Raw genomic sequence first — 100,331 nt, forward strand, 5'->3', positions numbered from 1 at the left:
CCTGCCAGAAGTTGCAGGTACTGCCGCAAGGCTGTTACATAGGTCTTTTGCCGCAGCGACATGGCTACGGCTCCACGTACCGCATCAAACGTTTGTTCCTGCCCGACTTCCCGTTCCAGAACTTCAACCACATGCAAGCCAAAGCGACTATGAACAAGGCGCGGAAGAACCCCCACTTCGACGTGTCCGAACAATTCTTTGGCGAACTCTGGCGCACAGTCTGATGCGACAAGCCATCCCAGGTGGCCGCCTTCGGCGCCACTGGGGCAGTTGGACATGGTTCCCGCAGCCTTGGCAAAGGTGTCTTCAGCGTTCTTGCCGTCATGGCACCGCACGTCAAGCAGTGTGGTCTCTGCTCGATTGCGCAGTGCGACAACGTCAACGCCTTGAGTGACGGCAAACAGAATGTGGCGCACGTTGACCCGTTCACCCGTGCTGTAAGTGGCTTGGTGTGCCGCATGGTGGCGCCGGCATGCTTCCTCCGAGGGCTCGGGAATGGCCAGACTTTGCTCCAGCAGGACTTCGATGGCACTGCTGGCGTTTTCGCTGAGCACGCCGTCAGTTGCCGATGCATCATCGGCCGACAGCAGGCCTTTGGCGATGGCCGCTTGGCGCAGCAACTCCGAACATGCGCGCTGGCGCAGTTCGTCGGCTGACAGTGTTTCGTCCGCTGTATGCAATGCCACACCATTGATCGTGGCAATTTGGCTTTGTTCGATTGTTGCTGCTTGCATGATCGATCCTTTAAACGCCAGCGCCTGGGCGACGCGGCTGGTTATGTCCTGCCGGCACATTCAAACGACGGGCGCGCACTACCTGGTAGGGGCGCACCAGATAGGCTGCGGCACCAAAACCACTCCAGACGTGAACCAGGCGTGTGAACGGGAAGATGAAGAAAATGCTCATTCCCAGGAACATGTGCATTTTGAAAATCCAGCCCGCTTCTGCCAGCAGTTCTGGTGCGCCGGTGCGGAAGGTCACAATGCGCTGAGCCCATTCGGCCAGCTTCATCATCATGCTTCCGTCCAGATGCTGTGCCGACATCGGGATCGTTGCCAGCCCCAACGCCAGTTGCAGCCACAGGAGGACCAACAACACGATGTCGCTGGTTTTCGAGTTGATGCGAATGCGAGGCTCGAACAGGCGCCGATGCAGCAGGATCGTGACGCCGATAAAGCCCAACAGGCCGGCGATGCCACCACTGACCATGGCCACCACTTGCTTGGCGCCTGCGCCAATGAAGTGCTCATAGACGAAGTGGGGTGTCAGCATTCCGAAGAAGTGGCCGAAGAACAAAAACAGCACGCCCACATGGAACAGGTTGCTGCCAATGCGCAGCTGCCCGGCCTTGAGCAATTGGGATGAATCGCTCTTCCAGGTGTACTGGTCCCGGTCAAACCGGATCAGGCTGCCCAGGAAAAAGACGGTGAGGCAGATGTAAGGGTACAAACCAAAGAGGAAATTGTCGAGTGCGTTCATAGCGTTGCTCCAGCGGCAGAGGGTGCCTTTTTGACAAAGTGAATAGGTTGGGCCTGGTCGGGTTTGCCTTGGCCTTTGGTAGAGCAGCCGTCAAACACCACAGGCTCCTCCCACGCTGTGTCCAGCGGCTCGTCAGCCACGACCTTGACTGCATGGGCTGGCTCACCAGCAATTTCCAGCAGGGCGCCCAGTACGCTGGCGTAGGCGCTGTTGCGCTGCTGCAAGGCATTGAAGATGGCGTTGAAGATGTGGGCCATCTCGCCCAAGAATGCACGGGCTTCCTTGGGTGGCTGGGTGGAGACAAATTGCAGCACTACGGGCAGGTAATCCGGCATCTCGTCCGGGCCCAGATACAGGCCGGCCTTTTCGTAGGTCTGCGCCAGGTCGATCATGGCAGGGCCCCGGTCACGCGAATCGCCATGCACATGCTCAAACAGATGCAGCGAGGTCGCACGGCCACGGTCGAAGATTTCGACGTACTGGGCTTCAATCGCCAGTGCGTCTTTGCCTTGCAGCGCTGTGAACAGTGCATCCAGCTCTGCCAGGCGCGCGGCCGGTACAGCCTTTTCAGCCATCAGTGCCTGGCGCATTTCTTCCAGGTGATTGCGCAATTCAGCGTCCGGATAGGACAGCAGGTGCGCAAAGACTTTCAGGGTGGTGGATGCTGAACTTGGTTTGGAGAATGACAACATTTAAACCTCCGCCTTGATGGGAATGGTGCGGCGCTTGGATCCGCCAAACAGGCTGGCTTCACTTTCACCGTCGGAGCAACCGTTGCCAAACGAGAAGCCGCAGCCGCCACGCATGTCAAAAGTATTTTCTGCGTATTCCCTGTGCGTGCTGGGGATGACAAAGCGGTCTTCGTAATTGGCAATCGCCATCACGTGGTACATCTCTTCCACGTCGGCCTGGGTCATTTGCACCTGGTCCAGGGCAGCGGTGTTGATGCGGCCGTCGACATGCTTTTCGCGCTGATAGGCGCGCATGGCCAGCATGCGTTCCAGGGCACGTTCCACCGGTTGGGTGTCACCGGCGGTGAGCAAATTGGCCAAATACTTGACTGGAATGCGCAACTGCTTGACATCGGGGATTTCGCCGTTCACGCCAATGTGGCCCGCGTTGGCCGCCGCGCTGATAGGCGAGAGCGGTGGCACATACCAGACCATGGGCAGCGTGCGGTACTCGGGGTGCAGGGGCAGGGCAACTTTCCAGTCCACCGCCATTTTGTACACCGGGCTCTTGCGGGCCGCTTCCATCCATTTGTCGGGGATGCCGTCGATACGGGCCTGCTCGATCACCTTGGGATCATTGGGGTCCATGAAGATGTCCAACTGCGCCTGGTACAGGTCACGGTCATGCTCCACGCTGGCGGCTTCCTGGATGCGGTCCGCATCATAGAGCAGTACGCCAAGGTAGCGGATTCGACCAACGCAGGTCTCGGAACAGACCGTGGGTTGACCGGCTTCAATGCGTGGGTAGCAGAAGATACATTTCTCGGCCTTGCCGGATTTCCAGTTGTAATAGATTTTCTTGTAAGGGCAACCACTGACGCACATGCGCCAGCCGCGGCATTTGTCCTGGTCGATCAGCACAATGCCGTCTTCCTCACGCTTGTAGATGGAGCCTGAGGGGCAAGATGCGACGCAGGCCGGGTTCAGGCAGTGTTCGCACAGCCGCGGCAGGTACATCATGAAAGTGTTTTCGAACTGCCCGTAAATATCCTTTTGGATATCGTCGAAGTTCTTGTCTTTGCTGCGCTTGGAGAACTCGCCGCCCAGAATTTCTTCCCAGTTCGGACCCCATACGATCTTCTCCATCCGCTTGCCGGTGATCAGGCTGCGCGGACGTGCGGTGGGTGCAGCCTTCGACTCGGGTGCACTTTGCAGGTGCGCATAGTCGAAGGTGAAAGGCTCGTAATAGTCGTCAATCTCGGGCAGGTTGGGGTTGGCGAAGATGCGCATGAGCAGCTTCCACTTGGCGCCTTGGCGCGGCTCGATCTTGCCGTCCGCCTTGCGAATCCAGCCGCCGTTCCACTTGTCCTGGTTTTCCCACTCTTTGGGGTAGCCAATGCCGGGCTTGGTTTCCACGTTGTTGAACCAGGCGTATTCCATGCCGGGTCGGTTGGTCCAGACGTTTTTGCAGGTGACGGAGCAAGTATGGCAACCAATGCACTTGTCCAGATTGAGCACCATGCCGATTTGTGCGCGAATTTTCATTGTGTTCTCCTTAGGCGTGGGCGGCAGTTGATGATTCGGCGGCGCCGGATTCTTCGTCCAGCCAATCCACCTTGCTCATCTTGCGAACCACCACAAACTCGTCGCGGTTGGTGCCGATGGTTCCGTAGTAATTGAAGCCGTAGCTGAACTGGGCGTAGCCGCCAATCATGTGGGTAGGCTTGAGCACAATACGGGTCACCGAGTTGTGGATGCCGCCGCGCATGCCGGTGATTTCCGAACCGGGGGTGTTGATGATCTTCTCTTGCGAGTGGTACATCAGCGTCATGCCTGGATTGACCCGCTGGCTGACCACTGCGCGGGCCGCAATCGCTCCGTTGATGTTGAAGACTTCGATCCAGTCGTTGTCTTCAATGCCGGCACTCTTGGCATCCGTTTCGCTGAGCCAGACCACGCTACCACCACGGTTCAGCGTGAGCATCATCAGGTTGTCACTGTAGGTCGAGTGGATGCCCCACTTCTGGTGTGGCGTGATGAAGTTCAGCGCAATTTCCTTGTGGCCATTGGGCTTGATGTTCTGAATGCCGTGGGTGGTCTTCAGGTCCACTGGTGGACGGTAGCTGGTGAAGCCTTCACCAAACGCCGTCATCCAGGGGTGGTCCATGTAGAACTGCTGACGCCCGGTGAGGGTGCGCCATGGGATCATCTCATGCACATTGGTGTAGCCGGCGTTGTAGGACACAGTCTCCGACTCAATACCACTCCAGGTGGGCGAGCTGATGATCTTGCGCGGTTGTGCCTGAATGTCGCGGAAGCGGATTTTTTCATCTTCACGGTACAGCGCCAAGTGGGTGTGGTCCAGACCGGTTTGTTTGCCCAGAGCCTTCCACGCCTTCACGGCTACATGGCCGTTGGTCTCGGGGGCGAGTTGCAGCACGACTTCGCAGGCGTCAATGTCGGTGTCAATCTTGGGCATGCCGCAGGTGACGCCAGCATCGGTTACCAGACCATTGAGCTGGCCGAGCTGGGTCACTTCGATCTTGGTATCCCAGTTGATGCCCTTGCCGCCGTTGCCTGCCTTGTTCATCAAGGGTCCAAGTGCGGTGAAACGTTTGTACACGTTGGGGTAGTCGCGCTCTACCACTGTCATATTGGGTGCGGTCTTGCCGGGAATGAGATCAATCTCACCGCGTTTCCAGTCTTGCACGCCAAAAGGCTGTGCCAGCTCGGACGGGGAGTCATGCATCAGGGGTGTGAGCACCATCTCGCGCTCTACGCCCAGATGTCCTACGCAAATTTCGCTGAACTTCTTGGCGAAGCCCTTGTAGATGTCCCAGTCGCTGCGTGACTGCCATGCAGGATCCACCGCTGTACTGAGCGGGTGAATAAACGGGTGCATGTCGCTGGTGTTGAGGTCGTTCTTCTCATACCAGGTGGCGGTAGGAAGGACGATGTCAGAGTACAGACAGGTGGTGCTCATGCGGAAGTCGAGTGTGACGAGCAGGTCAAGCTTGCCCTCTGGGGCCTTGTCATGCCAGACCACTTCGGTCGGTTTGGCTTCGTCCTTGCCCATGTCCTTGCCTTGCACGCCATTGCTGGTGCCCAAGAGGTGCTTCAGGAAATACTCGTGGCCTTTGCCACTTGATCCCAGAATATTGGAGCGCCATACAAACATGTTGCGCGGCCAGTTGTTGGGGTGGTCCGGATCTTCGCAGCTCATTTTCAGTGAGCCGTCTTTCAGACCTTTGACCGTATAGTCCTTGGGGTCCATGCCCGCAGCAACGGCGTCGCGCACCACCTGCATCGGGTTGGTCTTGAGTTGCGGTGCGGAGGGCAGCCAGCCCATGCGCTCGGCGCGTACGTTGTAGTCGATCATGCTGCCGCCATAGAGCTTCTTGTCGGCCAGCGGAGAGAGTACTTCTTCCATGCCCAGCTTTTCGTAGCGCCACTGGTCGGTGTGGGCGTAAAAGAAGCTGGTGGAATTCATCTGCCGGGGCGGACGAATCCAGTCCAGCGCAAAGGCCAGCGCGGTCCAGCCGGTCTGGGGCCGTAGTTTCTCCTGACCCACATAGTGCGCCCATCCGCCACCGCTTTGGCCGATGCAGCCGCACATCATGAGCATGTTGATGACGCCACGGTAGTTCATATCGGCGTGGTACCAGTGGTTCATGGCCGCACCGATGATGACCATGGACTTGCCATGGGTCTTGTCGGCGTTTTCCGCAAACTGGCGCGCCACCGTAATCAGCTGCTCACGCGGGGTGCCGGTAATACGCTCTTGCCATGCGGGTGTGTAGGGCGTATCGTCATTGAAGTCTTTGGCGGCCATCTCACCCGGGATGCCGCGTGCCACACCGTAGTTGGCTACCTGCAAATCGAACACGGTGGCCACCAGGGCCTCGCGCTTGTCGCCTTCTTTGCCGAGCGAGATGCGCTGCACCGGCACTGTGCGAACCAGCACGTTGTCAGCCCCGTCGCCGGTGGCGTTGTTGGGGAAGTGTTCGCTGACGATGCCACCGAAGTAGGGGAAACCCACTTTGGCCGTCTCACTGCTGGGATTTTCTCCTTCCATGACGGAGAGCTTGAGCTTGACATCGTTGCCGTGGCGAGCTTCTTTGGATTGAAGATTCCACTGGCCCTCATCGGCCCGACCGTCTGCACCCCAGCGGAAACCGATCGCGCCGTTGGGCAGCACTACCTTGCCGTTGTCGTCAAACGCCACGGTTTTCCACTCGGGATTGTTGGCCTGGCCCAGTTTGCCGTTGAAATCGGAGGCGCGCACATAGCGGTCTGGCACCATCACAGTCGTGCCGTTGGGCAGGGTTTGCTCCTTGAGCATCACCAGCATGGGCATGTCAGTGTAGCGGCGTACGTAGTCGTCAAAGTAGGCGCTGCGGGCTTTGCCACCGTCGGGAAAGTAAAACTCCTTCAAAATCACATGGCCCATGGCCATGGCCACGGCAGCGTCGGTGCCTTGCTTGGGTTTCATCCAGATGTCGGAGAGCTTGGCAACCTCAGAGTAGTCGGGGGTGACGGCGACTGTCTTGGTGCCTTTGTAGCGCACTTCGGTGAAGAAATGGGCGTCTGGCGTGCGGGTCTGGGGCACATTGGAGCCCCAGGCAATGATGAAACTGGAGTTGTACCAGTCAGCCGATTCGGGCACATCGGTTTGCTCGCCCCAAATTTGCGGGCTGGATGGGGGAAGGTCGCAATACCAGTCGTAGAAGCTCATGCATACGCCGCCAATCAGGCTCAGGTAGCGACTGCCGGCCGCGTAAGACACCATGGACATGGCGGGGATGGGCGAGAAGCCGATGATGCGGTCTGCGCCATGCTTCTTGATGGTGTGGACATTGGCCGCCGCAATCATCTCATTGACTTCGTCCCAGCTGGAGCGCACAAATCCGCCCAAACCGCGCACGCTTTGGTATTCCTTGCGTTTTGCATCGGATTGAGCGATGGATGCCCAGGCATCTACCGGGTCATTGGAGAGACGGGCTTCACGCCACAGCTTGAGCAGGCGACCGCGCACCAAGGGGTACTTGACACGGTTGGCACTGTACAAATACCAGCTGTAGCTGGCTCCGCGGGCACAGCCGCGTGGCTCGTGGTTCGGCATGTCCCAACGGGTACGCGGGTAGTCTGTCTGCTGGGTTTCCCAGGTGACGATGCCACCTTTGACGTAGATCTTCCACGAGCAGGAGCCCGTACAGTTCACGCCGTGGGTGGAGCGAACGATTTTGTCATGTGCCCAACGGTCGCGGTAGGCGTCTTCCCAAGTGCGGTCTTCACCGTTGGTGACGCCGTGGTCGCCCGAAAACGACTCTTTGGGTTGGGAGAAATAGCTGAGTCGGTCAAGAAAGTGGCTCATAGAGTACCTCGATTGAAATGTTGGAAGCCGTGGGTCGCTTGCTTAGGGATTTTTGATTTCGGAACCGGCGCGCAGGTAAAACCACCAGTTAAGTACCAGGCAAACGGCATAGAAAACGGCGAAGCCGTACATGGCGTTTTGTGGGGTACCCGCCTTGATCTGGGTACCAATCACCACCGGGGCGATGAAGGCGCCGTAGGCGGCAATGGCCGAAGTCCAACCCAACACCGGGCCAGCCTGAGTCCGGTCAAAAATGAAGCCAATGCTGCGGAAGGTCGAGCCGTTGCCGATGCCGCTGGCAGTGAACAAGACCACGAACAAAGCCATGAAGGTCACAAAGTATTGTTCGGGTTGGGCCGAGTTGTAGGCCAGCAGCATCACGTAGCCAACGGCACCGGATGCCACCACCATCACGGCGGAGATGACCTGTGTGACGATGGAGCCGCCAACTTTGTCGGAGATCCAGCCGCCGATCGGGCGCACTGCGGCGCCGACGAAGGGGCCAATCCAGGCATAGGTCAAAGCGGAGGGGGCGTGTGGGTTCTTCAGCGCGTGTGACACGACGCCAGTGACAGGGTCGATCACATGCTGAAAGCCGAAGATGACGGTGATGGCCAGAGGCAAAGCCATCGCGAAGCCAATGAAGGAACCGAAGGTCACGATGTAAAGCGCTGTCATCGACCAGGTGTGCTTGTTCTTGAAAATTTCAAACTGCTTGGCGACGTTTTCTTTCATGGTGCCGAAGGCTGCCAGACGCATGATCAGCAAGGCGCTGACGATGTCCAGCGGAATTGCCACCCACATGCTGATCAGACCCAAACCGGTAGGCGCGGGCAGGTACAGATACAAGCCGAAAATGGCGGGTATGAATGCCAGTGTGTACAGGTACGTGACTTTGGCGAACGCAACAAGCGGGTTGCCGGTGTCGGGAGAAACGGTTTTCAGGTTGTTCATGCCGAACCAGCACAGGATCGACAAGGGAACCAGCGACAACACCCAGGCGAAACCGGCATTTTGAATCCAGGTGGGGGTGCCTGCTGCAATCTTGCCAAAGATCCAGCCGCTGTCTTTGATCAGTTTGGTCGATTCGCCACCGAGGTCGCCGAAAAGACTCATCGTCATCACCAGCGGAATCACGATTTGCATGGTGGTGACTCCGAAATTGCCCAAGCCCGCATTCAGGCCCAGCGCCGTACCTTGCAGTCGCTTGGGAAAGAAGGTGTTGATGTTGGACATGGAACTGGCAAAGTTACCGCCACCTACGCCGGACCACAGTGCCATCAACTGAAATACCCAGAGGGGCCACTCCGGATGTTGAAGCGCAATGCCGGTGCCGATGGCCGGCGCCAGCAGCATGGCGGTTGTCAGGAAGATGGTGTTGCGCCCACCCGCCAGACGAATCAGGAATGAGGCCGGAATGCGCATGGTGGCACCCGAGATACCGGCAATGGCGGTCAGGGTGAACAGCTCGGCTTGTGTGAACGGAAAACCCAAATTCAGCATTTGCACCGTGATGATCCCCCACATGCCCCACACGGCAAAGCCGCATAGCAAGGCAGGTACGGAAATCCAGAGGTTGCGGTAGGCGATCTTCTTGCCGGTGGACTCCCAGAACGCGTTGTCCTCGGGACGCCAGTCGGCGATGTCAGCGCCCGATTGCTTGTTGTTTGTCATTGTGTTCTTTCAAAAAGTAAGATCAGTTCTGCAGGCTGAAAGGCGTCGCGTTTTTACCCATGAGTTCGCTACGGCGTACTTCAGTCCAGTACATCCAGATGAGCGACACCCAGACCACGCCATACATCAACATGAATGCGCTGGAACGAATGCCGGTGAGGTCCATGAGCGCGCCGAACATGATGGGCAGAACGAAACCGCCCATGCCACCCGCCAGACCGACGATGCCGCTGATGGTCCCGATGTTCGTAGGGTAGTCATCGCTGATGTATTTGAAAACACTGGCCTTGCCGAAAGCGAAGGCAATGCCCAGTATGAACATCAATGCGGTGAAGGCATACACATTGAGACCAATGTGGAAGGTCTTGGGTCCTGTAACCGTGGTAATGGTGAAATCAGTCTGGGGGTAGCTCAGCAGGAACAGGCAAATCCAGCTGACCCACAGGACCCACCAGGTCACGCTGTGGGCGCCCCATTTGTCCGACATCCAGCCACCCACGGCGCGCAAGACACCGCCCGGCAGGGAAAAGCAGGCCGCCAGCAAGGCGGCGGCGCGGATATCCAGGCCGAATTCGCCGACGTAGTACTGGACCATCCACAACGAGAGGGCGACATAGCCACCGAACACGATGCTGTAGTACTGGCAGTATTTCAGCACTTTGGGATCTTTGAGCGATTTGAGTTGATCGCTGAACTTGACGTTGCTCGGTACAAGGTGTGTCGGGTCACTGTGGCTGAAGAACCAGAACAGAACCACGGTTCCCAGCATGATCGCTGCGTACACCTGCGGCACCATGGCCCAGCCGAATGCGACAACCAGTGCAGGTGCAACGAACTTGTTGACCGCAGCGCCCGAGTTGCCAGCGCCGTACACCCCCATGGCGAAGCCTTGCTGATTCTTGGGAAACCAACGTGCGACGTAGGGCGTTCCAACGGAAAACGATCCCCCTGCCAGTCCCACAAAAAGACCGATGACCAGAAAGTGCCAGTACACAGTGGCATAACTCATCATCCAGATGGCTGGCACGGTCAACGCCATCAAAACGGCCATGACGATGCGACCACCGTATTTGTCTGTCCAGATGCCCAGTGGCACCCGGATCAGGGAACCCGTCAGGACGGGCGTAGCCGTCAGCAGTCCGAATTCTGTTGCATTGAGACCGAGTGCCTTTTTGATGGGGATGCCAATCACCCCAAACATCATCCAGACCATGAAACACACCGTGAATGCCAGTGTGCTGACAATAAGCACGGAAAGTGCTTGCCCTTTTTTTGTCATGTCAAAAACTCCTTTTTTGCATGACCTGACTTTAGGCGGGCGAGGCCTATCGCGGCATCCCTCTGAAGGAGCGGCAGGCGGAGTAAATGGAACTACTTCCCCGCACTTCCGGTAGTTCTGAAGAACTAGTGCGAGTTGACTATACAGTTTTCTTGATTTAAATCAAAGCAAGCCGTGCTCGGTTGCGATGACGGCTGCATGGACCCGGGAGCTCACATCGAGCTTGCGCAGTACGTGTTGTACGTGGATTTTGACGGTGGTTTCGGCAATGCCATGCTCGCGGGCAATTTCCTTGTTGCTGGCGCCACGCACGATGCCGCGAAGAATATCGAGCTCGCGGGGTGAAAGACTGGCAATCGACGCCTCAGATGCCGAGGCAGGGTGGGCTGGGTTCGCCGAGACTCTCACCGCAATCCCGTTCGCGGTGGACGGGTTGCCTCCTGTTGCCCCACGGTAGGCGGCTACGAGCTTGCTCATCATCTCCGGTGCAATAACGCTGTCGCCAGCGGCGGCACGCTGGATGGCTGCGGTCAACGCATCACCTTCGATGGTCTTCAGAAGGTAGCCCGCAGCGCCGCCACGCAATGCCGCAGCCAGGTCGTTCTCATCTTCGCTCACTGTCAGCATCAGAATTCGGGTGTGCGGCGCAGCCTCCATCAGCGCCGGCAAAGCATCCACGCCATTGACACCTGGCAGATGGTTGTCCAGCAGGATCACATCGGGTTGCAGCTCCTGCGCTTTGCGTTGCGCCTGCCCGGCGTCTGCCGCATCCCCAATGACCTGCAACCGGGGGTCACGCGTCAGAAGCGCAGTCAGGCCACGCCGGAACAGCGTGTGGTCGTCGACAACCAGGATGCGAATGGGGGCTCGATCTGCGGTTGACATAGGCGTGCTTATGCTCCAACAGTGATGCTAGGCTCACGTACCTGTGCCGAGCCCGCAGGCATGGGATGGGCGTGAAGCGGCAAGGTCAAAATAACGGAGCTGCCACGACCCGGCGTGGAAATGACGTCCAGGTCCGCACCGATGCGTTGGGCGCGCTCGGTCATGATCCGCAGGCCCACGTGGGTTTCGTCGAGCTGATCGTTGTCGGCGTTGAATCCGACGCCATCATCACGCACCTCGAAGCGCCATGCAGGCTGTTGCTGAACCTCCAGCCAGACTTGGGATGCGCGGGCATGTTTTCGGACGTTGGACAAAGCTTCCTGAACAATGTGCAGCACTTGAATCTGCAGGTCGGGTGACAGGGGCATGCCTTGTCCTTGCATCGTCAAGGATGTTTTCATGCCGCTTTGATGTTCAAATTTCCGCAGCGTGGTGGCCAGCGCTGGCTCAATATCTTCGGTGTTGGTGCGGGTGCGAAAGTGCAGCAGAAGTTCCCGCACGTCGCCGTAGCTTTCCCGTACACCCGCATCGATTTCTTCCAGCACCTGTTTGATTTCCACCGAGTCACCGGCCTGCAGTGCGTCTCGCATCAGTTGCACCTGGATTTTCAGGAACGCCAACGACTGGGCAATGGAGTCGTGCAACTCGCGTGCCAGCAGGTGTCGCTCCTGCGAAACGGCCGCTTCTCTTTCGAGCGCGTTGAGTCGAAGGTTCTCCATGGCACCAGCCAGGTGGCTGGCAAGTGCCTCAAGCAGCGAGCGCTCGGCGGGGGAGGGGTTGACGCGGGCGTGAAAAAACAAGTCCACCTCGCCCATCAGCCTGTCGTGCAGACGCACGGGGATGTTGACCACCGTTTCAAAACCGGCCTTCGCGCAGTGCTGCGGCGCTGTCGTTGCCATGGAGCGAATGGGAATCACACGCAGGCCCTGCTCGACAGTCGAGGTGCCGCAATGACAGTCTCCCTTGTCAATGCAGAGCTCGGCATCGACCATGGAGCTCGGTAAACCCTGGGCCGCCAGCATCAGGTAACGTTGGTTGGTTTGATCTGACCAACGCAAGGCGACGCCATCTGCGTGGGCAATACGGGTGATGCTTGTCGCAAAGCCTTTCGCCAACTCGTCCAGAGAAGTGGCCTTGGTAACCAGGGCAGTTACTTCGTAAAGGCTTTCCAGACGTTCGTGTTTTTCCTCAAGCTGGGCAGTTTTTTCGACTACCTTTCGCTCGAGCAAGCGGTACATCGACTGCAAGTGTTCGGCCATGCCATTGAATCCATCGGCGAGTGTGCCAAATTCATCGCTGGTAACGCGCTCCACACGTGCACCAAAATCACCCGCCTCGATTTTTTCTATGGCCTGCTTCAGCTGCCCGACAGGTTCCAGAACGAAAAGATAACCTGTGTAGAGCAATACCGCAGCACCGAGGATGGCCATGGCCAGCATGGTCATTTGCAGCAAATGCAGCATGGCCGTCCAGTGCGCCATGTGCGCTTCGATGCTGGTTACCAAGGCATCAATGTGCGACGCGAATGCAACGGTCTGAGCCCGCAGGTTGCGTGGGTTCTCCGTTCGGGAGTCAATCCAGCTTGATCGGAAGGCTTTCCAGTCGACTTCGACCATGGCGAATCGTGAGCGCACGGTATCGTCCCATGGGACAAACAATGGGCGCTCCGGGTCACCGCTGCGCAGCACAGACAGACTCTCGTCAAACTCCTTGACCTGTTCGGTCAAGGCAGCGCTCTCGCCGGTGCCAATTGAAAGGGCCATCCGGTAGGACTGCATTCGCATCCGGCCCGCCTCGTTGACCGCTGCAGCGCCGCCATCAAGCTGCCACGATACCCACAAGGTTGCTGCGGTTGAGAGCAATGCCAGCAGCAGGAAGGGCGCACCCACCAGAGCCAGTTTGGCACCCAGGCTCCAATGCTTGTGATGCGTCATGGCCTGGCTCCGGCATTCATGAAGATCAGGACACGCGTTCGAAAATGGCGGCGATACCCTGACCGCCACCGATGCACATGGTGACCAGTGCGTAGCGACCACCAATGCGCTCCAGTTCGTACAGTGCTTTGACCGTGATCAGTGCACCGGTTGCTCCAATGGGGTGACCCAGAGAAATGCCGGAGCCATTGGGGTTGACCTTGGCGGGATCCAATCCCAGATCGCGGGTGACAGCGCAAGCCTGCGCGGCAAAGGCTTCATTGGCTTCAATGACGTCCAGGTCATTCACGGTCAGGCCGGCCTTTTTCAATGCCATCTGGGTGGCAGGCACCGGTCCAATGCCCATGTATTTGGGGTCCACACCGGCGTGGGCATAGGCCACCAGCCGGGCCATGGGCTTGAGCCCCCGCTTTTCTGCGGCGCTGCGCTCCATCAGGACAACTGCTGCAGCGGCGTCATTGATGCCGGACGCATTGCCTGCTGTGACCGTACCGTTCTCCTTGGCAAACACAGGTTTGAGCTTGGCCAGGTCTTCCATGGCGCAGTTGGGGCGGAAATGCTCGTCGACTTCGTAGGCCACATCCCCTTTTTTGCTCTTGAGCATGACGGGCATGATCTGGCTCTTGAAATGGCCAGCCTGGGTGGCGCGTTGCGCGCGGTTATGGCTCTCGACGGCCAGTTTGTCCTGATCTTCGCGGGTAATGCCCCATTTGGCCGCGATGTTCTCGGCTGTCACACCCATGTGGATGGTGTGAAAAGGGTCGTGCAGTGCCCCCATCATCATGTCGACCATTTTGGTGTCACCCATGCGGGCACCCCAGCGCATATTCAGGCTCGCAAAGGGAGCGCGGCTCATGTTTTCTGCGCCACCACCAATGGCAACGTCGGTGTCACCCAGCAAGATGGACTGACTGGCCGAGACAATAGCTTGCAGGCCCGAACCGCACAACCGGTTGACATTGAAGGCGGGCGTGCCTTCCGCGCAGCCGCCGTTGATGGCGGCAACGCGTGACAGGTACATGTCTTTGGGCTCGGTGTTGACGACGTGGCCAAACACCACATGCCCGACGTCGGCGCCCTGGACATTGGCGCGCTTGAGCGATTCACGGACCACTTGTGCAGCCAATTCGGTCGGGGCAATATCCTTCAAGCTACCGCCAAAGGTACCAATTGCAGTGCGCACAGCACTGACCACAACAACTTCACGGCTCATGGGGGTCTCCTGAAATGAGAAAAGGGTAAAAAATGTTCACAGCCGGCGTCCGGATGGACGCTGACGGTCAGTTGCTGATTTTATTGGAATCCGGATTTCGGTTCATTTTGCGCTTCTTGTCTGTCACAGCCTCGGGCTTCATCCGAATGGCTCAGTCGCGGATGTCGGCAATTGGATCGTGGCCAAAATCCGGGCGCTTCAAATATGCCAGTATCTGGGTTGCCGCATCGGCTGGCGACGTGAGTCGGCCGCTCGACTTGAGGTCGACAAAGTTTTTTCGATCCGGAAAAGCCGACGCGTCCGCATTGCGAAGCTGCACTTGCATGTCGGTGTCGATCACACCGGGCGCCAGTGAGCAGACTTTGGCGCCGTTGGGGTTGAGTGCCTCATCCAGTGCCATGCACCGCGTGAAATGGTCCATGCCTGCCTTGGCGGCGCAATAACCCGACTGTGAAGCCAGTGGCCGGCGCCCCAGCCCCGATGAAATATTGAGTATTTTTCGGGGTATGTTCCATGCCTGCGTTGCATGCAGAAACGCGGCACTGAGCAACAGCGGGGCTTCCAGGCCCACCCGCAGCGCGCGCGCCAGATCGACCGGGTCCGAGTCGCTCAGCGGTGCGACTTTGGGGATGACGCCTGCGTTATTGATCAATGTCGCACTTGCAAAGGAACCAGTCTTGCGACTTTGGAGCCACTGCGTCAGCATGGCTGCGGTTTCAACGCTGTGTTCCAGGTCCATGGGCCATTGCTCCAGCTTGCTGCCCAGCTTTTCTGACAGGGAGGTGAGTGCCCCATTGGTGTTGCGCGAAATGCAAAGCAGAAAGTTGTCGCTGCAGAGTAGCTGCTCCGCCATGGCGAGCCCCATGCCACGGGATGCGCCGGTCAAGATGAAGAGGTGTTGGCTCATGATGAAGTGCTCGCGATGTTGTCAAAAGGGTTCAGGGCTGGCAAAGCGCATGGATTGCGCGCTTGCCGGATGGGGGAGTTCAAGTGAACATGCATGCAGCAGCAAGCGGCCTGCCATGGCCTGAACGCGCGGGTTGCCGTAGAGCGCATCCCCGACGATAGCGTGCCCCAGTGCCAGCAGATGCACCCGCAACTGGTGGGATCGGCCCGTCACGGGTTCCAATTCAACGCGGGTGGTGTCGGTATGGCCGTCGTGCGACAGAACACGCCAGCGGGTCATGCTCGGGCTGCCGCGTTGCTGATCGATGATGCGAAGAGGGCGGTTGGGCCAGTCCACGATGATGGGCAGGTCAATCAGGCCCCAGGGTTGCGGTGGTGATGGCAGATGCCCGTCAACGATGGCGATGTAGCGTTTGTTGACGGTGCGACTGGCAAAGGCATGATTCAGTGCGCGTTGGGCGATGGCGCCGCGGGCCATAACCAGCAAGCCGGAAGTTGCCATGTCGAGCCGATGCACCACCAGGGCATCGGGGTACAGTTGCTGTGCCCGCACACTCAGACAGTCTTGCTTGTCTGCGCCGCGTCCGGGCACCGAGAGCAGGCCGGACGGCTTGTCCAGCACCAGCATGGACGCGTCGGCGTAAAGCACTGCAATATCAGCAGTTGGCATCGTTGACCTGAATCAGCCGCTGCACGGTTTCAACCAGTTCGTCAACATCATTGGGCTTGTGGATCAGTGCATGCGCGCCTTCGGCCAAGGCGCTGGCTTCGATTTCAGGGGTCACATAGCCGGAAGCCAATGCCACGGGGAGTTCGGGGCGGATCAATCGGGCTTCCTTCAAGAGGTCCAAGCCGCAGTACCCAGGCATGTTGTAGTCGGTTACCAGCAGGTCAAAGTCCTTTGGATTTGCGCGCAAGGCTTCGGCCGCCAAACGCGGATCTGTGAAAGTGCTGACCGCAAAACCCTTGCGGGTAAGTGCACGATCGACCAGAAAGACCAGCGCTTCGTCATCGTCGACATACATGACGTGTTTCCCCATTCCCTGGACCGCCTTGGGTTTGGGAGGCTCGACCATCACCGGTACTGCTGCAGCGTTGGCCACCGGAAAATACAGGGTGAACAAACTGCCGCTGTCGGTTGTGCTCTGTACGTCTACCGTGCCCAGGTGGGTGCGCATGATGCCGTGCACGACAGCCAGACCCAGTCCCGTTCCCTGACCAACGGGTTTGGTGGTGAAGAAGGGTTCAAAAATGCGCTGCAAGGTATCCGGGTCGATTCCGCTACCCGTGTCTCGTACCGCCAAACTGACGTGGGGGCCTCTTGCGCCACCCCGGCGCTCGGCCTGCGGTGCTTCATTGTGGAGCTTGTAGCCAAGTTCAATGTTCACCGAGCCACGCTTTGCGCCAATGGCCTGTATGGCGTTGGTACACAGATTGAGCAGCGCCTGTTCAACCTGTGTGGCATCGGCAAGGACTGCCGGTGTCTCCGGGTCGATGGTGACCTGCATTTCCACGGTGGGTGGCAAAGCCACTTTCAACAAGCGGACGGTTTCCTGCACAACATCGGCCAATTGGATCGGGACTCGCTTGGGCGACTCGTTTCGACTGAATGTGAGAATTTGCCGAACGAGATCGCGTGCCCTGCGGCCCGCCTTGTCGATCTCGTTGAGACTGATCAGGGCGGGGGATGCTTTCCCTGCATCCTGCTTGGCGAGTTCGACGTTGCCAAGAATTGCGCCAATGATGTTGTTGAAGTCGTGAGCAATGCCGCCGGCCATGGTGCCCACGGCCTGCATCTTGTGGGATTCCCGTAATTGGGACTCCAGCATGTTGCGATGCGCCTCGATCTTTTTCCGCGCGGTGAGGTCACGGGCAAAAATGGTTGTTGTGTCGCCATCCGGGTGGCGCTCAAAAGACACGCTGGCTTCAATGGCGATGCTCTTGCCCGCCGAAGTGAGTCCTGTCAATTCGCCCAGCTGGGCATGTGTGGTGAACTGGGCGTAGCTCAGTGTTTGAACCACATCCGGCAGAAAGCGTGAGAGCGGACATCCGAGTGCCTGTAGGGTAGGACACTGAAACAGCGCTGCTGCCGTCGGGTTGAAGATGGTGATGAGATGATGCTGGTCAACGCAAACAATCGCGTCGAGTGAAGAATTGATGATGGAAGCCAGCCGGTCTTTGCTCTGCTGTAACTCTTCATTGCGCTCCTGCAAAGCCGCGGCGCTGGCCTGCAAGGCTTGCCGTTCAGTCAGCAAGGGTCCCTGGTCAATGATGGCGCAGATGAAATGCGCCAACTCGTCTTGCGAGTTCTCAATCCGCGCGATGTGCAGGTCTCCCGTAAAGACACCACTGGATCCACAAGAAAAAATGACTTCGCTGGTTTCACTGGTCCCCGTATCTTTGGCACTGGAGAAGGCCTGTGCCACTTTATCGACATGGTCATCGCTGACCAGGGGCAACAAGAAGTTGAGCGGAGGATCATGTTCCAGGGGGCGGAAAAGCCGCAAAGCCATGGCATTGCTTTCCAGCACCAGACCATTTTCGTCCACCACCATCAGCGCCAGAGGGACATTGGAAAACAGGGTCAAAAACCGTTCCGAGGCGCCTTCCGCCGCGGATTGGCTGTAGCGCAAGGCCTGATTCTGTATTTCCAACTCGGCTTGGTAGTTGCGCAGGTCTTCCACCATCTGGGGGAGCGAATACCCCTCCGCAAGAATATCCTGCCGGCTGGTACCCGTGCCAAGCCGACCCGTTCGTGCCGAAGGCGACAGGCGGGCCTTTTTGCCCCTGGTAAGACTGCTTTTCGGTGCCATTGTTTCTGCGGTTTACCTCAAGCAGATTGAATCACTTGCCCGATTCTGCCCGGGTCGATCAGCCGCGACTCGGCGCGTTCTTCAGTTTGCCCCGTACCGGTACCACCGTCGTGATGGTAGGGCGTACGGCGTCCGGGGACACGGGTTTGGGCGGCGCAGTGTCCTTTTTCGGTTTCTTGACCATCTTGTTGCTTTGCTGACCTTTTGCCATTTCCTGCTCCTGGGTTAAGTGCCCCGCTATTCGAATTGAAGCTGGGGCATTTGATTATCCTCGCACATTGGTGGAGTTGCATCCAGAGTCTTCGCCCCTACGTGGTCGACCAGAGTCAGGGTGACTAGGGTTGGGTCCGCGCTCGATTGACGTCGAGCTCGGTGATCTTGGGTGCATGGTTGCCCCAGGAACTGCGGACGTAGGTTAGGAGAGTTGCCAGATCCGGATCGCTCAATTGCAGCACAAAGGGCGGCATTCCATAGGGGCGAGGGTTGCCCGCTGTGGCTGGGGCAAAGCCACCGTGTAAAACGATCTGGACCAGGTTGGACGGGTTGGCCATTGTGACGGTTCGGTTGTTGCGCAGGGGTGGGTAGGCGTCGCGGACGCCGTCTCCCTGGTTGCCGTGACATTGGGCGCAATGATTTTCGTACAGCTTGGCCCCTTTGCCGGGCACAGCCGTGCTGGTTCCGGCTGGACCGGTCCGTGCTTCTGTGGACGCTGGACTTGAACGCAAATCTGCTGCCGTTGGAGCCAAGGACTTCAGAAAGACCGACATGGCCATCAAGTCGTTTGCCGACATGAATTGTGTGCTGTTCAGAACAACTTCAGCCATGGGGCCGTTGGCCAAGCCGTGGGATGAGGTTCCCGTCTTGAGGAGCGCGACGATGTCTTGCGATGTCCAATCTGCCACGCCCGCCTCAAGACCGGACTTCAGCGATGGTGCATACCAGTTTTGCATCGGGAGCATGCCGCCATCCAGATCAAGTTTTTCCTGGCTGGCACCGAGCGTGTTTCGAGGGGTGTGGCAGGCGCCGCAATGCCCCAGACCGTTCACCAGATAGGCGCCACGGTTCCAGTCGGCGGTTTGACTTGCATTGGCCCGGTAAACGCCGGGCGAAAAATAGATCGCACGCCAGACGGCCAGCGCAGCTTGCGTGCTGTACGGCCAGCGCAATGCATGGACGGCGTTGGCTTGCTTGGTGGGGGCAACAGTTTTCAGATAGGCGTAAAGGGCGTCCGAGTCTGCCCGTGTGATCTGGGTGAAGCTGGTGTACGGGAACGCCGGATAAAGCAAACGCCCATCTCGGGAGCGGCCGTTATGCATGGCCTCCCAGAACTCGCTAGACGACCATGCGCCTATGCCAGTTGTTTTGTCAGAAGTCAGGTTGCTGGAAAAAACGGTACCAAACGGCGTGGCGATGCCGCGTCCACCGCCGTAAGGCGGACCGCCGGGCACGGTATGGCACGCCTGGCAATTACCAGCCCGGGCCAGATAGGCACCTTGTGTGACCAGGTCCGATGCTGGCCCGGACGGGCTTGCCACAATGGGCCCGCTTGCAATTGGCAGATCGACGCTGCCACAGCTGATTCGCTGGGCATTCAAGCGTAGGGGGGGCAGGGCTGATAGGGGCTTGGCATTCGCCGGTACCGGCTGAGACGCCAGCCAATGGGCCACAGAGGCTACGTCCTGGTCGCTCAGCTGATCCGCAATGTGTGCCATGCAATCCGGGGCTGCAGCACGACGCTGGCGCGTCTGCCATCCACCGAGCTGTGCATTCAGGTAATCCCGCGGCAGGCCCAGCAGGCCCGGAATATTCGGGGCCACACCTGTCAATGCCTCGCCATGGCACTGAACGCAGGCGGGTATCTTCTTGACAGTATCGCCCTGCGTCACCAGTATCCGGCCACGCGCCAGTACCTGTTGCGCTGCCGTGGTGGGCTCCGGCGCAGGGTAGGGCAAATCCAGCATGGAAAAATATTGGGCAATTTCCATCAGGTAGGCGTCTGAAAGCGGCTCAACCAGACTGGCCATCAGGCCGTAATGACGCCTGCCATCCCGAAAATTGAGCAGCTGGTTGTAAAGATAGCCCGCAGGCTTTCCCGCCAGTCGCGGGTAGTAGCCATCAGGGCCTGCACGCCCCTGCTTGCCGTGACAGGCTGTGCAGGCCAGCGTGCGTTGAGCCATGGAGTCCTCGAACGCAGGGGGGGATGCCGCGTGAAGGCTTGGCCAGGCAAACAAACCGAGAATCAGGGCAATCGAGAAAAGGCGACGCATGGGGGGTGGATGCTAAGTGGCAAGAATCGCTCATTTTCCCAGAAAATTGGCGAAAAATGATCTGTAGCCCACGTAAATAAAGCATATTTAGCTATTAAATTTATAGCTTATTAGATCTTGAATAGGATCGTGCAACGCGGTTCCGGCTGCGGTGCTCGACCAATTGAGGCGACAATCCAACTCCAATTTTTATTATTCGCTTGGTACGCCAGGCTATCTTCATGTCCAGTATGTCCAATTTTGAGGTTCGGCCCGCAACTCTGCGCGATGCCAAAGTCATTGCCGAAATTTATGCGAGCTCAAGCCAGGCCGCTTTCAAGGCTCTTTTTCCAGGTGAGCAATTGCCTGCCGTTTCCGCCGACAAAGGCGTCGCCTATTGGCGTGATGCGATTGAATACGCCGAGCCCCAGGTTCACGTGGCCGTTGACGGGGATCAAATTGTGGGCTTCGTGGGTTTCGACCGTTCGCGCGACAAGGGAACCCCCAACACCATGGGCGAAATATGGGCGATTTATGCGGCAAGCTCCCACTGGGGCAAGGGTGTTGGCCTGGCATTGTGGGATGCCGCCCGTGAAGGCTTGATCGAGGAAGGCTGCACCAATGTGACCCTGTGGATCCCTTTGGGCAACGAGAGGGCTCTGCGCTTCCATGATCTGGCAGGTTTCAAACGCGAAATGACCAGCATCAAGACTGTCCCGGTGGGCTCAGTCAAGATCGAGGAAATCCGGCTGAAACGGGCCTTGAACTGACCTTGCGGCTGCGCGGTCAGGTGCGCCGCACCACCGCGCTGCCAATGGAGTAACCGGCGCCGAAGGAGCAGATCACGCCTACTTCGCCGCTCTTGATGTCGTCGTGGTGGCGGTGAAACGCAATGATGGATCCGGCCGATGCCGTGTTGGCAAACTCGTCCAGAATGACCGGTGCATCGTCCGATGTCGGGTCACGGCCCAGCAGCTTGCGGCCAATGAACTGGTTCATCGACAAATTTGCCTGGTGCAACCAGTAGCGACGAACGTCGGCAGGGGCAAAACCATGTTCGGCGAGGTGCTTGCTGATATGTTCAGCGGCCATCGGACAAACTTCCTTGAAGACTTTGCGTCCTTCCTGGTAGAAGAGTTGATCCCGGTCTTGCGGATTGCGGTCTTCGCTGCGCGACATATAACCGGCATTGTTGCGAATGCTGTTGGAGAAGGTCGTGAGCAGACGTGTTCCAAGGATTTCAAAGGCACCAGCAGGTGCCGTCTCAAGGCGTTCAATCAGTATGGCGGTACATACATCGCCAAAGATGAAATGGCAGTCCCGGTCTTTCCAGGCCAGGTGAGGTGAGGTGATTTCAGGATCCACAACGAGAACGGCCCGCGCGGAACCGGTCTTGACGGCGTTGACGGCCATTTCAATCGCGAATGTGGCGGAGGAGCAGGCCACGTTCATGTCGAATCCAAAGCCGTTGATACCCAGTGCAGTTTGAATTTCTACCGCCATCGCCGGGTAGGCGCGTTGCATGTTGGCGGCGGCGCAGATGACTCCATCGATATCGGCGGGCTCCTTGCCCGCCCGCGCCAGCGCATCGCGCGCTGCCGCGACGCCAATTTCGGCCATCAGGGATATTTCGGAGTCGGGTCTGGCCCTCAGGCGCGGGTACATCCGTTTCGGGTCCAGCACGCCGGATTTCTCCATGACGTAGCGACGCTTGATGCCCGATGCCTTTTCGATGAACTCGACGCTGGACGGTGGCACGGCTTGCCGCGTACCTGCTGCAATGGCGTCGGCATTGGCGGCGTTTTCCTGTTCGGCGAAAACATTGAATGCGGCTACCAGTTCTTCGTTGGTAATGACGTCAGGCGGTATATAGAGTCCGGTGCTACTGATGGCGACACGATGCATAACGGTGGTCTCGAAAAAAAATGTGGATCGGGGCGTTCCAGCAAGACCGTGATTATCAACGGAGTTGCCAGGCTTGAAAGATCATCCTGAATTGGCGAATAGTCCAACCAGCAGTGCGGGCTCATTGGAGTTCGACCATGAATGCACTGCGGATATCTGCTACGCCTGCACTGGGGTCCGGGAGAGCGGTTTCATTGGCTTTGTGGCGGAACACCCGGATGGGCTGGAAATCTCCGGTAAACCGAGGCAATTTCCTCTGGATGGTTGAGGATCAGTTCCACCAGCCGGGGTTCGAAATGTTTGCCACTTTCCGTGCGCAGATGGTCCAGGCTCTCTTTGAGAGACCACGGTGTTTTGTAGCAACTGGGGCTTACCAGGGAGTCCAACACATCTGCCACCGCTGTCAGTCGCGCAGCGAGACTGATGTTTTCACCGGTCAGGCCTTGCGGATAGCCACTGCCGTCCCACCGCTCGTGGTGTTCCAGGGCCACCGTTGCAGCCAGTTGATGGATGGTGGTCTTCGACTTGGACAGAATATCAAAACCCAGTTGGGAATGGGTTTTCATGACGGTCAATTCCGGCGCATCGAGCTTGGCGGGCTTGCTCAAGACTTGTTCTGGTATGCGGATCTTGCCGGCATCATGCAATGTCGCTGCTTGCCGGATGATTTCGACTTCGTGCTCCGGCATGCTCAGCCACTGGGCCATCAGGGCAGCGATTTCGCCAACTCGGCGACCATGGTCGCTGGAATCATTGAAGCGCCGCTCAATGGCCTCGCCAAGGATGGAGATGGTCGCCTGCTGGGTGGCTTCAATCTCCTCGCGCAAAAGGAGATGATCGTAAGTGATGGCAACGTTGGAGGCGAATAGCTCGAGCAATTCGCGGGCACTGTCGGAAATCGGCTCGAAAAACTGCATGTAAATCATGCTTTCGCTGCCGCTCTTTGTCAGGTAATAGCCCACGTAATGGCGCTCACCACAGTGACTGGTCTTTTCCGCAAGTGAGCGGTCCAGTGCCTGACGAACGTCGGGTGGCAGTCGGCTAAGGTCCTTGGTCTGCAGCAGTCCTGAAAACCCATCGGTGGCAGCCAGAATCATGATGCGCCCATTCGATGAGCAGGCGGTGAAGGCTGTCGTACGGCTTGCGCAGAGTCCCTGGCCATTGAGGTTCAGCAGGTAATGGACCTGTTCGAGAACGGCAGACGCAAAGGTTTCAAGGCTTTGTGAATCACATACCCGGGTAATCGCCTCCACCGAACGGCGCAGGCCGAGGCGGGCGCGCTCAATCCGCATCAGGTCACGATAGCCGCGCAGACCGGAATAGAAGACAGTGATGAGCTTGCGCCGTGTGAGTTCTGTTTTTTCCTTGTAGTCGTTGATGTCGTAGTCCCGGATCACCTGCTCTTCAGGTGCCTGCCCAGCCTGTCCGGTTCTCAGCACAATACGCACATTGAGGTTGCCAAGATCTTCACGGATATAGCGGGCCAGATCCAGCCCGGCCAGATCGGTTTCCATCACGACGTCCAGCAATATCAGTGCAATATCGTTTCGACCGGCCAGCAGAACCTTGGCCTCTGCTGCGCTGTAACAGTCCAGGAATTGAACGGGCCGACCATCCATTTCAAAATCGGCCATGACCAGCTTGGTGACGTCATGCACGCCTCTTTCGTCATCAACGATAAGGACTTGCCAGGGGGCTGCGTCTTCGGGGTTGACAGGGCTGCTGGGCTCATCACTAAAAACCAGGTCGTCTGACATCTTAAGCGGTCTCTCTCTTTGTCGAGATTGGATAATTTATCAGCACAGTCTAAAGTATCGGAAGGGGCAAAACAAGCCTGCAGGGATCGAATTGTGGCCCGGGCAGCGCTTTGCGATACTCTGGGTATGCAGTTGCAAGATATTCTTTATTCTCAAGGCTTTGGCACACGACGTGTCTGCGCCGGCTTGATCCAGCAAGGGCTGGTCCAGGTCTACCCATCTCCCGAGGCTCTGGAGCCTGTCAAGTGTATGCAGTCTGCTACTGAATTTGTAGCTGATGGACTGCGATTGAGGGTGCAGGGCGTTGACTGGCCCTACCATGAAAAAGCCTATGTGATGCTGCACAAACCCGTTGCAACAGAGTGTTCACAGAAGCCATCGACCTACCCCAGTATTTACACTTTGCTCCCGTCGCCACTGCGACAGCGACCCCAAAAAGGGGCGGTTCAAGGCGTGCAGGCAGTCGGACGGCTGGATCAGGACACCACAGGATTGTTGCTGCTCACCGATGACGGCAAATTCATTCATCGGATGAGCTCACCACGGCACCATGTGCCCAAGGTGTATGAGGTCACAGTCAAGCATCCGCTGGACGATACTCAGGTCAACAGGTTGCTGGCCGGCGTGGTCCTTGATGATGATCCCAAGCCAGTGCGGGCCGCAGCATGCGAGGCCATCTCAAGCCATCATTTGCGCTTGACTCTGACCGAGGGCAAATACCATCAAGTCAAGCGCATGGTGGCAGCCGTCAGCAACCGGGTGGAGGCTTTGCACCGGTCCCGGATCGGAGGCCTGCGATTGCCCGACGATCTCCTGCCGGGGCAGTGGCGCTGGCTGAGCCAGGCGGATCTGGCCAGTATCTCTGCCTGACGTCTGTCGGCGTGCGGTGGTACTCACCTGGCGTCCATCAGAAAGTCGGCAATGGCCTGTGTGGTCAGCGTGGCTTGCTCTCGGTGCGGTGAGTGCGCACATTGGGGCAGTATCAGGCGAGTGATTTGGCTTGCCGGCAACGCAATTTGCTCAATTTGAGCCAATGTTCCATACGGATCATCCTCACCCTGGATGGCCAGAACGGAGGCTTTGATGTGGGTGCACTGTTGACGGATATCGAAGGCGCGAAAGCCTGGACTGAGCCATATGTCGTTCCATTGCCAGAAGGCGCAGTCTACGTTCGCATGGTAGCGGGTCAGGCGCTGACGCAGGTCCCCGGACTCGAAGCTGATGCGCGCCTGGTCAATGGCTTGAACCGAGACATCTTCCACGATCACGTGTGGCGCTATCGCAATACAGGCAGAAACTGGATGACGGCTGGCGTAGAGCAGGGCGATGGTGCCGCCGTCGGAGTGGCCCACCAGCACCGGTTTCTCAATCGACAGCGCATGAAGCAGGGCAGGCAGGACGGTCCATGCTTCCTTGTGCATGTAGTCGGGCTGAAGCTGCCCGCCACCGCGAACATCCGGCACCGCGTCGGACTGGCCATAGCCCTGGCGTGAGTACACCCACCCCTCCCGTCCGGTGGCTTGACAAAGTGCTTGCGGCCAATCACGCCACATGGCGACCGAGCCCAGACCTTCATGCAGGAACACAAGCGGTGCCCGGTCTTTTTGCTCCGACGTGGCGCCAATGCGCAGCACCTCCAGTTTGACGCCGTTGATTTCAATCAAGTTCATGGCGCTATGGTACGAGATGGTGCACCAGGGAAAGCAGTGGATGCCCGCTACACTTGGCGCTTAACCCTAAAAGTGATTTGTTGTGACGTTTTTTGTTCGTTCCTCTGGTCGATTTGTGGCCTCTTTGTCCGCTGCTTTGACTCTGTGTTCACTTTTTCTGGCGCCCTTGGCTGCCCATGCTCAGTCCAACCCGGTCTTTGTGCTGAACTCGCTGGAGGCCAGCGTCAGTGTGATTGATCCGGTGACCTGGAAAGAAGTCAAGCGAATTCCCACCGGCAAGGAGCCGCATCACTTGTACCTCACGCCGGATGAAAAGTCCCTCATCATTGCCAATGCATTGAGCGACTCCTTGTTGTTCGTGGATCCGAAAACAGCCGAAGTACAGCGCACAGTGCGCGGCATCCTCGATCCCTACCAGCTGCGGTTTTCGCCCGATATGAAATGGTTCGTGACGGCTGCCAATCGACTGAACCATGTCGATATCTACCACTGGGATGGCACCGCGATGACACTGGCCAAGCGCATTGCCACCGGCAAGACTCCCAGCCATGTCTGGATTGACAGCAAGAGCAGCACGGTCTACGCCACCATGCAGGACAGTGACGAACTCGTGGCGATCGATCTGCTTACGCAGGCTCTGAAATGGCGTAGCAAGACCGGTGCCATGCCGGCGGACGTGTTTGGTACACCCGATGACAAGTTTCTTCTGATCGGCTTGACGGGCGGCGAAGGCGTGGAGGTGTATGACGTGACGGGCCGTGAGCCGCGACTGGTTCAAATGCTCAAGACCGGGAAGGGTGCGCACGCCTTTCGTGGCGCCGGCGACAAACGTCATGTGTTTGTGAGCAACCGGGTAGCCGACACCATCAGCAAGATTGACTATCAGACCATGACGGTGGTGGAAAGCTATCCGGCACCGAGCGGACCGGATTGCATGGACCTGTCTGCCGACGGTCGTTATATCTACGTGGCTTCACGCTGGGCCAAAAAGCTCACGGTAATTGACACTCGCACGCGTCAGGTGGTGCGTCAGGTGAAGGTTGGAAAGTCTCCCCATGGCGTCTGGACACTGGATCATGCGGCCCGCCAGTAAGTTCGCAGGACGATTCCGGTTTGCTATAGTTTTAATAGCGTCTTGCGCTTATTCCACGCTGGGAATGGCCCAGAAATCTTGTGAAAATCCGTTGTACTTGACCTTTGATACAGGCCATATGGATGTGGCACCGCTGGTGGCCGAGGTACTGAAACGGCAAGATGTCAAGGTCACTTTTTTTGCAGCCAACGAACGTACCAAGACCGGCGACGGCAGTCTGGGCAACCACTGGGCTCCCTGGTGGAAAGCGCGTGCTGCCGAGGGACATGAATTCGCCTCCCACACCTATGACCATGTCTATTGGCGCGGTGATATGCCCGGTGTCCAGCCACGGTTTCGCGTGCAGCCCTCGTCGGGCGCTTTGGAGGGGCGCGAGTTCACTTGGGATGCCAAAAAATACTGTGAACAGATCGCTTACGCCAATGAGCGTCTGTACGACTTCACCGGAAAAAAGCCTTTGCCTCTGTTTCGCGCGCCAGGAGGCAAGACCTCACCGCGTCTACTGGCAGCGGCCAAGGCCTGCGGGTTCGAGCACGTGGGTTGGTCCGCGGCAGGTTTTTTGGGGGACGAGCTGCCTAGCGAAAAATTCAGCAATGAAGCACTGTTGAAGAAGGCCTTGCGGGATATCAGGAAGGGCGACATTCTCATGGCTCATTTGGGTATCTGGTCGCGCAAGGAGCCCTGGGCGCCGACTGTTCTGGAGCCCTTGATCATGGGGCTCAAGGACAAGGGGTTTTGTTTTGCAACGCTTCGTGAGCATCCTGCTTACGCCGCGTGGCTCAAGGCAGCGGGTCAATAGTCCTGACAGGGTGGGGGCTTGTAGCGAATGGAGTTTTTAACAAACGCTTTTTCCAACGCCCAGCAGGGCTTGTTCGAGTCCTTGATCCAGCCCGCGATGTTTGCGCTGGGCATGGGGAACCTGCTGGCCGATGGCTATGACGCCACCGGCTGGTTGCTGGTGGGTTTGATCCAGTTGCTGATTCTGGCTGCCGTCATTGGACCCCTGCAGCGCTGGCGGCCAGTTGAGCTTGTGACCGATCATGCGACGGTGCGTGTCGACATGGTGTACACACTGATCCATCGACTTGGCTTGTTTCGCCTGGTTCTGTTTTTTTCGCTCACTCCTTTGTTTGACGAGCTGTTTGGAACCTTGCGGGTGGCCGGGTTCAGCACTCTGCAACTTGATGCCATGTGGCCGGGGGTAAGCGATCGGCCGCTGGTCAGCCTAGTGCTTTACTTGCTCGTCATTGATTTTCTGGACTACTGGATTCACCGGGGCCAGCATCAGTTTGGCTGGTGGTGGAAGTTGCATTCGCTGCACCACGCCCAGCGCCAGATGACGATGTGGAGCGACAACCGCAACCATTTGCTCGATGATGTCCTTCGTGACGTGATTGTGATTGTGGTGGCGCAACTCATCGGTATTGCGCCCAGCCAGTTTGTGGCCATCGTCGCATTCACGCAGTTGAGCGAAAGTTTTCAGCATGCGAATGTGCGTATCTGGTTTGGCCGGATCGGGGAGCGCTTGTGGATCAGTCCGCGTTTTCACCGGCTGCATCACAGCATCGGAATTGGCCATGAGTCGGGTGGCCGGCATACCTTGGGGGGACGCAACTTTGGTGTGTTGCTGCCTTGGTGGGACATGATGTTTGGCACCGCCAATTTTGATCTGCGTTTCGATCCCACCGGCGTGCGCGATCAGGTGGAACAGGGGCGTGACTACGGTCGGGGATTTTGGGCCCAGCAGTGGCTCGGGCTCAAGCGTCTGGCGGGGCGTGCTTGAGGCTTGAAGGTCTGAAATCCGACGGTCGCCGTCCGCTCCAGCGCTTGAAGGCCTGACGAAAATTGGCTGCGTCGGAGAACCCCAAGGCGGCCGCCACGTCGTCGGTATTGATCCGCGTGGTGCTCAGAAAGTCGACCGCAAGTCGGTGACGCACACTGTCCAGGAGTTGCTGGTACGAAGTGTTTTCTGCCATTAGTTTTCGACGCAGGGTGCGCGAGCTGATGCCCAGGTTGTGCGCCAGCCATTCAATATCCGGAAATCGCCCCGGCCGCTCCAGCAACATTGCGCACACGATGCTGGCCGTGCCTGCAGTGGGCTGTAGATCTGCCAGCAGGCGATCACAGGTTTCACGAATCAGGCTCGCCGGTATCGGATGGCTGATCGCGATGGGTTGCTCGAGCCATTTCGCGTCAAAAGAGATGTCACTCAGAGGGGCCTCAAATTGCACGGGGCAGCCGAGCAGGGTTTCGTAGATGCCCGCATGCGTTGGCGCGGGATAAGCAGCCCGGATCTCGATGGGATGGATGTCGGGGCCCATCACGTCGCGGTGCAGTGAAAGCTGGGTGCCGAACTGAATCTCGCAGGCCAGGCGGAATAACTGATTGCGCTCGCCCAGCCCGTGCAGATCCGAAAATGACCAGCAGAGATGGCTGCTGTATTCCCGGGCTTGCAGGCCCAGCAAAGGCGTGGCGAGAGCCCGGTAGCGCATGGCAAGCTGAATGGCTTCGCGCGGCGTTGGGCAAGAGAGCAGGGCATAGCCGTACAGCCCAAAGTGGTTCATTCGCAGTCGCAGTCCGGCGCGCAAGGCGAACGCCGGGTCGCTGGAGAGTTGTGCACAGCGCTCCAGCACCGTCAGCAACTGTCGCGTGGATACCCGAAAACCGGGGTCTGACATCTGTGCCGCGCTGATGCCTGTGGAGGCCAGTACCTGGTTGGCAGAGATTCCCTCGCTGCGCAACGTTGCTACCAGGGCGGTAATTTTCTGCGGCAAGTCGACGGGTCTGTCCATGCGTTCAAGTCGTTCGTGGTGGGGCGAGATGTCCGAATTTAACCTCCAAATAGTACAGCGGATGTTTCACAATCGCCAGCACAACAAGCAGCAGGAGACGCGACATGCCGATCGATCAGGTCCAACTCAACTTCAATCCACAAGCACTTCTTGCACTGAATTTCGTGCTGGCCTTCGTGATGTTCGGCGTGGCGCTGGACCTGAAAATCGCCGACTTCAAAGCGGCGCTGAAGACGCCCAAGGCACTGCTGATTGGCATGGTCAGCCATCACATCCTGTTCCCGGCGCTGACCTTTCTTTTTATTCTGGCGATCAAACCCCATCCCTCGATTGGTCTGGGTATGTTGTTGGTGTCATCCTGCCCGGCGGGTCATATTTCCAACTTCTTTACTTACCGAGCCCACGGCAATGCCGCCTTGTCGGTGTCCATCAGTACCTTGTCCACGCTCGGCGCGCTGGTCATGACCCCTATCAATGTGTCGTTTTGGGGCAGTTTGGATCCCGGCATGAAAGCAATCCTGAAGGACTTCTCGCTGGACCCTTTGCGCATGCTGGTGGAAGTGGCGATTTTGCTGGGACTGCCCTTGTTTCTGGGGCTGTTCATCTCGCATCGCTGGCCAGCACTGGCCGCGCGTGCGCTCAAGCCGATGCGTGTTTTTTCCCTGGTGGTCTTTGGCGTATTCGTGACGGGTGCGTTGCTTGCAAACTGGAAATTTTTCCTGGAATACGGCCAGTTTGTGGTGGGTGTGGTGCTGCTGCACAACGCGGGCGCCCTGGCGCTGGGCTATGGCTTTTCGAAGGCCGCAGGTCTGGCGGAGCGTGATTGCCGTGCGGTGTCGTTTGAGACCGGCATCCAGAACTCGGGCCTGGGTCTGGTCCTGATTTTCAATTTCTTTGGCGGGCTGGGTGGCATGGCCATTGTCACAGCCTGGTGGGGCGTCTGGCACATATTTGCCGGAATGGCACTGTCCACGTTCTGGATGAAACGAAACCCCGGCGTGTCCCAAACCAGCGCTGAGGTGAAATCATGAGCGGCCAGTCTGTTTTGGTGACGGGTGCGGGCGGCTATCTGGGGCGCCAGGTCATTGCCGGATTGGCCGGGTTGCGCGATGCCGGTGTCATCGCCAATGTCGTGGCACTGGATGTCCGGCCTGTGGATGCGGCCCAACGTCTGCCCGGCGTGGTCTACGCCACCAGCGACATTCGCGAGCCCGGACTGGAGGCCTTGCTGCATGAGCACGGCATCAGCACCGTGGTTCACCTCGCGTCCATCGTCACCCCTGGTAAAAACAGCGATCGCGGGTTTGAGTACAGCGTGGACGTTGGCGGCACACAGCGTGTGCTTGACGCCTGTTTGGCCAGTGCGGTGTCACACCTCATTGTGTCCAGCAGCGGCGCCGCCTACGGGTATCACGCCGACAACGCGCCATGGCTGCGCGAGACCGATCCGATTCGTGGCAACCAGGTGTTTGCCTATTCGTGGCACAAGCGGCTGGTTGAGGAGATGCTGGCGAAGGCCCGGCTGGATCACCCTGAACTCAAGCAGACGATCTTTCGCATTGGCACCATCCTGGGTGACTCGGTCCGCAACCAGATTACCGATCTGTTTGAGAAGCCAAGGCTGATTGGCATTGCAGGGTCTGACAGTCCATTTGTCTTTATCTGGGATCAGGATGTGGTGGGTGCCATCCTGATGGCCGCTGAAACGGGCAAGGAAGGGATTTACAACGTGGCGGGCGATGGCGCACTCACACTGCATGAGATTGCAGGGCGCATGGGCAAGCGTGTGGTGGCCTTGCCGGCCCCGGTGGTGAGAAGTGCTCTTTGGGTGTTGAAGAAGCTGGGACTCACGCAGTACGGCCCCGAACAGATTGACTTTTTACGCTACCGGCCAGTGCTGGATAACAAGTGCCTGAAAAACCAGTTTGGCTACACGCCGCGCATGTCGTCCTCGCAAGTTTTTGATTTCTATCGCAACGCACGCAACAAACGTGGGTGATCACCCAAGCCGCGGAGTCCCAGCATGATTGTTTTCAATTCTTCCTTTCTTCGTCTCGCCCTCCTTGCCGCATGGCTGGGTTCGACCATGGCGGGTGCGGTCACGCTCACCCTCACTGGCAGCGATGGCAAGCCCTTGCCTACGGTGATGGTGACCCAGACGCTGACTCAGGCGGCGAAAGCGGACGATTCCGATGGGGGCTACGCCAGACCCGGCACACCGCAGCGGTCCGACGTGCAGGTGACGCGGTTTACCGACCAGTGGGGGCGTGTGGAGCTGGCGGATCGTGGTGCCGAGGTGAAATACCGGTTTCGCAAGCCAGGCTTTCAGGATCGCAGCCTCACTGTGCCTGCAGGGCTAAGAACGGCAGCAATTGCAATGACGGTCGAGACCGACCCGGTCAAGCTCAATGCCGCCAAGCCGTCCAATGCCTGGCTGGGCGCGCTGGACGTGGGAAGCGTTGCGGACAGAAAGCAGTTTGCATTGCAGTGCGGGTTCTGTCATCAGCAAGGGTCGGAGCCCATGCGGCGTGAGCGGTCCGAGGTCGAGTGGAAAGAGGCCATTGATCGCATGGTTCGCTACGGCTCGCGCCTGCCCACTGATCTGCAAAAGAGTCTACCGGCCAGACTGGAGAGCAGTTGGCGCGAGCTGCGCCAGAATCCGGCCAAGGTGCCGGAAAGTACACCCTGGGCAGCCGCACTGTCGCAGGCCACGATTCAGGAATGGCCGTTGGGCGATGCCATGTCGCAGTTGCATGACATGCTGCTGGCCCGCAATGGTCTGCTGTATCTGGCCGACAACATCCAGGACCGGATCTATGAGATTCAACCGTCCACCGGTGCCTATACGGTTTACAAGATTCCCCACTTGCCGGGCGATGCGCCGGGCGGCCTTTTGGCAGCCCGACTCAAAACCTTTCCGCGCCATGACAGTACCTCCAATGCGCACTCGCTGGCCGAATCGCCGCGTGACGGGCATATCTTCATCACACCCTCGGCCCAGCGCCGGCTGGTGGAGTTCAATCCAGATACCAAAGCCTTCACCCTGCACAGCATGGAGGAGGGTTTTTACCCGCACACGATCCGGGTGGATGCCCAGGACCGTGTCTGGTTCACGCTGGCCTTGAGCAATCAGGTGGCCATGTTTGACCGCAGTGCCCAAAAATTCACCCTCTACGATTTGCCAGCACGTGGCCTGAAGGAGCGGCTGATCACGCGCTACATCGGCACCTTGTTCAAACTCATGAGCTGGGGCTTGCCCTTGTCCAGCTGGTTGCCGATTGACCGGGAGTCCAGCGGTACGCCCTTGCCGTATGGGATCGACATTACGCCGGATGGCAGGGTGTGGTTCGCCCGCTTGCACACCGACGAGATCGGCTACATCAATCCGAACACGGGCAAGGTCACCATGATCGCCACCCCCTTCAAGGGACCGCGCCGCTTGCGCACAGATCAGGAAGGCAATCTGTGGATCGTGGCATTTGCAGAATCCAGACTGGCGCGCTACACCCCATCCAGTGGCAAGTTTGATTTGTTTGATTTGCCAGTCCGTCCCCTGGGAAGCGACACGCCTTATTCACTGAATGTGGACAAGAAGCGCCAGGTGGTCTGGGTCAATGGGAACCAGTCCGATATGCTGCATGCCCTGGATGTGGGAACACTCAGCTGGCGCAGCTATCCCTTGCCGCACCGCGTCAGCTTCACGCGTGATATTGAAGTGGCAGCCGATGGATCGGTCTACACATCGAATGCGAATTTTCCGAGCTGGCATACGGAAAATGCCGAGCCTACCCTGATGCGGGTGATGCCCAAGTGAGCGCCGGCCAAACGGGAATTCGCCCCCCGCAATTGATCCTGTTCTTCACTTCCTGCCTGCTTTCCTTCACCGGCGGGCACATGGTGAACTATTCGGTCATCATTTACGCTCAGGAAGTGCTGGGTTCCGATGTGCTGTCGGGTCTGGGGTTTGCCTTGTGCTTTGGTCCGCCACTGGTCCTGGGCTGGTACGCGGGTGTTTTGTGTGACCGACTCGCACCCACTCGAATCATTCATGTCGGGCAGTTTTCCCTGCTGGCTTCCGCCGTGGTACTGGCATTGGGGCATTGGCTGGTTGAGGGACCCGCGTTGCGTGTCGCTTCCGTTTTGGCTGCAGCGTTGATGGCTGGCGTGGGCTGGTCGTTTGTAGCGCCTGCGCGCATGACCGCGCTGGCGCAAATTGTGACACCTCAGAAGCTGCCGCGGGCGGCCCTGGTGCTGAATCTGCTGGTCATGACCGGCTTTGGTCTGGGACCCATGGCAATCTCCGTGCTGCGCATTGCAGGTGGCTGGCCCACGGTGTTTCTGGTGATGGCTGTTTTGTTTGTCCTGTCTTCCCTGTGTCTGCTTGCGGTTCCATCGGCGGCCAGTCACAAGCCGCATCGGCCTGTGCTTGATGAAGTGTTTGAGGGTTTGCGGGCTGTGTACGCGTCACCGCTGCTATCCCAGTTGCTGTTGGCGGCCATCTTCGGCTACCTGATGATGGGCCCTATGCAGGTGATGTTGCCCAAGTTTGCTCGTCAGGTGCTGGCCTTGCCGGAGTTTGCCCGTGGGGCATTTTTGGGTGCGCTGGCCCCTGCTCTGATTGTTGGCGGCGTGCTGGCCATGCTGGTGGCGCGGCGCCTGGCCAATGGACCTGCGATTTTCGCTGCTACCTTGTTCGCCGGTCTGTGCTTTGGCGCGATTGGTCTGACGCAAAGTCCGTCCCTGGCCACATTTTTCCTGGTGCTGGCGGGTACATCGGGTGGCATGGGGATCAGCCTGATTGTGGCGAGCATTCAGGCACAGGCCCAGGACAGCGTGCGGGGCCGCGTGCTGGCCATGTACACCATCATTTCACAGGTTGTGCCTGCGGCATCCGGGTTGGTGTCTGGCGTGCTGGTCTACTGGATGGGCGCGGCCCAGGCCATTGCAGTGACCGGCGTTGCCATTGCCACGCTGGCGCTGGTGAACGCCGGGTGGATGCATGCCCTGCGACGCTACCGCGGTGTGGCTGCGGCACAATCAGGCCATGAACCTGCTCCTTGACTCTTTCTGGCGTGCGGTCGCCTACTGCTTGCGGCCGCGTGTCATCGCATTGTCCTTCCTGCCCCTGATTCTGATGGTGGCCATGGCGCTGGGGCTGGGGTATTTCTACTGGGAAAGTGCATTGGACTGGGTACGCGGTGCACTGGAGGCCTCCACCGTCGTCAACAGTGTGTGGGAATGGCTGCAGAGTGTTGGCGCGGGCAGCCTGAAAATGGTGTTGGCGCCCCTTATCGTGATTTTTGCGATAACGCCGGTTATTGTGGTGCTATCGCTGCTGATGGTGGCCATTCTGATGACGCCAGCCCTGACCTCGCTGGTGGCTGAGCGGCGTTTCCCCCAGTTGGAACGCAAACGCGGCGGTTCTCTGGCAGCCAGCCTGCTGTGGTCCCTGGGATCGACCCTCCTGGCCTTGATTGCCATATTCATTTCAATTCCACTGTGGCTCATACCCCCTTTGATTCTGGTGCTGCCGCCCCTGATCTGGGGTTGGCTCACCTACCGTGTCATGGCGTTTGATGCCCTGGCTGAACATGCCAGTGCGCAGGAACGGCGGGAGATTTTCAAAAGGCATCGGGGGTGGTTGCTGGGTATTGGTGTCTTTTCCGGCTACCTGGGGGCGGCGCCCAGCCTGATATGGGCTTCTGGGGCCATGCTGGTGGCCATGGCGCCCATCCTGGTGCCGCTGGCAATATGGATCTACACGCTGGTATTTGCGTTTTCTTCACTGTGGTTCGCGCACTATTGCCTGGCCGCCCTGCAGGCGTTGCGGGCGGAGACATCCCCGGTCGTCCCCATGCCGGCGGAGCCGATTTCCGCAGAAGCGGTAGCATTGGCGAATGACACACATCCAGACATCCACAAGCCCGGTTAATGCAGCCCCCCGTTTCGGTCTGATCATCGTCGGGGATGAAATTTTGTCGGGCAAACGCGCCGACAAGCACATGCCCAAAGTGATCGAGTTACTCAACGCGCGTGGTCTGCAGCTTGATTACGCCGACTATGTGGGTGACTCGCGGGACCGAATCACGGCCACCTTGAAGCGGGCCTTCGCCTCGGGCGATATCGTTTTTTCCTGTGGCGGCATTGGCGCCACACCGGACGACCATACGCGGCAATGTGCCGGCCTGGCTTTGGGGCGGGACTTGGCCTTGCATCCCGAGGCTGAAGCCCTGATTCGCCAGCGCATGCAGGAATTGGCCAGGGAGATGGGGCAGGTCTACGAGGCAGACCGGCCCGACAATATTCACAGGCTGAACATGGGCATGTTTCCGACCGGGGCACAGATTGTTCCCAATCCGTTCAACAAAATCCCGGGCTTTACCTGTGGCACGGTTCATTTTGTGCCGGGCTTTCCGGTTATGGCCTGGCCCATGATCGAATGGGTGCTGGATACGCTCTACCCACACCTGCACCGCACTTCTGCCTGGATCGAACAATCCGTGATTGTGTTTGGTGCCATGGAGGCGGCGCTGACACCTTTGATGGAGGAGCTTGAGCGCAGCCACGAGGGTGTGAAGGTTTTCAGCCTGCCCAGTGTGGATCACCCGCAATATGGTCGCCATATCGAACTGGGCGTCAAAGGGGCGCCGAATGTGGTGGCGCAAGCCTATCCTGCCCTCTTGGCAGGCCTTCAAGGCTTTGATGTCAAGCTAGGCCCTGAATTGGTGCGAAAATAGTTGCACAGTTTCGGTGCAAATTTAATTGGCACTATTTTGGTGCTCAAATTTTCTTGCTCGGTCAGTCATGTTCCTGCCTGTCATGGCCTCATGCAGCCCAATCTCAGGGCAAAATACGGAGTTAGGCGGATTTTGCCAGTCGTTGCGGTTGGCACAAAAACTGCATTCGCCGATATGTAACTTTTCAACAACGATCCAACCAGGAGTATTTGATGGCCAAGACCGTCGCAGACGTGATGAAGATGGTGAAGGAAAACGAAGTCAAGTTTGTCGACTTCCGCTTCACCGATACCCGTGGCAAAGAGCAGCACGTGACTGTGCCCGTTTCCCACTTTGATGAAGACAAGTTCACATCGGGCCATGCGTTTGACGGCTCATCCATCGCTGGTTGGAAGGGCATTGAAGCCTCGGACATGCAGCTGATGCCCGATCCCAACACCGCCAACATCGATCCTTTCTTTGAAGAAACCACGATGTTCATGAGCTGCGACGTGGTTGAACCTGCTGACGGCAAAGCCTACGATCGCGACCCGCGCTCCATCGCCAAACGCGCAGAAGCCTACCTCAAGGCCTCCGGCATGGGCGATACAGCCTTCTTCGGTCCCGAGCCAGAATTCTTCATTTTTGATGACGTGCGCTGGAACACCGACATGTCCGGTACCTTCTTCAAGATCGACGAGGGCGAAGCACCCTGGAATTCGGGCAAGAAGATGGATGGCGGCAACAAAGGCCACCGTCCCACGGTCAAGGGCGGCTATTTTCCAGTTCCTCCCGTTGACAGCACGCAAGACATGCGCGCTGAAATGTCCCTGATTCTTGAATCCCTGGGCATTCCGGTTGAAGTGTTCCACCACGAAGTGGCTGGCGCTGGTCAGAACGAAATCGGTACCCGTTTCAGCACGCTGGTAGAGCGCGCCGACTGGACACAGACACTCAAGTATGTGGTTCAAAACGTGGCCCATGCCTATGGCAAGACGGCTACTTTCATGCCCAAACCCATCGTTGGCGACAACGGCTCCGGCATGCACGTGCACCAGTCCATCTGGAAAGACGGGAAAAACCTGTTTGCTGGTGACGGCTATGCAGGCTTGTCTGATTTCGCCCTGTACTACGTGGGCGGCATCATCAAGCACGCTCGTGCCCTGAATGCCATCACCAATCCCGGCACCAACAGCTACAAGCGCCTGGTTCCTGGTTACGAAGCGCCTGTGAAATTGGCTTATTCCGCCAAGAACCGTTCTGCCTCCATTCGTATTCCTTTTGTGGCGAACCCCAAGGCACGCCGCATTGAGGCACGTTTCCCGGATCCATTGATGAACCCCTACCTGGGCTTTGCTGCCTTGATGATGGCCGGTCTCGATGGCGTGGAAAACAAGATTCATCCCGGTGAAGCAGCGACCAAGGATCTCTACCATCTGCCTCCTGAGGAAGATGCATTGATCCCGACCGTTTGCCATAGCCTGGATCAGGCGCTGGACTGCCTCAACGCAGACCGTAGCTTCCTGACCAAGGGCGGCGTGTTCACGGACGCCATGCTGGATGCCTACATTGAATTGAAAATGGGCGAAGTCACACGCTTGCGTATGGCCACTCACCCCATCGAATTCGATATGTACTATTCTCTGTAATTCGTTACAGTTTGTGGCAAAAAAGGACGGCAATGCCCGTCCTTTTTTTATTGGATAAGTCTTGAAATTATTGAACAAGCGTGCAATTGGCGCATACTGGTAACTTGATCCGTTTCATCGTGGGTATGTGGAAATCGTATGAAATATGCTTTATTGATACCGTTGGCTGCTACTTTGTTTGTAGCAACCAGTTATTCGCAGGAACGCATTTACCGGTGCGGCAACGAATACACCAATACCGTTTCCGAAGCGCAGGCGAAAAACTGCAAACTGGTGTCGGGTGGCAACGTCACTGTGGTGCCGGCGCCCAAGCCCAGCGCTGGCCGAACTGCGGCAGCAACCCAGCCTGGACAGCGTGTTGACGCGGGTGACCAGAAGTCGCGCGACTCCGATGCGCGCCAGATTCTGGAGTCCGAGCTCAAAAAGGCAGAGGCGCGTCAGGCCGAGTTGCTCAAGGAATACAACAATGGCGAGCCCGAGAAGCAGGGTGGCGAGGCGCGCAACCACCAGAAGTATCTGGACCGCGTTGCCGAGCTCAAGGCCAGCATTGCGCGAAATGAAAGTGATATTGCCGGCATTCGCCGTGAACTCGGACGTGCGCCGGCAGCGTCTGCGGCAAAATAGGCGACTTGAAAAAGTCCAATCAACCCACAAGCCCCTCACCCGCTGTTTCGGCGGCTGTGCGTTTTCAATCCTTTGACTTGCTGGCGACACTGGTCGCTGTGGTGCAGAGCGACGGCGCGGTGTTGTTTGCCAATGCTGCACTGGAAGATGCACTGGGCATTTCGCGCCGGGCCATTGTGGGGTCTCAATTTCCCGACAGTTTTACCGAACCAGGTCATCTGCAAAAGGCACTCCAGGGTGCAGGCGGCAATGAATTCGCGGCCCTGCGGTACGACGCCTGGCTCAAGCGCCTGAATCACGATGCGCTGCCCGTGCATGTGATCGTGACGCAAACGGAGAGGCTTGATGAAATCATTGTGGAGTTGTTGCCCTTGGAGCAGCAGGCCCGCCAGGACCGTGAAGAGCGCTTGGCAGAGCAGGCCCAGACCAACAAGGAGCTGATTCGCAATCTGGCCCATGAAATCAAGAATCCGCTGGGTGGCATCCGTGGGGCGGCCCAGCTGCTTGAGATGGAAATTGAATCCCGCGAACTGAAAGAGTACACACAAGTCATCATCCATGAGGCCGATCGCCTGCAAACCTTGGTGGACCGCTTGCTGGCACCCCACAGGCGGCCTCACCTGGTTGGTGATGTGAATGTTCATGAAGTGTGCGAGCGGGTGCGCTCCTTGATACTGGCCGAGTTTCCCAAGGGCCTCAAAGTGGTGCGTGACTATGACATTTCGATCCCCGAGTTCCGGGGCGACCGCGAGCAGCTCATCCAGACGGTACTCAATATTGCCCACAATGCCTGCCAGGCACTGACAGAACAGATCGCCGACGGTGATGCATGCCTGACTTTTCGCACGCGAATCGCACGGCAGACCACATTTGGCAAGCAACGCTACCGGTTGGCACTGGAATTGCATGTCATTGACAACGGGCCTGGTGTACCAGACTCGATCAAGGACCGAATTTTCTATCCGCTGGTGTCAGGGCGTGAAGGGGGTTCGGGGCTGGGGCTGACATTGGCACAAACCTTTGTGCAGCAGCACCACGGTTTGATCGAATGTGACAGCGTCCCGGGCCACACGGATTTCAAGATATTGATTCCGCTACCTTAACAAATGACCTGAGGTGACAACAAGATATGAAGCCGATTTGGATCGTAGATGATGACCAGTCCATCCGCTTCGTACTGGAGAAGGCGCTGTTGCGTGAAAACCTGCCCACCCGCAGTTTTACCAATCCGCGTGATGTGTTGACTGCACTGGAGGTTGCGAACGACGAAAACGGCCCGCAAATACTGGTCAGTGATATCCGCATGCCGGGGGGATCGGGTCTGGATTTGCTGGAGAAGGTCAAAGCCAAATACCCGGGTTTGCCGGTGATCATCATGACCGCGTATTCCGACCTGGACAGCGCAGTGTCGGCGTTTCAGGGCGGTGCATTCGAATACCTCCCCAAACCCTTTGATTTGCCCAAGGCGGTCGAGCTCATTCGCCGTGCCGTCGAAGAAAGTCAGCGCGAGGAGGTGGCGGAAGAGCGCATGACCGATACGCCGGAGATGCTGGGCCAGGCGCCCGCGATGCAGGACGTGTTTCGTGCCATTGGCCGTTTGAGCCAGAGCAATGTCACGGTCATGATCACTGGCGAGTCGGGTTCAGGCAAGGAGTTGGTTGCTCGTGCCTTGCACAAGCATTCACCACGTGCCAACGGCCCCTTTGTGGCCATCAATACTGCGGCGATTCCCAAAGACTTGCTGGAGTCAGAGCTTTTCGGCCATGAACGCGGGGCCTTCACCGGTGCGCAAAGCATGCGCCGGGGCCGCTTTGAGCAGGCAGATGGTGGCACGCTGTTTCTCGATGAAATTGGCGACATGCCGTTTGACCTGCAGACCCGCCTGTTGCGTGTGCTCAGCGATGGTCACTTCTATCGGGTTGGTGGTCACAGCGCGGTGAAAACGAATGTGCGTGTGATTGCCGCCACGCATCAGAACCTGGAGCAACGTGTCAAGGACGGTGCGTTCCGCGAGGATTTGTTTCACCGGCTCAACGTCATCCGCCTGCGTTTGCCAGCGCTGCGTGAGCGCAAGGAAGACGTGCCGATGCTGACGCGCCACTTTCTTCAGCAAAGCGCCAAGCAGTTGGGTGTGGAGCCGAAAAGAATTTCGGACGCCGCATTGTCCTGGTTGGGTAATTTTGGTTTTCCCGGAAATGTGCGGCAATTGGAGAACATCTGCCACTGGGTGACGGTGATGGCTCCTACCCAGGTAATCGAGCCGAAGGATTTGCCACCCGAGGTGGGTGTCACCACCAAGGATTCGGGCGGAACCAGCGCTGCGTCGCTTGCATCTGAGGATGTGGTGACACCACCGGCCTCTCTGGAGCCCGGCTTTTCTGCGGTGGATCAGGCCGTTGCACCCGTGGTGCCGATTGCGCTTGCCCCATTCAGCGATAGCGGCTGGGAGTTGGGTCTGGAGGCCGACGCCATCGCTTTGCTGGCGACGGGTCGCACCGATGTGTGGGATGAATTGACGCGCCGGTTTGAGTCGCGTCTGATTCTCACCGCTTTAGCGGCTACCCGTGGCCGACGTATTGAGGCAGCTCAAAAGCTAGGCATTGGTCGTAACACCATTACACGCAAGATCCAGGAACTGGGCCTTGAGTAAGTGCGCTCAGGCACCTAGTCGTTGGCAAGCTCCACGATGACCGGTGCGTGATCGCTGGGGCGTTCATTCTTGCGCGGAGCCTTGTCGATCACGCAGCTTTTCACCAGAGGCTTCAATGTGTTGCTGACCAGAATGTGGTCAATGCGAAGTCCGCGGTTGCGCGGAAAAGCAAAGTTGCGGTAGTCCCACCAGGAGTAGCTTTTCTCTGCTTGCGGGAACAGGCGGTAGGCGTCGTGCAGACCCAGCGCAATGAGCGCGCGCAGGTGATAGCGCTCCTCTTCGGTGCAGTGAATCGTGTCTTTCAGACCCACCGGGTCCCACACGTCGGCGTCATCGAAGGTGATGTTGTAGTCGCCCAAAAGCACCAGCTTGGGGTTCCTGGCGAGTTCTTCGCGAAGCCATTCCCGCAATCCCTTTAGCCAACTCATCTTGTATTCAAACTTGTCGCTGCCGGGCTCCTGGCCATTTGGAAAATAACCGCCAATGACCCGTACATCACCCACGGTGGCGCTGATGAGGCGGGCCATGTCATCCGAGAAGCCGGGGATATTGCGGACGACATCCGTCGCGGGTGAACGGGACAAGAGGGCGACGCCGTTATAGGTTTTTTGTCCGAAGCATTGGGCGTGGTAGCCTGCCTGTGTGAAGGCGTCAAATGGGAACTTGTCGTCCGTCATTTTCAGCTCCTGCAGTACCAGCACTTCCACCGGGTTGGCAGTAAGCCAGGCCAGCACTTGCGGCAGGCGCACGGTAAGGGAGTTCACGTTCCAGGTGGCAATTCTCATATCGCAATTACACTTTCAGCAGCTTTTCCAGGTGGGCACGGCCATCGGGGCTGGCCATCAGGACCAGGGCGGCACCGGCTTTGACCATATGTTCATCGGCAGGATTGAATACCCACTTGCCATGCTCATGGGTCGCCATGAGAATATATTCTTTTGACTTTGGAACCAGTTCACTCACTGCAGTGGGTGGAAAGTTGGGAGGCAAAATCACTTCTTCCACGCGCAGCCCCTCATCGCTGCGAAGCATCTGGTCCATGAAGTTGACGGCATGCGGACGCACCATGGCAGAGACAATGCGCATGCCGCCCGTGAAGTCTGGCGAAACGATTTCATCGGCCCCGGCCCGGTGTGCTTTTTTGGCGTTACGGATATCGTGCAGGCGGGCCACCACACGCGACTGGGGATGGAGCAGCTTGACGGACATGGAAATCACCAGGTTGTGGCTGTCGTCCCCGGTGACCGCAAACACGCCGGCTGCACCCATCACCCCTGCCGTACGCAGCGCATCATCGTCAGCCGCATCTTCGTGAAGGTGGAGCGTTTCGGGGTGATGCTCCAGCCATCGGTCCAGTGCCTGGCGATTGCTTTCGATGACGACCAGGTTGCGCTTGGTCTTGATCAGTTCATTTGCCACGTTGGTGCCGACCCGACCAATGCCACACACGATGTAGTGACCGGACAGCTTTGCAATTTCTTTTTCCATACGTTTCTTTCTCAGCGCGACATTGAGATCCGATTCGAGCAACAGGGCAACAAAAGTAGAAAACATGTAGCTCATCGTGCCGATGCCAATCACGGCAATGAACACGGTGAACAGGCGCCCCATCGGATGGGTGCTCAAGTCAACGGTTTCGCCATAGCCAATGGTGGCCACGGTGATGAATGTCATGTAGAAGCTGTCGATCCAGGTCGCCGAAGGCCGACCGAGATACATGTAGCCCAAGGTGCCAGTCAGATGAACGAGCAGCAAGAGGCCGGCACCATAGCGCAGCCCGGAAAAGCGCGTGCCCTGCAGGACCTTTTTCACAGAATGCCTTTTAACACTATGGCGCTGCGAACTGTTCGCCCGTCAAATATGCAAGGCTGCCAATATGCCAACGACTACGCCCAGACCACCCGCACCAAACATGGCGTATTCCAGCCATTTCTTTTTTGTCAACAAAGCAATAGCGGCCAGCGCAATGCAGACCTGCAGCACCGTGGTCGCTTGCGCCCAGCGGTGGTGCTGGTGCATTTGCTCGTCGCTTTTTTTGTCCCATTGTGTGGCGTCGGCCTCCAGCTTGTCCGCAATCACTTTAATGTCGTTCTTTTCCTTCTCGTAGCGGTCGATCTTGGCCTGGTACTTGACCTTCTCCTCCTCCCGCGCCGTGAGGTCGCGCGACACTTCGGCCAGCGACTGTTTGGTGCTCTTTGACTGGAAGTAGTTCCACTGGTTGGAGGCTTCCGTTTTCTTGATGGCCGCGTTGTTCTTGTACAGGCCGGCATTGGCCTGGGTCGCTCCACCCATGTAGCCAAAGATGGCGCCCACCGTGGCGATGATGGCGGTGAACATGGCAATCTGATTGATCATGCCGCCGCCCCCGTGGTCACCTCCGTGGCCGCCCGTTTGGGCGTGTTCCAGTTCGTGGTCGTGCGGGCCGTGCACGTGAAATCCGTGTCCTGACATGCTTAGTTTCCTTGGGTCAATGGAAGGGGTTGTGGGTTGCGCAAGCTTACGAAAGTAAAGCGCAAGCCTTGTGACGAGGTGTGGGTTTCGCGGGCGGTTTCCACCCACTGCGGGCCGAATTGTGGCGCAAATGCGTCGCCGTCGAAGTCGGCGTCGATCTCGGTCACCTCCGCCGTGTGCGCGTAGGGCAGGGCATGGGCATACATCTCGGCGCCGCCGATGATCCAGACGTGTTCGGATTGCTCGCAAAACGATAGCGCTTCACGCAGTCCCGACGAAGGCTTAGCTCCGGTTTCGCTCCAATTTTTCTGGCGGGTGACGACCACGTTGGTGCGTCCCGGCAGAGGGCGGAACCTGGGCGGCAGCGAATCCCAGGTCCTTCGGCCCATTATGACCGGGCAACCCATGGTCAGACGTTTGAAGTGCGCCAAGTCTTCTGGCAGGTGCCAGGGCAGTGCATTGTTCTTCCCGATGACGCCGTTGCGGGCCTTGGCGAAGATGATGTGCAACTGCATGCCGCCCCCTACACCGCCACCGGCGCCTTGATGGCGGGGTGGCATTCGTAGCCCAGCACCTCAAAATCTTCGTACTGGTAGTCGAAGATGGTGTCGGGCTTGCGCTTGATGTGGAGCGCGGGGTAGGCGTAGGGGGTGCGGCTGAGCTGCAGTGCCACCTGTTCTTTGTGGTTGCTGTAAATGTGGCAGTCGCCACCGGTCCAGATGAAATCGCCCACATCCAGGTCGCACTGTTGCGCCACCATGTGGGTCAGTAGCGCATAGCTGGCGATGTTGAAGGGCACGCCCAAAAAGATGTCGGCGCTGCGCTGGTACAGCTGGCAACTCAGTTTGCCTTTGCCGCCCGCCACCTCGGACGGTGCGACGTAAAACTGAAAGAAAGCATGGCAGGGCATCAGCGCCATCTTGTTCAGCTCGGCCACGTTCCAGGCGCTGACGATGATGCGGCGCGAATCGGGGTTGGTCTTGAGCGTTTGGATCACCTCGGCAATCTGGTCGATATGGCCGCCGTCCGGCGTGGGCCAGCTGCGCCACTGCACGCCATAGACCGGGCCCAGGTCACCGTCAGACTTGGCCCATTCGTCCCAGATGCTCACACCGCGTTCCTTGAGCCAGTTGTTGTTGCTCGATCCGGTCAGAAACCACAGCAGCTCCTGGATGATGGAGCGCAAGTGCACCTTCTTGGTGGTGACCAGCGGAAAGCCTTCATTCAGGTCAAAACGCATCTGGTAGCCAAAGACACTCTTTGTACCGGTGCCGGTGCGATCACCTTTGGCCACGCCCGTGGTGTCCACGTGGCGCATGAAGTCTTCGTATTGCTGTCGCACGGGATGGGGGGAGCTTGGCTGGGACATTGTGAGTGATACTCAGGATAGGATTCGTGAAGTCATTTTAAGCGGCCGAAGCGCCTCAGACCCGCACCACCCGTCCCGGGTTCATGAGGTTCTGCGGATCGAGCGCGCGCTTGATGGCCCGCATCAAATCCAGTGCTACGGGTGACTTGTAGTGCTCCAGCTTGTCCACTTTGAGGCTACCCACGCCATGTTCGGCCGAGATGGAGCCATTGAAGGCGGCCACCGAGTCAAACACCAGGGTGTTGACCTCTTCTTCGTGCTCCTGCAAAAAGATCGCCGCATCCATACCCTCTGGTGCTTGCACGTTGTAGTGCAGATTGCCGTCACCCAAGTGGCCAAAGTTGACCAGCCGCACGCCGGGGATGGCCTGCTGCAGCAAGGCATCGGTGGCGCGCACGAAATTAGGAATGCTGGACACCGGAATCGAGATGTCGTGCTTGATGTTCAAGCCCTCTTGCGCCTGCGCCAGGGGAATGCTTTCGCGGATATGCCAAAGCTGCTTGGCCTGTGACAGGTTTTCGGCCACCACGGCATCGGTGACGCAACCCTGGTCCAGCGCAGTTTCCAGCAGGCGCTCAAACTGGGTGCGGGCATCGGCCTCGGACGCATGGCCGGAGTTTTCCAGCAACACGCAAAACGGTGTGTCCAGATGCAGCGGCACCAGCAGCTGTGCAAAGTGCTTGGCCACCAGACTGAGCGCAAACTGGCCCATCACTTCAAAACCGGTGAGGCCTGCGCCCAGGTGCCGGTGGGCCAGCCCCAGCAGGCTGACCGCATCTTCCAGCGTGGGCACGGCAGCCCAGGCGGTCAATTGCGCCGTGGGCAGGGGGTAGAGCTTCAGGGTGGCGGCGGTGATGATGCCCAATGTGCCCTCCGACCCAATGTAGAGGTTACGCAGGTCGTAGCCCGTGTTGTCCTTGCGCAGCCCGGTCAGGCCTTGCCAGACCTCACCCTGGGCGGTGACCACTTCCAGCCCCAGGCACAGGTCGCGCGTGTTGCCGTAGCGCACCACCTGCGTGCCACCGGCATTGGTGGCCAGGTTGCCGCCGATGGTGCAGGTGCCTTCAGCCGCCAGGCTCAAGGGAAAGAGCAGATCGGCTTCTTCGGCGCGTTCCTGCAGGTTTTGCAGAATGCAGCCAGCCTCAACCGTCATGGTCATGTTGTCACTGTCCAGGTTGCGCACGGCATTCAGGCGTTGCAGGCTCAGCACGATTTGCCGCCCCGACAGGTCGGGTGTGCCACCCACCACCAAGCCGGTGTTGCCGCCTTGGGGCACCAGACTGACGCCACTGGCCGGGTTGGCCGTGCAAAATGCCGCGCAGGCTTTCACAATCTGCGCGACTTCTTCGGTGGAGGCGGGCCGCAGCACCGCCAGCGCCTTGCCGTGTGAGCGTTTGCGCCAGTCCTGTTCCCAGGCCGTCAGGTCGCCGTCGGTGTAGACGTGCGCGGCACCGACGATGTGGCGCAATTCGTTCAGCAGGCTTTGCATGGCGTCAACCTTTCTCGGTAACAGGGGCTGCAGCTTTGAGGCGCAGGCGAACGTGCAGGGCGCAAGCCACGAACAAGGTGAGGCACAGCACCACCTCGATCATGGCCAGGTAGTTGCTCGGCGCCTTGTCGCTGTAAGCGCGTACCACCCCTTCGGTAAAGTAAAGCCACACCAGCAGGCTTACCCAGCGGTAGGTGTACATGCGGTTTTTCAGCAAGCCGGCCAGCGGAATGCACAGAGGCAGCACTTTGAAGGCCAGCAAGAAGCCGCCCGGACGGATCGGAGCCAGGTAAAGTTCCCAGGCCAGGCCCAAAACGATGAGCCCGAGCAGGCTGCCCACGGCCAGAATACGGGTGGCCAGGACAGAGGGGGCGGGGGTGTTGTTTTCTGTAATCATTGGAGTGGCATCATAGCGGCCATGAGCTTGCCTTTCCCTCCGCCTCTTACTCCTGAATCCGCGCCCGGGCCGACCCTGGCGCAGCGCCTGGATGCCCTGCTGCAAAGTCTGTCGACATTTCCCTGGCGCAGCACGGCCCTCACCCTGCGCGAACGCTTCCGGGAAGACCGTCTGGGCCTGACCGCCAGCAGCCTGACTTTCACCACCACCATTGCCCTGGTTCCCTTGATCACGGTGGCGCTGGCTGTTTTCACGGCCTTTCCCATGTTCGCCAAATTTCAGGTTGTTTTGCAGAAGTGGCTGCTGGAGAGCCTGATTCCCGACAACATTGCGCGCCAGGTCATGGGTTACCTCACCCAGTTTGCCGGCCAGGCCAGCAAGCTGGGCTTTGCCGGGGTGGCGATTTTGTTCACCACGGCGCTGGCCTTGATCTTCACCATCGACCGCACCCTCAATGGCATCTGGCGCGTGCGCAAGCCGCGACCTTTTGGGCAACGGGTGCTGGTGTACTGGGCGGCGGTTACGTTGGGGCCCTTGCTGCTGGGGATCAGCTTGACGCTGACTTCCTACGCGGTGTCAGCCTCCAAAGGCGTGGTAAATGTGATGCCCGGCGGCGTGCAACTGCTGCTCGATACCTTGCAGTTCTTCCTGATGGCCAGCGGCATGGCCGCGATGTACCACTATGTACCCAACACCCAGGTGAAATGGGGGCACGCCTGGGTTGGCGGTCTGTTTGTGTCGTCTGGCTTTGAGGTGGCCAAGAAATTGCTGGCGCTTTATCTGGGCAAGGTGCCCACTTATTCGGTTTTGTACGGTGCCTTTGCCACCGTGCCCATTTTGCTCATCTGGATCTACGTGGCCTGGGTGATTGTGTTGCTCGGCGCTGTGATCACGGCCTATTTGCCCAGTCTGCTCTCGGGTTTGTCGCGCCGTGTCCGGTCGCCTGGCTTGCAGTTTCAGCTGGCGCTTGAAGCCTTGCAGCAGCTTGACCGCATCCGCCTGACCAGGGACAAGGGGCTGACGATCGCGCAAATGTCGGTGCTGCTGCGCGTGGATGCACTGCAGCTGGAGCCTGTCCTGGAAACCCTGTGCGAGTTGGACTGGATTGGTCTGCTTCAGGAAGAACGGGCCGATGAAAGCGCCCGCTACGTTTTGTTGGCAAATCCCGATACAACCCTGCTGGCGCCGCTGCTTGACGCGTTGCTGCTGCGTCAGGGTGAAACCACCGAAAATTTATGGAAAAACGGCCTCTGGCCCTCGTTGTTATTGCGTCAGGCGCTATAAATTCAGGAGTATTGGCGCGTATCACGCCGTGGCGAAGGGCGCAGCCAGAAAGCCCCGAAAGCGTGCCCGTCCGCCGCGCACCGGCGCCGCGGTGAGGCGGTAGGCGGGAAAGCGCTGCAGAAAGCGTCCGATGGCGATGCGCCCCTCCAGACGCGCCAGGCTCAGGCCTGCACACTGGTGAATGCCGAAGCCGAAGGCCAGGTGCTTGTTGTTGCTGCGCTCCAGATTGAGAATGTCCGCTTGCTCAAACTGCGCCGGGTCCCGGTTGGCGGCGCCAATGCACAGCGTGACCAAGGCACCTTCTGGCAGGTCCAGCCCCGCGATCTGACAAGCCCTGAGCGCACGCCGGTTGCCCAGCTGGTTGGACGACTCAAAGCGCAAAAATTCGTCCACGGCGAGGGTCAAACCCGTCTCTGGCCCTCGTGGATCATCTGCGCCTTGCTCCAGTTTTGAGAGCAGTTGAGTGCGTTGCCGGGGCCATTCCCGCAGGGTCACCAGCGCATTGCCGATCAGGTTGGTGGTGGTTTCGTGCCCGGCGTTGAGAATGAAAATGCAGTTTTGCAGCAGTTCGACTTCACTCAAAGTCTCGCCCGCTCCTGTGCCGTCAGCCGCGCGGGTGTTCTCGCCCTGAATCAGGCGCGTCAGCACGTCATGTTCGGGGTTGCCGGGGCGGCGTCGCCGCTCGGCCACCAGATCCTTGAGGTAGGCCAGCATGTCCAGCACGGCCTGGTTGCCCAGGGCTTCCTGTGCGGGCGTCAGCACCGGTTCCAGTGCCCCCAGAATGGCCAGCGACCAGGCGCGCAGCGGCCCTCGGTCGGCCAGGGGAACGCCCAGCAGATTGCCAATGATCTCCACCGGAATGGCCGAGGCAAAGTCCTCGATCAGGTCGCCGCCGCCTTTGACTTCTATGTCGCCCAGCAAGCGGTCCACCAGTGTGATCAGCCCCGGTTCCATGTCGGCGATGGCGCGACGGGTGAGGGCGCCCATGATGAGCTTGCGCACCCGTGTGTGCAACGGCGGGTCATTGAAAACCAGGCTGTTGGTGTGGTGTTCGAACAGCGGCGTGTGTGCCACCTCAGGCGAGTAAGGCGCGTGGTTGTATTTGGGTGAAAACTCCACCTTCTTGTCGGAGCTGAAATTCTGGGCGTCGCGGTACACCGCCACCAGATCGGCGTAGCGGGTCAGGAAATACGAGCCATCGGGCATGCGCCGTACCGGCTCACCGGCTTGCAACGCGGCGTACACCGGGTAGGGGTTGGCGTAAAAGTCGGCGGGCAGGGCACGCAGGTCAAACGAGGCTGCGATCTCCTGTGCCCGCTCGGTGGACATGGCGGGCGTCAGGCCCCATACATTTGCAGCAGACGTGCTCACGGCTTGAGAAACCCGGTCAGCGCTGTGAGCATGGGCTCGGGTGTTTCGCTCATCTGGTGATGCCCGCCGGGCAGGTAAACCACTTGGCCGTTGCGTGCCTTCTGGACCAGGACCTGTGCTGCCTTGGGCGGAGTCATCTGATCCACGCTGCCCAATACAAAGAGCACGGGACATTGCACCTGCTCCATCGCCGCCTCGCCATGGGTGTAGCTGTCACAGGCCTTGAACCCTGCATGGAAGAGATTGACGCGCGGGTTGCTGGCCAGCACGCGGCGCCCCAAAGCCATGGAGGCGCCGTAGACCCAGGTGCCGGGCCCCATGGACGAGGGTGGTGGCGCCAGGGTGGCGCGCGAAAACACGTTGACCATCTCCAGCGCCTTCATCGGCTCATTCAGGGATGCATCCAGCAGGGCCGGAGACACTTTCATGGGCGAGGCCGTGCCGACGAGCACCAACTGGCTGATCCGTTGCGGCGCACGGGCGGCGGTCTCCAGGGCGATCAGGGAGCCAAAGCTGTGGCCTACCAGCGCGGCCTTTTGCAGGCCGGCTGCATCCATCAGCGCGACGATGAAATCGGCGGCGTCTTCCACGGTTGCCGGTGGGTCACCAGCGCTACGGCAATGCCCGGGCAGGTCCAGAGCCAGCACGTTCCAGCCGTGATGGGCCAGATAACGGGTCTGCAAAATCCAGACGCTGTGGTCGTTCAGCACGCCGTGGATGAAGATGACCGTGGGCTTGGCGGCATCGAAGGGTTTGCCGCCGGTGTAGCAGTAGGTGGCGTGGCCATTGACATGCAAGTTCATACTGCTTTCTCCGCCACTTTGAGTGCCCGTTTCAGGTCCTCGATCAGGTCGTCCGGGTCTTCCAGGCCAATGCTCAGTCGGATCGTGCCCTGGGTGATGCCACCCGCAGCCAGTGCCTCATCGCTCATACGGAAATGAGTGGTGCTGGCGGGGTGAATCACCAGGCTGCGGCAATCGCCCACATTGGCCAGGTGACTGAAAATCTTGAGAGTTTCGACAAACTTCTTGCCCTGCTCGCGGCTGCCTTTGAGGTCGAAGCTGAATACCGAGCCGGCACCGCGGGGCAGCAGCTTTTGCGCCAGTGCGTGGCTTGGGTGGGTTTCCAGCAGGGGATGGCCCACACGCGACACAAACGCCTGGCTGGCCAGAAATTCCACGACCTTTTGGGTGTTGCTCATGTGGCGCTCCATGCGCAGAGACAGGGTCTCAATCCCCTGCAAGATCAACCATGCCGAGTGAGGACTCATGCAGGCGCCAAAGTCGCGCAGGCCTTCACGCCGGGCCCGCAGCAGGAAGGCGCCCACGGTGGACTCCTCGCTGAACACCATGTTGTGAAAGCCGGCATAGGGCGTGGTGAGTTCGGGGAATTTGCCGGATTTGTCCCAGTCAAAGTTGCCGCCGTCCACCACAATGCCGCCAATCACCGTGCCATGGCCGCTCAGGAACTTGGTGGCCGAGTGATAGACCAGATCGGCCCCGTGGTCGAAGGGCTTGATCAGCCAGGGCGATGTGAGGGTGGAGTCCACCAGCAGCGGCACACCGGCCTCGTGGGCTATGGAGGAGACCGTGGCAATGTCCAGCACATCCAGTCCGGGGTTGCCCACGGTTTCGCCGAAAAACAGTTTGGTGTTGGGACGCACGGCGGCACGCCAGCCATCGATGTCGCCGGGTTTGACAAAGGTCGTCTCGATCCCGAAGCGACGCATGGTGTAGTGCAGCAGGTTTTGCGACCCGCCATACAGCGCGGTGGACGCCACAATGTGCGCGCCCGCGCCCATCAGCGTGGCCACACTCAGGTGCAACGCCGCCTGACCGCTGGCCGTGGTGATGGCGCCAATGCCGCCTTCCAGAGCCGACACCCGTTGTTCCAGGACGGCGTTGGTCGGGTTGCTGATGCGGGAATACACATGCCCCGCGCGCTCCAGGTTGAACAGCGACGCGGCGTGGTCGCTGGACTCGAATACGAAGGAGGTGGTGAGGTGAATCGGCACAGCGCGTGCACCGGTGGCTGGATCGGGCGCGGCACCCGCGTGCAAGGCCAGTGTGTCGAAGCCGGGGTCTGAGTAGCCGGGCATGGAGTTCCTTCAGGTTAAGAGGCAGACCTTCGGTTCTGTCCTCTTGGGGGCGGGATAGACGGCAATATCTATGTCTTATTGTGGGCTATTATTCTCCTCACAACAGGACAATAAGCAGCCAAGAGGGGAAATATGAAAGTAAGCGATATTTTGCGAGTCAAGGGCAGTACCCTTTACACCGCCACGCCGGACGAGCCATTGGCGCGGGCGCTGGATTTGATGGCAGAAAAGGACATTGGCTCGCTGGTGGTGATGGAGCATGGCGATCTGGTCGGCATGCTGACGTTTCGGGAGGTGATCCAGACGCTGGTGAAAAACGGCGGCACCATTGGCTCCACCGTGGTTCGCACGGCGATGGACGATGCCCCCCTGACCTGCACCATGGAGACTGAAATCGACGAAATTCGTCGCATGATGCTGGACCGCCATGCCCGCTATATGCCGGTGATGGACAGCCGAATGCTGATGGGCGTGATCAGTTTTTACGACGTAGCCAAGACCGTTGTCGACAGCCAGAATTTCGAAAACAAGATGCTCAAGGCCTATATCCAGGACTGGCCGGAGCAGGACGGAACCCCGACCCGGAACTGAGGTGTCTTGCGCTCTGGGATAATCACCCACCATGAGCGGCAACACCTTCGGAAATCTATTCGCAGTCACCAATTTTGGTGAATCCCACGGCCCGGCTATTGGCTGTGTCATCGACGGCTGCCCACCGGGCATGGTCTTGAGCGAGGCCGATATCCAGCCCGATCTGGATCGCCGTCGCCCCGGCACCTCCAAATTTGTCACCCAGCGCAATGAGCCGGATGCAGTTGAAATCCTGTCCGGCGTCTATGAGGGAAAGACCACCGGTACGCCGATTTGCCTGTTGATCAAAAACACGGACCAGCGCAGCAAGGATTACGGCAACATCCTGGAGTCGTTTCGTCCGGGCCATGCCGACTACACCTATTTTCAAAAATACGGTATCCGTGATCCCCGGGGTGGCGGTCGTTCGTCGGCTCGCCTGACGGCGCCCATGGTGGCAGCCGGTGCCGTGGCCAAGAAATGGCTTTTTGAGCGCTATGGCACGGTGTTTCGCGGCTGCATGACGCAGATTGGCGAACAAATGATTGGATTTGAGTCCTGGGACTTTGTGCCCCAAAACCCGTTTTTTGCGCCAGTGGCGGATGTCTCCGCACTGGAAGCCTATATGGAGGCCCTACGCAAGGCGGGGGATTCATGCGGGGCTCGCCTGCGGGTCTCGGCATCCCATGTGCCGGTGGGGCTGGGTGAGCCCTTGTTTGACAAGATGGACTCCGACATTGCCTATGCCATGATGGGTATCAACGCCGTCAAGGGCGTGGAAATCGGCGCCGGCTTTGCCAGCGTGACACAACGCGGCACCACCCATGGCGATTCACTCTCGCCCCAGGGTTTCAGGTCCAACAATGCAGGCGGTGTTCTGGGTGGCATCAGCACGGGCCAGGACCTGGAGGTGTCGATTGCCATCAAGCCCACCAGTTCCATCATCACGCCGCGCGAATCGATTGACACGGCGGGAAATGCCACCGAGGTCATCACCAAGGGGCGGCACGATCCCTGTGTGGGCATTCGCGCCACGCCGATCGCCGAGGCCATGCTGGCGCTGGTGGTGATGGAGCATGCATTGCGCGACCGGGCACAGTGCGGCGACGTGGCGGTCAGCCTGAAGCCCATCAAAGCATCGGTTTGACAGCCTTCAGGGTTTGGCGTCTACGGCATCCAGCCACTTCTGCCAGGGATTGAAGCCGGTGACCAGTGCACTGGCCAGCAGCACCAGCGCACCACCGGCATAAATGCCGGTGCTGAGCTGCTCCCCCAGGAACAGGTGTCCCCAGGTCACCCCAAACACCGGGATCATGAAGGTGGGGCTCATGGCAGCCACTGGCGACACGTGCACCATGAGGCGAATGTGCAGCCAGTAAGCCAGCCCGGACGTCACAACGCCCATCACGGCCACCGCCGCCAGGGCAACAGGGGTGAAATTGGCTTGCGGCCAGCTCCAGACCGCACCTGGCAGCAGCATCACAAGCGACACAGCATGAATACCCGCCGCAATCTCCAGGGGTTGCATGCGGGAGATGGCGCGCTTCATCAGCGGGGTCGAAATGCCATAGCAGGCCGATGCCACGGTGCAGGTGAGCGCCGCCAGAATGACGGGCCGGGTGGGGTGAATCGGTCCCAAGCCGACGATCAAGGCCACGCCAACCAGCCCGCAGATACAGCCAATGATTTTGCGCAGCGTCAGGGTGTCCTCCTTCATCCATGCTGCGGCAAATATGCCGAACACGACCGCCGTGCAGTTGAGCAGGGCACTGTAGCCGGCCGGCAGTTGTAGCGCCGCCCAGGCAAACAGCAAGAACGGAAACGCAACGGACAGGGCGCCGAGCAAGGCCAGTTCACGCCAGTGCCCGATGGGCCAGCGGTGGCGCATGACGCGCATCAGGACAGCCAGGGTCAGCGTTGCCACGCCAATGCGCAGAGCCGCCAGCACATTCGGTCCCAGCAAGGGACTGGCAATGCGGATCAGCATGAAAGAGGCACCCCAAAGGGCGGACAGCGCAACGAGCTGTGCAAAGTATTTGGTTTTCACGGAGGTCTTATTGTGCTTCAAGCAAGGGTTTCCCCGGGTCCCCTTGGCGTCTGCGGGTGCTGAAGCAAAACATCAGGGTTGTTGGGCTTGATCAACAGGCACCCGGTGGAGAGCACCGATAATCGGGCGAGGGCGGCACAAGCGCTGTCCTCCAACTGATTATTGGAACGTCTGTATGAAAACTGCCTTGATTCTGAATGGCCCCAACCTGAACCTGCTGGGAACGCGTGAACCGGCGGTGTATGGCGCTCAAACGTTGGCCGATGTGGAAGTTCTTTGCGCGCAGGCTTGCGCCACCCACGGTTTCGCACTGGATTTTCGCCAGAGCAACCACGAAGGCCAGTTGGTGGACTGGTTGCATGAGGCTGGGCGGCTGCAAACGGCCGGTACCCTGGCGGGTGTTGTCCTGAATGCGGGGGCCTACACGCACACCTCGGTGGCGCTGCATGACGCCATCAAAGGCACAGGCATCACCCTGGTTGAGTTGCACATCTCCAACGTGTTTGCCCGTGAGGATTTTCGCCATCACTCCTTCATTTCTGCGGCTGCCAGGTCTGTGATGTGCGGATTCGGCGTGGCTGGTTATGCCCTGGCCATCGCCGGTCTGGCGGGCATGCAAACAGGTTTCTGACATGGCTTTGAGAACTCCAGAACTTTTGGCCCCGGCCGGCTCGCTCACGATGCTGGAAACGGCCATGGCTTTCGGCGCAACTGCGGTGTATGCCGGTCAACCGCGCTATTCGCTGCGCGTGCGCAACAACGACTTTGGCAATATCGATGTGTTGAAACAGGGCGTGGATCGAGCCCATGCGCTGGGCAACAAGTTCTATCTGGTGTCCAATATTTTCCCGCATGACAACAAGATCAAGAGCTATGTGCAGAACATGGCGCCTGTCATTGCGCTCAAGCCGGATGCGATGATCATGTCCGATCCTGGCCTCATCATGATGGTGCGCGAGACTTGGCCCGAAATGGAAATTCACCTCTCGGTGCAGGCCAATACCGTCAATTCAGCGGCCGTGCGCTTCTGGAAAAGCGCGGGTGTCAGTCGCGTCATTCTGTCGCGTGAACTTTCGCTGGACCAGGTGGCGCAGATTCGCCAGGAATGCCCGGACACCGAGCTTGAAGTGTTCGTGCATGGTGCGTTGTGCATTGCCTATTCGGGCCGCTGCCTGCTGTCGGGTTATTTCAATCACCGCGACGCCAACCAGGGCAGTTGTACGAACTCGTGCCGCTGGGATTACAAGACCCAAGCTGGTGTGGTCGATGCGTCGGGAGACATTCTGGCGCCCCAGGCGGCGGCGCAGAGGGAGCGCGCCGAGGTCTATGTGATGGAGGAAAGCCAGCGCCCGGGTAGTTACATGCCGATTGAAGAGGACGAGCACGGCACCTACGTGATGAACTCCAAAGACCTGCGCGCCATCGAACACGTGAAGCGACTGGTTGAAATTGGCGTCGATTCGCTCAAGATCGAGGGGCGGACCAAGAGCCCCTATTACGTGGCCCGAACTGCGCAAACCTATCGGCAGGCCATTGATGACGCCGTGGCGGGTCGAGAGTTGGACCCCGCTTTGCTGGGCCAGCTCGAAGGCCTGGCGAACCGGGGCTACACCTCGGGATTTTTTCAGCGTCACACCCCGGAGTCCACCCAGAATTACCTGCGCGGCTATTCCGAGTCGGGACGCAGCTTGTATGTGGGTGATGTGGTGTCCTTTGACGCAGTGCGTGGCCTGGCGCAGGTTGCAGTGAAGAATCGCTTTGCTTCGGACGATCTGCTGGAAATCATCCACCCCACTGGAAATCACGATTTTCGGGTGGGGCGCATTGAGAACGCGCAAGGCGAGTCTGTGACTGTGGCGCCGGGCAGTGGCCATACGGTCTGGCTGGCGCTACCTGCCCATGCGGTGGGCGCTTTTGTAGCGCGGTACGTGGCGGAGTCTGAACTGCGCAGCCCAGCCGTTCCTGCCTCGGCCTGATCGAACGGCGAAGCGGATTTGTCATGGTCGAATCCGCTTCTTTGCCCTTGTTGAACATCAGCGAAGCTGAGGTCGAGATCACGGCCATCAGGGCGCAAGGGGCGGGTGGGCAAAATGTCAACAAGGTGTCCAGCGCGATACACCTGCGCTTTGACATCCCCGCTTCATCCCTGCCCGAGGATGTCAAAGAGCGCCTGCTGGCACTGCATGACAGCCGTATCAGCAAGGCTGGCGTACTGGCTATCAAGGCGCAACAGCACCGTACGCAGGAGATGAATCGGCTCGATGCTTTTTTGCGATTGCATGAGTTGGTGAACAGCGTTGCCTTGCCACCCAGGATCAGGCGTCCAACCAAGCCCAGCTATGCTTCAAGGCAAAGACTTCGGACCGCGAAAAGTCAGCGCTCAGAAACCAAAGCCCTGCGGGGGCGGGTCAAGGAATAGTCTTCCTCCGGTAGACCGCTATTTCATTTTGTCCATGCCGGACATGTGCTCTTCCATCAATTTCATGTGTTCTTCCATGAGCTTTTGCCGCTCTGCCGGGTCTTTGGATTGCTTGATGCGAGCCATCTGATCCTTCATCTTTTGCATGCGCTCGCCCATGGCGTGCATGCCTCCCTTGCTGACAGTGCTTGTTTCCGTACTGGCCCGATGGGCTGAATGATCGACGGGTGGTATGTTTGCACACCCCCATAACGACAAGACTGTGGCGACAAGCAGTGTGGACAGGCGAATGTTCATAAAAATACCCTTTCGTTTGCGTAACCCATTGGATACCTGCGGGCGTAATTCAAATTGATCGATATCAAGAGTGTGCATTGAATGCACAATACTGGATCTTGTTTGAATCAATTCCAGTCCATATGACCTGTGCCCTGGCGCCCCAGCTCCTGGAGTGACGAGATCCATCATCCTCGATAAGTGATAAATGACGAAAATTTGGCAAATTGTTGTTGTTGCGTGGCTGCTCGCATGGGCTGGCCCTGGGTTGACCATGTCGGTGGTTTTCATCAATCCCGGCAAATCGGATGAGGCCTATTGGGTAACCGCGGCCCGCGCCATGGAGGCCTCGGCGCGCAGTCTTGACATGCAACTGGAAGTCATGTACGCAGAGCGCGATCACCCGCGCCAGGTGGTTTTTGCGCAGCAACTGGCGCAACGGCCCAAGGCCCAACGCCCCGACTATGTGATCATGTCCAATGACTACGGGGTTGGCAACGAGCTTGTTCGCATTCTGGATGGTGCAGGTATCAAGACTTTTTTTGCGTTCAGTTCCATCGATGATCCCAAAGAGCGTGAGCAGACCGGCGGACCACGCGAGCGCTTCAAAGGCTGGCTGGGGTCGCTTGAGCCCCGGGCCGAGGAGGCCGGGTATCTGACAGCCCGCGCCTTGATCGAGCGGGGGCGCAAGGATGGGGCACGTTCATCGGATGGCAAGCTGCACCTGATTGCATTGGCAGGGGATCGTTCAACGCCGTCCTCCATCCTGCGCACCGCCGGAATGCACCGTGCGGTGGCAGAGGTCCCGGACGTGGTCCTTGATCAGGAGGTGTTTGCCAGCTGGAACCGTGACAAGGCTGCTGAGCAGAGTACTTGGCTATTTGAGCGTTATCCATCGGCACGGCTGGTTTGGGCCGGCAATGACTTGATGGCCTTTGGCGCCATGCAAAGCTGGGAAAAACGAGGCGGTAAACCTGGACACGATGCCTGGTTCAGCGGAATCAATACTTCCAGCGAGGCCATGCAAGCGGTGCAGACGGGACGCCTGGCTGCGTTGGCCGGGGGGCATTTCATTGCAGGTGCCTGGGCACTGGTGCTGTTGTACGACTATCACCATGGCCGGGATTTTTTGAGCGAGGGCCTGGAAATGAAGCAGTCCATGTTCATGCTGTTTGCACCCCATGAGGCGGCCCGCTTCCAGTCCCGGTTTGGCGATTTGAAGTTTGACCAGGTGAACTTCCGGCGTTTCAGCAAGGTGCTCAATCCGAATTTGAAACGGTATGACTTCAACTTTCGTCAGTTGATGCGATAGATCCAGGATGCCGAGATGAACATGGAGCCGATTCGGCCGATAACCAGCACATTGATACGACGCACCTTGGGTTGGGCGTTGTTGTGCGCACTTGTCATTGGCAGTTTGCAGGCATGGCTGACTTACGAAAGTGTCCAAAGCAGTTTCAAGAGGGCTGTGCGCGATGTGGCCGATACACACGTACCGCTGCTGTCGCTTGCAGTGTGGGACATCGAACCCAGGACCATTCAGCGGCAAATCAACCTGGTGCTGGAGAGTCCGCATATTGGTTATGTCATGCTGAAAGTCAGTACGGGTCAGGTGTTTGAAGGAGCGAAATCTGCAGACCGGGCGCGCGCCACGCCGTTCATTTTCAACATTCCACCGCCCAATCGCACAGAAGGCTCGTTGGGAACCCTGGAGTTGGTGGCTGATATGCAGGCGCTTTATCGCGAAGTCTTGCACAGCGTCGCTCTGGTCCTGCTGCAGTGTCTGGTCCTGACGGCACTTGTGCTGGGCATGGTGGTAACCATCCTGCGCCGGGATCTGGAGCGGCCGATGCGCAGACTGGCCGACTTTGTGACCAGTTTGAAGGCAGACAACCTGACGGTGCCTTTGAAGCTGGGGCGGGCGCCCGGTCACGCCTATGATGAAATTGACTTGGTGGTTGATGGATTCAAGACCTTGCAAGCAAGCATTCATCGGCATATTTCGACGCTGGACGCCGAAGTGCTGGAGCGTACGCGCCAGCTGGAGGCCGCGCTGGCCTCGCTCAAAACCATGTCCGCACTGGATCCTTTGACAGGTTGTTTCAACCGTATGCTGTTCAATGAACGCTTTCCGGGCGAAATGAACCGCGCGCAGCGTTACGGTCATCCTTTGTCCATCATCTTTTGCGACGCGGACGCCTTCAAGTCCATCAACGATGGGCACGGTCATTTGGTGGGGGACCGGGTGCTCTCCATGCTCGGCGCTTGTCTGCAGAAGGAATTGCGCACGGACATCGATTGGGTCGCACGTTTTGGCGGAGAAGAATTTGTCGTCGTTTTACCTGAAACGCCGCTGCAGGCTGCACTGGACATTGCCGAGCGATTGCGTCGCGACGTGGCGCAGCGGATCCGGCTGACTCTGCACGACGACTTCGAACTCAGCGTGACGGCCAGTTTCGGTGTCGCTCAATGGCAATCCGAGGAACCCATGGAATTGCTGCTGCAAAGAGCCGATGAATGGCTTTATGCAGCGAAAAAGAACGGGAGAAATCAGGTGCAACCGGTTCGCCAGTGATCATTTGGATGGCTCCGGTCTCAGCTATGGTTCGGTGTGTGACGGGTCAGGTACACCGACGAAGTGGCGGTGGCGGTCAGGTCTCCGTTGTCATTGAACAGTTCAGCCCGCAGATAGCCGACCGTTTTTCCAAGCTTCACGATGGAGCCTACTGCTGTGTGCTTGCCGGCGCGGCTGGGCCTTAAAAAGCTGACATTGATGTCGATGGAAGACGGGTTGGTGCGAAATTTTTCGGCTGCGATGGTCACATGGGCCATGGCCGCGTCGAGCATCGCGGTCACATAGCCCCCTTGCACGATATTGACGGAGTGACAGCAGTTCAGTCCGGGTTCAAATTGCATGGAGAGCTGGTTTTTTTCCGGAAGATACTCCACAACCTTGCCATTGAGTGTCTCCACGCACGCAGGTCTTTGCTGGTTGAGCAATGCAATGATTTCGTCAATGGTCATGGGTATCCTGTCAGGGTTGATCGGTTGTCGGACAGTTTATCTGGATAAGCTCATCCTCGCGCCTTAGGGGATGGGTTCTTGATAGCGATGACTCATAATGGCTCAAGCTGTCCGGTGGTCCAGTCGCCATGTGGGGCTTTCCACGGAGTGTCCTCCATGAAATTGTTGTCACAAGTTTTCGTCATTGCCCGGATCGAGGCCCGGTTCTATGCGCATTACCCGAAGCTGTTTCTTGCCACGGCGGCCGTGGCCTTGATACCCGCCCTCTACGTCGTCATCTATCTTTCCAGTATGTGGGATCCTGCGGCCCATACGGGCGCTTTGCCGGTGGGCGTGGTGAATTTGGACCGGGACGTTGAGTATCGGGAGCACACATTCAACGTGGGCAGGGAAATTGCATCCCGCCTGAAAGCCAGAAAAGCGTTTGGTTACCGTGACTATACCGACGAGCAGGCTGCGCGTGAACTGGTTCGGCAAGGCCGGCTTGCCTTTGTCTTGGTTATTCCCCACGACTTCAGCTCCAATGCGCTTCCGGGTGTGGAGGCTGGTGGCGGGCGTTTGGTGGTTTACACCTCGGAAGGCAATAGTTACCAGAGCGCAGGTCTGGCCCGAAGATTTGCGGAAGACCTTGGGCATGAAGTGAACAAGAGCCTGAATGAGCGGCGATGGGCTTTGGTGCTCTCCAGTGCGTTGGGGTCTGAGCGCAATATTGACCGCTTGCGCGATGGCGTGGATCAATTGCGCACAGGTGCCAAGGCGTTGGCAGTGGGTGCAAACAAAACTGCCGCAGGCGCTGATTCCCTGAGTCATGGAATGGGCAGGCTCGATGAAGGGGTGCAGGAGTTGACTTCCGGGGTCAAGGAGCTGGGTGCCGGACTTCGAACCATGGATGCGCGTCGACCCTCCAACGCTGAAGTGAATCAGGTCAAGCAAGGGGCCGACGCGCTGGGGTCTGGACAGCTTGAACTGGGCCGTGGCCTGGCAGAACTCCAGACCGGTGTCTACCGCCTTCGGGATGGTGTAACGTCCTTTCGCACCGAGGCCGCGAGCAGCGTGCTGGTTGCTGCGCGAATCACCGAGGGTCTGGATCAATTCGCAGACGGTGTCTCTCAGCTGGACTCGGGTTTGCAGGCTGCAACGGGCGCCCAGCGGAAATTAACGGAAGGTGCCGATCGATTAAGTGCCGGCGTTGGTGTGCTGACTGCTGGTGTGAATGGGCTGGGCGCGGGCATCCATACGGCGGTGACAAAATTGCCCGCTGACAGTCAGCTCGATGAGTTGAGCACAGGGGCACAAAGCCTGGCGGGCGGATCGAAATCGCTGTCTGAGGGGGTCAGGGAAGTGAAGGCAGGCGCACAACACCTGGCCTCTGGCATTGATCTTCTTGTGGGGTCGCTGCCGGTGACGATGCAGAAAATGGATGGCAGTGCGGAGGGGTTGGCGAATTCTGTGCTGCCAACAGTTGAGGTGACGGCAGCTGTTCAGAACAATGGCAGTGGCTTTGCGCCCAACATTATTCCGGGCGCGCTGTGGCTGGGTGCCGGCATTGCGGCATTCTTGATTCATGTGCGGGTGCTGCCCCGACAGGCGATGTATTTCTCGCGTCCGGCGCAGATGCTGGGCAAGATACTCATTCCGTCGGCAGTCGTTCTTGTTCAATCTTTGCTGGTGATGGTCTCGGTCTTGCTGATATTGAAAATTCCTGTGACCAGTCCACTGGCTCTGGCAATGACGCTGGGCGTTGCATCGGTAACTTTCCTGGTGATCGTCTTTGCGCTGACTCGGGCCTTTGGCGATGCGGGCAAAGGACTCGCCATGATGTTCCTGGCGGTCCAACTGTCCTCCTCAGGGGGGATACTGCCGGTTGAACTCAGCGGTGGCGTCTTTATGGACATCAGCCCGTGGTTGCCATTGACTTGGGTGGTGCGGGGCATCAAGGCCAGTATGTTTGGCGCCTATGACGGTGCGTGGCAATACCCACTGTTGCTTGTCGGTTTGGCTGGCATGGCTGCGGCCACCATGGCCTGCACCGTCGGGTATTGGCGCTTCGTCAAACAGGCAGCCATTCGCCCTGCAGTGGACTTTTAGGGTGCTGTCCGGGGGCTGCATTAGGTAAGACCCTGATGGCGTGCGGGACAGAAGGTTTCATAATGTTTTCACACCGGGCCTTGTGGTGTCAGTGATCAAAACCAATGGAGACCCGAATGACTCATTCTTGCTTTTCCCGCATGACGCGTTTCGCCGGATTGACGGTATTGGCTGCGGCCGTCCAGACAGTCTCCGCCCAGGCGCCAGCGAAGGTTCTGGACGCGCAGGCCAGCGATCCTGTTACCCTGGGCTGGATGATGGGCTCGCCGCCGCCACCCGACAAGCTGGTTCAGTTCGCCAACGGCAGCTTCTACTCATTTCCGCGGTTCCGCTGGACATTTTCAAACAGCCGTCAGTTTGGTCCGACAACGAGCGTTTCACGGGGTACGACACCGATGAGTGTGTTGCCCCGAGCCGAGCGTACTGACATTGATGGCCTTTCGTTTCAGGTGATGGGCAGCAGCAATACCATGACCTGGGCGCAGTCATTGGGGGCCAATTACACCGACGGTATCGTGGTGCTGCACAAAGGGCGCATTGTTTACGAACGCTACTTTGGCGTGCTGAAGCCGGAAGGGCAGCATATTGCGCAATCCGTGACCAAATCTTTCTTTGGCACGATTGGGGCCATGCTGATCGCGGAAGGCACACTGGACGAAAATGCACCTGTTTCCCGGTATGTCGCGGAACTCAAAGACACCGGCTTTGGCAACGCCACCGTGCGGCAGGTACTGGACATGACCACGGGCATCAAATATTCGGAGAACTATGCCGATCCCAAAGCGGAAGTCTGGGACCACGTGCGAGCTGGCGGCGTTCTCCCTCGTCCTCCTGGTTATGCCGGACCAAAGACTTTCTATGAATTCCTGCAAACAGTTCAGGCCGAAGGTGAGCATGGCCAGGCATTTGCTTACAAAACGGTCAATTCCGACGCTCTGGGGTGGATCATTCGCCGCGTAACCGGCAAGTCCATCGGTGAGAATTTGCAGGAGCGTATCTGGGGTAAGTTGGGCGCCGAGCAGGATGCCTATTTCTCGGTTGACTCCGTTGGAAATGAGTTTGCAGGCGGAGGCATGAATGCCGGCTTGCGTGACATGGCCCGCTTTGGGGAAATGATGCGGCTTGAAGGCCGCTACAACGGACAGCAAATTGTCCCCAAGAGCGTCATCATGGACATCACCAAAGGGGGCAACAGGGCGAACTTCGCCAAGGCTGGCTACAAGACCATTCCTGACTGGAGCTATCGCAATATGTGGTGGGTATCACACAATGAGCATGGCGCTTACGCCGCGCGTGGCATCCATGGACAGACCATTTACGTGGACCCCAAGGCGGAAATGGTGATTGCGCGGTATGCCTCGCACCCGATGGCTGCCAATGCGTACATGGACCCGACGTCATTGCCAGCGTACCATGCGTTGGCGAAGCATTTGATGAATTAGGTCGGTGCGGACGAGCGAGCAAGTGCTTGATGAGGATGCAGAGGTTTTGAGATATTGCAAGCGGGCACAGCATGAGGTCTTGTGAAGGCCAGTTTTTTTGGCTTAGACAGCTATGAACACGGCTTTCGTCGTGATGACGTTGTTGTCTGCACTGTTCCTCTACCTGCATCAGCTTGGTGAGACCAGGCGCTCGGCACCCGGTGCTTGGGCTCTGGCATACGGCTTTGCGGCCCTGCCTTTTCTGGGGCAACTGCTGGATATACCGGCAATCGGCCGGTCGGAAATTTTCACTGCCTGGATGATGTTTGCCTTTGCGGCAGGGATCTGGCTGGGTGGGCGTATCTTCAATGGCCAGACGGTTAACACCAGACTGCTGCCTGCCGTGGTGGTCGTGCTGATGGTTTGGGGATTTTCCTGGCAGACCCTGGATCTGCCCTTGTCTGCAGGGGTCATGCCGCTTCACGGCACTGCTGCGGCCTTGATGCTGCTGGCTGCGTACAGCTTTTGGCAAGGCCGTCGAAACCACTCGCACTCCTGGTGCGGGGTGATTGTGGCGTTGATGCTGGCGCGTGCTGTGCCGTTGCTTGTCTTGCCTTCGCTTGGCGCATCCAGTCCGCTGCTTGTCCAATTCTCGCTTGCTGCAAGCTGGCTGGATTTGGCTCTTGGCATGTCGCTGGTGGTAACTTATTTTCTGAACCTGATGGCGCAGGAACGGCGGGTGTACGAGGCGGAGCAAGCACGCGATGCCATCAATGACGTGAACGTCCGACGTGAAGTGGAGCTTGTCCGGCACAAAACGGATATGGCGTTACGTGAACGTGATGAACGTCTGGCAGCCATTTTTGACCTGATGCCGGAGGCCGTGACCATCAGTCGAGTGAGCGACGGTTTCTATGTTGAAGTCAATCGAAGCTGGAGCCAGATGTTTGGGTTTGATCTTCAGGAGGCGATGGGGCGATCTTCGTTCGACCTGAATTTCTGGGTTGATACGCAGGAGCGGCAGAATTTGGTTGATGCTCTGCAACGTGATCGTGAAGTGCGTGGTTTTGAAGTCCACGTGCGCTGCAAAGACGGTACGGTGTTGCTTGTCGCCGGATACTGCAGCATTTTTGAATCGGGTGGTGAAAGATACCTGCTTGCCTTGATGCACGACATTACGCAGGAGCGAGAGCGCGAGTCGACGCGTGTGGCGATGGAAGCCACCATGCGCGAAAGAGAGCAGCAACTGAGTTCAATCCTGGATGCGATGGCCGAGGGTGTTGTGCTGCGGGACCGCTCGGGACGCGTCATCGTCAGCAATGCGGCTGCAGCAGAAATCTATGGTGTGCCACCGGGCGACATGCAATTGGCCCCTGACTTGATCGATACCGAATTCTTGCGTGAAGACGGCAACCGGTTCGGACGTGGCGAGCTTCCTGCGGTGCAGGTATTCACGAGGGGAGAGCCAGTCAAGGACACAGTGATGGGTGTGATTCGCCGGGATGGAGCGGTCCGCTGGACGCTGGTGAATGCAGTTCCAATTTTGGGTCCTGACGCTCGGAACGTCGTCGCAGTAGTTTCGACGCTGACAGACATCACCCGCATGAAGGAAATCGAGACCCGTTTGCGTGATCGCGACGCCTTTCAGACACGGGTTTTCCAGCTGGTTCCCGATACGCTGACCATTACAAGAATGGCGGATGGGCGCTACGTCGATGTCAATCGCAACTGGGAGACGCTGACTGGATACACCCCTGCGCAGACGATTGGTCGGACTTCGCTGGAACTGGGTGTCTGGGGCAGTCCCGAACAGCGGGCGCATTGGATTGAGGCGATTCACCGCGATGGTGAGTTGCGCGACTTTGAGGCAACGTTGCGCAACCGGCATGGTGAGCTTCTGGACTGTCGGCTTTCCGGCAGCAAATTTGAGGCAGGGGGGGAGGATTTTCTGCTGTTCTCCATCAAAAACGTCATGCAGGAAAAGGCCGCAGAGGCAGCCCGCCTTCGTGCGGAATCATTGTTGCGCGACAGTGAGTTCAAATTTTCCTCGGTGTTCCAGTTGTCACCGGTGCCGCTTGGATTGACACATGTGGAAAGCGGAAAATTTGTCGAGGTCAATGATGCCTGGCTTTTGCAGTTCGGTTTCGACCGCGACGACGTGATCGGAAGGACCTCGGCAGAACTGAAGGTGTGGGTCGACCTGGGTGATCGCCAGAGAATGATGGATGAAATGAGGCGCCGCCAGGCCGTGGATCGGCTTGAGATCCAGGGACGGCGCCGCGATGGTCAGATCATGAATTGCCTTCTGTCTGGGCGGACTCTTGTTTTCAATGACGAAAGAATGTTCATCTTCGCGCCGGTTGATGTGACACGCCAGCGGGAAATTGAACGTGAAATCCGTGAGATCAACCATGAGTTGGAAGAGCGCGTCCGCTTGCGTACCCTCAAGCTGGAGCAGGCCAATGGTGAACTTGCGGCGACCCTGGAATCGCTCAGCCGGGCTCAAAACGAATTGGTCCGGTCAGAAAAGATGGCTGCACTGGGCTCTCTGGTTGCGGGTGTGGCGCATGAGCTGAATACGCCGATCGGCAACAGCGTGACTGTCGCCAGTACCCTGCATGACCAGACGCGGGAATTGCTGCAGGACATTGCACAGGGCACTTTGAAGCGTTCAAGACTGGACACCTATTTGAACAACGCCGCGACAGGATCGGATTTGCTCTTGCGTTCTTTGGGTGTGGCACGAGACCTGGTGAGTAGTTTCAAACAAGTCGCGGTGGATCAATCCAGCAACCAGCGCAGGCGTTTTGATCTCCGACATGTGATGGATGATCTGGTGGTCACGCTGGGGCCGATGTTCAAGAAAACTCGTTTCAGGCTGGATCTGGACCTCGCGCCAGGCATTGAGCTGAACAGTTACCCCGGTCCGCTAGGCCAAGTGGTGACCAATCTGATTTCCAATGCGCTGTCGCACGCGTTTGACGGTCGTGATGAAGGCGTGATGTGCATAAGTTCACGCTGGATAGACACCAGGCACGTAGAGTTGAGCTTCAGCGACGACGGCGTGGGCATACCAGAAAAAAATCTGGCCCGTGTATTCGATCCGTTCTTTACAACCCGAATGGGCCAAGGCGGTTCTGGCTTGGGGATGAACATTGTCTACAACATCGTGACGGGCGTGCTGGGTGGCGATATTCAACTGGCAAGTCAGGTCGGCAAGGGTACCCAGGTGACGATTCGCTTGCCTCTGGCGGCACCGGAAAGCGTCACCGATCCCGCCTGATTGAGGGGTCGCGCATTTTTTGCGCGACAATCCTGCCGCCATCACGGATTGTCCGGTCGGCCTGCCAACAGGCATGATATCGTCCGCAAAGGGAGAAGAGATGGCTATTCAGTGGTTTCCAGGTCATATGCATTTGACCAAAAAGGCCATCGGTGAACGCATCAAAAACATTGATGTTGTGATCGAACTGCTTGATGCACGCCTGCCTGGCTCCAGCGCCAATCCCATGCTGGCTGAACTCACGCAGGGTCGGCCCATGCTCAAGGTGTTGAACAAGCAGGATCTTGCCGATCCGCTGCGCACGACCGAGTGGCTGGCTTACTACAACAGCCAGTCCGGCACACGGGCACTTGGGCTTGATGCCAGCATGACAACACCTGCCAAGGCCCTGATCAAAGCCTGTTTTGAACTGGCGCCGAGTCGTGGCGGGATGGTCAAGCCCATGCGCGTCCTGATCTGTGGCATACCCAATGTGGGCAAGTCAACGTTGATCAATACACTGACCGGAAAGCGCGCGGCGAAAACCGGCGACGAAGCCGGCATTACCAAGCTGGAGCAGCGCATATCTCTGGCGGATGATTTTTATTTGTACGATACACCGGGTGTATTGTGGCCGCGCATCATTGTCGCCAAGAGCGGCTACAACCTTGCGGCCAGTGGTGCCATTGGCCGCAACGCATTCAATGAAGAAGAGGTGGCGCTGGAGCTGCTGAACTACCTGAAGACACACTATCCGGCCTTGGTGGAAGCCCGTTTCAAGCTGACGGAGGTGGCTACCATGACCGACGAGGATTTGCTGGATGCCATCGGCCAGAAACGTGGTGCACTGCAGGCTGGCAAGCGGGTGAACACGCAAAAGGCTGCCGAAATTGTGATCTACGATTTTCGTGCTGCCGTGCTGGGGCGGATCACACTTGAAACTCCCGGGGAATTTGCCGAATGGCTGGCCGCAGGTGAAATACTGGATGCGCAACGTCAAATCAAGAAGGACGCCATTGAACTGGATCGCAAAATCCGGTTCAAGCAGATACCGCGTCCTGATAAACGTTCGGCGTCCTGATCTGGGCCGGTACGTTACTGCCCGGATTTCAAACTGAGGTCAGAGCAGGGATACGCCACACAGGGCAAGGCATAGCCTTCAAGTTTTTCCTCGGCACTCAATCCCGGCCATTCGAGCTCGTAGCGAACCTGACCACGGGTCAGCTGCGCGATGCAGGTCCGGCATGTGCCGTTGCGGCACGAGCTGGGCCAGTCGATGCCACCTTGTTCCAGCGAGACCAGTAGGGGCTGGTTGGTCCAGGCATCAAACTGTTGCCCGTCAGGCTCTGCGTTGCCGAGGAAAAATAGCGGTAAATCTGTGACGTTCATGCCCGTATTTTAGGAGCGCCATGGGTCCGCGACCTGCCCCGTCATAATGGCGGCTGCTCTTTACATCCCGAATCCATTTTGAAAACCATCCTTCCCTTAAGCCTGTTCATCAAGCCCGACAGAAATGATCCGCGGCCACTGGTGATTTACCACGGCCACAATTGCCCAGACGGTTTTGCGGCGGCCTTGGCGGCCTGGCTTTTTTATGAAGGCAAGGCGGAGTTTCTGGGCTTGGACCATGGGGATGTCAAGTCGCTTGAGGACTTGCCCGTACTGGATGGGCGCGCCGTCTATATTCTCGATTTTTCGTTCGCACCGGAGCTCATGCGCAGTATTGAAGAGCGGGCTGCCAAGCTGGTGATGCTTGACCATCACAAAAGTGCGGCGGACAAGCTCGAAGGCTTTGAATGTCGCTGCGGTGTGGTGCATTTCGACATGAAGAAGTCGGGCTCAAGACTGGCATGGGAGTTCTTTCAACCGGACCGTGCCTTGCCCGACCTGGTGCGACTGGTCGAAGACCGGGACATATGGGTGTGGCAGTACCCCGAGAGCGCAGGTTTTCTTGCAGCGCTGGACATGGAGCCTTTTGAGTTTGAGCGCTGGAAGGAGATTGCCCTGTTTGATGCCCGGCAATTGTCGGCTTATGTTGAGCGCGGGCAGGCCATGGATGAAAAATTTGCCCGCCTCGCCACCGGCATAGCCGACGCGGCCCAGCCGCTGGTCTTCAACGGTTTGACGGGCATGATGGTGAACGCACCAGGCGTTTTTCACAGCTTGGTGGGTGACATACTTTCCAAAAAGAGCGGCACTTTCGCGCTGATGTGGAGTGTGGACAAGAGCGGCATCATCAAGGCGGGACTGCGTTCGCAGCGCAGCTTTGACTGCATCCCGCTGGCGGAAAGCATGCGCGGTGGCGGCCACGCACAGGCCTGTGGTTTCAAGATGGGGGCGGATCGCCTGCCTGAACTGCTGAGCGGCCGCCTGAACGCGGTGAAGTGATCAGCTTTTAACGCCCAATCGCTCACGCCAGCCGGGAAACAGGCGGTCGGCATCGGCAGGGAAAGATTCAAACGCGCGGGCGAACTCCCGGTGTTCTTTCGCAAAGTCAATCGGGTCCGCGCCAGATCTCCAGCACTCATACGACTGACGCAGTGAGATGGCTCCGGCTGCAGGGCTGTCGATGTGGCCGTAGGCGCCACCCCCGGCGGTGTTGACGACATTGCCGTGCCCCAGGTTCTCGAAGAAGCCTGGCAGGCGCACGGCGTTCATGCCACCCGAGATGATGGGTGTGGTGGGTTTCATGCCGTACCATTTCTGGAGGTAGACCGGGCCCTGGCACTCGTCGCGCTCAATCATGTAGGCAATCACCCGGTCATCGCCTTCGCCTTCCATTTTGCCGTAGCCCATGGTGCCCACGTGGATGCCCGAGGCGCCCTGCAGGCGGCTCATCTTGGCCAGCACAAAGGCGGTGTAGCCGCGCTTGGCGCTGGGCGATGTGACCATGCCGTGGCCGGCGCGGTGGTAGTGCAGGTACTGGTTTGGGTACTGGCGCCGCGCGGTGGTCACCATGCCGGGGCCGCCGACAAACCCGTCCACCAGAAACGCCAGCTTGTCGGCGTCCGGGCCGAATGTTTCCAGTGCAAAATCGGCGCGCGCCAGCATCTCGTAGTGGTCGTCGGCGGTGATGTTCATGGAGAACAATTTGGCCTGCCCGGTTTCGTCCTGGGCGCGCTTGAGGGCCTCGTACACCAGCGGAATGGTCTTCTTGATAGGGGCGAACACCTGATTGCCCTGGGGTTCATCATTCTTGATGAAGTCGCCACCCAGCCAAAACTGGTAGGCCGCCTCGGCGAACGGCTCGGGGCGCAGGCCCAGCTTGGGCTTGATGATGGTGCCTGAGATGTAGCCGCCGTCCTTCACGGGGCGTCCCAGAATGCGCCACAGATCGGAGATGTCTTTGGACGGGCCGTCAAACATCTGAATCACGCGCTCGGGCATGTAGAAGTCAATCATCTTGGCATGGGCAATGTCGCCCATGCCCTGGTTGTTGCCGATGGCCAGGGTCAAAAATGACACGAGCATAAAGCGGCCATCGGTCACATTGCGGTCAAACAGGTCCAGCGGATACGCGATGCGCATGTCTTCCGTAGCTTCATCGATGTGGTAGACCAGGGCGTCAACACCCCGGGTGAAGTCATCGGTCGTGGAAACCTCCACGTTGGTGCCGGTGCTGGACTCGGCTGCAAAGTGCGCTGCGGCTTCCAGGTAGCCATGGCCCGGTTTGGGCTTCATCTTGTAGGCCACCAGAATGTGCTGGCCGCATCTGATCAATTCGGCTTCCTGAAGGCTCAGGTCGGCGTAGCGCTTGGACTGGTCCATGACGGGTCTCCTTGGGATGGTAGGGGCCCGGCGGACAAGGCATGCTCGATCAGCCTGCCGGGTTAATGGAGGCGACTATAGTGAAACAAATTCATCAAATATATTCAATATTTATTTTTTATTAATCAGATAAATCTGATGATTAATCACAGATCATGCCCATGAATCAATGAGGGGTCCCCCTTGCTCTATCAAAAATGCCTTGAAGGCTTTGGCGGCTGGTGAAAGTTTTTTATGGCTCAGATGTGTGACATACCAATGTCCCACCAGAGGCATGCCGTTGATGTCCACCAGGGCCAGATGACCCGCAGCCAGTTCATGGCGAACCGTGCGCAGTGAGAGAAAACTCAAACCCATGCCGGCCATGACCGCCTGCTTGATGGTTTCGTTGCTGGGCATCTCCATGACCACTTTGGGCTTGATGTCGTGTTGGCCAAACAGCCGCTCCATGGCGGCGCGTGTGCCCGATCCCTGCTCGCGCACCACAAATCCGTAGTCTTTGAGCATTTCGAACTGGACTCGTTTGCGGCGCGACAGGGGGTGGTCCGGCGCGCACACAATGCCCAGTGGGTTGGTGGCGAAGGCCGTGGCCTCGCAGTCCAGCGTGTTGGGCGCGCGCCCCATCATCACCAGATCGACTTCGTTGCGTGCAAGGAAGCCCAGAATATTCTCCCGGTTGTCAATGCGCAGGGTTACTTCAATGCCGGGAAGCAGCTTGCCGAAACGGACCAGCAGCATCGGCACGAAGTATTTGGCGGTGCTCACCACCGCCAGATCAATGCGCCCCTTTCGAATTCCGACATGCTCGGCCATGATGGCCTCGATGTCCTTGAGTTGGGCCATGGCAGCGATGGCATGCGTCAAGAATTCCTGGCCTGCGCCGGTCAGCTGGATATTGCGTCCAACGGGCTCGATGAGGGGAAGGCCGAAAGCATCTTCGAGCTGTCGAATTTGCATGGATACAGCCGGTTGAGTCACAAACAGACGTTCTGCCGCTTTGGATACAGATTTGTCCCGGGCGACTTCGATAAAGGTCTGGATTTGCTTGAGGGTGTAATTTCGCATGGTTTATTCTATGAATTAACAATCAGTTAAAACTGATGAATTGTTAAGTAAATATGATTTGAGTTTATGTGTAATGTCTCTTAAAGTAAATCTGTCGTGCTCGCTTTGAGTGGCGATTTCCATGCTTTACAAGGACGCTGGCATGCTCAATGCGCTGATTTTTGATGTTGATGGCACCCTGGCCGATACCGAGGCTGCCCATCGAGAGGCGTTCAACCACGCATTTGCCGAGTTCGGATTGGACTGGCATTGGGATGAGCCCCTGTACACCGAACTGCTCAACATCTCTGGTGGCAAAGAGCGAATTCAACACTATTGGAAGAAGATGCAGCCCGATCTCCGCGAAACCGAAGCCATGGCCTTGCAGGATGCGGTGAATCGCTTGCATGAGATCAAGACCGCGGCCTATGAGGGTGCGGTCAACGAGGGCGCCGTGTGTCTGCGCCCTGGAGTTTTGAAGTTGATGGATGAAGCCTTGGAGCAGGGGCTGCAGCTGGCCATTGCCACCACCACTTCACCCGTCAACATCGCCGCGCTGCTGCGCCGGGCCGTGGGCTCCGACTGGCGTCTTAACTTTGCCGCGATGGGTGATGCGTCCACAGCACCGATCAAGAAGCCACATCCTCAGGTGTATTTGCAGATGCTGGCGGCGCTCAATATGCAGCCGGGCCAGTGTCTTGCGTTTGAAGATTCAAGCAATGGTCTGCGCTCGGCGGTAGCGGCGGGCCTGGCGACATTGATCACACCCACGGCCTACACCGCGCACCACGACTTTGCGGCCGCGATGCGCGTGGTACCCGATTTGAGCCATGTGGATCTGGGCCAGTTGCGGCTCTGGCATGCGCAGGCGCAACACCTTCCCCGCCTCGTCGCCGCAACCCACTGATTGCATCAAAGCCTGCCATGCCCTTGACCCATCGTTCCACCCTGACCCAGTTTCTGATCGAAGAGCGGCGTCGATTTCCCGGCGCCAGCGGAGACTTCAATGCGCTGATTCTGGATGTGGCACTGGCCTGTAAAGCCATTGCGCGCGCGGTAGCCCTTGGCGAGTTGGCCAGTCCTGCGTGTCCTCAGGCGGACCCGGGGGCGGCCGGCGCCATCAATATTCAGGGCGAGACGCAGACCCCGCTTGATGTGCTGAGCAACAAGGTGTTCATCCGTCGCACGGAATGGGCGGGCAATCTGGCCGGCATGGCATCCGAAGAAATGGAGCTGCCCTACCAGATACCGGGTCAATACCCGCGCGGCAAATACCTGCTGGTGTTTGATCCTCTGGATGGCTCAAGCAACATTGATGTGAACGTCTCGGTGGGGAGCATCTTCTCGGTCTTGCGCGCCAGCCCGGAGCTGGAAGCAAGTGGGCGTGATGTGTGCGAGCAGGATTTTCTGCAACCCGGCTCCCGTCAGGTGGCCGCGGGTTATGCCTTGTATGGCCCGACGACAATGCTGGTTCTGACGGTAGGTGATGGGGTCAACGGGTTCACGCTGGACCCCAATCTGGGTGAATTCATGCTGACGCATCCGAAGCTGCAGATTCCAGCGGATACGCACGAGTTCGCCATCAATGCCTCCAACAGCCGGTTTTGGGAAGCGCCGGTGAAACGTTATGTGGACGAATGCCTCGCCGGCAAGACCGGACCAAGGGCCAAGGATTTCAATATGCGCTGGATTGCCAGCATGGTGGCCGAAGCGCACCGGATTTTGATGCGGGGGGGCGTTTTCATGTACCCGCGCGATACCAAGGACATGAGCAAGCCGGGTCGTTTGCGCCTGCTGTACGAGGCCAACCCGATCGGCTTTCTCATGGAGCAGGCAGGTGGGCGTGCCAGCACCGGTGAAAGGCCGATGCTGGGCGTGCAACCCCAGTCGCTTCACCAACGCATTGGCCTGGTCTTTGGCTCCCGCCATGAGGTAGAGCGCATTGAGCGCTATCACGCCGAGCCGGTGCATACCGAGATGGACAACCCCCTGTTCACCGAGCGCAGCCTGTTCAGGGTGTGAAGAGTCGCTTTTTGCTATTACTTAAGTAGCAAACTATCAAGCATGAACGAAGGCTGAAGGCCTGATTTGTCAAAATATTTTTCACTACCCGGGTGCCACCATGTCTGAACGCCATCCCATCATTGCCATCACCGGATCCAGCGGCGCCGGTACCTCCTCGGTGACGCGTACTTTCGAGAATATTTTTCGCCGGGAGGGCGTTGATGCCGCCATCATTGAAGGCGACAGTTTTCACCGTTACGACCGTACCGAGATGAAACACAAGCTGGCCGAGGCCGAGACGGACGGCAACAAACACTTCAGCCATTTCGGCCCGGAGAACAATCTGTTTTCCGAACTCGAAACCCTCTTCCGCGATTACGCCACAACCGGCAGGGGCCAGCGCCGCAAGTACCTGCATGACACCGAGGAAGCTGCGCCCTACGGACAGAAGCCGGGCACCTTCACGCCCTGGGAGGATGTGCCTGCGCATACTGACCTGCTGTTTTATGAAGGGCTGCACGGCGCGGTCGTCACCCCCGAGATCAATATTGCCCAGCACCCGGATCTGTTGATTGGCGTGGTGCCCGTCATCAACCTGGAGTGGATTCAAAAGCTGTACCGTGACAAGTCCAAGCGCGGCTACAGCACCGAGGCGGTGACCGACACCATCCTGCGCCGCATGCCGGACTACGTGAACTACATCTGCCCCCAGTTCATGCACACCCATGTCAATTTTCAAAGGGTGCCCATGGTGGATACATCCAACCCATTCATCGCGCGGGATATTCCCTCGCCAGACGAGAGCATGGTTGTGATCCGCTTCGCCAAGCCCAAGGGCATTGATTTCCAGTACCTGCTTAACATGATCAACGACTCGTTCATGTCGCGGGCCAATACGATCGTGGTGCCTGGTGGCAAGATGGAACTGGCGATGCAACTGATTTTCACGCCCTTTGTCTGGCGGATGATGGAGCGCAAGAAGAGGGCCAGCTGAGATGGATGCAAGCTTTGACCTGGTGATGTTTGACCTGGATGGAACGCTGGTCGAGACGGCCCCTGAAATCTGCGACGCCGTCAACGACACCTTGCGTCAATTCGGGTTGCCCGAAGTCGGGCAGAAGCAGGTGAGCGACTGGATCGGACACGGCACGCGGGAATTGCTGGTGCAGGCACTGGCGTACAGCCAGGAAGTCACGGCAGAGGTGGTTCGTGGCAGTGCTCGCCTGCCGCTTATCGCCGCAGCGTTTGACGCACACTACCAAAGCCGTTGCGGCACGCGAAGCCATCTTTACCCTCAGGTGCGTGAGACCCTGGTTTCACTGCGCGCCCAGGGCGTGAAGCTGGCGGTGGTCACCAACAAGGAGGGGCGTTACACCCAAATCGTGCTGGAGGCCCGGCAATTGCTGCCCTTGCTGGATTGTGTGGTGAGCGGGGACACCTTGGCTAGCAAAAAGCCGAACCCGGCTGGTATCGAGAGCTGCCTGGCGAGATTTGGCGTGCCACGTCATCGAGCCCTGTTTGTGGGGGATTCCAGCATTGATGTGGCTGCGGCGCGCAATGCGGGTGTCGCGGTATGGCTGCTTCCCTACGGCTACAACATGGGCCATCCCATTGCGGCCTGTGCGCCCGACCGTGTGGTTGAATCCTGTGCAGCCCTGTTGGATCCGGTGATCGCAAAGGGCAATGAAGGGCCTGACAAGACTGGTCCGGGCGCGTGCTTCCGACGTTAAGATGCGGAGAATAAGTGGAGGACCCCAAAGTGTCTATGTCTGAAAATATCGCTGCCTTCGGGAAGGTGGTCAAAGTACTGTATCCATGGCGGTCGGCACTGCGATTGACGGCTGTGGCTGCGGCGCTGACGGTGGCCTCCGCGGCGGCCCAGGCACCGCTGGATATCCGGGTCGCGCTGATCATTGGAAATTCGGCTTATGTAGCTGCCCCGGCGCTTGAGAATCCTGCCAACGATGCCCGCGCCATGAGCGAAGTGCTGCGGGGCTTGGGATTTCAGGTGGTGGAACTGCGCGATGGCAGCAAGGCCCAGATGAATGCAGCCCTCGCCAAAGTGCGGGAGTCGCTCAAGGGCAAGCAAGGTGTGGGGATGCTGTATTACGCCGGTCACGGTTTGCAACTGGACTGGCGCAACTACATGGTGCCGGTTGACGCCAGACTCAACAGCGCGGCCGACGTGCCGAACCAGACCATTGACTTGGGCGCAGTGATTGATACCTTCAAGGGCGCGGGTACTCGTATCAACATCATGGTGATCGATGCCTGCCGCGACAACCCTTTTGGCCGCAATACCAGTTCCGCCAAGGGGCTGGCCCAGGTGGATGCGCCGCCCGGCACCTTTCTGGCCTATGCCACGGCGCCGGGCAATGTGGCCGAGGACGGCGATGCCAAGAGTGGCAATGGGCTCTACACGCAGTATTTGTTGCAAGAACTCAAAAAACCGATCACAAAAATTGAAGATGTCTTCAAGCGAGTGCGGTTGAACGTTCGAAAGCAAAGCCAGGGGCGGCAGATTCCATGGGAGTCCACTTCGCTTGAAGACGATTTCTATTTCAACGATGGCGTGAAGCTGGCCGGCAATGCACAAGCGCTGGCTGCATCGCAGGCATCACAGCCAGAACCGGTGGTGAACAAGGAGCAGCAGAGGGCGGCCGCATTCAGTCTTGAAAAAGCGGCGTGGGACCAGATCAAGGACAGCAAGAATGCCGACGATTTCTATGCCTTCCTGTTGAAGTTTCCCAATGGCAACATCAGCGAGCAGGCGCAGTTGCGGGTGGAAAACCTGCAGAAGGCGCAAACCGTGGTCGTCGCCAACCGGGATGGCATTGTTCCCCAGGCGGCCGCGGCGCGACGCAGCCATCTTGGCGACCAGTATGTGGTCGATTTGATTGATGGCTTTACGAAAGTACGACGCCGGGTGACCAGAACGGTGACGTATGCGGACGACAACCGCTTTGAGATGGACAACGGGGCGGAGATTTACGAACAAACCGGTGTTTTGCTCAAGAACAGATTCGGTACCAAATCTCCCGGCATTCTGGGTGTGCCAGCCGACATGGCGGTTGGCAAGAAATGGCGTAGCGCATTTCAGAATCTGCGCCCCGATGGGGTACTGGAAACCAACTACTGGGACAACCACGTCGTGGGGTATGACACGATCACCGTGCCCGAGGGTACGTTCAAATGTTTTCTGGTTGTTTCTCGTGGACAAGCCAGCTTTGCGGGAGGCTTCACGACCATGGAAGCCCGCAGTTGGTTTGATCCGGGTACCTTGCGCCGTTTGCGCACTGAGCGTATCAACCGAAACAATGGTCGCATCACGGAGAACTCGATAGCCGAATCCGTATCTTTCAAGTCAGGCGCGGGATGAGTCTTGCTCCTTTGGCCTCGCTTGCGCGCTCAGGGTTTGGCGTCGAGGCATCGGGGCGTGGGTCTTGCCTTCCATGCCTTGGCATGCGGGTCTGAGAGCGTCTTGAGGAACGCGAGCAGGTCTGAGCTTTCCTGCTCCGACAGGCGCAACGGCGCCAGGATCTGCTCGCCATCGGCATGCAGGCGTTCCAGATTCAGTTCTGAATAGTGTCGTACCACCTCAGGCAGCGTTGCCAACTGGCCGTCATGCATATAGGGGGCAGTCTGTGCCGCATTGCGCAGGCTGGGTACTTTGAATTCACCAAAATTCCGGTGTTGCGCGTTGACATGGCGGGTCTTGGTGCCTGCTGCATCGTTTGCCGGCGCATCGCTCCAGGATGACATCAGGTTGTAGTGACTGGCGCGTAGCGCGGCAATGCCCGCATGGCGACCCGGATCGACCATGCCGGGACGTATGAAGAAGGGAAGACCGATGTCGCCGAACTCGCCATTGGTAAAGAGCGGTCCTATATGACACACGTTGCACCGGGCGCGCCCCACGAACAGGCGCAGTCCGCGCTGCGCAGCCAAAGGGTAATTCGAGGCGGTGCGAGTGTCTTTGCGCGCCAGTGCATCGCGAAAGAGGTCGAATGCGGTGCGACCGGACACCAGGGTGCCGGTGAAGGCGCCAATCGCTTTGGCCGCATCGACCAGCGTTGCCTGTGGTTTGACCTGCGCATCGCGTCCAAAGACTTGCCGGTAGCGACAGCCAAGTTCCTTGTCGCCTCCGATAGTGGCGGCAATGTGCTCGGCACTGGAGGCCATTTCGCGAGTGTCGAGAAGGGGGCGGATGGCTTGCGACCACAGGCTGTCTGCGGCGCCATCCCAGCCATACCAACGCTCGTGGACCCCATTCCATAACGAGGGGGCGTTGCGGTCCAGCATCTCACCCCCGCGGCCAAGCGATCGGACGCGGCCATCGGCAAAGGCCCTGGCTGGTGCGTGGCAACTGGCGCAGGACAACTGGCCACCCGGAGACAGACGCCGATCAAAGAACAGCTTTTGCCCCAAAGCAATGGCTTGCGGGTTGCCTGCCTGGGCGTTGCCGGCATCGCGAGCCTCTGGCAATGGCCACGGTCCGTGCTGCTCAATCAGCCGAAGTTCCGTGGGGGAGAAATCCAGCAGGGGCGGGCGCCCCGCAACTGCCATGGTGGCCATGGTTGTGAGAGCCATCGCACAGGCGGCCAGAAGCCCGAGAGCACGGCCCTGAATCATTCCACCTGGACTTCGTGGGTGAGACGCACGGTTTGCTTCACACCTGCAACATCAAAGATGAAACGCCAGCGTCCCGGCATGTGCAGCATCAGGCCTTCAGCAACAAACTTGCCATGGCCCAGTGCGCGCACGCTTGTGCGGTAGTTCATGCCATGGCGGTGGGCGGGCATGTCGGCATCCACCGTCACACTGGCTGGCGTCGCTACGCCTGGGGGCACGCACAGGACCAACTCCATATTGAAATGACGGCCGACCGGAATGGGCCAGGTTCGTGGCGCAAACACCACGGTGTAGCCGTCGCCTTGTGTCTGTAGACGTGCAGCGCCGACCAGATGATCGCCGCAGCCTGACGCGCTGGCGGGCATCGCCGCGGCCAGGAGTGCCAGGATCAGAGCCGCCTTGTGCAGGACGTACGGGTTGCACGGGAGTTTCATGCTTTGGGCGGCACGGGGCGGCGCAACAGCGTCTCGGCATTGCGCCAGCCAATGCGTTCAGCCACAGGTGTGGGCAAGTCGGTCAGCCAGGCGCGCGAATAGCTGGCATGCGAGCCAATGTAGTGCCAGCGCTCCGGGGTGAATGTGTCGGTGCCGATCATGAAGCGGTCCGAAAACTCGGTGAATGCCTCGCGCCAGGCGGGGTCGACTTTACCGCCGGTGGCGTGATCGCCGCGAAAAGCCAGATCGCAGGTCAGGCGTGGATGGCGACGCAGTACCTCGCGTACTTTTTCAGGCCGGTCAAAGCCCGAATGTGCCCAGAGTATGCGGGCCTCAGGCCATTGGCGAAACAGGCGTTCGATGGCATCCACATCGGAATGGGCGTGCAGCAGCAGGCCGTGTTCACGGGCCAGCGCGACCATGCGGCGCGGCACAGCCAGTTCGGTATCTTCGCCATAGAGATGAAACTCGCCAACGCCGACGTAGCGAAACTTGGTCAGGCGTTCTTCAAGGTAGCGTATGACCGTGGGGTCGCGCATCCAGCTGCCAATTTCACCACGGGATCGATACGGCCGCAGTTCAGGAACGATCAGGTCGGGTGCCTCGGCCATCAGCATCTGCGTGCCCTGGTCGTTCGATGACGATACGAATGCGCCACGCAGTCCGGCTTTGCGCAAAATGGCAACCGCCTGTTGGGGGGGCACCAACTCCCAGGCGTCATGGCTGTAGTGGATATGGGCATCGAACAGTGGCATTTCATCCGCTGCGCTGGCCGACTCCCCGCCGGCGATCGTTGCAGCAGCCAGAAATCCGGTGAACTGGCGCCGGTTGAGGTTGGTTTTCATGTCTCACTCCAATACATCGATGGGGTGCCGGCATCTGCCATGCATGCGCGCGTGCTTTGTGTCGGGCAGGCCTACTTTACAACGGCGGTGATAACCGTGTTGAACCGGAGCCCGAATCCGCATTCAGAGGGCCTGTCCAAGGCAAGGATTTCAAAGTTGATCGAGAATGGCAGGTCTGTTTCAAACATGCCTGGCATCCACCATGACCCCTTCACTGAAAATCGATTTCGTCTCTGATATATCTTGCCCTTGGTGCGCCATCGGATTGGCTTCCCTGGAGCACGCGCTGGGCAATATGCAGGGAGAAGTGTCTGCCAAGCTGCACTTTCAGCCGTTTGAGTTGAATCCGCAGATGCCTGCTGGCGGCCAGGATATTGGTGAGCACCTGCAGCAAAAATACGGCTCTACGGAAGAGCAGCGCGTCCAAATTCGCGAGACCATTCGCCAGCGCGGTGCCGAGGTGGGTTTCACTTTTGGTGCAGGTGGACGCAACCGCATTTACAACACCTTCAATGCGCACCGCTTGTTGCACTGGGCCGGCCTTGAATCTGATGAGAAGCAGGCTGCGCTGAAGAAGGCCTTGCTGGTGGCCTGCCACGGTGTGGGTGAGAGCATGGAGTCTGCCGATGTGTTGCTCAAGGCTGTGGCGCAAGCGGGGCTGGATGCGCAGCTTGCGCGCAGCATTTTGGCCAGTGATGAGTTTGCCGATGAGGTTCGCGAGCGCGAGTCTTTCTACACCAGCCAGGGTATTCATTCTGTGCCGGCCGTCATCATCAACGATCGGCATCTGATTTCGGGTGGACAGCCTGCCGCAGTGTTCGAGCAGGCGCTGCGCCAGATTGCGGCGGGGCTTTAGCAGCCCAGCTGCGTGGCCAGGTCAAGAAAATCCCTGGCGTGCCAAGTGTTGGCCGGGTCGGGGGATACATCTTTGGGCTTGGCTGCCCCGAACTCGGCCACTCGTTCAATGTAGGCGGTTTCCAGGCCGCAGGCTCGCGCTGCAGCCAGATCGTCCTGATGGGTGGCTACCAACATCACTTCAGCCGGGGCGACGTCAAATATCCTGGCCACGCCGAGATAGGTGGACGGATCGGGCTTGTAGGCCCGAAATACCTCGGCAGAGAGAATGCAATCCCACGGCAGTCCGGCACGTTTGGCCATGTCGGCAAGCAGGCCGATGTTGCCATTGGACAGCGTGCAAATCATGTACCGCGCTTTGAGCCGTGCGAGACCGGGCAGCACATCGGGCCAGGGGTCCAGCCGGTGCCAGGCTTTGTTCAGATGCTGTTTTTCAGCTTCTGTCAGACCTGTCAATCCAAATTGTTCCAGGACCTGATCCAGGATAAGACGGTGTAGATCGTCAATCAGGGTCCATCCCAATTCCCCTGACAGCACGCGCTTCATCGCAGGTTTGTAGCCCTCACGCCAGGCCAGCGCGAATTCGCTGCCGTCCACATCCGGGTGCAAGGCCTGCACTTCGCGGGCGATGCCCGAGTGCCAGTCCACCACAGTGCCGAACACATCAAACGCCAGAACTTTGGGGATGGTGGGTGGGGGCCGTGTTTTCATGCGCTGGCCTTCTCCAGCCAGCTCGCGACGCACTGGTTGAATGCGGCAGGTTGCTGCACCATGACCCAGTGACCGGTGGGGAATGCCTGTACGGCACAATCCGGTCTTTCTGCCAGCCGTGCTATCCACCTGGGCGAATGGAACATGAAAGGCTTTCGCTCGCCATAGATGTAGAGCACGGGGCAGGATGGCGCGACTTTGGCTGCACCGCGAAAGCCGCCGAGCAGGCCCAGCCACTGCATGGCGTAGGGATAGTTCATCTTCCAACCCATCGTTGAGGGTGGGGTGGGGCAGCGCAGGGCACGAGCCATGCCACGTGTCATTCGGTCGCCCAAGGCGCCGCCCAGCTTCCATGCGATGGCGAGCCAGAACTGATAGATGAAGACCTGCAACTTGGCTTGGGTCGTAAGTGATTTTTGAAAGGCGAGCGAATTGTGGTCGCCGATGTCCACTGCCACGATGCGGGCTACGCGATCCGGGTGTTGTGCTGCGTATTCGTAGCCGAACATGCAGCCCCAGTCGTGCAGCAGCAGTGTGACCGGTTGATCCGGGCTCGCCGCATCCACGATCTTGCTGAAAAGTGCTGTCATCTGCGTCAGCGAGGTGGCGCGATCTGCCTGCATCAGGTCGAAACCTGGCAGAGTGAAGCGCAGACAGCGGTAATGACCCTTGAGTGCCTCTACGGTGCTGTCCCACAGGCGATGTGTGTCGGGCCAGCCGTGGATCATCACCACGGTTTGCTGACCGGTGCCGTCGACGAAGCAGTCAACGCCATCGATGCTGAAACGGCTTTCGGTGATGCTGGGGGATGGATGTTGCATGGTGGCGATTACATACGGTGTGACGCGGACGAAGATGGGTTATGGGTCAACAGATCCGCATCAGGCACGGGGCGCCAGCATGCCCCATGCCGCAGACCCGGCTACGCCTTGCTTGAGGCGGCTTTGCGGTCGGCAGCCACTTTTTGCGCGGAGGGTCGCTCGCTGATGAATTTGACGTAGGGCTTGTAGTCAACGCCGCCACTCAGGAGCAGATCCTCCCCGAAGATGGCCTTGCTTGCCATGCCTATCAGTGGCAGGTTGTTGAAGGCAGCGCAGTCCGCCTGCGTGAAGGTGTCGCCTGCAACATAAGGCGCAAACTTGGCCAACCGTTTGAAGCCGGCAATGTTCTTTTCCAGTTGCTTGCGTACGCGTGCCTGGGTGCTTTCGCTGACTGTGCCGCCGAAAAAGGCTTGAGGGTACAAATCGCGAGCGACCAGTTCGAGGTGCAGGTCAATGAACGTCATCAGCTCGCGAACCCTGGCTGCTTCCAGCGGGTCGGTGGGCATCAGCGACGGGGTCGGGTAGGCGGTTTCGATGTAATGCAGGATGGCCTGGCTTTCGCACAATGCACCTTGCGGTGTCCGAATAAAGGGAATTTTCCCCAGCGGCGAACAGCTCAGGACGGCTTCCTCCTTGCTGCCGACCGCGACATACTCTTCCGTGAAAGGTACATTTTTTTCAAGCAACGCGAGTTTGACGACGTTGTAGTAGTTGGAGACCGGGAATCCGCAAAGAGTAATCATGGAATGAGTTTCCTGAAAATTGGATGTATGAAACGGATATTTTTATTTCACCAGGCGAGCCAGCCGCGTGGTGATGATGTCATCGGCTTCGCTCATGATGCGGTCGATCAGTTCCTTGACGGTCGGCACATCATGGATCAGGCCAGCCACCATGCCGCAAGACCATGCGCCGGCGTCCATCAAGCCATCTTGCATGATGCGTGGGTAGACGCCTGCCACCTGTTCGATGATGTCTTCGAACTTCAGGTTGGCTCCCAGTGCTTTCTCTTTCTCGATCAGGCGGTCAACGGCTTCATTGCGCAACACGCGCTCTGTATTGCGCAGGGGGCGCATGACCAGGCGGGTGTCGAGCTCGCTGGCGGCTACGATGGCCTGCTTCACATTTTCATGCACGGGCGCCTCTTTGGTTGCAATGAAGCGCGTACCCATGTTGATGCCTTCTGCGCCCAGGGCAAGGGCCGCGACCAATGAGCGGCCGTCTGCCATGCCGCCCGATGCAACGAACGGGATCTTCAGTTCTTCGGCGGCACGCGGCAGAAGGATGAAGTTGGGTACGTCGTCTTCGCCAGGATGGCCGCCACATTCGAAGCCGTCCACGCTCACGGCGTCACAACCGATGGATTCGGCTTTCAGCGCATGGCGCACCGACGTGCACTTGTGGATGACCTTGATGCCGGCTTCGTGCATGGCGGGAAGCCATTTCTGGGGGTTGTTGCCGGCTGTCTCGACGGCTTTGACGCCGCCTTCAATGATGGCCCGGATGTAGCCGGGGTAGTCGGGTGAGCTCACAGTGGGCAGGAAGGTGAGATTCACACCGAATGGCTTGTCCGTCATTTCGCGGCAACGGCGAATTTCGTTGGCCAGCAGCTCGGGTGTACGTTGTGTCAAGCCTGTGATGATGCCAAGTCCGCCAGCATTGGATACGGCAGCAGCCAGTTCGGCCAAGCCGACATAGTGCATGCCACCTTGCAGGATGGGATGCTGGATGCCGAACATTTCGGTGATTTTGGTTTTCATGCGGATGTGTTCCTTGGAGTCGGGAATGGTTGGGAAACGGAGCGCCCATTTGGGCGAATGGATCATTCTGCGGTATTTTCAAGTCTTGACAAGGGCTCTGTGGCGAACCCAGTCTCACGCGTGACTGACGCCACATTGTCTGCACTGGCCGTGAAAGCTTGTGGCTGACGCAGCGCTCGTATGAAATCTTACAACAAGCGATGAGCATGAAAAAAGGCGGACCTTCGGTCCGCCTTTTTCAGATCGAAATTCGAGAGATTACTTTTTCTTCTCGTCTTTTTTCTCTTCTTTCTTTTCTTCAAGCTTCTTGCACTCGGCCTTCATCTTGTCGTCTGCCTTTGCATCCATTTTCTTGCATGCAGCCATTTTGTCTGCCTTGTCCTTGTCGGACATGGCGCCACCGTGGGAGGCAGCGAAGGAGCCAACAGAGGCGGTTGCGAAGGCTGTAGCGATCAAAACGGAAAGTAACTTGCTCATGGGTAGACTCCAAGGATTTTGTAACTAAAACACAACGGCAATATCTGCCGCCGCCAAAATATACTGCAAATATGAAATTTCGCCAATTAGCAGACACCCCACGAATACGCAACGTTTTGTCGTGGGTGGTGGTGGCTGCGGTGGCGATGGCAGCCACGCTTCAGGCGGCACCGCGTACACCTGAGTCAGATGCCGTGGTTCTGGAGCGATTGCCGTTTCGGGCTGGCGATAGCGGCGCGCGCGAGTTGACCACCTTGCGCACTGCCGTGGCAAGCGCACCAGCCGACCCAGAGCCAGCGGCGCAGCTTGCGCAACACTACTATGACTTGGCCATTGCCCGTGGCGATCCTCGCTACGTGGGTTATGCGCAGGCGGTTGTCAGCCGCTTTTCCGGCCCCTTGCCGCCCTCGCTGCTGACCACCCGCGGCATGCTGCGCCAGTACCGGCATGATTTTGACGCGGCCTTGAGTGACTTTGCGGGCGCCCTGGCGCAAGATCCGGGGTTCGCTTCCGCCCATGCGTGGCGTGCGGCCATCTATCTGGTGCAGGCCAATTATGGGGATGCCCGTAAGGAGTGCGAAGCCTTGCAGCGTCTTCGGCGCGCCGTTCTGTTGGGTGGTTGCAGCGGCCTGGTTCAGGCCTACACGGGTCAGCTGGAAGGTGCCTACCAGGCTTTGCAACTGGCGCTTGGCGCTGCCCGCGACGTTGACCAACGTTTGTGGTTGTTTACCCGCCTGGGCGAGGTTGCCGCATGGCGCGGCCAGGGGGCACTGGCGGAGCGGCACTTTCGTGAGGCACTGAGCCTTGGCCGTGACGATGGCTATCTGCTCGCCGCGTGGACTGACTTCCTGCTTGACAACGGACGACCAAAAGAGGTCCTTGCGCAACTCGCGGGTTGGGAGAGTTCGGATGGATTGTTGTTGCGTTTGGCAGAAGCTGAGGCGATGCTCAAGTTGCCCGACGCATCGCGACACACACAGGCCCTGGGTGATCGCTTCGCTGCCGCCAAAATGCGTGGCGATACCACCCATCGCGCCGAGGAAGCCCGTTATCAATTGCACTTGCGCAATGACCCCCAATTGGCGTTGCGCCTGGCGGCCGAGAACTACCGCGTTCAGCGTGAGCCAAGAGACGCGCGCATTTTGCTGGAAGCGGCCATTGCCGCAAAAGACCCCGTTGGCGCGCAAGCTGCACGGGACTGGCTGCGCACCAGTGGATTTGAAGATCCGCGATGGCGCCGGTTGGGCCAGCAGTCAGCCTTGGCGGGGGCGCGATGATGCTGCGTTGCTTTTGGCTGATTCTTTGTTTGTTGTGCTCCCTTCCGGCCTTGGCGCACAAGGCCAGTGACAGCTACCTGGTGCTTGATATCAAGGGGCAGGAAGTCTCGGGACAATGGGACATTGCCTTGCGCGATATTGACTTTGCGCTTGGTCTTGACCAGGATGGAAACGGCGAAATTAACTGGGGCGAGCTGCGCACGCGCCATGCTGATATTGCTGCGTGGGCGCTGAGCCGCTTGTCTTTGAAGCGCGGTGAGAGTTGCACCGTGCAAGTCACGCAGCATCAAGTGGATGAGCATACGGATGGCAGCTATGCCGTGCTGAAGCTCGCCGGGACCTGCCCGGGCGCCACGGGGGAATTGACGCTGAACTACCGCCTCCTGTTCGAGCTTGATGCGCTGCACCGTGGCCTGTTGCGTCTGAGTCTTGACGGCGTGACTCAAACGGGGGTGTTCTCGCCCGCCAGGGCCGAGCAGCGTTTTGTTGCGGGAGAGATGTCGCGCCTGGCCCAGTTCAAACAATACGTGGTCGAAGGTGTCTGGCATATCTGGATCGGCTTCGATCACATCCTGTTCTTACTGTCGCTGCTGCTGCCGGCTGTGCTGGTGCACGATGCCAGACGCTGGCGCGGCGTGGAGCGTTTTTCGCAGTCTTTGCGTGAAGTGCTGTGGGTGGTGACCTCGTTCACGGTTGCACATTCGATCACGCTCAGTCTGGCGGCCCTGGGTCTGATTTCACTGCCCTCACGCCTGGTGGAGTCGGTCATTGCTCTTTCCGTGGTCCTGGCCGCAGCCAATAACCTGTGGCCGGTGGTAGAAGGCAAGCGCTGGCTGGTGGCGTTTTGCTTTGGACTGATTCACGGTTTTGGTTTTGCCAGCGTGCTGGCGGAACTGGGCTTGCCGCAGGAGACTCTGGTGCTGTCCCTGATCGGCTTCAACCTGGGCGTCGAAACCGGCCAGCTTGCCATCGTCGCGGTGTTTCTGCCGGTGGCTTACCTGTTGCGTCACACCTCACTTTATCGCCGTGGTGTGTTCGTGGGTGGGTCCCTGCTCACGATGGCGGTTGCGCTGATCTGGCTTGCCGAGCGGGTGTTTGACCTCAAATTGATCAGCAGCTAAAGCAGATCCACCCCCAGGAATTCGGCCAGCGCCGGCGTTGTCATCGCGCCGGTGCGCGTCACCGCTTGGCCCGTGCGCAGGTTTTTCGCCGTGATAAAAGGCACCGACTCCAGAGCCAGACTTGTGAACAACTGGGTGTTGGCTTTGATGGTTTGCGCCACTTCGGGCGCGATACTGGCAGACGCTGCGATGCCGCCGGTACCGGCCAGAATCGATTTTTCGTGCGCTGCCATCAATTCTGTCGGGTTCGCTGCCGCCAGCAGCGCCGCTCCTTGCGCGGTGCTGCTGGCGTTGATGATGGCCACTGGAATCCAGACGAACTTCACCTTTTTCTGCAGCGGGATGGAGGCCTCCCACAGGTGACCGCAATGCGGACACTGGGGATCGAACAGCACATACACCGTGTGGGCACTCATCATGGCGCCCACGGTGAATCCCTTGCCTTGACTCGACACGGCTTCATACGGCGATGAGGGCTTGGAAGCCGTGGTCTGCTTGGGCGCTGCATCCTGCGGGGAGCAGCCGGTCAGGCACAGGGTCAGAGCTGCGGCGATGGAAAGTGTGAAAGCTTTGAAATTCAAGATGATTCCTTGTGTGTGTGGCGGGGTCGATGCCTCAATCCCCGGTGGCTGCCAGCGCCAGAAGTGCGTCTTCCTGCCAAAAGGTAGCTGCATCGAAATAGCTTTCCCAGACACAGCCATTGCAGCCGCGACCGCAGCATGTGGTGGGCTCAGGTGGTGGCTGACGCAGGGCTATGCCGTGCGCCCGGGCCTGTTCCTGGAGTGCCTGGAAAATGCCCGTGGCTGAGTCGCGATCGATGGCGCAATGGATCAGTCCCGAGCCCAATTGTGTGTTGTTCGGCATGCTACCGACAATTTTACATAAAAACGGACGCCAGTCCTCGTGAGACATGCGCTGTTTGCTATTGAAAATATAGCGTAAAAGCGCAAAAATCATGACGTTGACTCACGTAAATGGTAAAAAACTTGTCCTTGCCAATTGCAGGGTGGACACGCATCTGCGATAGTGAGCCGCTTAGGGATCAACAAACAAGGCAAAAAGAATGCCGAACACCACGCTGGGCAGTCGCCGCTATTCGCTGCGTCGAGACTTGACGCTGCTGGTTATTGTTTGCGTTCTGCCAGCAGCCATTGTGAGTTCCACGCTGGCCTACAACAACTACGTGTTGCAGCGTGAGAACGTGGAGCAGCAGACGGTGCTGCTTGCCAAAGCGATTCTGGGCGATCTTGAGCGTGAAATCGCCACGGTGGAGTCTGCTTTGAAGACGCTGGCTACCTCGCAGGAGCTTGCCACGGGGGATTTGCGAGGTTTCCACGGACGGGCCACGGATGCACTGGCGCCCGGCATTGCCTACAACTACATACTCACAGATCGTTCCGGCAAACAGGTTCTCAACACCTTGCGGCCTTTTGGTGCGTCTTTGCCCGCCAGCGGAACACCCCCGCAGCTCAGTCGTGTGTTCGCGGACAGAGTCACTGTATTGACCGACATGTTCATCGGTCCGGTGACCGGCAAGCCCGCCATTGCCATGGGAGTACCCGTGGCGACGGGAGAACAGGTTATCTACAGTTTGAACATGGGACTGGACCCCAGTCGGATTACCAGCATACTGGGTCGTCAGAGACTGCCAGAGGGCTGGTTGGTGGCCGCGGTGGACGGCTCCGGCACCATCGTTGGTCGGTCGCGCGATGCGGAAGTTTTTGTGGGGCAGAAGGCTGTGCCAGAGCTGATTGCCGCATTGGGTCAGCGTGCGCAAGGTCGTGTGCAGACACTGACCAAAGAAGGTATTCCCGTTTTTTCGGGCTATGCCACGTCCGGGCCGTGGCATTGGACTGTGGTTGTGGGTGCGCCGAAGAAGGAGATTGACAAGGAGGTTGTCGAGCAACTCGGTTTTGTGTTCGCCGCGATGTTGGTCGCCTTTGGACTGGGGCTTTGGCTGGCGCGGGCTCTTGCCAAGCGGGTCTTGTCATCGGTACGCGAACTCAACGCCGCCGCCCTGTCCTTGAGCAAGGGTGAACACGTGCAGATACCCGCGATGCAGTTGCAGGAAGCCGATGCCGTGGGTGAAGCCATGCAGGAGGCTGCACATGCCATGGAAAAGGTGAAATTTTTCGCTCAGCACGATGTGCTGACGGGTTTGCCCAATCGTCTGTTGTTTGATGAGGTCGCCGCACGCAACCTCTCGCTTGCCCAGCGTAAAGGACAGTCGGTGGCCCTATTGGCCGTGGACCTGGATGGCTTCAAGGCCGTGAACGACACACAGGGTCATGCCGCCGGGGATGAGGTTCTCAAAGTCGTGGCGGTGCGCATTCAGGAAGCCATTCGTGGGTCGGATATCGCCGCGCGCGTGGGGGGAGACGAGTTTTTCATCATGCTCATTGACATGGGCGCTGAGCAAGCCATGGAAATCGCCGATCGCATTGTGGTATTGCTATCAGAGCCTTACCCCGGTATCCAGTCACCGGTGTCGGCCAGTGCGGGCGTAGCCTTGTTTCCCGAGGGCGGTCACAGTGTGAAAGAACTCAGTGTCAAAGCCGACCTTGCGCTTTACAGCGCCAAGCAAGCCGGCAAACGACGGGCTGTGCTGGCGCAGGTGACCTGAACGGTGCTGTGCCGCTACCTGGGTGCGCGTGCCCTGAGTCCCTGCACCAGCGCACCCAGCGCAATGCCGACCAATGCCCACACAAGGTTCCAGTTGCCCGCGCCCAGGCCTGCAATGGCCGGGCCGGGGCAGACGCCGCACAAGCCCCAGCCAAGGCCAAACAGGGCGGAGCCCATGGCGGTGTCCCGATTCCAGGTGCTGGGGTGCACATGGAAGTGGTCGTCCAGCAAGGGGCGGGTCAGCAGGCGGGGTGCCAGCTTGTAGGCCAGCATCACCACCATCACGGCACCGCCCATGACCAGCATCAGGCCAAAGTCCTGAAAACGCAGAAAGCCAAGCACCACCTCGGGCCGGATCATGGTCGAGTACGACAGGCCAAAGCCAAACAGTGTGCCTGCCGCCAGCGTGGCAAGCATTCGGGCGACGGTTTTGTCTGCTGCACTCATGCCAGCCACCTTGCGGCCAGGTTGGCCGTCAAAAACGCGGTCGCCATGAAGGTCAGCACGGCCAGCAGCGAAGGCCATTGCAGCGATCCCAGTCCGCAGATTCCATGCCCCGAGGTGCACCCATTGCCCAGCCGAGCCCCATACCCCACAAAAAATCCGCCCACCAGTAACTGCCACACCGGTACTGCCGTAGCTTCAGGCTTGCCACCTGCAAAGCCCAGCCACCAGATCAATGCGCCCAGGATCAGGCCTGCCGCATACACCAGCCGCCAGTCGCGCGAATCGATGAACCGGGGTTGCTGAAAAAACGGCCGCTGCACCAGATAGGACCAGGTGCTGGAAAACACCGTGCTCATGCCACCGATGCGGCCGGTCAGCACAAACAGCAGCGCCGTACCCGCGCCAATGGTCAAACCGCCCAGCAGATAGTGCTGCCAGCCAAGGGGGAAAAGAGAAAGGGACATATTCATGGGGACAGATTATCGGAGCCCGGCTTTCCACGCCGCCAGAACAGGCCCAGCAGTGGCTTCACACTGACACCATGCAGCAGGATGGACAGGGTCACCACAATCAGGGTGAGCTGAATCAGCTGCAGTGCCAGGGGTTCGGGCAAGCCGTGCTGTATGGCGTACATCAGGTAGTAGAGCGATCCCACACCGCGCACGCCAAACCAGGCCACCAGACCCCGAATCCTCCACGGAGTGCCCGTACCCAGCAACCCCACAAGCACACTGGCAGGGCGCGCCACCAAAAACAGGAACAGGGCCAGGCCAGCGGCGCCCCAGCTCCATGAACTGGCAAAGAGTGTGCCGCCAAGCAAGATCACCAGCACCATCTCCGACAGCCGCTCCAGGTGTTCCTTGAAGATCAGCGAGCCTTCGCTGACTGTGGGTAGTGGCTCGTCATCCTGTGTGGTCAAGGCCGCCCTGGCCAGCTTCAGTTCGGTCTGGCGCAACGCAACAGCGGCAAAAAATACCGCCAAAAACCCCCAGGCATCCACCATCACGCACAGGCCATAGACCACACCGATCAGTCCCAATCCCAGAAAATCGTCCATCAGTGCATGCTGGTGTGGTTTGCGCCGCAGCAGCCAGCCAAGTCGGGCCAGTGCCATACCTGCCGCGACACCCACGGCAATGGCGGCACCTGTGGCCCATAGCACCTCCACAGCCACCCAATGAAGATTTGAATCGCCCAGCTCATGCAGCCCCAGCAGCCCCAGGCCCAGCATGACAAAGGGAAACGCGCTGCCATCGTTCATGCCCGCTTCGCAGGTCAGCGTAAAGCGCAGCTGGTCACGGTCACCGGGATGGCGAATTTGAACATCTGTTGCAAGCACCGGGTCGGTGGGCGCCAGGATGGCGCCCAGCAGCACGCCAGCACCCAGCGGCAAGCCCAGCACGTAAACAGAAAAGGCGGCCACCATGGCTACCGTCAGTGCCATTGACAGGGTGGCCAATAACATGGGCGCGCGCCAGCGGGTGAAACTGAAGGAACCCGGCATTTTGACGCCAGCGGAAAACAGGGATATCAGCACCGCTACCTCGGTTAAAGCCTCCAGAAGCGCTGATTCCTTGAGTGGATTGAAATGGAACAGGTGAAGCGCACTGGGACCCACCAGCACCCCGACGCCGAGATAAATGATGGCGGGTGTGAACGGCAGGCGCTGCAACAGCGTTGCCGTCAGGCCCCGTAGCAGCAGCAGCGCGCCGATCAGCAGAAACCATTGCGGGCTAGTCATCCAGAAAGTCGTTTAGGTACATGCGCCCAGTGTAGTGACTCTCGTCACCGCCGCCTTCTGATGGAGCCGTCAGTGGGTGATGAATTCGTAAATCACTTCTTCGCTCTCCACCATGTCAAGGATGTCGTTCAATACATCCTCACTCTCCGTGTTGGTCCAGGTTTCCTCGGGGTCACTGGCAAACAGCGGCTCAATGGCGATGTCCATGAATTGCTGGTCAGGCAGCTTCAGCACATAACCGCCCTCAGACGTTTCGACCAGCTCCCAGTCATCGGGAACGGACATTTCCAGCTTGATGGTGACGTTGAGTTTCTTCATGATGCATCCTTTGCGTTGACTTGTAAGCAGAGAGGTTAACCCAAGCCGCTGCTGCCCAGTACCAGCGCCACCGCTGGGAGCTTATGCGAAGCGACGCATCGCCAGGGGTTGACGTGAAGGGCGTGGCTGGTTGGGAGAATAAGAAACTCAGTCCAGCAATTTCCAGACCATGGCGACACCCAGCGCCCAGAGGTCAATCTCGGCGCCGCTCTGCACCGTGAACAGTGAGCCACGGCGTGCTTGCTCTTCGCGCTGTGCGCGTTGACGGTCGCGCTCCAGCATCACCAGGGCATCAGCCAGGTCCGGCGCCTTGATTCTCGCCGAGTCTGTCGTGGCTCTTGCGTAACCTTGCAGGGCTTGTTCCACTGCTTTGGGGTCTAGCAAAGAGAATGCCGAGCGGCAGTGCGGGCAGGCATGGTCATGGCGAAGATCTACCGGCGCACCGCAACCGCTGCAGTGGATCACCGCTACGCGCTGGGCCATGTCCTCAATTTCAGCCCGGGTCAGCAGCCGGACAAAGCCCTTCTCAATCATGAACGAGGAAAACGCGCTGAAGCGCCCATGGCGATTCGGGCAGCGATAGGTGATGTAACGGCCACTTCGGACCACGTCAAATCCCTGGGTCAATGTGCTGTTGCAGCGTGGGCAATTGACCTTCACGGCCAGCGGCTGCCGCGTGGCGTCACGGTGTTCATGCAACAGCCGAAACAGCTCGGCCACCGCAGCGGGAGCGAGCTTCAGGTTCTCCTGCGGATCAAGCCAGATGCCATGGCATTGGTAACACAAGTCCAGCTCGACGGTGCCACCGTCGACACTGGTCAGTGCATGGACATCCATGGCCGCACGGCAGGATGGACAGTTTGTTGAGGTTGAGGTGGCCATGGGAGACTGCAAGTGCAAATGCTCCGATCCTAATCTGCCTCAACATGCTTCGGAAAAATCGATGCACGGCGGTGCGTGGTACAGCCCGGTTACGTTTGGCTACGTTCTTCACCATGGATACGGTACACGGTTACACAACCTCATGCGTAATAGGCACATGGGCAATTCTTGTCCTGCCAAGGAGATACTTATGAAGACAGCCACCATGGTCAATCGTTCGGTTTTTGCAGCCGGTGTCACGGCAACACTACTGCTTGCCGCTCTGAGCTATGCGGGCTCAGCCCATGCCAGAGACGACGTGTTCTGGTCTGTGGGCGTGGGCTCGCCGGGCGTTTCGCTGAATGTGGGCAATGCGGGGCCGGTATACATGCATGCCCAGCCAGTCTATGTACAGGCCGCTCCGGTCTACTATCAAGCGCCACCGGTGTACGTGAGACCGGCACCGGTTTACTACCAGGCACAGCCTGTTTATTACGTTCGCCCGCATGGCTGGGACAGGCACCATGGCAGGGGCTATGGACGACATGGCGGTGGACACGATCACCGGCGCTAAGCCGCGGACGAACTCACAATTGCCGAGCGGGTCTTGGATTACCACGACCGTGTGCCACCCTATAGCACACCTGCGTGGTGGAAAAATCAATTCGCCTGAAGGTGCTTAAATCGAAGGCACCGCTGGCAAGGCCAAACCTGGCGCGGGTTTGGCGGCTTGTGAACACGCTTATCCACAGCAAAGTCCACAGTGTGCTTGGGTAAGTATTTTTCAGTGTATTTTTTCTTACCTTCGCAGGGGCGAGTCTTTGGCGATTCCCCACGAGCTGTCTGAACCAGAGCCGCTGCTAGGGCTCTTTTTGCGAACTTCTTCGATCGCCTGTTCAAGCGCGGGGGATGACACAGGCAACTGGCTGGCGTACCAGAGGCCAAAGCCAATCGTTCCAATCACCGCAGCAAGGGCTGCCACAATCTTTAAAGCGCTGACCCATGTCTTGGGTTCATCGTCTTTTTCCATCTTCATCTCCTTGAGTGCAAACGGATGCATTCATCACAAATCAATTACCAGTTCTATGTTACCGAGCTGGCCAGGGCCTCACCCCAGTAGTGGAAGGTGAAGGGGCGCGGACCAGGCAGGTAGCGGGTTTTCAGGTCGGGCAGGGCAAAGCCTGCGTCGGCCAGCAGCCCGGGAATGTCGCGCCCCAGATGACAGCCACCGGCCAACGGACCCCATACCGGCTGCAGCCAGTTCTGCCAGCGTTGCACCGAGGCATCGGGTGCGCGCCCGTGCTCACAAAACAGGAGTTTGCCGCTGGGCTTCAGCACACGCCGCATCTCGATCAGCGCTGCGTGCGGGTCGGGAATGGTGCACAGGGTGTAGGTGATCAGCACGGTGTCAAAGCTGTGGTCCGGCAGTGGAATTTTCTCGGCCGATAGTCCCACCAGCTCCACCGGCAAGCCTGACTGTGCAATGCGTTCCTGGGCCAGCGGGTGCAGTTGCAGCGCCGGGTCCAGGCCGGTAATGTGGGTCACGCGGCGCTTGTCGTAGTAGCGCATGTTCAGTCCGGTGCCAATGCCCACCTCCAGCACGCGTCCTTGCGCTTGCGGCACCACAAGCTGACGCATACGTCCCAGCATGGGCATGCCGCATGCCATGTCCAAAGCCCTGGGCAGGATGTGACGGTCGTACCAATTGGTGTTCATTTATTCAGCCTTCAGCACGACGCGATCACGCCCTTGGTCTTTGGCTTCATACAGCGCGTTGTCGGCGCGTCGCAATACATGCTCCCGGTCTTTGTCTGATGCCAGCCAGCCGGACACGCCGAAACTGGCGGTCGGCGTGATGGACTGGCCTGCCGGGCCTGTGAGCTTCAATTCCGCAATGGCGGCGCGCAGCCGATCGGCCAGAGGCACGCCATCGCGCTCGGTGTGCGCTTCGGGCATCAGGATCACAAACTCTTCGCCGCCGAAACGGCTCACATGGTCGGTGTCGCGCACAGTGGCTTGCAGTGCTTTGGCCACAGCGATCAACGCCTGATCGCCCGTCGCATGGCCATGCTGATCGTTGATGCGTTTGAAGTGATCCAGGTCTGCGCAAATCACGACAAAGGGCTTGCCGTAGCGCAGCGAACGGTCCCATTCCAGCTGCAACCTTTGTTCCATGGCACGGCGGTTGGGCAAGCCCGTGAGCGCGTCGTGGCTGGCCTGGCGCTGCAGGCTTTGCTGCATCCGGTAGCCGACCAGAAACAGAAATAGATAGTTGAATGCTGCCGCGCTGACCAGAGTCACCCCCCAAGTAGCCACCGGCACCACGCCTGTCCCTGCGATGGCGACCGAACCGCGCATCAAACCCTGCGCCAGAAAATACAGGTTCATGCACACCAGCGCCAGCGTGGGGAACGCAGCCAGCACCGCGATGCGTGGCCCGAACTCGGCAATGAAGCGTTTGCGCGTTTGCAGAAAAACCGCCATCAGCACGACGATGTTCAATGCCGTTGCAAGAGCCACGCGGGAGGCCGCGTCATACGGGCCGATCCACCCCAGACCCACAACGGCGATACATCCGACTGCGATGAACAGCCGGTCATTGGGCGCAAGCCCCAGAAAACGCACCACGCCGCGCCCACCCAGAACCAGGCTGAGCAGTGTGGCTGCGCTGGACCCCGTGTGCGTGAGCCACACCGGGCCATCTGGCCGCCATGCAAGCAAGGCAGTCGCCGTTGCGCTGGCCAGCGCATAGCCAAGCCACTGCAGGATGGCCGGGCGCTCTTCCTTCAGTGCGACATAGCCCGCACCCCAAAGCAGGGCATACAGGGCAAGTTGGAGGCTGACGAGTAGGGGCATGGTGGAGCACTAGTATCGCATTGCGCTTTTGTTTATCGCGTCCTCGGCGGCTTGGCAAACGCCTTGCGCACCACGGCTGCGCCAGCACCGCTGCCGCTATCGGGCGCGGTGGCACTGGTTGTGATGACGGTTTGGCTGGGGGCGCAAGTGAGCGACGCAAAGGTGCTGGCCAACTCCTTCTTGAGTATTTGCAGTTGGTGGATGTGGGCGTCTATCTGCGCCATCTTGGTATGCAACTGCTGCTCAATGTCGGCGCGCCCGAACTTGCCTTGGGCCAGTTGGGGCTGAATGGCCCGAATCTCGGCCAGCGAAAACCCCAGCGCCTGTGCGCCCCGCACAAAGCGCAGCGCCTCGGCATGAGCTGCGGTATACAGCCGGTAGCCATTGTCCTGGCGCTGTGGCGCGCTCAGCAGCCCCTGCTTTTCGTAATAACGCACCGTGTCGGTCGTGACCTGGGCCGCTTGGGCTAGTTGGCTGATGTTCATGGCGAAACCTGCTTGCCGCACAAAGTGCTTGACCTTGGAGCATAGACCAAGCTTTACGCTGCGTTCTTTAACCTTGGAAAAATTCCCATGTTGCGCTCCATCCTGCCTGGTCTCTCGCTCGTGCTACTCGTATTCACCGCCAACCTGCACGCGGCCCCCGCCGCAGGCACTGCGCCGCCCGAGGTGGGCTTTGCCATCGTCAAGACATCGCAAGTGGCGGTGATGGAAGCACTGCTGCGCCCCGGTGGCAGCCTGGTGCAGCAGATTGACTCCAACTTCTCCGCATTCCTGATCAAACACCACCAGGACTATCTGCTGTTTGACACCGGCATGGGCAGCCAGGTAGACGGCCAGTACCAACAGGGCATGCCGCTGTGGCTGCGTCCATTCTTCAAATACGACCGCCCCGTGCAGCCCGCGCGCGAGCAACTCCGCAAGGCAGGCTTGCCCCCGGTGCGCCGCATTATCCTGAGCCACAGCCATTGGGACCACGCGGGTGGTGTGCTGGACTTTCCTGAAGCCAAAGTTGGCGTCTCGGCCTTGGAGATGGCGCGCATCCGCCAGCCTAGCACGGGCCCTGGCGGCACCTGGGCATCGCAGGTGGCGGCCAAGTCCATTCAGTGGGAAGCACTGACGTTCACTTCCGGCCCCTTCAAAGGCTACGCTCAAAGCCTGGACCTGTACCAGGACGGCACCGTGGTGCTGGTGCCCATGCCCGGCCACACGCCGGGCTCCATCGGCCTGTTCCTCACGGTGGACTCGGGCAAGGTGTATTTCTTCATTGGCGATGTGGCCTGGACACAGGGCGCCCTGCAGGCCAGCGCGCCCAAGTTCTGGGCAGCAAGCCTGCTGGTAGATCAGGATGCCGACCAAACCCTCAGCAGCGTGGCGCAGGTGCGCACGCTGCTGCAAGCCGAGCCCGGCCTGGTGGTGGTGCCCGCCCACGACAGCAAGGTGCAGGACGCGCTGGGTTACTTTCCCCAGTGGGTCAAGTAGGGCTAGGGTGCCGGAGTCGCGGGGTCCACTAGTTCAAAGTCATCCCGCAGGCGCACGGCGCAGCTTGGGCAGGCAAAGTCTTCCGGCACGCTCAGCCAGGGCATGCCGGGCTTGAGTCCTTCATGGGCGTTGCCTTCGGCCTCGTCGTACTGAAAGCCGCATTCGGGGCATTGGTAAATGCTCATGGTGCCACTCCCGTGGCGGGCGTATGCATGCCGTATTTTTTGATCAACGCCTCTTTCTTGCCCGGCTGGAAGTGGATGCGCGACGCGTCCCCTTTGGCCCAGTCCACCACCCGGCGGTCCATCAGCCAAAACCAGACCGGCGGGATGTAGCACGCCAGGAACATCCCGAGGTAGCCGTTGGGCAGTTGGGGCGCTTCTTCAAAGTTGCGCAGCGACTGGTAACGGCGCGTGGGGTGGGCGTGATGGTCCGAGTGGCGCTGCAGGTGAAACAGCACCCAGTTGGAAAACAGATGGTTGCTGTTCCACGAGTGGTGCGGTTGTGTCACCTCGTAGCGGCCCGGGGCGCGCTCCTGGCGCAGCAGCCCATAGTGCTCAATATAGTTCGCTGACGTTAGCTGGAAGTTGGCCCAAAAGGATATGGCCAGAATCACCGGCAGGATGGCAATGCCAAGCCACAGCACCAGTCCGGTCCACACCATCAGCGTGATCAGGGCGGGCTGCAGTATCTCGTTGTGCAAAGACCATATGGGCTGCCCGATGCGGCCCAGCCGTTCCACCTCGATTCGCCATGCCCGCTTCAATGCGCCGGGCATTTCCCGCAGCACAAAGGTGTAGATGGTCTCACCCATGCGCGACGAGGCCGGGTCAGAGGGCGTGGCCACATCGCGGTGGTGGCCTCGGTTGTGCTCGATGAAAAAGTGTCCATAGGCCGTTGGCGCCAGCACAATCTTGGCCAGCCAGCGCTCCAGCGGGGTATTTTTGTGACCCAGTTCATGGCCCAGGTTGATCCCGATGCCGCCCGACACACCGGCTGCCAGCAGCAGCGCCAATTGGGTAGGCCAGGCCAGTTCATGGGTGCCAATAAACCAGACCGAAATCAGAAACGACGCCCACAGCACCGGCACCGATGCGTAGGTGATGTAGCGATAGTATTTGTCGGCCTCCAGCGCGGGAACCTCGGCTTCTGGCGGGTTGCTTTGGTCTTCGCCCAGCACCATGTCCAGCAGCGGAATCGCGCCGTAGACAAAGATCACCGGCAGCCACGCGGCGCGCGCGTCGCCGGTGAACAGCACCAGCAGCGCGCCCGAACCAATGAACGCGGGTATGAGCACCGACAGCAGCCACGCATAACGTTTGCGGTCGCGATACGGGTGCGCGCTTAAGGAATTGACTTGTACGGTCATGAAATGTCTCCTGCTTTTGGTATGTAGGCGCGATGCCCCTGGCCTGTGGCTGCCATCGCCTGTCGGGTAGTTTCCCTGAGAGCGCTTTGCAGCGTCCCCGCTAATATGCGCATCTGATCGTCATTTAGTTCCAAACGCCCCACGCCCCCACCTGTTCATGAATGACATCGCTCCCACCCTGGATACCCCGGCGGTGCATCCCACTTACCTCAAGCTGCTGTGCATGATGCTGCGCAACCACGGGGGTGATGTGGACGGCGCGTTGGCGGCGGCCGGCTTGGGCTCGTGGAAAGAACTCGCCAGCCGCGAGGCCCTGGTGCCCCAGCGTGCGGTCAACCGCTTCGTTCTGGAGTGTCTGCGCATCACCGTGCGCGGCTCGATGGGTTTTGAGGTGGGCACCACGATTCAGATCTCCAGCCACGGCCCCATGGGCTATGCCGTGGTCGCCAGCAAAGACTTGCGCCAGGCGCTGGAAACCGTGGCGCGCTATGTGCCGCTGCGCCACGGCCTGCTGCGCATTCGCTTGCGTGGCACGGCCGATGGCGCTGCGTTCGAGGTGTTTGAGCGCCTTGACATGGGTGAGTCGCGCGATTTTGTCCATGCGGTGCTTTTTGCCACCTTTTTGCGGCTGATGGAGGCCGTGGTGGGGCAGCCCATGGATACCGTCGCGGTGGACTTGCCCTTTGCCGAGCCAGCCTGGCGCGGCGAAATCGACAAGGTTTTCAGAGGTCGCATCCGGTTTGCTGCGCAGCGGCTGGTGTTTTATATTCCGCAGGATTTGCTGCAGCAACCCTGCATCACCGCCGACCAGCAGGCCCATGAGAAAGCCTGCCTGGAATGCGAACACCTGCTGAGCCGGGCCGCAGTGACCACGACCATGGCGCAACGCGTGCGCGAGCTGTTGGCGGGCCGCGAGGGGCACTACCCCAAGCTGAGCGCAGCGGCGGCCTACTTCAGCATGTCATCCAGCACGCTGATACGCAGGCTCAAGGAAGAGGGCAGCAGTTTTCAGGAGCTGCTGGACGACACCCGGCGCGCGCGCGCCCATTGGTACCTGACCCACACCCAGCTCACGGTGGAAGACATTGCGGCGCGGCTAGGCTATGTGGATACCACCAACTTCAGCCGCACCTTCCGCCGCTGGTATGGCGCCACCCCCAGCGAGGTGCGCAAGGCGCAAGCCCGCTAACGCGTGAACCAAAGCCTGCGGTTCAGTCGGTGAAAAGCTCGACCATCTCAAAGTCGACTTTTGCGTAGCCACAATCCGGACAACTCCAGCTGTCGGGAATGTCCGCCCAACGCGTGCCAGGGGCAAAGCCCTCAGACGGCAGCCCGGCCGATTCGTCGTACACAAAGCCGCACAAATGGCATTTCCAGGTGGTCAGTGTTGCAGTCATGTGCTGAGTTTGCTTGGGGGCTGCTTCGACCAGCACCGCATAAATTTGCAGGTGGTCGTCTTTTGTGATCAGAACGAAGTCCCCGGCTCGCTCAGAATCGCTAACGCCACTGCCTGGGCAAATTACGCGTCGGGTCCAAACAGGTCATTGAGCGTTTTGGTGCCCGTGGGCGCCGCAGAGGACGTCATGGGCACGCCCTTGGGGTATTCCTCGGCAATGCGGTCTTCCCAGTAGGTGGCCGGGTTGGGCGCGCTGCACAGCCGGCGAAACACCTCGTGTGGCACCTGCTTGTAGGCCAGCACGCTTTTGTTGTCCCAATGCAAGTCCAGCTGCTGCGACTCGGGGTTGTAGTCGGCCCGGCGGATGCGCCCGCTGGTGAAGGTTTTGCTGAGCATGGTCGTTTCCTCTCGCTGGCAGTAGGCAATGCAATTTGGCTGAAACGATCGTTGCGTATGCGCTGGCGGCTAACAAAAACGTAGCAATTTAAGACCGTAACTTGCCCACTTGCGCTTGAAGTACAGGTAAATCGTTTTGGATGGTCAGAAGTGGTCCGACAAATTTGAACAGTAGGATAAGTGGAAATCCAAGCGATTT

Annotated in this window: 98 protein-coding genes (1 of these 98 only partly in view); 40 read left to right on the forward strand and 58 right to left on the reverse strand. The window is 58.8% G+C overall.

The annotated features are described in order from the left end of the window. The 15 genes from IV109_RS15910 to IV109_RS15980 all read right to left on the reverse strand — a co-directional run. On the reverse strand, nucleotides 1-734 hold the 5' portion of the coding sequence (locus tag IV109_RS15910) for a peptidylprolyl isomerase (protein ID WP_296698717.1). It extends 58 nt beyond the left edge of the window; only the first 734 of its 792 coding nucleotides appear in the window; its start codon is at nucleotides 732-734; its stop codon lies off the left edge, out of view. A 10-nt stretch (nucleotides 735-744) separates the two neighbouring features. Then, complete coding sequence (gene narI, locus IV109_RS15915) at nucleotides 745-1,479, reverse strand: respiratory nitrate reductase subunit gamma (RefSeq protein WP_296698722.1); 735 nt, start codon at nucleotides 1,477-1,479, stop codon at nucleotides 745-747. Beyond that, a complete protein-coding gene (gene narJ, locus IV109_RS15920; protein WP_296698726.1) occupies nucleotides 1,476-2,171 on the reverse strand; it encodes a nitrate reductase molybdenum cofactor assembly chaperone in 696 nt (231 codons plus the stop codon). Before narJ ends, narI begins: the two co-directional genes overlap by 4 nt. After that, on the reverse strand, nucleotides 2,172-3,695 hold the full coding sequence (gene narH / locus IV109_RS15925; protein ID WP_296698732.1) for a nitrate reductase subunit beta: 1,524 nt from the start codon (nucleotides 3,693-3,695) through the stop codon (nucleotides 2,172-2,174). Nucleotides 3,696-3,705: 10 nt separating this feature from the next. Next, nucleotides 3,706-7,524, reverse strand: a complete 3,819-nt coding sequence (locus IV109_RS15930; protein WP_296698736.1) for a nitrate reductase subunit alpha — start codon at nucleotides 7,522-7,524, stop codon at nucleotides 3,706-3,708. A 42-nt stretch (nucleotides 7,525-7,566) separates the two neighbouring features. Next, nucleotides 7,567-9,198 (reverse strand): MFS transporter, encoded by a 1,632-nt coding sequence (locus tag IV109_RS15935; RefSeq protein ID WP_296698742.1) that lies wholly within the window; start codon nucleotides 9,196-9,198, stop codon nucleotides 7,567-7,569. Between the two features lie 22 nt (nucleotides 9,199-9,220). After that, a complete protein-coding gene (locus tag IV109_RS15940; RefSeq protein ID WP_296698747.1) occupies nucleotides 9,221-10,477 on the reverse strand; it encodes a nitrate/nitrite transporter in 1,257 nt (418 codons plus the stop codon). Between the two features lie 162 nt (nucleotides 10,478-10,639). After that, nucleotides 10,640-11,362, reverse strand: a complete 723-nt coding sequence (locus tag IV109_RS15945) for a response regulator (RefSeq protein ID WP_296698750.1) — start codon at nucleotides 11,360-11,362, stop codon at nucleotides 10,640-10,642. Between the two features lie 8 nt (nucleotides 11,363-11,370). Then, nucleotides 11,371-13,296 (reverse strand): type IV pili methyl-accepting chemotaxis transducer N-terminal domain-containing protein, encoded by a 1,926-nt coding sequence (locus tag IV109_RS15950; protein ID WP_296698754.1) that lies wholly within the window; start codon nucleotides 13,294-13,296, stop codon nucleotides 11,371-11,373. A 25-nt stretch (nucleotides 13,297-13,321) separates the two neighbouring features. After that, nucleotides 13,322-14,509, reverse strand: coding sequence for a beta-ketothiolase BktB (bktB, locus tag IV109_RS15955; protein WP_296698759.1), 1,188 nt, complete (start codon nucleotides 14,507-14,509; stop codon nucleotides 13,322-13,324). 151 nt (nucleotides 14,510-14,660) lie between these two features. Then, nucleotides 14,661-15,416 (reverse strand): SDR family NAD(P)-dependent oxidoreductase, encoded by a 756-nt coding sequence (locus tag IV109_RS15960; RefSeq protein ID WP_296698763.1) that lies wholly within the window; start codon nucleotides 15,414-15,416, stop codon nucleotides 14,661-14,663. 21 nt (nucleotides 15,417-15,437) lie between these two features. Then, complete coding sequence (locus tag IV109_RS15965; RefSeq protein ID WP_296698766.1) at nucleotides 15,438-16,085, reverse strand: pseudouridine synthase; 648 nt, start codon at nucleotides 16,083-16,085, stop codon at nucleotides 15,438-15,440. After that, complete coding sequence (locus IV109_RS15970) at nucleotides 16,072-18,102, reverse strand: PAS domain-containing sensor histidine kinase (RefSeq protein ID WP_296699109.1); 2,031 nt, start codon at nucleotides 18,100-18,102, stop codon at nucleotides 16,072-16,074. The genes IV109_RS15965 and IV109_RS15970 overlap by 14 nt, the downstream gene beginning before the upstream one ends. 184 nt (nucleotides 18,103-18,286) lie before the next feature. Beyond that, nucleotides 18,287-18,439, reverse strand: coding sequence for a hypothetical protein (locus IV109_RS15975; protein WP_296698769.1), 153 nt, complete (start codon nucleotides 18,437-18,439; stop codon nucleotides 18,287-18,289). A 124-nt stretch (nucleotides 18,440-18,563) separates the two neighbouring features. Beyond that, nucleotides 18,564-20,495, reverse strand: a complete 1,932-nt coding sequence (locus tag IV109_RS15980) for a c-type cytochrome (RefSeq protein ID WP_296698774.1) — start codon at nucleotides 20,493-20,495, stop codon at nucleotides 18,564-18,566. A gap of 230 nt (nucleotides 20,496-20,725) precedes the next feature. On the opposite strand from IV109_RS15980, the gene IV109_RS15985 reads away from it, so the two are divergent. After that, nucleotides 20,726-21,244 (forward strand): GNAT family N-acetyltransferase, encoded by a 519-nt coding sequence (locus tag IV109_RS15985; protein WP_296699113.1) that lies wholly within the window; start codon nucleotides 20,726-20,728, stop codon nucleotides 21,242-21,244. 16 nt (nucleotides 21,245-21,260) lie between these two features. Here the strand turns inward: IV109_RS15985 and IV109_RS15990 are convergent, their stop codons facing one another. Together IV109_RS15990 and IV109_RS15995 are read right to left on the reverse strand one after the other, a co-directional pair. Beyond that, on the reverse strand, nucleotides 21,261-22,379 hold the full coding sequence (locus tag IV109_RS15990) for a beta-ketoacyl-ACP synthase III (RefSeq protein WP_296698778.1): 1,119 nt from the start codon (nucleotides 22,377-22,379) through the stop codon (nucleotides 21,261-21,263). 191 nt (nucleotides 22,380-22,570) lie between these two features. Further along, nucleotides 22,571-24,136: a DUF3369 domain-containing protein gene (locus tag IV109_RS15995; protein WP_296698782.1), complete on the reverse strand. Its 1,566-nt coding sequence runs from the start codon at nucleotides 24,134-24,136 to the stop codon at nucleotides 22,571-22,573. 126 nt (nucleotides 24,137-24,262) lie between these two features. Between IV109_RS15995 and IV109_RS16000 the strand changes: the two genes are divergently transcribed. Then, nucleotides 24,263-25,006, forward strand: coding sequence for a 16S rRNA pseudouridine(516) synthase (locus IV109_RS16000; protein ID WP_296698787.1), 744 nt, complete (start codon nucleotides 24,263-24,265; stop codon nucleotides 25,004-25,006). 23 nt (nucleotides 25,007-25,029) lie between these two features. Here IV109_RS16000 and IV109_RS16005 read toward each other — a convergent pair whose 3' ends face one another. Next, the gene (locus IV109_RS16005) at nucleotides 25,030-25,806 is read right to left on the reverse strand and encodes an alpha/beta hydrolase (RefSeq protein WP_296698792.1); all 777 of its coding nucleotides are present in this window, start codon (nucleotides 25,804-25,806) and stop codon (nucleotides 25,030-25,032) included. A gap of 157 nt (nucleotides 25,807-25,963) precedes the next feature. On the opposite strand from IV109_RS16005, the gene IV109_RS16010 reads away from it, so the two are divergent. The 3 genes from IV109_RS16010 to IV109_RS16020 all read left to right on the forward strand — a co-directional run bounded on the left by IV109_RS16010 (nucleotide 25,964) and on the right by IV109_RS16020 (nucleotide 28,682). Further along, nucleotides 25,964-26,899, forward strand: a complete 936-nt coding sequence (locus tag IV109_RS16010; RefSeq protein ID WP_366834248.1) for a YncE family protein — start codon at nucleotides 25,964-25,966, stop codon at nucleotides 26,897-26,899. A 64-nt stretch (nucleotides 26,900-26,963) separates the two neighbouring features. Beyond that, a complete protein-coding gene (locus IV109_RS16015) occupies nucleotides 26,964-27,698 on the forward strand; it encodes a polysaccharide deacetylase family protein (protein WP_296698794.1) in 735 nt (244 codons plus the stop codon). 27 nt (nucleotides 27,699-27,725) lie between these two features. Beyond that, complete coding sequence (locus tag IV109_RS16020) at nucleotides 27,726-28,682, forward strand: sterol desaturase family protein (protein WP_296698797.1); 957 nt, start codon at nucleotides 27,726-27,728, stop codon at nucleotides 28,680-28,682. On the opposite strand, the gene IV109_RS16025 is transcribed toward IV109_RS16020, so the two are convergent. After that, nucleotides 28,657-29,691, reverse strand: coding sequence for an AraC family transcriptional regulator (locus IV109_RS16025; protein WP_296698800.1), 1,035 nt, complete (start codon nucleotides 29,689-29,691; stop codon nucleotides 28,657-28,659). The two genes, IV109_RS16020 and IV109_RS16025, sit on opposite strands and share 26 nt — an antisense overlap. A gap of 104 nt (nucleotides 29,692-29,795) precedes the next feature. Between IV109_RS16025 and IV109_RS16030 the strand changes: the two genes are divergently transcribed. The 10 genes from IV109_RS16030 (at nucleotide 29,796) to ntrC (ending at nucleotide 41,330) form a co-directional block, all read left to right on the forward strand. Continuing rightward, the gene (locus IV109_RS16030; RefSeq protein ID WP_296698803.1) at nucleotides 29,796-30,722 is read left to right on the forward strand and encodes a bile acid:sodium symporter family protein; all 927 of its coding nucleotides are present in this window, start codon (nucleotides 29,796-29,798) and stop codon (nucleotides 30,720-30,722) included. Next, a complete protein-coding gene (locus IV109_RS16035; RefSeq protein ID WP_296698808.1) occupies nucleotides 30,719-31,690 on the forward strand; it encodes an SDR family oxidoreductase in 972 nt (323 codons plus the stop codon). The genes IV109_RS16030 and IV109_RS16035 overlap by 4 nt, the downstream gene beginning before the upstream one ends. Before the next feature lie 24 nt (nucleotides 31,691-31,714). Next, on the forward strand, nucleotides 31,715-33,505 hold the full coding sequence (locus tag IV109_RS16040) for a hypothetical protein (protein ID WP_296698811.1): 1,791 nt from the start codon (nucleotides 31,715-31,717) through the stop codon (nucleotides 33,503-33,505). Next, nucleotides 33,502-34,752, forward strand: a complete 1,251-nt coding sequence (locus IV109_RS16045; RefSeq protein ID WP_296698815.1) for an MFS transporter — start codon at nucleotides 33,502-33,504, stop codon at nucleotides 34,750-34,752. Before IV109_RS16040 ends, IV109_RS16045 begins: the two co-directional genes overlap by 4 nt. Then, nucleotides 34,736-35,623: an EI24 domain-containing protein gene (locus IV109_RS16050; protein WP_296698820.1), complete on the forward strand. Its 888-nt coding sequence runs from the start codon at nucleotides 34,736-34,738 to the stop codon at nucleotides 35,621-35,623. Before IV109_RS16045 ends, IV109_RS16050 begins: the two co-directional genes overlap by 17 nt. After that, nucleotides 35,589-36,428, forward strand: a complete 840-nt coding sequence (locus IV109_RS16055) for a molybdopterin-binding protein (RefSeq protein ID WP_296698827.1) — start codon at nucleotides 35,589-35,591, stop codon at nucleotides 36,426-36,428. Before IV109_RS16050 ends, IV109_RS16055 begins: the two co-directional genes overlap by 35 nt. Nucleotides 36,429-36,640: 212 nt before the next feature. Then, entirely contained in the window at nucleotides 36,641-38,056 is a 1,416-nt protein-coding gene (gene glnA, locus IV109_RS16060) for a type I glutamate--ammonia ligase (protein ID WP_296698830.1), read from the forward strand. Between the two features lie 138 nt (nucleotides 38,057-38,194). Further along, nucleotides 38,195-38,680, forward strand: a complete 486-nt coding sequence (locus IV109_RS16065) for a hypothetical protein (protein ID WP_296698835.1) — start codon at nucleotides 38,195-38,197, stop codon at nucleotides 38,678-38,680. Nucleotides 38,681-38,685: 5 nt separating this feature from the next. Then, the gene (gene glnL / locus IV109_RS16070; RefSeq protein WP_296698838.1) at nucleotides 38,686-39,783 is read left to right on the forward strand and encodes a nitrogen regulation protein NR(II); all 1,098 of its coding nucleotides are present in this window, start codon (nucleotides 38,686-38,688) and stop codon (nucleotides 39,781-39,783) included. 26 nt (nucleotides 39,784-39,809) lie between these two features. Then, nucleotides 39,810-41,330 (forward strand): nitrogen regulation protein NR(I), encoded by a 1,521-nt coding sequence (ntrC, locus tag IV109_RS16075; protein WP_296698841.1) that lies wholly within the window; start codon nucleotides 39,810-39,812, stop codon nucleotides 41,328-41,330. A gap of 14 nt (nucleotides 41,331-41,344) precedes the next feature. Here the strand turns inward: ntrC and xth are convergent, their stop codons facing one another. From xth to IV109_RS16110, 7 genes are read right to left on the reverse strand one after another with little or no spacing between them, the layout of a single operon-like run. After that, the gene (gene xth / locus IV109_RS16080) at nucleotides 41,345-42,115 is read right to left on the reverse strand and encodes an exodeoxyribonuclease III (protein WP_296698844.1); all 771 of its coding nucleotides are present in this window, start codon (nucleotides 42,113-42,115) and stop codon (nucleotides 41,345-41,347) included. Between the two features lie 7 nt (nucleotides 42,116-42,122). Beyond that, entirely contained in the window at nucleotides 42,123-43,142 is a 1,020-nt protein-coding gene (locus IV109_RS16085) for a TrkA family potassium uptake protein (RefSeq protein ID WP_296698847.1), read from the reverse strand. Between the two features lie 42 nt (nucleotides 43,143-43,184). Further along, nucleotides 43,185-43,781, reverse strand: a complete 597-nt coding sequence (locus IV109_RS16090) for a DUF4337 domain-containing protein (RefSeq protein WP_296698850.1) — start codon at nucleotides 43,779-43,781, stop codon at nucleotides 43,185-43,187. Between the two features lie 2 nt (nucleotides 43,782-43,783). Then, nucleotides 43,784-44,296, reverse strand: a complete 513-nt coding sequence (locus IV109_RS16095) for a dihydrofolate reductase (RefSeq protein ID WP_296698855.1) — start codon at nucleotides 44,294-44,296, stop codon at nucleotides 43,784-43,786. An 8-nt stretch (nucleotides 44,297-44,304) separates the two neighbouring features. Beyond that, entirely contained in the window at nucleotides 44,305-45,150 is an 846-nt protein-coding gene (locus tag IV109_RS16100) for a thymidylate synthase (RefSeq protein ID WP_296698859.1), read from the reverse strand. 55 nt (nucleotides 45,151-45,205) lie between these two features. Next, nucleotides 45,206-46,639 (reverse strand): FAD-binding oxidoreductase, encoded by a 1,434-nt coding sequence (locus tag IV109_RS16105; RefSeq protein WP_296698864.1) that lies wholly within the window; start codon nucleotides 46,637-46,639, stop codon nucleotides 45,206-45,208. 4 nt (nucleotides 46,640-46,643) lie between these two features. Further along, entirely contained in the window at nucleotides 46,644-47,036 is a 393-nt protein-coding gene (locus IV109_RS16110; protein ID WP_296698868.1) for a DUF2069 domain-containing protein, read from the reverse strand. A gap of 21 nt (nucleotides 47,037-47,057) precedes the next feature. On the opposite strand from IV109_RS16110, the gene IV109_RS16115 reads away from it, so the two are divergent. Continuing rightward, nucleotides 47,058-48,320 carry a YhjD/YihY/BrkB family envelope integrity protein gene (locus tag IV109_RS16115; protein WP_296698872.1) on the forward strand — a complete coding sequence of 421 codons (1,263 nt, stop codon included), beginning with the start codon at nucleotides 47,058-47,060 and terminating at the stop codon, nucleotides 48,318-48,320. 21 nt (nucleotides 48,321-48,341) lie between these two features. Here the strand turns inward: IV109_RS16115 and IV109_RS16120 are convergent, their stop codons facing one another. Genes IV109_RS16120 through IV109_RS16130 form a run of 3 tightly spaced genes read right to left on the reverse strand, consistent with a single transcriptional unit; the run spans nucleotide 48,342 to nucleotide 51,789 of the window. Next, on the reverse strand, nucleotides 48,342-49,649 hold the full coding sequence (locus IV109_RS16120; protein WP_296699119.1) for a cytochrome P450: 1,308 nt from the start codon (nucleotides 49,647-49,649) through the stop codon (nucleotides 48,342-48,344). Between the two features lie 38 nt (nucleotides 49,650-49,687). After that, nucleotides 49,688-50,494, reverse strand: a complete 807-nt coding sequence (locus tag IV109_RS16125) for an alpha/beta hydrolase (RefSeq protein WP_296698879.1) — start codon at nucleotides 50,492-50,494, stop codon at nucleotides 49,688-49,690. Beyond that, nucleotides 50,491-51,789 (reverse strand): O-acetylhomoserine aminocarboxypropyltransferase, encoded by a 1,299-nt coding sequence (locus IV109_RS16130; RefSeq protein WP_296698882.1) that lies wholly within the window; start codon nucleotides 51,787-51,789, stop codon nucleotides 50,491-50,493. The genes IV109_RS16125 and IV109_RS16130 overlap by 4 nt, the downstream gene beginning before the upstream one ends. A gap of 132 nt (nucleotides 51,790-51,921) precedes the next feature. On the opposite strand from IV109_RS16130, the gene IV109_RS16135 reads away from it, so the two are divergent. After that, on the forward strand, nucleotides 51,922-52,380 hold the full coding sequence (locus IV109_RS16135; RefSeq protein WP_296698884.1) for a CBS domain-containing protein: 459 nt from the start codon (nucleotides 51,922-51,924) through the stop codon (nucleotides 52,378-52,380). A 31-nt stretch (nucleotides 52,381-52,411) separates the two neighbouring features. Further along, on the forward strand, nucleotides 52,412-53,506 hold the full coding sequence (gene aroC / locus IV109_RS16140) for a chorismate synthase (protein ID WP_296698887.1): 1,095 nt from the start codon (nucleotides 52,412-52,414) through the stop codon (nucleotides 53,504-53,506). A 6-nt stretch (nucleotides 53,507-53,512) separates the two neighbouring features. Here the strand turns inward: aroC and IV109_RS16145 are convergent, their stop codons facing one another. Continuing rightward, nucleotides 53,513-54,406 carry a DMT family transporter gene (locus IV109_RS16145; protein ID WP_296698890.1) on the reverse strand — a complete coding sequence of 298 codons (894 nt, stop codon included), beginning with the start codon at nucleotides 54,404-54,406 and terminating at the stop codon, nucleotides 53,513-53,515. A 175-nt stretch (nucleotides 54,407-54,581) separates the two neighbouring features. On the opposite strand from IV109_RS16145, the gene aroQ reads away from it, so the two are divergent. From aroQ to arfB, 3 genes are read left to right on the forward strand one after another with little or no spacing between them, the layout of a single operon-like run. Then, a complete protein-coding gene (gene aroQ / locus IV109_RS16150) occupies nucleotides 54,582-55,037 on the forward strand; it encodes a type II 3-dehydroquinate dehydratase (RefSeq protein ID WP_296698893.1) in 456 nt (151 codons plus the stop codon). Nucleotide 55,038: 1 nt separating this feature from the next. Then, nucleotides 55,039-56,382 carry a tRNA 5-hydroxyuridine modification protein YegQ gene (yegQ, locus tag IV109_RS16155; RefSeq protein ID WP_296698896.1) on the forward strand — a complete coding sequence of 448 codons (1,344 nt, stop codon included), beginning with the start codon at nucleotides 55,039-55,041 and terminating at the stop codon, nucleotides 56,380-56,382. Between the two features lie 23 nt (nucleotides 56,383-56,405). After that, a complete protein-coding gene (gene arfB / locus IV109_RS16160; RefSeq protein ID WP_296698899.1) occupies nucleotides 56,406-56,825 on the forward strand; it encodes an alternative ribosome rescue aminoacyl-tRNA hydrolase ArfB in 420 nt (139 codons plus the stop codon). An 18-nt stretch (nucleotides 56,826-56,843) separates the two neighbouring features. Here arfB and IV109_RS16165 read toward each other — a convergent pair whose 3' ends face one another. Further along, the gene (locus IV109_RS16165; RefSeq protein WP_296698903.1) at nucleotides 56,844-57,392 is read right to left on the reverse strand and encodes a hypothetical protein; all 549 of its coding nucleotides are present in this window, start codon (nucleotides 57,390-57,392) and stop codon (nucleotides 56,844-56,846) included. On the opposite strand from IV109_RS16165, the gene IV109_RS16170 reads away from it, so the two are divergent. Together IV109_RS16170 and IV109_RS16175 are read left to right on the forward strand one after the other, a co-directional pair. Then, nucleotides 57,376-58,413 (forward strand): ABC transporter substrate-binding protein, encoded by a 1,038-nt coding sequence (locus tag IV109_RS16170; protein ID WP_296698906.1) that lies wholly within the window; start codon nucleotides 57,376-57,378, stop codon nucleotides 58,411-58,413. The two genes, IV109_RS16165 and IV109_RS16170, sit on opposite strands and share 17 nt — an antisense overlap. Before the next feature lie 15 nt (nucleotides 58,414-58,428). Continuing rightward, the gene (locus IV109_RS16175; RefSeq protein ID WP_296698910.1) at nucleotides 58,429-59,676 is read left to right on the forward strand and encodes a diguanylate cyclase; all 1,248 of its coding nucleotides are present in this window, start codon (nucleotides 58,429-58,431) and stop codon (nucleotides 59,674-59,676) included. Between the two features lie 20 nt (nucleotides 59,677-59,696). Here IV109_RS16175 and IV109_RS16180 read toward each other — a convergent pair whose 3' ends face one another. Beyond that, the gene (locus tag IV109_RS16180) at nucleotides 59,697-60,125 is read right to left on the reverse strand and encodes a PaaI family thioesterase (RefSeq protein ID WP_296698915.1); all 429 of its coding nucleotides are present in this window, start codon (nucleotides 60,123-60,125) and stop codon (nucleotides 59,697-59,699) included. A gap of 156 nt (nucleotides 60,126-60,281) precedes the next feature. Here IV109_RS16180 and IV109_RS16185 point away from each other — a divergent pair, with 156 nt between their 5' ends. The 4 genes from IV109_RS16185 to ylqF all read left to right on the forward strand — a co-directional run bounded on the left by IV109_RS16185 (nucleotide 60,282) and on the right by ylqF (nucleotide 67,977). Next, nucleotides 60,282-62,213: a YhgE/Pip domain-containing protein gene (locus tag IV109_RS16185; RefSeq protein WP_296698922.1), complete on the forward strand. Its 1,932-nt coding sequence runs from the start codon at nucleotides 60,282-60,284 to the stop codon at nucleotides 62,211-62,213. A 254-nt stretch (nucleotides 62,214-62,467) separates the two neighbouring features. Continuing rightward, the gene (locus IV109_RS16190; protein ID WP_296699122.1) at nucleotides 62,468-63,655 is read left to right on the forward strand and encodes a serine hydrolase; all 1,188 of its coding nucleotides are present in this window, start codon (nucleotides 62,468-62,470) and stop codon (nucleotides 63,653-63,655) included. A gap of 112 nt (nucleotides 63,656-63,767) precedes the next feature. Continuing rightward, nucleotides 63,768-66,917, forward strand: a complete 3,150-nt coding sequence (locus IV109_RS16195) for a PAS domain S-box protein (protein WP_296698926.1) — start codon at nucleotides 63,768-63,770, stop codon at nucleotides 66,915-66,917. A gap of 100 nt (nucleotides 66,918-67,017) precedes the next feature. Then, on the forward strand, nucleotides 67,018-67,977 hold the full coding sequence (gene ylqF / locus IV109_RS16200; RefSeq protein ID WP_296698929.1) for a ribosome biogenesis GTPase YlqF: 960 nt from the start codon (nucleotides 67,018-67,020) through the stop codon (nucleotides 67,975-67,977). 14 nt (nucleotides 67,978-67,991) lie between these two features. On the opposite strand, the gene IV109_RS16205 is transcribed toward ylqF, so the two are convergent. After that, complete coding sequence (locus IV109_RS16205) at nucleotides 67,992-68,285, reverse strand: 2Fe-2S iron-sulfur cluster binding domain-containing protein (RefSeq protein ID WP_296698931.1); 294 nt, start codon at nucleotides 68,283-68,285, stop codon at nucleotides 67,992-67,994. A gap of 78 nt (nucleotides 68,286-68,363) precedes the next feature. Between IV109_RS16205 and IV109_RS16210 the strand changes: the two genes are divergently transcribed. Then, entirely contained in the window at nucleotides 68,364-69,284 is a 921-nt protein-coding gene (locus tag IV109_RS16210) for a DHHA1 domain-containing protein (protein WP_296698934.1), read from the forward strand. On the opposite strand, the gene IV109_RS16215 is transcribed toward IV109_RS16210, so the two are convergent. Both IV109_RS16215 and IV109_RS16220 read right to left on the reverse strand, forming a co-directional pair. Next, the gene (locus IV109_RS16215) at nucleotides 69,285-70,664 is read right to left on the reverse strand and encodes a ribulose-bisphosphate carboxylase (protein WP_296698939.1); all 1,380 of its coding nucleotides are present in this window, start codon (nucleotides 70,662-70,664) and stop codon (nucleotides 69,285-69,287) included. Between the two features lie 153 nt (nucleotides 70,665-70,817). Further along, nucleotides 70,818-71,729, reverse strand: a complete 912-nt coding sequence (locus IV109_RS16220; RefSeq protein WP_296698943.1) for a LysR family transcriptional regulator — start codon at nucleotides 71,727-71,729, stop codon at nucleotides 70,818-70,820. A gap of 121 nt (nucleotides 71,730-71,850) precedes the next feature. Between IV109_RS16220 and IV109_RS16225 the strand changes: the two genes are divergently transcribed. From IV109_RS16225 to IV109_RS16245, 5 genes are all read left to right on the forward strand, one after another. Beyond that, complete coding sequence (locus IV109_RS16225; RefSeq protein WP_296698947.1) at nucleotides 71,851-72,615, forward strand: HAD-IA family hydrolase; 765 nt, start codon at nucleotides 71,851-71,853, stop codon at nucleotides 72,613-72,615. A gap of 17 nt (nucleotides 72,616-72,632) precedes the next feature. Further along, nucleotides 72,633-73,730, forward strand: coding sequence for a class 1 fructose-bisphosphatase (locus IV109_RS16230; protein WP_296698950.1), 1,098 nt, complete (start codon nucleotides 72,633-72,635; stop codon nucleotides 73,728-73,730). Nucleotides 73,731-73,830: 100 nt separating this feature from the next. Beyond that, the gene (locus IV109_RS16235; RefSeq protein ID WP_296698955.1) at nucleotides 73,831-74,706 is read left to right on the forward strand and encodes a phosphoribulokinase; all 876 of its coding nucleotides are present in this window, start codon (nucleotides 73,831-73,833) and stop codon (nucleotides 74,704-74,706) included. Between the two features lies 1 nt (nucleotide 74,707). Further along, nucleotides 74,708-75,442, forward strand: a complete 735-nt coding sequence (locus tag IV109_RS16240; protein WP_296698960.1) for an HAD-IA family hydrolase — start codon at nucleotides 74,708-74,710, stop codon at nucleotides 75,440-75,442. A gap of 35 nt (nucleotides 75,443-75,477) precedes the next feature. After that, entirely contained in the window at nucleotides 75,478-77,091 is a 1,614-nt protein-coding gene (locus IV109_RS16245) for a caspase family protein (protein ID WP_296698964.1), read from the forward strand. Between the two features lie 29 nt (nucleotides 77,092-77,120). Here the strand turns inward: IV109_RS16245 and IV109_RS16250 are convergent, their stop codons facing one another. The 3 genes from IV109_RS16250 to IV109_RS16260 are packed head-to-tail and all read right to left on the reverse strand — an operon-like array spanning nucleotide 77,121 to nucleotide 79,623. Next, on the reverse strand, nucleotides 77,121-78,302 hold the full coding sequence (locus IV109_RS16250) for a cytochrome c peroxidase (protein WP_296698969.1): 1,182 nt from the start codon (nucleotides 78,300-78,302) through the stop codon (nucleotides 77,121-77,123). Nucleotides 78,303-78,340: 38 nt separating this feature from the next. After that, the gene (locus IV109_RS16255) at nucleotides 78,341-78,778 is read right to left on the reverse strand and encodes a hypothetical protein (RefSeq protein ID WP_296698975.1); all 438 of its coding nucleotides are present in this window, start codon (nucleotides 78,776-78,778) and stop codon (nucleotides 78,341-78,343) included. Continuing rightward, nucleotides 78,775-79,623 carry an amidohydrolase family protein gene (locus IV109_RS16260; RefSeq protein ID WP_296698977.1) on the reverse strand — a complete coding sequence of 283 codons (849 nt, stop codon included), beginning with the start codon at nucleotides 79,621-79,623 and terminating at the stop codon, nucleotides 78,775-78,777. The genes IV109_RS16255 and IV109_RS16260 overlap by 4 nt, the downstream gene beginning before the upstream one ends. Nucleotides 79,624-79,825: 202 nt before the next feature. On the opposite strand from IV109_RS16260, the gene IV109_RS16265 reads away from it, so the two are divergent. Beyond that, on the forward strand, nucleotides 79,826-80,479 hold the full coding sequence (locus tag IV109_RS16265; protein WP_296698980.1) for a DsbA family oxidoreductase: 654 nt from the start codon (nucleotides 79,826-79,828) through the stop codon (nucleotides 80,477-80,479). Here IV109_RS16265 and IV109_RS16270 read toward each other — a convergent pair. From IV109_RS16270 to IV109_RS16290, 5 genes are all read right to left on the reverse strand, one after another. Then, nucleotides 80,476-81,189, reverse strand: coding sequence for a haloacid dehalogenase type II (locus IV109_RS16270; protein ID WP_296698984.1), 714 nt, complete (start codon nucleotides 81,187-81,189; stop codon nucleotides 80,476-80,478). The genes IV109_RS16265 and IV109_RS16270 overlap by 4 nt on opposite strands. After that, the gene (locus IV109_RS16275) at nucleotides 81,186-82,010 is read right to left on the reverse strand and encodes an alpha/beta hydrolase (protein ID WP_296698988.1); all 825 of its coding nucleotides are present in this window, start codon (nucleotides 82,008-82,010) and stop codon (nucleotides 81,186-81,188) included. The genes IV109_RS16270 and IV109_RS16275 overlap by 4 nt, the downstream gene beginning before the upstream one ends. 101 nt (nucleotides 82,011-82,111) lie before the next feature. After that, nucleotides 82,112-82,753, reverse strand: a complete 642-nt coding sequence (locus IV109_RS16280) for a glutathione S-transferase (protein WP_296699037.1) — start codon at nucleotides 82,751-82,753, stop codon at nucleotides 82,112-82,114. 42 nt (nucleotides 82,754-82,795) lie between these two features. After that, nucleotides 82,796-83,770 carry a nitronate monooxygenase family protein gene (locus IV109_RS16285; protein WP_296699042.1) on the reverse strand — a complete coding sequence of 325 codons (975 nt, stop codon included), beginning with the start codon at nucleotides 83,768-83,770 and terminating at the stop codon, nucleotides 82,796-82,798. A 258-nt stretch (nucleotides 83,771-84,028) separates the two neighbouring features. Continuing rightward, nucleotides 84,029-84,247 carry a hypothetical protein gene (locus tag IV109_RS16290; protein ID WP_296699045.1) on the reverse strand — a complete coding sequence of 73 codons (219 nt, stop codon included), beginning with the start codon at nucleotides 84,245-84,247 and terminating at the stop codon, nucleotides 84,029-84,031. Nucleotides 84,248-84,318: 71 nt separating this feature from the next. Here IV109_RS16290 and IV109_RS16295 point away from each other — a divergent pair, with 71 nt between their 5' ends. After that, nucleotides 84,319-85,524 carry a hypothetical protein gene (locus tag IV109_RS16295; protein WP_296699049.1) on the forward strand — a complete coding sequence of 402 codons (1,206 nt, stop codon included), beginning with the start codon at nucleotides 84,319-84,321 and terminating at the stop codon, nucleotides 85,522-85,524. A 29-nt stretch (nucleotides 85,525-85,553) separates the two neighbouring features. Further along, the gene (locus IV109_RS16300) at nucleotides 85,554-86,645 is read left to right on the forward strand and encodes a HupE/UreJ family protein (protein WP_366834246.1); all 1,092 of its coding nucleotides are present in this window, start codon (nucleotides 85,554-85,556) and stop codon (nucleotides 86,643-86,645) included. Here IV109_RS16300 and IV109_RS16305 read toward each other — a convergent pair. Together IV109_RS16305 and IV109_RS16310 are read right to left on the reverse strand one after the other, a co-directional pair. Then, a complete protein-coding gene (locus IV109_RS16305; RefSeq protein WP_296699055.1) occupies nucleotides 86,642-87,226 on the reverse strand; it encodes a DsbC family protein in 585 nt (194 codons plus the stop codon). The genes IV109_RS16300 and IV109_RS16305 overlap by 4 nt on opposite strands. A 34-nt stretch (nucleotides 87,227-87,260) precedes the next feature. After that, nucleotides 87,261-87,602, reverse strand: a complete 342-nt coding sequence (locus IV109_RS16310; protein ID WP_366834247.1) for an oxidoreductase-like domain-containing protein — start codon at nucleotides 87,600-87,602, stop codon at nucleotides 87,261-87,263. Between the two features lie 106 nt (nucleotides 87,603-87,708). Between IV109_RS16310 and IV109_RS16315 the strand changes: the two genes are divergently transcribed. Continuing rightward, complete coding sequence (locus IV109_RS16315; RefSeq protein ID WP_296699059.1) at nucleotides 87,709-89,268, forward strand: sensor domain-containing diguanylate cyclase; 1,560 nt, start codon at nucleotides 87,709-87,711, stop codon at nucleotides 89,266-89,268. Between the two features lie 14 nt (nucleotides 89,269-89,282). Here IV109_RS16315 and IV109_RS16320 read toward each other — a convergent pair whose 3' ends face one another. The 5 genes from IV109_RS16320 to IV109_RS16340 form a co-directional block, all read right to left on the reverse strand. Further along, nucleotides 89,283-89,714 (reverse strand): DUF6691 family protein, encoded by a 432-nt coding sequence (locus IV109_RS16320; RefSeq protein WP_296699065.1) that lies wholly within the window; start codon nucleotides 89,712-89,714, stop codon nucleotides 89,283-89,285. Further along, on the reverse strand, nucleotides 89,711-90,184 hold the full coding sequence (locus tag IV109_RS16325) for a YeeE/YedE thiosulfate transporter family protein (protein ID WP_296699067.1): 474 nt from the start codon (nucleotides 90,182-90,184) through the stop codon (nucleotides 89,711-89,713). The genes IV109_RS16320 and IV109_RS16325 overlap by 4 nt, the downstream gene beginning before the upstream one ends. Next, nucleotides 90,181-91,455, reverse strand: a complete 1,275-nt coding sequence (locus tag IV109_RS16330) for a cation:proton antiporter (RefSeq protein WP_296699070.1) — start codon at nucleotides 91,453-91,455, stop codon at nucleotides 90,181-90,183. The genes IV109_RS16325 and IV109_RS16330 overlap by 4 nt, the downstream gene beginning before the upstream one ends. A 69-nt stretch (nucleotides 91,456-91,524) precedes the next feature. Then, nucleotides 91,525-91,773 carry a hypothetical protein gene (locus IV109_RS16335; RefSeq protein ID WP_296699072.1) on the reverse strand — a complete coding sequence of 83 codons (249 nt, stop codon included), beginning with the start codon at nucleotides 91,771-91,773 and terminating at the stop codon, nucleotides 91,525-91,527. A 147-nt stretch (nucleotides 91,774-91,920) separates the two neighbouring features. Next, nucleotides 91,921-92,655, reverse strand: a complete 735-nt coding sequence (locus tag IV109_RS16340) for a zf-TFIIB domain-containing protein (protein ID WP_296699075.1) — start codon at nucleotides 92,653-92,655, stop codon at nucleotides 91,921-91,923. A gap of 190 nt (nucleotides 92,656-92,845) precedes the next feature. Here IV109_RS16340 and IV109_RS16345 point away from each other — a divergent pair, with 190 nt between their 5' ends. Then, nucleotides 92,846-93,208 carry a hypothetical protein gene (locus tag IV109_RS16345; RefSeq protein ID WP_296699077.1) on the forward strand — a complete coding sequence of 121 codons (363 nt, stop codon included), beginning with the start codon at nucleotides 92,846-92,848 and terminating at the stop codon, nucleotides 93,206-93,208. Nucleotides 93,209-93,433: 225 nt separating this feature from the next. On the opposite strand, the gene IV109_RS16350 is transcribed toward IV109_RS16345, so the two are convergent. From IV109_RS16350 to IV109_RS16365, 4 genes are read right to left on the reverse strand one after another with little or no spacing between them, the layout of a single operon-like run. Continuing rightward, on the reverse strand, nucleotides 93,434-93,694 hold the full coding sequence (locus tag IV109_RS16350; RefSeq protein ID WP_296699080.1) for a hypothetical protein: 261 nt from the start codon (nucleotides 93,692-93,694) through the stop codon (nucleotides 93,434-93,436). A gap of 23 nt (nucleotides 93,695-93,717) precedes the next feature. After that, nucleotides 93,718-94,350, reverse strand: coding sequence for a methyltransferase domain-containing protein (locus IV109_RS16355; RefSeq protein WP_296699084.1), 633 nt, complete (start codon nucleotides 94,348-94,350; stop codon nucleotides 93,718-93,720). Further along, entirely contained in the window at nucleotides 94,351-95,490 is a 1,140-nt protein-coding gene (locus tag IV109_RS16360; RefSeq protein WP_296699087.1) for a diguanylate cyclase, read from the reverse strand. Nucleotides 95,491-95,522: 32 nt separating this feature from the next. Continuing rightward, a complete protein-coding gene (locus IV109_RS16365; RefSeq protein WP_296699090.1) occupies nucleotides 95,523-95,975 on the reverse strand; it encodes a MerR family transcriptional regulator in 453 nt (150 codons plus the stop codon). 87 nt (nucleotides 95,976-96,062) lie between these two features. Here IV109_RS16365 and IV109_RS16370 point away from each other — a divergent pair, with 87 nt between their 5' ends. Further along, on the forward strand, nucleotides 96,063-96,971 hold the full coding sequence (locus IV109_RS16370) for an MBL fold metallo-hydrolase (RefSeq protein WP_296699092.1): 909 nt from the start codon (nucleotides 96,063-96,065) through the stop codon (nucleotides 96,969-96,971). Between the two features lie 2 nt (nucleotides 96,972-96,973). On the opposite strand, the gene IV109_RS16375 is transcribed toward IV109_RS16370, so the two are convergent. Next, the gene (locus IV109_RS16375) at nucleotides 96,974-97,156 is read right to left on the reverse strand and encodes a rubredoxin (RefSeq protein WP_296699094.1); all 183 of its coding nucleotides are present in this window, start codon (nucleotides 97,154-97,156) and stop codon (nucleotides 96,974-96,976) included. Then, nucleotides 97,153-98,340, reverse strand: coding sequence for an alkane 1-monooxygenase (locus tag IV109_RS16380; protein WP_296699097.1), 1,188 nt, complete (start codon nucleotides 98,338-98,340; stop codon nucleotides 97,153-97,155). Before IV109_RS16380 ends, IV109_RS16375 begins: the two co-directional genes overlap by 4 nt. A gap of 157 nt (nucleotides 98,341-98,497) precedes the next feature. Here IV109_RS16380 and IV109_RS16385 point away from each other — a divergent pair, with 157 nt between their 5' ends. Next, on the forward strand, nucleotides 98,498-99,529 hold the full coding sequence (locus tag IV109_RS16385; RefSeq protein WP_296699100.1) for an AraC family transcriptional regulator: 1,032 nt from the start codon (nucleotides 98,498-98,500) through the stop codon (nucleotides 99,527-99,529). Between the two features lie 22 nt (nucleotides 99,530-99,551). On the opposite strand, the gene IV109_RS16390 is transcribed toward IV109_RS16385, so the two are convergent. Then, complete coding sequence (locus tag IV109_RS16390; protein WP_366834249.1) at nucleotides 99,552-99,725, reverse strand: rubredoxin; 174 nt, start codon at nucleotides 99,723-99,725, stop codon at nucleotides 99,552-99,554. A gap of 134 nt (nucleotides 99,726-99,859) precedes the next feature. Beyond that, nucleotides 99,860-100,132 carry a KTSC domain-containing protein gene (locus IV109_RS16395; RefSeq protein ID WP_296699103.1) on the reverse strand — a complete coding sequence of 91 codons (273 nt, stop codon included), beginning with the start codon at nucleotides 100,130-100,132 and terminating at the stop codon, nucleotides 99,860-99,862. Nucleotides 100,133-100,331 lie beyond the last annotated feature (199 nt).

The organism is Rhodoferax sp., from assembly GCF_018780565.1.
Lineage (GTDB): Bacteria > Pseudomonadota > Gammaproteobacteria > Burkholderiales > Burkholderiaceae_C > Rhodoferax.

What these genes read in the sequence shown, in the direction of transcription:
- narI (WP_296698722.1), bottom strand. Translation starts at nt 1,479, where the DNA reads ATGAACGCACTCGACAATTTCCTCTTTGGTTTGTACCCTTACATCTGC.
- narJ (WP_296698726.1), bottom strand. Translation starts at nt 2,171, where the DNA reads ATGTTGTCATTCTCCAAACCAAGTTCAGCATCCACCACCCTGAAAGTC.
- narH (WP_296698732.1), bottom strand. Translation starts at nt 3,695, where the DNA reads ATGAAAATTCGCGCACAAATCGGCATGGTGCTCAATCTGGACAAGTGC.
- IV109_RS15930 (WP_296698736.1), bottom strand. Translation starts at nt 7,524, where the DNA reads ATGAGCCACTTTCTTGACCGACTCAGCTATTTCTCCCAACCCAAAGAG.
- IV109_RS15935 (WP_296698742.1), bottom strand. Translation starts at nt 9,198, where the DNA reads ATGACAAACAACAAGCAATCGGGCGCTGACATCGCCGACTGGCGTCCC.
- IV109_RS15940 (WP_296698747.1), bottom strand. Translation starts at nt 10,477, where the DNA reads ATGACAAAAAAAGGGCAAGCACTTTCCGTGCTTATTGTCAGCACACTG.
- IV109_RS15945 (WP_296698750.1), bottom strand. Translation starts at nt 11,362, where the DNA reads ATGTCAACCGCAGATCGAGCCCCCATTCGCATCCTGGTTGTCGACGAC.
- IV109_RS15950 (WP_296698754.1), bottom strand. Translation starts at nt 13,296, where the DNA reads ATGACGCATCACAAGCATTGGAGCCTGGGTGCCAAACTGGCTCTGGTG.
- bktB (WP_296698759.1), bottom strand. Translation starts at nt 14,509, where the DNA reads ATGAGCCGTGAAGTTGTTGTGGTCAGTGCTGTGCGCACTGCAATTGGT.
- IV109_RS15960 (WP_296698763.1), bottom strand. Translation starts at nt 15,416, where the DNA reads ATGAGCCAACACCTCTTCATCTTGACCGGCGCATCCCGTGGCATGGGG.
- IV109_RS15965 (WP_296698766.1), bottom strand. Translation starts at nt 16,085, where the DNA reads ATGCCAACTGCTGATATTGCAGTGCTTTACGCCGACGCGTCCATGCTG.
- IV109_RS15970 (WP_296699109.1), bottom strand. Translation starts at nt 18,102, where the DNA reads ATGGTGGAAGACCTGCGCAACTACCAAGCCGAGTTGGAAATACAGAAT.
- IV109_RS15975 (WP_296698769.1), bottom strand. Translation starts at nt 18,439, where the DNA reads ATGGCAAAAGGTCAGCAAAGCAACAAGATGGTCAAGAAACCGAAAAAG.
- IV109_RS15980 (WP_296698774.1), bottom strand. Translation starts at nt 20,495, where the DNA reads ATGCGTCGCCTTTTCTCGATTGCCCTGATTCTCGGTTTGTTTGCCTGG.
- IV109_RS15985 (WP_296699113.1), top strand. Translation starts at nt 20,726, where the DNA reads ATGTCCAATTTTGAGGTTCGGCCCGCAACTCTGCGCGATGCCAAAGTC.
- IV109_RS15990 (WP_296698778.1), bottom strand. Translation starts at nt 22,379, where the DNA reads ATGCATCGTGTCGCCATCAGTAGCACCGGACTCTATATACCGCCTGAC.
- IV109_RS15995 (WP_296698782.1), bottom strand. Translation starts at nt 24,136, where the DNA reads ATGTCAGACGACCTGGTTTTTAGTGATGAGCCCAGCAGCCCTGTCAAC.
- IV109_RS16000 (WP_296698787.1), top strand. Translation starts at nt 24,263, where the DNA reads ATGCAGTTGCAAGATATTCTTTATTCTCAAGGCTTTGGCACACGACGT.
- IV109_RS16005 (WP_296698792.1), bottom strand. Translation starts at nt 25,806, where the DNA reads ATGAACTTGATTGAAATCAACGGCGTCAAACTGGAGGTGCTGCGCATT.
- IV109_RS16015 (WP_296698794.1), top strand. Translation starts at nt 26,964, where the DNA reads ATGGCCCAGAAATCTTGTGAAAATCCGTTGTACTTGACCTTTGATACA.
- IV109_RS16020 (WP_296698797.1), top strand. Translation starts at nt 27,726, where the DNA reads ATGGAGTTTTTAACAAACGCTTTTTCCAACGCCCAGCAGGGCTTGTTC.
- IV109_RS16025 (WP_296698800.1), bottom strand. Translation starts at nt 29,691, where the DNA reads ATGGACAGACCCGTCGACTTGCCGCAGAAAATTACCGCCCTGGTAGCA.
- IV109_RS16030 (WP_296698803.1), top strand. Translation starts at nt 29,796, where the DNA reads ATGCCGATCGATCAGGTCCAACTCAACTTCAATCCACAAGCACTTCTT.
- IV109_RS16035 (WP_296698808.1), top strand. Translation starts at nt 30,719, where the DNA reads ATGAGCGGCCAGTCTGTTTTGGTGACGGGTGCGGGCGGCTATCTGGGG.
- IV109_RS16040 (WP_296698811.1), top strand. Translation starts at nt 31,715, where the DNA reads ATGATTGTTTTCAATTCTTCCTTTCTTCGTCTCGCCCTCCTTGCCGCA.
- IV109_RS16050 (WP_296698820.1), top strand. Translation starts at nt 34,736, where the DNA reads ATGAACCTGCTCCTTGACTCTTTCTGGCGTGCGGTCGCCTACTGCTTG.
- IV109_RS16055 (WP_296698827.1), top strand. Translation starts at nt 35,589, where the DNA reads ATGACACACATCCAGACATCCACAAGCCCGGTTAATGCAGCCCCCCGT.
- glnA (WP_296698830.1), top strand. Translation starts at nt 36,641, where the DNA reads ATGGCCAAGACCGTCGCAGACGTGATGAAGATGGTGAAGGAAAACGAA.
- IV109_RS16065 (WP_296698835.1), top strand. Translation starts at nt 38,195, where the DNA reads ATGAAATATGCTTTATTGATACCGTTGGCTGCTACTTTGTTTGTAGCA.
- ntrC (WP_296698841.1), top strand. Translation starts at nt 39,810, where the DNA reads ATGAAGCCGATTTGGATCGTAGATGATGACCAGTCCATCCGCTTCGTA.
- xth (WP_296698844.1), bottom strand. Translation starts at nt 42,115, where the DNA reads ATGAGAATTGCCACCTGGAACGTGAACTCCCTTACCGTGCGCCTGCCG.
- IV109_RS16090 (WP_296698850.1), bottom strand. Translation starts at nt 43,781, where the DNA reads ATGTCAGGACACGGATTTCACGTGCACGGCCCGCACGACCACGAACTG.
- IV109_RS16095 (WP_296698855.1), bottom strand. Translation starts at nt 44,296, where the DNA reads ATGCAGTTGCACATCATCTTCGCCAAGGCCCGCAACGGCGTCATCGGG.
- IV109_RS16100 (WP_296698859.1), bottom strand. Translation starts at nt 45,150, where the DNA reads ATGTCCCAGCCAAGCTCCCCCCATCCCGTGCGACAGCAATACGAAGAC.
- IV109_RS16105 (WP_296698864.1), bottom strand. Translation starts at nt 46,639, where the DNA reads ATGCAAAGCCTGCTGAACGAATTGCGCCACATCGTCGGTGCCGCGCAC.
- IV109_RS16110 (WP_296698868.1), bottom strand. Translation starts at nt 47,036, where the DNA reads ATGATTACAGAAAACAACACCCCCGCCCCCTCTGTCCTGGCCACCCGT.
- IV109_RS16115 (WP_296698872.1), top strand. Translation starts at nt 47,058, where the DNA reads ATGAGCTTGCCTTTCCCTCCGCCTCTTACTCCTGAATCCGCGCCCGGG.
- IV109_RS16120 (WP_296699119.1), bottom strand. Translation starts at nt 49,649, where the DNA reads ATGTCCACCGAGCGGGCACAGGAGATCGCAGCCTCGTTTGACCTGCGT.
- IV109_RS16125 (WP_296698879.1), bottom strand. Translation starts at nt 50,494, where the DNA reads ATGAACTTGCATGTCAATGGCCACGCCACCTACTGCTACACCGGCGGC.
- IV109_RS16130 (WP_296698882.1), bottom strand. Translation starts at nt 51,789, where the DNA reads ATGCCCGGCTACTCAGACCCCGGCTTCGACACACTGGCCTTGCACGCG.
- IV109_RS16135 (WP_296698884.1), top strand. Translation starts at nt 51,922, where the DNA reads ATGAAAGTAAGCGATATTTTGCGAGTCAAGGGCAGTACCCTTTACACC.
- aroC (WP_296698887.1), top strand. Translation starts at nt 52,412, where the DNA reads ATGAGCGGCAACACCTTCGGAAATCTATTCGCAGTCACCAATTTTGGT.
- aroQ (WP_296698893.1), top strand. Translation starts at nt 54,582, where the DNA reads ATGAAAACTGCCTTGATTCTGAATGGCCCCAACCTGAACCTGCTGGGA.
- yegQ (WP_296698896.1), top strand. Translation starts at nt 55,039, where the DNA reads ATGGCTTTGAGAACTCCAGAACTTTTGGCCCCGGCCGGCTCGCTCACG.
- arfB (WP_296698899.1), top strand. Translation starts at nt 56,406, where the DNA reads ATGGTCGAATCCGCTTCTTTGCCCTTGTTGAACATCAGCGAAGCTGAG.
- IV109_RS16170 (WP_296698906.1), top strand. Translation starts at nt 57,376, where the DNA reads ATGTCGGTGGTTTTCATCAATCCCGGCAAATCGGATGAGGCCTATTGG.
- IV109_RS16165 (WP_296698903.1), bottom strand. Translation starts at nt 57,392, where the DNA reads ATGAAAACCACCGACATGGTCAACCCAGGGCCAGCCCATGCGAGCAGC.
- IV109_RS16175 (WP_296698910.1), top strand. Translation starts at nt 58,429, where the DNA reads ATGAACATGGAGCCGATTCGGCCGATAACCAGCACATTGATACGACGC.
- IV109_RS16180 (WP_296698915.1), bottom strand. Translation starts at nt 60,125, where the DNA reads ATGACCATTGACGAAATCATTGCATTGCTCAACCAGCAAAGACCTGCG.
- IV109_RS16185 (WP_296698922.1), top strand. Translation starts at nt 60,282, where the DNA reads ATGAAATTGTTGTCACAAGTTTTCGTCATTGCCCGGATCGAGGCCCGG.
- IV109_RS16190 (WP_296699122.1), top strand. Translation starts at nt 62,468, where the DNA reads ATGATGGGCTCGCCGCCGCCACCCGACAAGCTGGTTCAGTTCGCCAAC.
- IV109_RS16195 (WP_296698926.1), top strand. Translation starts at nt 63,768, where the DNA reads ATGAACACGGCTTTCGTCGTGATGACGTTGTTGTCTGCACTGTTCCTC.
- ylqF (WP_296698929.1), top strand. Translation starts at nt 67,018, where the DNA reads ATGGCTATTCAGTGGTTTCCAGGTCATATGCATTTGACCAAAAAGGCC.
- IV109_RS16205 (WP_296698931.1), bottom strand. Translation starts at nt 68,285, where the DNA reads ATGAACGTCACAGATTTACCGCTATTTTTCCTCGGCAACGCAGAGCCT.
- IV109_RS16215 (WP_296698939.1), bottom strand. Translation starts at nt 70,664, where the DNA reads ATGGACCAGTCCAAGCGCTACGCCGACCTGAGCCTTCAGGAAGCCGAA.
- IV109_RS16220 (WP_296698943.1), bottom strand. Translation starts at nt 71,729, where the DNA reads ATGCGAAATTACACCCTCAAGCAAATCCAGACCTTTATCGAAGTCGCC.
- IV109_RS16225 (WP_296698947.1), top strand. Translation starts at nt 71,851, where the DNA reads ATGCTTTACAAGGACGCTGGCATGCTCAATGCGCTGATTTTTGATGTT.
- IV109_RS16230 (WP_296698950.1), top strand. Translation starts at nt 72,633, where the DNA reads ATGCCCTTGACCCATCGTTCCACCCTGACCCAGTTTCTGATCGAAGAG.
- IV109_RS16235 (WP_296698955.1), top strand. Translation starts at nt 73,831, where the DNA reads ATGTCTGAACGCCATCCCATCATTGCCATCACCGGATCCAGCGGCGCC.
- IV109_RS16240 (WP_296698960.1), top strand. Translation starts at nt 74,708, where the DNA reads ATGGATGCAAGCTTTGACCTGGTGATGTTTGACCTGGATGGAACGCTG.
- IV109_RS16245 (WP_296698964.1), top strand. Translation starts at nt 75,478, where the DNA reads ATGTCTGAAAATATCGCTGCCTTCGGGAAGGTGGTCAAAGTACTGTAT.
- IV109_RS16250 (WP_296698969.1), bottom strand. Translation starts at nt 78,302, where the DNA reads ATGGCTCTCACAACCATGGCCACCATGGCAGTTGCGGGGCGCCCGCCC.
- IV109_RS16255 (WP_296698975.1), bottom strand. Translation starts at nt 78,778, where the DNA reads ATGAAACTCCCGTGCAACCCGTACGTCCTGCACAAGGCGGCTCTGATC.
- IV109_RS16260 (WP_296698977.1), bottom strand. Translation starts at nt 79,623, where the DNA reads ATGAAAACCAACCTCAACCGGCGCCAGTTCACCGGATTTCTGGCTGCT.
- IV109_RS16265 (WP_296698980.1), top strand. Translation starts at nt 79,826, where the DNA reads ATGACCCCTTCACTGAAAATCGATTTCGTCTCTGATATATCTTGCCCT.
- IV109_RS16270 (WP_296698984.1), bottom strand. Translation starts at nt 81,189, where the DNA reads ATGAAAACACGGCCCCCACCCACCATCCCCAAAGTTCTGGCGTTTGAT.
- IV109_RS16275 (WP_296698988.1), bottom strand. Translation starts at nt 82,010, where the DNA reads ATGCAACATCCATCCCCCAGCATCACCGAAAGCCGTTTCAGCATCGAT.
- IV109_RS16280 (WP_296699037.1), bottom strand. Translation starts at nt 82,753, where the DNA reads ATGATTACTCTTTGCGGATTCCCGGTCTCCAACTACTACAACGTCGTC.
- IV109_RS16285 (WP_296699042.1), bottom strand. Translation starts at nt 83,770, where the DNA reads ATGAAAACCAAAATCACCGAAATGTTCGGCATCCAGCATCCCATCCTG.
- IV109_RS16290 (WP_296699045.1), bottom strand. Translation starts at nt 84,247, where the DNA reads ATGAGCAAGTTACTTTCCGTTTTGATCGCTACAGCCTTCGCAACCGCC.
- IV109_RS16295 (WP_296699049.1), top strand. Translation starts at nt 84,319, where the DNA reads ATGAAATTTCGCCAATTAGCAGACACCCCACGAATACGCAACGTTTTG.
- IV109_RS16310 (WP_366834247.1), bottom strand. Translation starts at nt 87,602, where the DNA reads ATGATTTTTGCGCTTTTACGCTATATTTTCAATAGCAAACAGCGCATG.
- IV109_RS16315 (WP_296699059.1), top strand. Translation starts at nt 87,709, where the DNA reads ATGCCGAACACCACGCTGGGCAGTCGCCGCTATTCGCTGCGTCGAGAC.
- IV109_RS16320 (WP_296699065.1), bottom strand. Translation starts at nt 89,714, where the DNA reads ATGAGTGCAGCAGACAAAACCGTCGCCCGAATGCTTGCCACGCTGGCG.
- IV109_RS16325 (WP_296699067.1), bottom strand. Translation starts at nt 90,184, where the DNA reads ATGAATATGTCCCTTTCTCTTTTCCCCCTTGGCTGGCAGCACTATCTG.
- IV109_RS16330 (WP_296699070.1), bottom strand. Translation starts at nt 91,455, where the DNA reads ATGACTAGCCCGCAATGGTTTCTGCTGATCGGCGCGCTGCTGCTGCTA.
- IV109_RS16335 (WP_296699072.1), bottom strand. Translation starts at nt 91,773, where the DNA reads ATGAAGAAACTCAACGTCACCATCAAGCTGGAAATGTCCGTTCCCGAT.
- IV109_RS16340 (WP_296699075.1), bottom strand. Translation starts at nt 92,655, where the DNA reads ATGGCCACCTCAACCTCAACAAACTGTCCATCCTGCCGTGCGGCCATG.
- IV109_RS16345 (WP_296699077.1), top strand. Translation starts at nt 92,846, where the DNA reads ATGAAGACAGCCACCATGGTCAATCGTTCGGTTTTTGCAGCCGGTGTC.
- IV109_RS16350 (WP_296699080.1), bottom strand. Translation starts at nt 93,694, where the DNA reads ATGCATCCGTTTGCACTCAAGGAGATGAAGATGGAAAAAGACGATGAA.
- IV109_RS16355 (WP_296699084.1), bottom strand. Translation starts at nt 94,350, where the DNA reads ATGAACACCAATTGGTACGACCGTCACATCCTGCCCAGGGCTTTGGAC.
- IV109_RS16360 (WP_296699087.1), bottom strand. Translation starts at nt 95,490, where the DNA reads ATGCCCCTACTCGTCAGCCTCCAACTTGCCCTGTATGCCCTGCTTTGG.
- IV109_RS16365 (WP_296699090.1), bottom strand. Translation starts at nt 95,975, where the DNA reads ATGAACATCAGCCAACTAGCCCAAGCGGCCCAGGTCACGACCGACACG.
- IV109_RS16370 (WP_296699092.1), top strand. Translation starts at nt 96,063, where the DNA reads ATGTTGCGCTCCATCCTGCCTGGTCTCTCGCTCGTGCTACTCGTATTC.
- IV109_RS16375 (WP_296699094.1), bottom strand. Translation starts at nt 97,156, where the DNA reads ATGAGCATTTACCAATGCCCCGAATGCGGCTTTCAGTACGACGAGGCC.
- IV109_RS16380 (WP_296699097.1), bottom strand. Translation starts at nt 98,340, where the DNA reads ATGACCGTACAAGTCAATTCCTTAAGCGCGCACCCGTATCGCGACCGC.
- IV109_RS16385 (WP_296699100.1), top strand. Translation starts at nt 98,498, where the DNA reads ATGAATGACATCGCTCCCACCCTGGATACCCCGGCGGTGCATCCCACT.
- IV109_RS16395 (WP_296699103.1), bottom strand. Translation starts at nt 100,132, where the DNA reads ATGCTCAGCAAAACCTTCACCAGCGGGCGCATCCGCCGGGCCGACTAC.